The organism is Mycobacterium sp. NGS11 (assembly GCF_059813315.1).
This window is the reverse complement of the sequence record NZ_JCALEJ010000001.1, coordinates 336,643-449,028: the sequence shown is the minus strand read 5'-3', so window position 1 is coordinate 449,028 and position 112,386 is coordinate 336,643. Positions and strand designations below refer to the sequence as shown.

At 68.2% G+C, this 112,386-nt stretch carries 106 protein-coding genes, 2 tRNA genes and 3 pseudogenes (2 of these 111 cut by a window edge); 29 read left to right on the top strand and 82 right to left on the bottom strand.

Annotation, left to right across the window (positions count from 1 at the left end):
- The 3 genes from AC5Y4T_RS02270 to AC5Y4T_RS02260 form a co-directional block, all read right to left on the bottom strand.
- Positions 1–1,378: the 5' portion of an Hsp70 family protein gene (locus AC5Y4T_RS02270; RefSeq protein ID WP_499951815.1), read on the bottom strand. Its footprint begins 461 nt before the window's first position; 1,378 of the gene's 1,839 nt are visible here — the first part of the coding sequence; its start codon is at positions 1,376–1,378; the stop codon falls past the left edge of the window.
- Positions 1,379–1,708: 330 nt separating this feature from the next.
- A complete protein-coding gene (locus AC5Y4T_RS02265) occupies positions 1,709–2,881 on the bottom strand; it encodes a phosphatidylserine decarboxylase (RefSeq protein ID WP_499951810.1) in 1,173 nt (390 codons plus the stop codon).
- Positions 2,882–2,971: 90 nt separating this feature from the next.
- Positions 2,972–3,385: a ChaB family protein gene (locus AC5Y4T_RS02260; protein ID WP_499951806.1), complete on the bottom strand. Its 414-nt coding sequence runs from the start codon at positions 3,383–3,385 to the stop codon at positions 2,972–2,974.
- Positions 3,386–3,508: 123 nt separating this feature from the next.
- Here AC5Y4T_RS02260 and AC5Y4T_RS02255 point away from each other — a divergent pair, with 123 nt between their 5' ends.
- The gene (locus AC5Y4T_RS02255; protein WP_499919139.1) at positions 3,509–3,928 is read left to right on the top strand and encodes a MarR family winged helix-turn-helix transcriptional regulator; all 420 of its coding nucleotides are present in this window, start codon (positions 3,509–3,511) and stop codon (positions 3,926–3,928) included.
- Between the two features lie 14 nt (positions 3,929–3,942).
- On the opposite strand, the gene AC5Y4T_RS02250 is transcribed toward AC5Y4T_RS02255, so the two are convergent.
- The 3 genes from AC5Y4T_RS02250 to rpsB form a co-directional block, all read right to left on the bottom strand.
- Positions 3,943–5,346, bottom strand: coding sequence for an amidase (locus tag AC5Y4T_RS02250; RefSeq protein WP_499951801.1), 1,404 nt, complete (start codon positions 5,344–5,346; stop codon positions 3,943–3,945).
- Positions 5,347–5,421: 75 nt separating this feature from the next.
- Complete coding sequence (gene tsf / locus AC5Y4T_RS02245; RefSeq protein ID WP_499951798.1) at positions 5,422–6,237, bottom strand: translation elongation factor Ts; 816 nt, start codon at positions 6,235–6,237, stop codon at positions 5,422–5,424.
- Position 6,238: 1 nt separating this feature from the next.
- Positions 6,239–7,075, bottom strand: coding sequence for a 30S ribosomal protein S2 (rpsB, locus tag AC5Y4T_RS02240; RefSeq protein WP_499919129.1), 837 nt, complete (start codon positions 7,073–7,075; stop codon positions 6,239–6,241).
- Between the two features lie 291 nt (positions 7,076–7,366).
- Here rpsB and AC5Y4T_RS02235 point away from each other — a divergent pair.
- Positions 7,367–7,852 (top strand): annotated as a pseudogene (locus tag AC5Y4T_RS02235) (M23 family metallopeptidase); the annotation flags it as partial.
- A 12-nt stretch (positions 7,853–7,864) separates the two neighbouring features.
- Here AC5Y4T_RS02235 and AC5Y4T_RS02230 read toward each other — a convergent pair.
- The 7 genes from AC5Y4T_RS02230 to AC5Y4T_RS02200 all read right to left on the bottom strand — a co-directional run bounded on the left by AC5Y4T_RS02230 (position 7,865) and on the right by AC5Y4T_RS02200 (position 15,058).
- A complete protein-coding gene (locus tag AC5Y4T_RS02230; RefSeq protein ID WP_499951794.1) occupies positions 7,865–8,761 on the bottom strand; it encodes a tyrosine recombinase XerC in 897 nt (298 codons plus the stop codon).
- A gap of 32 nt (positions 8,762–8,793) precedes the next feature.
- A complete protein-coding gene (locus AC5Y4T_RS02225; RefSeq protein WP_499951791.1) occupies positions 8,794–9,954 on the bottom strand; it encodes an alpha-hydroxy-acid oxidizing protein in 1,161 nt (386 codons plus the stop codon).
- A gap of 24 nt (positions 9,955–9,978) precedes the next feature.
- Positions 9,979–10,836, bottom strand: a complete 858-nt coding sequence (locus AC5Y4T_RS02220) for a siderophore-interacting protein (protein ID WP_499919121.1) — start codon at positions 10,834–10,836, stop codon at positions 9,979–9,981.
- Between the two features lie 34 nt (positions 10,837–10,870).
- Positions 10,871–12,049 carry a DNA-processing protein DprA gene (dprA, locus tag AC5Y4T_RS02215; RefSeq protein ID WP_499951788.1) on the bottom strand — a complete coding sequence of 393 codons (1,179 nt, stop codon included), beginning with the start codon at positions 12,047–12,049 and terminating at the stop codon, positions 10,871–10,873.
- Complete coding sequence (locus AC5Y4T_RS02210; RefSeq protein ID WP_499951785.1) at positions 12,046–13,557, bottom strand: YifB family Mg chelatase-like AAA ATPase; 1,512 nt, start codon at positions 13,555–13,557, stop codon at positions 12,046–12,048. Before AC5Y4T_RS02210 ends, dprA begins: the two co-directional genes overlap by 4 nt.
- A complete protein-coding gene (locus tag AC5Y4T_RS02205; protein ID WP_499951782.1) occupies positions 13,557–13,934 on the bottom strand; it encodes a YraN family protein in 378 nt (125 codons plus the stop codon). Before AC5Y4T_RS02205 ends, AC5Y4T_RS02210 begins: the two co-directional genes overlap by 1 nt.
- Positions 13,935–14,077: 143 nt before the next feature.
- Positions 14,078–15,058, bottom strand: a complete 981-nt coding sequence (locus AC5Y4T_RS02200; RefSeq protein ID WP_499951778.1) for an NAD-dependent epimerase/dehydratase family protein — start codon at positions 15,056–15,058, stop codon at positions 14,078–14,080.
- Between the two features lie 260 nt (positions 15,059–15,318).
- On the opposite strand from AC5Y4T_RS02200, the gene AC5Y4T_RS02195 reads away from it, so the two are divergent.
- Entirely contained in the window at positions 15,319–16,089 is a 771-nt protein-coding gene (locus tag AC5Y4T_RS02195) for a GAF and ANTAR domain-containing protein (protein WP_499919104.1), read from the top strand.
- 7 nt (positions 16,090–16,096) lie between these two features.
- Here AC5Y4T_RS02195 and AC5Y4T_RS02190 read toward each other — a convergent pair whose 3' ends face one another.
- The 4 genes and pseudogenes from AC5Y4T_RS02190 to rplS all read right to left on the bottom strand — a co-directional run bounded on the left by AC5Y4T_RS02190 (position 16,097) and on the right by rplS (position 18,558).
- Positions 16,097–16,402 carry a DUF2469 domain-containing protein gene (locus tag AC5Y4T_RS02190; RefSeq protein ID WP_003875077.1) on the bottom strand — a complete coding sequence of 102 codons (306 nt, stop codon included), beginning with the start codon at positions 16,400–16,402 and terminating at the stop codon, positions 16,097–16,099.
- Between the two features lie 4 nt (positions 16,403–16,406).
- Positions 16,407–17,214, bottom strand: a pseudogene (locus AC5Y4T_RS02185) (ribonuclease HII).
- 2 nt (positions 17,215–17,216) lie between these two features.
- Complete coding sequence (lepB, locus tag AC5Y4T_RS02180) at positions 17,217–18,122, bottom strand: signal peptidase I (RefSeq protein ID WP_499919101.1); 906 nt, start codon at positions 18,120–18,122, stop codon at positions 17,217–17,219.
- A 94-nt stretch (positions 18,123–18,216) separates the two neighbouring features.
- On the bottom strand, positions 18,217–18,558 hold the full coding sequence (gene rplS / locus AC5Y4T_RS02175) for a 50S ribosomal protein L19 (RefSeq protein WP_067130769.1): 342 nt from the start codon (positions 18,556–18,558) through the stop codon (positions 18,217–18,219).
- A gap of 332 nt (positions 18,559–18,890) precedes the next feature.
- On the opposite strand from rplS, the gene AC5Y4T_RS02170 reads away from it, so the two are divergent.
- Positions 18,891–19,868, top strand: coding sequence for a serine hydrolase (locus AC5Y4T_RS02170; RefSeq protein ID WP_499919098.1), 978 nt, complete (start codon positions 18,891–18,893; stop codon positions 19,866–19,868).
- On the opposite strand, the gene trmD is transcribed toward AC5Y4T_RS02170, so the two are convergent.
- The 5 genes from trmD to AC5Y4T_RS02145 form a co-directional block, all read right to left on the bottom strand.
- Positions 19,865–20,587, bottom strand: coding sequence for a tRNA (guanosine(37)-N1)-methyltransferase TrmD (gene trmD / locus AC5Y4T_RS02165; protein ID WP_499919096.1), 723 nt, complete (start codon positions 20,585–20,587; stop codon positions 19,865–19,867). The genes AC5Y4T_RS02170 and trmD overlap by 4 nt on opposite strands.
- Before the next feature lie 13 nt (positions 20,588–20,600).
- Positions 20,601–21,137 carry a ribosome maturation factor RimM gene (rimM, locus tag AC5Y4T_RS02160; RefSeq protein WP_499919092.1) on the bottom strand — a complete coding sequence of 179 codons (537 nt, stop codon included), beginning with the start codon at positions 21,135–21,137 and terminating at the stop codon, positions 20,601–20,603.
- Between the two features lie 24 nt (positions 21,138–21,161).
- Positions 21,162–21,404 carry an RNA-binding protein gene (locus AC5Y4T_RS02155; RefSeq protein ID WP_003878715.1) on the bottom strand — a complete coding sequence of 81 codons (243 nt, stop codon included), beginning with the start codon at positions 21,402–21,404 and terminating at the stop codon, positions 21,162–21,164.
- Between the two features lie 8 nt (positions 21,405–21,412).
- Entirely contained in the window at positions 21,413–21,937 is a 525-nt protein-coding gene (gene rpsP, locus AC5Y4T_RS02150; protein WP_499919089.1) for a 30S ribosomal protein S16, read from the bottom strand.
- Positions 21,938–22,195: 258 nt separating this feature from the next.
- Entirely contained in the window at positions 22,196–22,615 is a 420-nt protein-coding gene (locus tag AC5Y4T_RS02145) for a nuclear transport factor 2 family protein (protein WP_499951774.1), read from the bottom strand.
- Positions 22,616–22,673: 58 nt separating this feature from the next.
- Between AC5Y4T_RS02145 and AC5Y4T_RS02140 the strand changes: the two genes are divergently transcribed.
- Entirely contained in the window at positions 22,674–23,564 is an 891-nt protein-coding gene (locus AC5Y4T_RS02140; RefSeq protein WP_499951771.1) for a D-alanyl-D-alanine carboxypeptidase family protein, read from the top strand.
- Between the two features lie 7 nt (positions 23,565–23,571).
- On the opposite strand, the gene AC5Y4T_RS02135 is transcribed toward AC5Y4T_RS02140, so the two are convergent.
- The 4 genes from AC5Y4T_RS02135 to ffh all read right to left on the bottom strand — a co-directional run bounded on the left by AC5Y4T_RS02135 (position 23,572) and on the right by ffh (position 28,814).
- The gene (locus tag AC5Y4T_RS02135) at positions 23,572–24,174 is read right to left on the bottom strand and encodes a TetR/AcrR family transcriptional regulator (RefSeq protein ID WP_499951768.1); all 603 of its coding nucleotides are present in this window, start codon (positions 24,172–24,174) and stop codon (positions 23,572–23,574) included.
- Position 24,175: 1 nt separating this feature from the next.
- Positions 24,176–25,984 (bottom strand): N-acyl-D-amino-acid deacylase family protein, encoded by a 1,809-nt coding sequence (locus tag AC5Y4T_RS02130; RefSeq protein ID WP_499951767.1) that lies wholly within the window; start codon positions 25,982–25,984, stop codon positions 24,176–24,178.
- Between the two features lie 175 nt (positions 25,985–26,159).
- The gene (locus AC5Y4T_RS02125; RefSeq protein ID WP_499952001.1) at positions 26,160–27,236 is read right to left on the bottom strand and encodes a metal-dependent hydrolase family protein; all 1,077 of its coding nucleotides are present in this window, start codon (positions 27,234–27,236) and stop codon (positions 26,160–26,162) included.
- Positions 27,237–27,248: 12 nt separating this feature from the next.
- Positions 27,249–28,814 carry a signal recognition particle protein gene (gene ffh, locus AC5Y4T_RS02120; protein ID WP_499951766.1) on the bottom strand — a complete coding sequence of 522 codons (1,566 nt, stop codon included), beginning with the start codon at positions 28,812–28,814 and terminating at the stop codon, positions 27,249–27,251.
- A 130-nt stretch (positions 28,815–28,944) separates the two neighbouring features.
- Between ffh and AC5Y4T_RS02115 the strand changes: the two genes are divergently transcribed.
- On the top strand, positions 28,945–29,739 hold the full coding sequence (locus AC5Y4T_RS02115) for an alpha/beta hydrolase (protein WP_499951762.1): 795 nt from the start codon (positions 28,945–28,947) through the stop codon (positions 29,737–29,739).
- Positions 29,740–29,846: 107 nt separating this feature from the next.
- Positions 29,847–31,583 carry a DEAD/DEAH box helicase gene (locus tag AC5Y4T_RS02110; RefSeq protein WP_499952000.1) on the top strand — a complete coding sequence of 579 codons (1,737 nt, stop codon included), beginning with the start codon at positions 29,847–29,849 and terminating at the stop codon, positions 31,581–31,583.
- 46 nt (positions 31,584–31,629) lie between these two features.
- On the opposite strand, the gene AC5Y4T_RS02105 is transcribed toward AC5Y4T_RS02110, so the two are convergent.
- From AC5Y4T_RS02105 to AC5Y4T_RS02075, 7 genes are all read right to left on the bottom strand, one after another.
- Positions 31,630–34,116 (bottom strand): [protein-PII] uridylyltransferase, encoded by a 2,487-nt coding sequence (locus AC5Y4T_RS02105; RefSeq protein ID WP_499951761.1) that lies wholly within the window; start codon positions 34,114–34,116, stop codon positions 31,630–31,632.
- A gap of 45 nt (positions 34,117–34,161) precedes the next feature.
- Complete coding sequence (gene glnB / locus AC5Y4T_RS02100; protein ID WP_144956377.1) at positions 34,162–34,500, bottom strand: nitrogen regulatory protein P-II; 339 nt, start codon at positions 34,498–34,500, stop codon at positions 34,162–34,164.
- Positions 34,497–35,885 (bottom strand): ammonium transporter, encoded by a 1,389-nt coding sequence (locus AC5Y4T_RS02095; RefSeq protein WP_499919808.1) that lies wholly within the window; start codon positions 35,883–35,885, stop codon positions 34,497–34,499. The genes glnB and AC5Y4T_RS02095 overlap by 4 nt, the downstream gene beginning before the upstream one ends.
- A 191-nt stretch (positions 35,886–36,076) precedes the next feature.
- Positions 36,077–37,417: a signal recognition particle-docking protein FtsY gene (gene ftsY / locus AC5Y4T_RS02090; RefSeq protein WP_499948352.1), complete on the bottom strand. Its 1,341-nt coding sequence runs from the start codon at positions 37,415–37,417 to the stop codon at positions 36,077–36,079.
- Positions 37,418–37,462: 45 nt separating this feature from the next.
- Complete coding sequence (gene smc, locus AC5Y4T_RS02085; RefSeq protein ID WP_499951759.1) at positions 37,463–41,059, bottom strand: chromosome segregation protein SMC; 3,597 nt, start codon at positions 41,057–41,059, stop codon at positions 37,463–37,465.
- A gap of 213 nt (positions 41,060–41,272) precedes the next feature.
- A complete protein-coding gene (locus AC5Y4T_RS02080) occupies positions 41,273–41,566 on the bottom strand; it encodes an acylphosphatase (RefSeq protein ID WP_499920193.1) in 294 nt (97 codons plus the stop codon).
- Positions 41,553–41,966, bottom strand: a complete 414-nt coding sequence (locus AC5Y4T_RS02075; RefSeq protein ID WP_499951757.1) for an OsmC family protein — start codon at positions 41,964–41,966, stop codon at positions 41,553–41,555. Before AC5Y4T_RS02075 ends, AC5Y4T_RS02080 begins: the two co-directional genes overlap by 14 nt.
- 52 nt (positions 41,967–42,018) lie before the next feature.
- On the opposite strand from AC5Y4T_RS02075, the gene AC5Y4T_RS02070 reads away from it, so the two are divergent.
- Positions 42,019–42,795, top strand: a complete 777-nt coding sequence (locus AC5Y4T_RS02070; RefSeq protein WP_499951756.1) for a PIG-L family deacetylase — start codon at positions 42,019–42,021, stop codon at positions 42,793–42,795.
- Positions 42,796–42,816: 21 nt separating this feature from the next.
- Here the strand turns inward: AC5Y4T_RS02070 and mutM are convergent, their stop codons facing one another.
- The 4 genes from mutM to sepIVA all read right to left on the bottom strand — a co-directional run bounded on the left by mutM (position 42,817) and on the right by sepIVA (position 45,819).
- Positions 42,817–43,686, bottom strand: coding sequence for a DNA-formamidopyrimidine glycosylase (gene mutM, locus AC5Y4T_RS02065; protein ID WP_499951754.1), 870 nt, complete (start codon positions 43,684–43,686; stop codon positions 42,817–42,819).
- Positions 43,687–43,701: 15 nt separating this feature from the next.
- A complete protein-coding gene (gene rnc / locus AC5Y4T_RS02060; protein ID WP_499920189.1) occupies positions 43,702–44,415 on the bottom strand; it encodes a ribonuclease III in 714 nt (237 codons plus the stop codon).
- On the bottom strand, positions 44,412–45,011 hold the full coding sequence (locus tag AC5Y4T_RS02055) for a YceD family protein (RefSeq protein ID WP_499920188.1): 600 nt from the start codon (positions 45,009–45,011) through the stop codon (positions 44,412–44,414). Before AC5Y4T_RS02055 ends, rnc begins: the two co-directional genes overlap by 4 nt.
- A 70-nt stretch (positions 45,012–45,081) precedes the next feature.
- Positions 45,082–45,819: a cell division protein SepIVA gene (sepIVA, locus tag AC5Y4T_RS02050; protein ID WP_499948796.1), complete on the bottom strand. Its 738-nt coding sequence runs from the start codon at positions 45,817–45,819 to the stop codon at positions 45,082–45,084.
- Positions 45,820–46,058: 239 nt separating this feature from the next.
- On the opposite strand from sepIVA, the gene AC5Y4T_RS02045 reads away from it, so the two are divergent.
- Entirely contained in the window at positions 46,059–47,267 is a 1,209-nt protein-coding gene (locus AC5Y4T_RS02045; RefSeq protein WP_499951753.1) for a permease, read from the top strand.
- Between the two features lie 26 nt (positions 47,268–47,293).
- Here AC5Y4T_RS02045 and coaD read toward each other — a convergent pair whose 3' ends face one another.
- The 5 genes from coaD to AC5Y4T_RS02020 form a co-directional block, all read right to left on the bottom strand.
- Entirely contained in the window at positions 47,294–47,776 is a 483-nt protein-coding gene (gene coaD, locus AC5Y4T_RS02040; protein WP_067347941.1) for a pantetheine-phosphate adenylyltransferase, read from the bottom strand.
- A gap of 177 nt (positions 47,777–47,953) precedes the next feature.
- The gene (rsmD, locus tag AC5Y4T_RS02035; protein ID WP_499951752.1) at positions 47,954–48,508 is read right to left on the bottom strand and encodes a 16S rRNA (guanine(966)-N(2))-methyltransferase RsmD; all 555 of its coding nucleotides are present in this window, start codon (positions 48,506–48,508) and stop codon (positions 47,954–47,956) included.
- A 10-nt stretch (positions 48,509–48,518) separates the two neighbouring features.
- Positions 48,519–49,163 (bottom strand): vitamin K epoxide reductase family protein, encoded by a 645-nt coding sequence (locus AC5Y4T_RS02030; RefSeq protein ID WP_499951751.1) that lies wholly within the window; start codon positions 49,161–49,163, stop codon positions 48,519–48,521.
- On the bottom strand, positions 49,160–49,927 hold the full coding sequence (locus AC5Y4T_RS02025) for a DsbA family protein (RefSeq protein ID WP_499951750.1): 768 nt from the start codon (positions 49,925–49,927) through the stop codon (positions 49,160–49,162). The genes AC5Y4T_RS02030 and AC5Y4T_RS02025 overlap by 4 nt, the downstream gene beginning before the upstream one ends.
- A gap of 101 nt (positions 49,928–50,028) precedes the next feature.
- Positions 50,029–51,147 (bottom strand): alpha/beta hydrolase, encoded by a 1,119-nt coding sequence (locus AC5Y4T_RS02020; protein WP_499948365.1) that lies wholly within the window; start codon positions 51,145–51,147, stop codon positions 50,029–50,031.
- Positions 51,148–51,557: 410 nt separating this feature from the next.
- Between AC5Y4T_RS02020 and AC5Y4T_RS02015 the strand changes: the two genes are divergently transcribed.
- Positions 51,558–52,403 (top strand): aldo/keto reductase, encoded by an 846-nt coding sequence (locus AC5Y4T_RS02015; protein WP_499920239.1) that lies wholly within the window; start codon positions 51,558–51,560, stop codon positions 52,401–52,403.
- A 7-nt stretch (positions 52,404–52,410) separates the two neighbouring features.
- On the opposite strand, the gene AC5Y4T_RS02010 is transcribed toward AC5Y4T_RS02015, so the two are convergent.
- Complete coding sequence (locus AC5Y4T_RS02010; protein ID WP_499951748.1) at positions 52,411–52,974, bottom strand: nuclear transport factor 2 family protein; 564 nt, start codon at positions 52,972–52,974, stop codon at positions 52,411–52,413.
- A gap of 116 nt (positions 52,975–53,090) precedes the next feature.
- On the opposite strand from AC5Y4T_RS02010, the gene AC5Y4T_RS02005 reads away from it, so the two are divergent.
- Positions 53,091–53,741, top strand: coding sequence for a TetR/AcrR family transcriptional regulator (locus AC5Y4T_RS02005; protein ID WP_499951999.1), 651 nt, complete (start codon positions 53,091–53,093; stop codon positions 53,739–53,741).
- An 80-nt stretch (positions 53,742–53,821) separates the two neighbouring features.
- Here the strand turns inward: AC5Y4T_RS02005 and AC5Y4T_RS02000 are convergent, their stop codons facing one another.
- The 5 genes from AC5Y4T_RS02000 to AC5Y4T_RS01980 form a co-directional block, all read right to left on the bottom strand.
- Positions 53,822–54,685, bottom strand: coding sequence for an SDR family NAD(P)-dependent oxidoreductase (locus tag AC5Y4T_RS02000; protein WP_499951745.1), 864 nt, complete (start codon positions 54,683–54,685; stop codon positions 53,822–53,824).
- 40 nt (positions 54,686–54,725) lie between these two features.
- A complete protein-coding gene (locus tag AC5Y4T_RS01995) occupies positions 54,726–56,084 on the bottom strand; it encodes a cytochrome P450 (protein WP_499951743.1) in 1,359 nt (452 codons plus the stop codon).
- Position 56,085: 1 nt separating this feature from the next.
- A complete protein-coding gene (locus AC5Y4T_RS01990; RefSeq protein WP_499951741.1) occupies positions 56,086–56,328 on the bottom strand; it encodes a ferredoxin in 243 nt (80 codons plus the stop codon).
- A 48-nt stretch (positions 56,329–56,376) separates the two neighbouring features.
- The gene (locus AC5Y4T_RS01985; protein ID WP_499951740.1) at positions 56,377–57,120 is read right to left on the bottom strand and encodes an SDR family NAD(P)-dependent oxidoreductase; all 744 of its coding nucleotides are present in this window, start codon (positions 57,118–57,120) and stop codon (positions 56,377–56,379) included.
- A gap of 108 nt (positions 57,121–57,228) precedes the next feature.
- Complete coding sequence (locus AC5Y4T_RS01980; protein WP_499951739.1) at positions 57,229–57,999, bottom strand: SDR family NAD(P)-dependent oxidoreductase; 771 nt, start codon at positions 57,997–57,999, stop codon at positions 57,229–57,231.
- A 175-nt stretch (positions 58,000–58,174) separates the two neighbouring features.
- On the opposite strand from AC5Y4T_RS01980, the gene AC5Y4T_RS01975 reads away from it, so the two are divergent.
- Positions 58,175–59,362 carry a cytochrome P450 gene (locus AC5Y4T_RS01975; protein ID WP_499951738.1) on the top strand — a complete coding sequence of 396 codons (1,188 nt, stop codon included), beginning with the start codon at positions 58,175–58,177 and terminating at the stop codon, positions 59,360–59,362.
- A 61-nt stretch (positions 59,363–59,423) separates the two neighbouring features.
- Here the strand turns inward: AC5Y4T_RS01975 and AC5Y4T_RS01970 are convergent, their stop codons facing one another.
- The 3 genes from AC5Y4T_RS01970 to AC5Y4T_RS01960 are packed head-to-tail and all read right to left on the bottom strand — an operon-like array spanning position 59,424 to position 64,059.
- Positions 59,424–60,137, bottom strand: a complete 714-nt coding sequence (locus AC5Y4T_RS01970) for an HNH endonuclease family protein (protein ID WP_499951737.1) — start codon at positions 60,135–60,137, stop codon at positions 59,424–59,426.
- Positions 60,134–62,353, bottom strand: coding sequence for an ATP-dependent DNA helicase RecG (gene recG / locus AC5Y4T_RS01965; RefSeq protein ID WP_499951736.1), 2,220 nt, complete (start codon positions 62,351–62,353; stop codon positions 60,134–60,136). Before recG ends, AC5Y4T_RS01970 begins: the two co-directional genes overlap by 4 nt.
- A 2-nt stretch (positions 62,354–62,355) precedes the next feature.
- Entirely contained in the window at positions 62,356–64,059 is a 1,704-nt protein-coding gene (locus AC5Y4T_RS01960; protein WP_499920238.1) for a DAK2 domain-containing protein, read from the bottom strand.
- A gap of 250 nt (positions 64,060–64,309) precedes the next feature.
- Between AC5Y4T_RS01960 and rpmB the strand changes: the two genes are divergently transcribed.
- Complete coding sequence (rpmB, locus tag AC5Y4T_RS01955; RefSeq protein WP_046185726.1) at positions 64,310–64,504, top strand: 50S ribosomal protein L28; 195 nt, start codon at positions 64,310–64,312, stop codon at positions 64,502–64,504.
- Between the two features lie 12 nt (positions 64,505–64,516).
- On the opposite strand, the gene AC5Y4T_RS01950 is transcribed toward rpmB, so the two are convergent.
- Together AC5Y4T_RS01950 and AC5Y4T_RS01945 are read right to left on the bottom strand one after the other, a co-directional pair.
- Entirely contained in the window at positions 64,517–65,338 is an 822-nt protein-coding gene (locus AC5Y4T_RS01950) for a mycofactocin-coupled SDR family oxidoreductase (RefSeq protein WP_499951735.1), read from the bottom strand.
- A gap of 2 nt (positions 65,339–65,340) precedes the next feature.
- Complete coding sequence (locus AC5Y4T_RS01945) at positions 65,341–66,231, bottom strand: SDR family NAD(P)-dependent oxidoreductase (protein ID WP_499951734.1); 891 nt, start codon at positions 66,229–66,231, stop codon at positions 65,341–65,343.
- Positions 66,232–66,326: 95 nt separating this feature from the next.
- On the opposite strand from AC5Y4T_RS01945, the gene AC5Y4T_RS01940 reads away from it, so the two are divergent.
- Genes AC5Y4T_RS01940 through AC5Y4T_RS01925 form a run of 4 tightly spaced genes read left to right on the top strand, consistent with a single transcriptional unit; the run spans position 66,327 to position 70,046 of the window.
- Positions 66,327–66,770, top strand: coding sequence for a nuclear transport factor 2 family protein (locus AC5Y4T_RS01940; protein WP_499951733.1), 444 nt, complete (start codon positions 66,327–66,329; stop codon positions 66,768–66,770).
- Between the two features lie 3 nt (positions 66,771–66,773).
- Positions 66,774–67,979, top strand: a complete 1,206-nt coding sequence (locus tag AC5Y4T_RS01935) for a sulfotransferase family protein (protein WP_499951732.1) — start codon at positions 66,774–66,776, stop codon at positions 67,977–67,979.
- Positions 67,972–69,216, top strand: a complete 1,245-nt coding sequence (locus tag AC5Y4T_RS01930) for a hypothetical protein (protein ID WP_499951730.1) — start codon at positions 67,972–67,974, stop codon at positions 69,214–69,216. The genes AC5Y4T_RS01935 and AC5Y4T_RS01930 overlap by 8 nt, the downstream gene beginning before the upstream one ends.
- Positions 69,217–69,218: 2 nt before the next feature.
- Positions 69,219–70,046 (top strand): oxidoreductase, encoded by an 828-nt coding sequence (locus AC5Y4T_RS01925; protein ID WP_499951727.1) that lies wholly within the window; start codon positions 69,219–69,221, stop codon positions 70,044–70,046.
- Positions 70,047–70,052: 6 nt separating this feature from the next.
- On the opposite strand, the gene AC5Y4T_RS01920 is transcribed toward AC5Y4T_RS01925, so the two are convergent.
- Genes AC5Y4T_RS01920 through AC5Y4T_RS01910 form a run of 3 tightly spaced genes read right to left on the bottom strand, consistent with a single transcriptional unit; the run spans position 70,053 to position 72,681 of the window.
- Positions 70,053–70,982, bottom strand: coding sequence for an NADP-dependent oxidoreductase (locus AC5Y4T_RS01920; RefSeq protein WP_499951998.1), 930 nt, complete (start codon positions 70,980–70,982; stop codon positions 70,053–70,055).
- Between the two features lie 5 nt (positions 70,983–70,987).
- Entirely contained in the window at positions 70,988–71,671 is a 684-nt protein-coding gene (locus AC5Y4T_RS01915; protein WP_499951725.1) for a uracil-DNA glycosylase, read from the bottom strand.
- Between the two features lie 41 nt (positions 71,672–71,712).
- A complete protein-coding gene (locus AC5Y4T_RS01910; RefSeq protein ID WP_499951723.1) occupies positions 71,713–72,681 on the bottom strand; it encodes a thiamine-phosphate kinase in 969 nt (322 codons plus the stop codon).
- A 128-nt stretch (positions 72,682–72,809) separates the two neighbouring features.
- Between AC5Y4T_RS01910 and AC5Y4T_RS01905 the strand changes: the two genes are divergently transcribed.
- Positions 72,810–73,370: a DUF3515 domain-containing protein gene (locus AC5Y4T_RS01905; RefSeq protein ID WP_499951722.1), complete on the top strand. Its 561-nt coding sequence runs from the start codon at positions 72,810–72,812 to the stop codon at positions 73,368–73,370.
- Between the two features lie 4 nt (positions 73,371–73,374).
- Here the strand turns inward: AC5Y4T_RS01905 and AC5Y4T_RS01900 are convergent, their stop codons facing one another.
- Positions 73,375–74,511 (bottom strand): D-alanine--D-alanine ligase family protein, encoded by a 1,137-nt coding sequence (locus AC5Y4T_RS01900; RefSeq protein ID WP_499951720.1) that lies wholly within the window; start codon positions 74,509–74,511, stop codon positions 73,375–73,377.
- Positions 74,512–74,600: 89 nt separating this feature from the next.
- On the bottom strand, positions 74,601–75,635 hold the full coding sequence (locus tag AC5Y4T_RS01895) for an NAD(P)H-dependent glycerol-3-phosphate dehydrogenase (RefSeq protein WP_499920170.1): 1,035 nt from the start codon (positions 75,633–75,635) through the stop codon (positions 74,601–74,603).
- 159 nt (positions 75,636–75,794) lie between these two features.
- On the opposite strand from AC5Y4T_RS01895, the gene cofC reads away from it, so the two are divergent.
- The 3 genes from cofC to mutT1 all read left to right on the top strand — a co-directional run bounded on the left by cofC (position 75,795) and on the right by mutT1 (position 79,876).
- Positions 75,795–76,457, top strand: coding sequence for a 2-phospho-L-lactate guanylyltransferase (cofC, locus tag AC5Y4T_RS01890; protein ID WP_499948377.1), 663 nt, complete (start codon positions 75,795–75,797; stop codon positions 76,455–76,457).
- A gap of 193 nt (positions 76,458–76,650) precedes the next feature.
- Positions 76,651–78,840 (top strand): RNA degradosome polyphosphate kinase, encoded by a 2,190-nt coding sequence (locus AC5Y4T_RS01885; RefSeq protein ID WP_499920236.1) that lies wholly within the window; start codon positions 76,651–76,653, stop codon positions 78,838–78,840.
- A gap of 88 nt (positions 78,841–78,928) precedes the next feature.
- Positions 78,929–79,876, top strand: coding sequence for an 8-oxo-(d)GTP phosphatase MutT1 (mutT1, locus tag AC5Y4T_RS01880; protein ID WP_499920168.1), 948 nt, complete (start codon positions 78,929–78,931; stop codon positions 79,874–79,876).
- Between the two features lie 88 nt (positions 79,877–79,964).
- Here the strand turns inward: mutT1 and AC5Y4T_RS01875 are convergent, their stop codons facing one another.
- The 3 genes from AC5Y4T_RS01875 to leuC all read right to left on the bottom strand — a co-directional run bounded on the left by AC5Y4T_RS01875 (position 79,965) and on the right by leuC (position 82,883).
- Positions 79,965–80,609, bottom strand: coding sequence for an HU family DNA-binding protein (locus AC5Y4T_RS01875; RefSeq protein WP_499920167.1), 645 nt, complete (start codon positions 80,607–80,609; stop codon positions 79,965–79,967).
- Positions 80,610–80,808: 199 nt separating this feature from the next.
- Positions 80,809–81,417: a 3-isopropylmalate dehydratase small subunit gene (gene leuD, locus AC5Y4T_RS01870; RefSeq protein ID WP_499951997.1), complete on the bottom strand. Its 609-nt coding sequence runs from the start codon at positions 81,415–81,417 to the stop codon at positions 80,809–80,811.
- Between the two features lie 26 nt (positions 81,418–81,443).
- A complete protein-coding gene (leuC, locus tag AC5Y4T_RS01865) occupies positions 81,444–82,883 on the bottom strand; it encodes a 3-isopropylmalate dehydratase large subunit (RefSeq protein ID WP_499920166.1) in 1,440 nt (479 codons plus the stop codon).
- Positions 82,884–82,968: 85 nt separating this feature from the next.
- Here leuC and AC5Y4T_RS01860 point away from each other — a divergent pair, with 85 nt between their 5' ends.
- Positions 82,969–83,670, top strand: a complete 702-nt coding sequence (locus AC5Y4T_RS01860) for an IclR family transcriptional regulator (protein ID WP_499951719.1) — start codon at positions 82,969–82,971, stop codon at positions 83,668–83,670.
- Positions 83,671–83,782: 112 nt separating this feature from the next.
- Positions 83,783–84,295, top strand: a complete 513-nt coding sequence (locus AC5Y4T_RS01855; RefSeq protein WP_499920164.1) for a pyridoxamine 5'-phosphate oxidase family protein — start codon at positions 83,783–83,785, stop codon at positions 84,293–84,295.
- A 12-nt stretch (positions 84,296–84,307) separates the two neighbouring features.
- Here AC5Y4T_RS01855 and AC5Y4T_RS01850 read toward each other — a convergent pair.
- The 4 genes from AC5Y4T_RS01850 to AC5Y4T_RS01835 all read right to left on the bottom strand — a co-directional run bounded on the left by AC5Y4T_RS01850 (position 84,308) and on the right by AC5Y4T_RS01835 (position 86,956).
- Positions 84,308–84,380, bottom strand: a tRNA-Glu gene (locus AC5Y4T_RS01850).
- A 73-nt stretch (positions 84,381–84,453) separates the two neighbouring features.
- Positions 84,454–84,525: transfer RNA gene (locus AC5Y4T_RS01845), tRNA-Gln, on the bottom strand.
- Between the two features lie 146 nt (positions 84,526–84,671).
- Positions 84,672–86,153 carry a glutamate--tRNA ligase gene (gltX, locus tag AC5Y4T_RS01840; RefSeq protein WP_499951717.1) on the bottom strand — a complete coding sequence of 494 codons (1,482 nt, stop codon included), beginning with the start codon at positions 86,151–86,153 and terminating at the stop codon, positions 84,672–84,674.
- Complete coding sequence (locus AC5Y4T_RS01835) at positions 86,150–86,956, bottom strand: fumarylacetoacetate hydrolase family protein (protein ID WP_499951716.1); 807 nt, start codon at positions 86,954–86,956, stop codon at positions 86,150–86,152. The genes gltX and AC5Y4T_RS01835 overlap by 4 nt, the downstream gene beginning before the upstream one ends.
- Before the next feature lie 232 nt (positions 86,957–87,188).
- Here AC5Y4T_RS01835 and AC5Y4T_RS01830 point away from each other — a divergent pair, with 232 nt between their 5' ends.
- Positions 87,189–88,493, top strand: coding sequence for an MFS transporter (locus AC5Y4T_RS01830; RefSeq protein WP_499951715.1), 1,305 nt, complete (start codon positions 87,189–87,191; stop codon positions 88,491–88,493).
- Here AC5Y4T_RS01830 and AC5Y4T_RS01825 read toward each other — a convergent pair.
- Positions 88,393–89,403 carry a 3-isopropylmalate dehydrogenase gene (locus tag AC5Y4T_RS01825; RefSeq protein WP_499951713.1) on the bottom strand — a complete coding sequence of 337 codons (1,011 nt, stop codon included), beginning with the start codon at positions 89,401–89,403 and terminating at the stop codon, positions 88,393–88,395. The two genes, AC5Y4T_RS01830 and AC5Y4T_RS01825, sit on opposite strands and share 101 nt — an antisense overlap.
- Positions 89,404–89,440: 37 nt before the next feature.
- Positions 89,441–91,027, bottom strand: a complete 1,587-nt coding sequence (gene serA / locus AC5Y4T_RS01820; protein WP_499920159.1) for a phosphoglycerate dehydrogenase — start codon at positions 91,025–91,027, stop codon at positions 89,441–89,443.
- An 11-nt stretch (positions 91,028–91,038) separates the two neighbouring features.
- Between serA and AC5Y4T_RS01815 the strand changes: the two are divergent.
- A pseudogene (locus AC5Y4T_RS01815) lies at positions 91,039–91,149 on the top strand (hypothetical protein); the annotation flags it as partial.
- Positions 91,150–91,168: 19 nt separating this feature from the next.
- Positions 91,169–91,768 (top strand): NAD(P)H:quinone oxidoreductase, encoded by a 600-nt coding sequence (wrbA, locus tag AC5Y4T_RS01810; RefSeq protein WP_499920158.1) that lies wholly within the window; start codon positions 91,169–91,171, stop codon positions 91,766–91,768.
- A 64-nt stretch (positions 91,769–91,832) separates the two neighbouring features.
- On the opposite strand, the gene ilvC is transcribed toward wrbA, so the two are convergent.
- From ilvC to AC5Y4T_RS01795, 3 genes are read right to left on the bottom strand one after another with little or no spacing between them, the layout of a single operon-like run.
- Positions 91,833–92,834, bottom strand: coding sequence for a ketol-acid reductoisomerase (gene ilvC, locus AC5Y4T_RS01805; protein WP_499920234.1), 1,002 nt, complete (start codon positions 92,832–92,834; stop codon positions 91,833–91,835).
- Between the two features lie 33 nt (positions 92,835–92,867).
- The gene (ilvN, locus tag AC5Y4T_RS01800) at positions 92,868–93,368 is read right to left on the bottom strand and encodes an acetolactate synthase small subunit (RefSeq protein ID WP_499920157.1); all 501 of its coding nucleotides are present in this window, start codon (positions 93,366–93,368) and stop codon (positions 92,868–92,870) included.
- Positions 93,368–95,236 (bottom strand): acetolactate synthase large subunit, encoded by a 1,869-nt coding sequence (locus AC5Y4T_RS01795; RefSeq protein WP_499948392.1) that lies wholly within the window; start codon positions 95,234–95,236, stop codon positions 93,368–93,370. The genes ilvN and AC5Y4T_RS01795 overlap by 1 nt, the downstream gene beginning before the upstream one ends.
- A 356-nt stretch (positions 95,237–95,592) precedes the next feature.
- Between AC5Y4T_RS01795 and AC5Y4T_RS01790 the strand changes: the two genes are divergently transcribed.
- The gene (locus AC5Y4T_RS01790; RefSeq protein WP_499920233.1) at positions 95,593–95,949 is read left to right on the top strand and encodes a PH domain-containing protein; all 357 of its coding nucleotides are present in this window, start codon (positions 95,593–95,595) and stop codon (positions 95,947–95,949) included.
- Here AC5Y4T_RS01790 and AC5Y4T_RS01785 read toward each other — a convergent pair whose 3' ends face one another.
- Positions 95,950–96,807, bottom strand: coding sequence for a DoxX family protein (locus AC5Y4T_RS01785; RefSeq protein WP_499920155.1), 858 nt, complete (start codon positions 96,805–96,807; stop codon positions 95,950–95,952).
- Positions 96,808–97,068: 261 nt separating this feature from the next.
- Between AC5Y4T_RS01785 and AC5Y4T_RS01780 the strand changes: the two genes are divergently transcribed.
- The gene (locus AC5Y4T_RS01780; protein ID WP_499951712.1) at positions 97,069–98,199 is read left to right on the top strand and encodes a PQQ-dependent sugar dehydrogenase; all 1,131 of its coding nucleotides are present in this window, start codon (positions 97,069–97,071) and stop codon (positions 98,197–98,199) included.
- 35 nt (positions 98,200–98,234) lie between these two features.
- On the opposite strand, the gene gatB is transcribed toward AC5Y4T_RS01780, so the two are convergent.
- The 5 genes from gatB to gatC all read right to left on the bottom strand — a co-directional run bounded on the left by gatB (position 98,235) and on the right by gatC (position 104,003).
- Positions 98,235–99,749: an Asp-tRNA(Asn)/Glu-tRNA(Gln) amidotransferase subunit GatB gene (gene gatB / locus AC5Y4T_RS01775; protein ID WP_499951710.1), complete on the bottom strand. Its 1,515-nt coding sequence runs from the start codon at positions 99,747–99,749 to the stop codon at positions 98,235–98,237.
- Between the two features lie 146 nt (positions 99,750–99,895).
- Positions 99,896–100,816, bottom strand: coding sequence for a MinD/ParA family ATP-binding protein (locus tag AC5Y4T_RS01770; protein ID WP_499951709.1), 921 nt, complete (start codon positions 100,814–100,816; stop codon positions 99,896–99,898).
- A 318-nt stretch (positions 100,817–101,134) separates the two neighbouring features.
- Complete coding sequence (locus AC5Y4T_RS01765; protein ID WP_067355742.1) at positions 101,135–102,166, bottom strand: ATP-dependent 6-phosphofructokinase; 1,032 nt, start codon at positions 102,164–102,166, stop codon at positions 101,135–101,137.
- 38 nt (positions 102,167–102,204) lie between these two features.
- Positions 102,205–103,707 (bottom strand): Asp-tRNA(Asn)/Glu-tRNA(Gln) amidotransferase subunit GatA, encoded by a 1,503-nt coding sequence (gatA, locus tag AC5Y4T_RS01760; protein ID WP_499948400.1) that lies wholly within the window; start codon positions 103,705–103,707, stop codon positions 102,205–102,207.
- Positions 103,704–104,003, bottom strand: a complete 300-nt coding sequence (gene gatC, locus AC5Y4T_RS01755; protein WP_499920150.1) for an Asp-tRNA(Asn)/Glu-tRNA(Gln) amidotransferase subunit GatC — start codon at positions 104,001–104,003, stop codon at positions 103,704–103,706. The genes gatA and gatC overlap by 4 nt, the downstream gene beginning before the upstream one ends.
- Positions 104,004–104,119: 116 nt before the next feature.
- Between gatC and AC5Y4T_RS01750 the strand changes: the two genes are divergently transcribed.
- Positions 104,120–104,776, top strand: a complete 657-nt coding sequence (locus tag AC5Y4T_RS01750) for an ACT domain-containing protein (protein WP_499920149.1) — start codon at positions 104,120–104,122, stop codon at positions 104,774–104,776.
- Here AC5Y4T_RS01750 and AC5Y4T_RS01745 read toward each other — a convergent pair.
- From AC5Y4T_RS01745 to AC5Y4T_RS01720, 6 genes are all read right to left on the bottom strand, one after another.
- The gene (locus AC5Y4T_RS01745) at positions 104,773–107,682 is read right to left on the bottom strand and encodes an MMPL/RND family transporter (protein WP_499951708.1); all 2,910 of its coding nucleotides are present in this window, start codon (positions 107,680–107,682) and stop codon (positions 104,773–104,775) included. The two genes, AC5Y4T_RS01750 and AC5Y4T_RS01745, sit on opposite strands and share 4 nt — an antisense overlap.
- The gene (locus tag AC5Y4T_RS01740) at positions 107,679–108,125 is read right to left on the bottom strand and encodes an MmpS family transport accessory protein (RefSeq protein WP_499920147.1); all 447 of its coding nucleotides are present in this window, start codon (positions 108,123–108,125) and stop codon (positions 107,679–107,681) included. Before AC5Y4T_RS01740 ends, AC5Y4T_RS01745 begins: the two co-directional genes overlap by 4 nt.
- 151 nt (positions 108,126–108,276) lie before the next feature.
- Positions 108,277–108,885 (bottom strand): TetR/AcrR family transcriptional regulator, encoded by a 609-nt coding sequence (locus AC5Y4T_RS01735; protein ID WP_499951996.1) that lies wholly within the window; start codon positions 108,883–108,885, stop codon positions 108,277–108,279.
- 61 nt (positions 108,886–108,946) lie between these two features.
- Positions 108,947–110,059 (bottom strand): cystathionine gamma-lyase, encoded by a 1,113-nt coding sequence (locus AC5Y4T_RS01730; RefSeq protein WP_499951707.1) that lies wholly within the window; start codon positions 110,057–110,059, stop codon positions 108,947–108,949.
- A 4-nt stretch (positions 110,060–110,063) separates the two neighbouring features.
- A complete protein-coding gene (gene ligA / locus AC5Y4T_RS01725) occupies positions 110,064–112,145 on the bottom strand; it encodes an NAD-dependent DNA ligase LigA (protein ID WP_499951706.1) in 2,082 nt (693 codons plus the stop codon).
- A 138-nt stretch (positions 112,146–112,283) separates the two neighbouring features.
- Positions 112,284–112,386, bottom strand: the 3' end of a protein-coding gene (locus tag AC5Y4T_RS01720; RefSeq protein WP_499951705.1) for a uroporphyrinogen decarboxylase/cobalamine-independent methonine synthase family protein. Its footprint extends 923 nt past the window's final position; the window shows 103 of its 1,026 coding nt (coding positions 924–1,026); its start codon lies off the right edge, out of view; its stop codon occupies positions 112,284–112,286.

The following is a 112,386-nucleotide window of genomic DNA, read 5'->3' as shown; positions in this document are numbered from 1 at the left end:
CCAGCACTGCCGAGCGTCGTAGCCACGGCCGTCGCCGCGGCCTGGCTGCGACCTGTGGAGCACCGCGGGAGACCTCAGCGCTCGGCGGGATCGCGCCGGCCTCCTCATGGTCTACAAGCTCGTCCTCGCGGGCAGGTATGGGCACCTCGCCGGAAGAGGCATCCTGAGACCACGCCAGCGCGCGGTACGTCGCCGACTGGTCGCCGTCGGCGGCCGCTTGCCCCGCGGCGCTGTGGGCAGTCCCGGCCGCCCAGGCAGTCGGGCCCACTTCGGTGGCTGCGACGCCTTCCGTCAGGGCGGCTGGCGCCTGGCCTGCGACAGTTGCCGGGGCGCCGACGGCACGAGATGGGCCCGGCGCACCGGCCGGAGAACGCAGCTGGGCCAGGACCGCTGCGCCGATAGCCGCACTCAACAGGGGTTGCGATGTCGTGACAACCGGCGCCTGCAAACGCTCCGACAATTGGTTGGTGATCAGCGGGATACAGGCACCACCACCGACCGTGGCGACCGCGGCGAGTCGCTGCGCCGGAATCTGATTGCGTTGCAACACATTCACGACGCAGTCGATGAAACGTTGCAGGGGTTCTTCGATGAGTTCCTCGAACTCGCCGCGGGTCAACCGGACGTCGGATCCGACACCGGGAAGATCAGCCGGGATGACGGCGACCGTCGCCGATGACAGCTGTTCCTTTGCGTTCCGGCATTGTTCGAGGCGACGACCCAGCGGAGCCAGCGGCGCGGTGTTGGCGGCGTCGGCACCCATGTTCGATGCGACGTGTCGCATGATTGCCTGGTCGAGCTGATTGCCGGAGAAGCCGGTGTAGCGCAACGTCGGAGCGATCTGACGGAAGTTGGCGGCGGCATCGGTGAGCGTGATGCTGCTGCCGCTCGCGCCGAAGTCGCACAGCACCACGCCACCGTCGCTGGGAAATCCGGGTTGGGCGTACAGCGCGGCCAACGCGGCCGTGCCGTCGCAAATGAAAGCCGGTAACGCCTCGGGCGCGAGGGCGGGGTACTCGCGCAGCGCCGCCCGCAGTGCGGCGACCTGACGCTCGTGCCAATGCCCGGGCACCGCGATGGCGACCGGGGCCCCACCGACGCTGCGCGCCATCCCGTCGAGCGCGGCGGCGGTGAGCGCCGCGGCGGCGTGACGCGTTCCGTCGGCGGCGACTAACGGTTGGTCGTCTCCGACCCGCTCGACGAATCCGCCGAGAAGCAGGCCGGATTCGTCCAGGCGAGGATTCTCCCTCGGCGTGCCCACCTCCGGGGGCCGGTGGCCGTACATCGTCAAGACCGACGCACGGGTCACCGGGGCGCTGCCGGTGCGCGCGGCCACCAGGTTGGCCGTGCCGATCGACAAGCCAAGCGGGCCGCTCACGTCTCCCCCGATCCTCTCCCGTCGGAATCCGTCGACAAACACCGCCACAACGGTGCAATGAACGACGCTGCGCGCGTCGAGTGATGGCAGTGCGGCCTGCGAGCCGGCGGATACACGGATTCCGAGTCATCGCGTTACGGCGCAGCCATCCCCCGACTCGGCGCTGCTCGTTTAACGCGATAGCCGCCTTCTTCCGGTGCGAACTCGCAGCGGCCAAAGGCACGGCGGATTAACCCTGCCGCAGACTTCCCGATGCGAAAGCACTTTAAACGCGCCGCGAGCAAGACGGCCGTCGGTAGCGAAAACGAACCTGCTGTGTGCGCTACCGCGTCAGGTGGCTGGACGGCGGCAGCGCGCCACGGGCGAGCCGACGAGCCGAAATTCCTCGTTCTTGTCGAGTTGAGGATCGACGCCTTCCTGCAAGAGGATGATGATGTCCGAGCCGCCGAACTGGAAGTATCCGAACTCTTCTCCCTTGGCCATGTGGCGGCCGGGCACGGCGGTGAGCACCACCGACGACACGTGGGCCATGCCCACCGGAATGACCGCCACGATGCCGATATCGCCGCAATCCGATTGCGACGTATCGATGGTGACCACCCCGCGGGTCTGCGAGAACTCGTATCCGCTGCTGGCGCTGTCGCTGGCGGCGAACTCGTGTTCTTTTAGGCCCACCCGCATAAAGACTTTGCCCTCGATCCGGAAGGATTCTTTGACCATTCCGGCGACCGGCAGGTGGTAGCGGTGGTAGGCGTGCACCGGCAGCATGTAGTGGACGAAGGTGCCGCCCGCAAAGCTTTCGCTGTACTGGCTACCTTCGATGAGTTGCTTGATGTTGCCGTACTTTTCGTTCTTGACGGTGGTGGCCGGGATGCTCGAGTCGGCATCGATGTCGTAGGCGTGCTGGTATTTGCAGTCGGCCGGTGAGGTGACCACCAGATTGGTGCTCGGTTCGGCGATCGGGCGCAGCCCGCCGTTGACTTCCCGCGCGATGAACTGGTTGGCGGTCAGCCATCCGCTGGGCGCATTCGGCACCCCATCGATCAATGACTCATGGATGCGGTACTCGGGCGCATTGTCGATGAACGACTGCAGGACTTCCGGGCTGAACGATTGCGGTGAGTCCAGGAAATTACCCCACTGGCGGGCGAACTCGGTCATCCATTCCCGAAAGACACCGGAGCCCTGCGGCGACTCGTCCCCCTGGTCGACCAGGAAGTAGAAGTGCGCCATGCGATCACTGACCTCTTGCGCCTGCCGCTTTTCGTTCTTCCAGGCATCGGCATCCGACTCGTGTGGCACCCATCGGATGAAGCGGTTCAGATAGGCCTCGTACTCGCCGATGTCGCGCGGCCACTCGAGCGCGGTGTACAGGTCCTGGTTCAGCTCGGCTTCGGCCCGTTGGCGGGCCTCCTGCAGAGACCGCTCAAGCCGATCGGCCAAACCCTGCTCTTTGTCCAAGACGCCGCGAAGTTCTTGGACGACGGGTTCCGGCTCGCTCATATCAGCACTCCTCGGTGTCAGTTGTGCGCGACCGCGCGCCAAAGTGCGTACCCGCGCTTTTCAACGGCAAACGGGCTCGCGGCACCGCGATCAGCGGCCACGAACCCTGCGGTTGTACTTCATGATCGCGTCGACCAATTGCGACTTGTTCATCGTGGACCGGCCGGCGATATCGAGACGGCGGGCCAGCTCGAGCAGGTGCTTTTTGCTGGCGTTGGCATCGACGCCCTCGGCGGACTTACCCGTTGGCCGCAGGCCACCGCTCTCGGCCCGCTCGTCGGACGGGCCTTTCTCGTCCTTGGGTTCCCAGTGATCGCCGACCTTTTCGAAACTGTGCTTGACAGCGGCGTACGCCACCCGATGGGCGCGTTCCTCGCTGCCGTACTGTTCGGCCGCCGCGTCATGGGATTTCGCGAATGTGCGTTGGGCCTTGGCGCTGGAACGTTGCAGCGTGCTGGGCAATTCGCTCTTTTTGGCCGAGCCGCCCTTCGTCGTCTTCGGCATCGGACCTCCTCGGGTGCCGCAAGCGCTGCGGGTAACCGGTCGGTTACCCCGGCCGGCGCGCCGACAATCATGGTCTGCACAATGTGCGCATCGGGCAGCTCGAAATATGTCAATATCGTTGACATGATTCAGGCCGACGATGCTCCGCTGGGTTATCTCCTCTACCGGGTCGGGGCGGCCCTGCGACCCGAGGTCGCCACCGCGTTGGGTCCGCTGGGCCTGACCCTTCCCGAATTCGTTTGCCTGCGCATACTTTCGATGTTTCCGGGAATGTCGAGCGCCGAGTTGTCCCGCCACACCAACGTGACCCCGCAGGCGATGAACACCGTGCTGCGCAAGCTGGAAGAGGTCGGCGCCGTGGCGCGGCCGTCGTCGGTGTCCTCGGGACGCGCGCTGCCGGCGAACTTGACCGGCCAGGGCCGCGCCCTGCTCAAGCGCGCCGAAGGAGCTGTCCGCGGCGCCGACGCACGAATCTTGGCCAGGCTCACCGAGACTCAGCAGCGTGAGTTCAAAAAGATGCTCGAAAAGCTCGGATCCGACTAGCGCGATCGCGCGCCTCAGCTGGCGTCAATGCGCGCCCACGGCCGCGCCTCTTCAAGCTCGTAGGCCAATTCGAGCAGCAAAGATTCCTGCCCGATATCGGCCGACAACATCATGCCCACCGGCATCCCGTCGGCGGATTGCGCCAGCGGCAGCGAGATCGCGGGCTCGCCGGTGACGTTGTGCAGCGGGGTGAACGAAACCCAGTTGATCAGCCGGCTGATGACCTGCTGATAATCGGTGGGCGCCAGGAATCCGATGCGAGGCGTCTCGTCGGCGAGGGCGGGGGTGAGCACCGCGTCGTAGGTGCGGAAGAACTGAGCGGTGCGTCTGCGCGCCCGGCGCAGCCGCACGATCGCCATCGGAAGGCGGTGCATGTTGCGGCTGGTGTGTCGAAGCAGACCCAGCGTCAGGCTGTCCAGCTTGCTGCGATCGAACGTCTCGCCGAACAGGTGCCGCCCGCCGCTGACCTGGGCCAGCGACAAAAATCCCCAGTACATGACGAAGTCGTCGGCGAAACTGGGCGCCACCGGGGGCTCGTCGACGTGTTCGACACGGTGGCCCAGCTCCTCGAGCAGACCGGCGGACTTCAACGTCAGCTCCCGCACCTGAGGACTGCATTCGCGCTGTACCGATCGGGTCAGCACCGCGATCCGCAGCCGCTGCCGGCCGGGCCCGGTGACGTCCCCGACCGGTGCCAGCTTCGGGTTGCGCCAGATCCGCTCCGCCTCGCGGTAGAACGCCGCGGTGTCCCGCACCGAACGGGTCACGACGCCGTTGACGACGACGCCGACCGGCATCCGGCGCAGGGTCGCGTCCAGGGGCAGCCGTCCACGCGAGGGTTTGAGTCCGACCAATCCGTTGCAGGCGGCCGGAATCCGGATCGAACCGCCGCCGTCGTTGGCGTGCGCGATGGGCACGACACCGGCGGCGACGAACGCACCCGAACCCGACGACGAGGCGCCGGCGGTGTATTCGGTGTCCCACGGATTGCGCACCGGGCCCAGCCGCGGGTGCTCCGCCGAGGCGCTGAAGCCGAATTCGGACAGCTGCGTCTTGCCCACCGAGGTCAAGCCGGTGGCCAGGAACAGCTGGGTGAAGACGCTGTCCGCGACGGCATTCCAGCTCGTCCACGCGTCGGTGCCGTGCATGCTGGGCTGTCCGGCGACGTCCACGTTGTCCTTGATGAACGTCGGCACGCCGCCGAAGTAACCGTCGGCGGGATCCGCCGCGGCCGCCCGCGCTTGCTCAAAAGCCGCGTACGCCAACCCGTTTAGCAGCGGGTCGACGGCCTCGGTGCGGGCGATCGCGGCCTCGACCACCTCGGCCCTGCCGACCCGGCCGGATTTCAGGGCGTCGGCCAGGCCGACCGCGTCCAGATCGCCAAGGGCATCGTCGCCGAACGCGTGCACGTGTCTCATGACACTGACGCTAGCCCGCGCGCCCGTCCCCCCGGGAGCTTTCCGGCTTGCGCCGGGGCGGATCGTGGTCAGGCCTTAAGCCTGACCCACCTCGAAGCGGACGAACCGCGTCACCGTGACGCCGGCGTCGTCGAGCAGCGCCTTGACGGTCTTCTTGCTGTCGGACACCGACGGCTGCTCGAGCAGCACGGCGTCCTTGAAGAAGCCGTTCAGCCGGCCCTCGACGATCTTGGGCAGGGCCTGCTCCGGCTTGCCCTCCGCCTTGGCGGTTTCCTCGGCGATGCGGCGCTCGATGGCCACCACGTCCTCCGGCACGTCGTCGCGCGACAGGTAGCGGGCCTTGAGCGCCGCGATCTGCAGCGCGACCGCGTGGGCGGCGTCGGTGTCCGAGCCCTGATATTCGACCAGCACACCGACCGCGGGCGGCAAGTCGGCCGCCCGTCGGTGCAGGTAGGTTTCGACGGTGCCGTCGAAGTTCGCGACGCGGCGCAACTCCAGCTTCTCACCGATCTTGGCCGACAGCTCCGCGATCGCCTGCTCGACGGTCTTGTCACCGACGGTGGCGGCCTTGAGCTCGTCGACGTCCGTGGCCTTCGACGACACGGCCGCGGCGACGATCTGGTCGGCCAGCGCCTGGAACTCCGCGTTCTTGGCGACGAAGTCGGTCTCGCTGTTCAGCTCGATCAGCGCGCCGCCCTGGGCCGCGACCAGGCCCTCGGCCGTCGCACGCTCGGCGCGCTTGCCGACATCTTTGGCGCCCTTGATGCGGAGCGCCTCGACGGCCTTGTCGAAGTCGCCATCGTTGTCGGCCAGCGCGTTCTTGCAGTCGAGCATGCCGGCGCCGGTGAGTTCCCGGAGCCGCTTGACGTCGGCGGCGGTGAAGTTCGCCATTTCAGCCTTCCGTGGGTGGTGTTGGTTCGGGGGCGCCCGCAGCGGCGTCGGTGGGGGCGGTGGCGGTGGCGGAGGCCAGCAGCTCCTGCTCCCATTCGGCGAGCGGCTCGGCGGCCTCGGCTTCGGGCTTGCCGTCGCCGCGGCCGACGCCGGCGCGGGCCTGCAGCCCCTCGGCGACCGCGGAGGCGATCACCTTGGTCAGCAACGCGGCCGACCGGATCGCGTCGTCGTTGCCCGGAATCGGGTAGTCGACCTCGTCGGGGTCGCAGTTGGTGTCCAGGATCGCGATGATCGGGATGTTCAGCTTGCGGGCCTCCGCAACCGCGAGGTGCTCCTTGTTGGTGTCGACGACCCAGATGGCCGACGGCACCTTGGCCATGTCGCGGATACCGCCGAGGCTGCGCTCGAGCTTGTTCTTCTCGCGCGTCAGCATCAAGATTTCCTTCTTGGTGCGGCCCTCGAAGCCACCGGTCTGCTCCATCGCCTCGAGCTCCTTGAGGCGCTGCAGCCGCTTGTGCACGGTGGAGAAGTTGGTCAGCATTCCACCCAGCCAGCGCTGGTTCACGTACGGCATGCCGACGCGGGTCGCCTCGGCGGCGACGGATTCCTGCGCCTGCTTCTTGGTGCCGACGAACAGGATGCTGCCGCCATGGGCGACGGTCTCTTTGACGAACTCGTATGCCTGGTCGATGAAGGTCAGCGTCTGCTGCAGGTCGATGATGTAGATGCCGTTGCGGTCGGTGAAGATGAACCGCTTCATTTTGGGATTCCACCGGCGGGTCTGGTGCCCGAAGTGGGTGCCGCTGTCGAGCAGCTGCTTCATGGTTACGACGGCCATGGTCATGCCTTACTTGTGTCGGTTGTCGCCTGGCATCGGGTGAGGCCGGGCCCTGGCGGCTGCTGCGATGCCGGACCCTGTTAAGGGACCGCCCGGCATGCGATTGCGTTCTCCTCGTAAAACCGGAGACGCGATGCAGACGCGCGAAGTCAGCCCGCGAACGAGCTGCGAGGAAGCAGTTTACACGGATTCAGCAGGTGGTTTTGCCACGCTTCCCCAACCGGGGCCGCTCATCCACAACAGCGGCGCGGCCGGGTAGCCATGCCGGCGCTGGCGCGCTGAACTGCCGGGATGCGGTGGAGGGTGCTGCTGCTCTGTGCGGGCCTGGTCAGCGCGGTGCCGGCGGTGGCCGCCGAGGATCGCCTGGACTGGCCGCTGCGCCCGCCGCCGGCCGTCACCCGTTCGTTCGACGCCCCTGTGCAGGATTGGCATCCCGGCCACCGGGGTGTCGACCTGGCCGGTGTTGCCGGTCAGCCGGTGTACGCCGCGGGCGCCGCGACGGTGGTGTTCGCCGGGGTGCTGGCCGGGCGGCCGGTGGTGTCGCTGGCCCACCCCGGCGGGTTGCGCACCAGCTACGAGCCGGTCCGGGCGGCCGTGCGGGTCGGCCAGCCGGTGACGGCGGCGACCGTGATCGGCGAGCTGATGGCCGGACACGCCGGGTGCCCGGTCGCGGCGTGTTTGCACTGGGGCGCGATGTGGGGCCCGGCCTCGGGTGCGGACTACGTGGATCCGCTGGGCCTGCTGAAGTCCACGCCGGTCCGGCTCAAACCGCTGAACCGCTGAATCGGCTCACGCGCGAGGGTGGGCCTGATCGTGCACCGCGCGCAGCCGCGACACCGCGACGTGGGTGTACAGCTGGGTGGTCGCCAGGCTGGAATGGCCGAGCAACTCCTGGACGACGCGCAGGTCAGCGCCGCCTTCGAGCAGATGGGTGGCCGCGCTGTGCCGCAGGCCGTGCGGCCCCATGTCCGGCGCGCCGTCCACCGCGGCGACGGTCTGATGCACGACCGTTCGCGCCTGGCGAACGTCGAGCCGGCGACCCCGCGCGCCCAGCAGCAGCGCCGGGCCCGACTCCGCGGTCGCCAGCGCCGGGCGGCCGTCGGCCAACCACGAGTCGAGCGCCTCGCCGGCCGGCCCCCCGAACGGCACGCTGCGCTGCTTGTTGCCCTTGCCGAGCACTTTGACGAGCCGGTGATGCGTGTCGACGTCGTCGATGTCCAGGCCGCACAGCTCGCTGACGCGGATCCCGGTGGCATACAACATCTCCACGATCAGCCGGTCCCGCAGCGCCATCGGATCACCTTGCTGCGCACCGGATTTGGCGGCGGCCATGGCGTCTGCGGCCTGGTCCTGGCGCAGCACCGAGGGCAGCGTGCGGTGCGCTTTGGGGACCTGAAGCCGGGCCGCCGGATCGGCGGTCAGCAGGCCGCGCCGCACGGCCCACGCGGTGAAGGCCTTGACCGCCGAGGTGCGACGGGCCAGCGTCGTGCGGGCGACACCGCCCGCCGCCGCGGCCGACAGCCACGAGCGCAGCAGGGGCAGGCTCAACCCGTCCAGACCGGCGCCACGGTCCTCGACGAAGGCGAGCAGCGAGCGCAGGTCGCCGAGGTAGGCGCGGCGGGTGTGCGCCGATCGATTGCACTGCAGATGCAGGTACTCGTCGAACTCGTCGAGGATCGCCTGCACTCCCCCACGGTCGCAGGGCGGAGTTTGGCGCTCTAGTCGACGCGCCGAAGCGTGTCCGGGGTGAGATCTTTGAGCGTGGGGTAGCCGTCGACGGCCATGATGAGGTCCGCTTCGGCCAGGATCGAGCGCAGCACGTGCACGATGCCGTCGACGCCCCCGAGCGCCAGGCCGTACGCATATGGCCGGCCGATGCCCACGGCCGTGGCCCCCAGCGCGAGCGCCTTCACGACGTCGGCGCCGCTGCGGATCCCCGAATCGAACAGGACCGGCAGCCCGTCGGCCGCCTCGACGACGCCGGGCAGGCACGCGAGGGCGGGCAGGCCGCCGTTGGCCTGGCGGCCGCCGTGGGTGGAGCAGTAGATGCCGTCCACGCCGCCGTCCTTGGCGCGCCGCGCGTCATCGGGGTGACAGATGCCCTTGATGATCAGTGGCAGGTTGGTGAGTGACCGCAGCCAGCCGAGGTCGTCCCAAGTCAGCGGGTTTCCGAAGGTCGTTACCCACTGCAGCACGGTGCCTTGCGGGTCCTCTTCCGGCGGGCGTTGCAGGCTCGCGCGGAAGACTGGGTCGCTCGTGTAGTTGCTCAGGCAGAGACCCCGCAGCTGCGGGAAGTTGGCGGTGGTGAGGTCGCGCGGGCGCCACCCGGGAATCCAGGTGTCGAGGGTGACGATGATGCCCTGGTAGCCGGCGGCCTCTGCCCGCTGGACGAGGCTGGCGGCCAGGTCACGATCCTTGGGTGTGTACAGCTGGAAGAAGCCCGGGGTGTCGCCGAACTGCGTGGCGACGTCTTCCATCGGGTCGGCGGTCAGGGTGGAGACGACCATCGGGACGCCCGTGGTCGCCGCCGCGCGTGCGGTGGCCAGGTCGCCGTGGCCGTCTTGGGCGCAGATGCCGATGACCCCGATCGGCGCCATGAACACCGGCGACGGCAAGGTCAGGCCGAACAGCTCCACCGACAGGTCGCGAGCCGCGGCACCGACGAACATGCGCGGTATCAGGCCCCAGTGATCGAACGCCTCCCGGTTGGCCCGCTGCGTGCGCTCGTCACCCGCGCCGCCGGTGACGTACGACCAGACCGACGGCGGCATGGCCCGTTCGGCCCGGGCCTCCAGCTCCGCGAACGCCATCGGCAGCGCGGGCGCCACCCCGCCCAGGCCTTTGAAGTAGATCTCGTTCTGGTAGTCGCCGAATGCCATGGGAAAGACAATGCCAGGCGGGGGTCAGGCTGACGAGTTCGCCGACTCTGCCTGCGCCAGTTCCTTCTTCCATTGCCGGAAGGTCTCTTCGGTGCGGCCGCGGCGCCAATACCCCGAGATGGACGACGCCCACTTGGCGTCCACACCGCGCTCCTTGCGGATGTAGGGGCGCAGATTGTGCATGACGGCCTGGGCCTCGCCGTGGATGAAGACATGCACCTGCCCGGGCAGCCAGGGGGCGCTCGTCACGGCCTCGATCAGCGGCGCGTGGTCGCCGGCGCGGTCCTCGGGAACCAGGTCGGCGCGCCCGCCGCGGTAAACCCAGTGCACCTCGACGCCTTCGGGTGCGGTCAGCGGTATCTCGTCCTCTTGGCCCGCGACCTCGATGAACGCCTTACCGACCGCGCTGGGCGGCAAGGCTTCCAGCGCCGCGGCGATGGCCGGCAGCGCCGATTCGTCGCCGGCCAGCAGGTGCCAGTCGGCGGCCGGGTCCGGTGTGTACGCCCCGCCGGGTCCCATCAGGTAGATCGGCTGACCAGGCCGGGCGGTGGACGCCCACTGACCCGCGATGCCGTGCTCTCCGTGCACGACGACGTCGAGTGTGATGCGGCGCTTCTCGATGTCGACGTGGCGCACGGTCAGCGTCCGCACCGAAGGCTTTTTCTCCGGCGGCAGGTCGGCGAAGCTGTCGAGGGTCAGCGGCCCGGGCAAGCCGGCCACGTCGACGTCGTCGGCGACGAACACCAGCTTGACGTAGGAGTCGGTGAACTTGCTCGGCACGAATGCGTCAAAGTCGTTGCTCCCGAGCACTATCCGCACCATGTGCCGTGTGAGTTGTTCGGTACCGACAACTTCGAAGCGTTGCAGTGGTCGACCCGCCACGTGTCCTCCTGTCCAAACCCCAACCCCCGGTCGACTATACGAGTCGCGTCGTTGATGCGCCCTGACCTGCGGTGACCCGTACTATTCGCCACCGCCCGTCCTGGCGCTGCACCAGGCCGGCCAGCTCGAGCATCGCCAGCGGCCCCAGCGCCAGCTCGGGCATCATGCCCGACGCGACGGCAATCTCGTCGACCGTGGCCGCGCCGCGGCCCGGCAACGCCTCATAAACGCGGCGCTCGGCGTCGCTGAGGCCGTCGAGCGGCGTCGTCGGATGCGGCTCGTCGCAGGCCAGTTCGCCGATGTGACCGACAAGCTCGACGACATGCTCGGCGCGGGTGACCAGCTCGGCGCCGTTGCGCAGCAGGGCATGGCAACCCGCGGACGCCGACGACGTGACCGGCCCCGGCACCGCCGCGACCACCCGCCCCAACGCCCGCGCCCACGCCGCGGTATTGGCAGCGCCGCTGCGCAGCCCGGCTTCCACCACCACGGCGGCCCCCACCACGGCGGCGACCAGGCGATTGCGGGTCAGGAACCGGTGGCGGGCCGGGCGGATGCCTGGCGCGTATTCGGTGAACACCAGCCCCTGCTGGCCGATCCGGTGCAGCAGGGCGGTGTGACCGCTCGGGTAGGGAACGTCGAGCCCGCCGGCCAGGACGGCCACGGTGACGCCGTCGCAGTCCAGCACGGCGCGGTGCGCCGCGCCGTCGATGCCGTAGGCGCCGCCCGAGACCACCGCGACGTCGCGCCGCGCCAACCCGCCCGCCAGTTCACCGGCGACGTGCTCGCCGTACGTGGTCGAAGCGCGCGTCCCGACCACGGCCGCGGCCCGCTGGGCGGCCTCGTCGAGCCGCACGGGGCCCAGCGCCCACAACACCATCGGCGAAAGCATCGGCGCACCTCCGCCGGATCGCGGTGCGGCACCGTGGAATGCCGCGAACGCCAGCAACGGCCATTCGTCGTCGTCCGGGGTGATCAACCGTCCGCCACGCCGTGCAAGCATCTCGAGATCGGCTGCGCTGCAGTCGATCTCGCGCCTAGCCTCGGTACGCCGGGCCAGGCCGTCGTCGACCAGCCCGCGCCGGATCCGCTCGGCGGCCTCCACCGGGCCGACGCGCTGCACCAGAGCCGCAAGTTCGGCGCAGGGCGGCTCGGCCACCCGGGACAGGTAGGCCCACGCGCGCAGCGCGGTTTCGTCGTGCGCCGTCGTCATCGTCGCGCCCCCGGTTGGCGGAAGCTCAGTGCGGCGGCGACTTCATCGGTCCCGGGAGACGTGCGGCCGGCCAGATCCGCCAGGCTCCACGCGACCCGCAACGTCCGGTCGAGGCCTCGGATGCTGAGCAATCCGCGATCCAGCGCCCTTTGCAGCGGCTCCATCGCCGCGTTGCCGAGGCGGAATCTCCGGCGGAGCAGCGCCCCACTGACTTCCGCGTTGGTGCGAAATCCGTGGGGCAGCCAGCGCTGGGCGGCGGCCGCGCGGGCCCGCGCCACCCGGTGGCGGACCTGCGCCGTCGATTCAGCGTCCCCGCCCGCGAACGCCCCCGCCTTCACCTGATGCATTTCCACGCGGAGGTCCACCCGGTCCAGCAACGGCCCCGACAGCTTGCCCAGGTAGCGGCGTTTGGCCGCCGCCGCGCAGATGCAATCCTGCGGGTCAGCAGGGGCGCACGGGCACAGGTTGGCGGCCAGCACCAGCTGGAATCGCGCGGGATAACACGCCACCCCGTCGCGGCGGGCGAGGCGGATCTCGCCGTCTTCCAACGGTGTTCGTAGGGCTTCCAGCGCGCTGAGCCGGATCTCGGCGCACTCGTCGAGAAAGAGCACTCCGCGATGCGCGCGGCTGACGGCGCCCGGTCGGGCCATCCCGGACCCGCCGCCAACGAGCGCGGCGACGCTGGAACTGTGATGTGGCGCCACAAAAGGCGGTCTGGTGATCAACGGCGTGTCGCCCGACAGCAGACCGGCGACCGAGTGGATCGCCGTGACTTCCAGGGACTCGGCCTCGGTCAGCGGCGGCAGCAACCCCGGAAGGCGTTGGGCGAGCATGGTTTTGCCTACTCCCGGCGGCCCGGTGAGCATCAGGTGGTGCGCTCCCGCGGCGGCCACCTCCACCGCGAACCGCGCCTGCGTCTGCCCGACCACGTCGACCAGATCCGCCTCGGGCTCGTCGCCCGTGGGCTGCGCGTCGATCCTGCCGCCCAGGGCGCCGCCGCCGCTGAGCCACTTCTGCAGCTGCCCCAGGGTGCGGACGCCCCACACGTCGATGCCGTCGACCAGGCTGGCCTCGGCGAGGTTGTCCGCCGGAACCACCACGTCCGGCCAGCCGTCGCGCTTGGCGGCCAGCACGGCGGGCAGCACCCCGCGCACCGGCCGAACCCGCCCGTCCAGGGACAGCTCTCCGAGCAGCACCGTTTTCTCCAGCCGGTCCCAGGGTTTCTTGCGCTGCGCGGACAACACCGCGGCGGCCAAGGCGATGTCGTACACCGACCCCATCTTGGGCAGCGTCGCCGGCGACAGCGCAAGGGTGAGCCGCGCCTGGGGCCACTCGTTGCCGCAGTTGGTGACGGCCGCCCGGACGCGGTCGCGCGACTCCTGCAGGGCCGCATCGGGTAGGCCCACCAGGTGCACGCCCGGCAGCCCGGAGGTGATATCGGCTTCGATCTCCACGATCTGTCCGTCCACGCCGCGCACCGCGACGGAGAACGCGCGTCCCAGCGCCATCAGCCGATCCCCTGCAGATGGGTGATCTCGGGGGTGCGGCGACGCCCGACCCGTACCCCGATCACGTCGATGCGGAGCGCCGCGCAGCGCTGGTCCTGGCCGGCCAGCCATAGGCCCGCCAGCCTCCGCAGCCGCAGCACCTTGCGCGGGGTGACGGCGTGGGCCAGGCCCCCGTATCCGTCCCCGGTGCGGGTCTTCACCTCGACGAACACCACCGTCGACGTTGCGTCGTCGCGGGCGATGATGTCGAGTTCGCCGTAGCGGCAGCGCCAGTTGCGCGCCACGATCCGCAATCCCATCCGCATCAGGTGATCCGCGGCCAGCGCCTCGCCCATCGCACCCAGCTGGATCCGGGTCATCGTCGTTTCGGTCGTCATGGGGGCCAAGGTGCCCCGCACCCCCGACGCGACGGGCCATCATCGCGACCCGCGGCCGCGCGCACCGGCCGGTTATCCCCAGTCCGTCGCCCATCCACAGCCGGGCGGTGACATGCGGGTCCGGCCCGCCGACAATTGCGTTCTCACGCCCCCGCGGCCAGCGCTTCCAACGTCTCGGCCGAGGAGTGCAGCGGACGCCAGCCCAGTTGGGTCTTGGCCTTGGTGGTGTCCATTACCATCGAGGTCCGCGCAGTGTGCAGCCATTCCAGCATGGACGGCACCCGCGGCACCCGCGAGATCGCCGCCGAGGCCGCCGTCGCGGCGACCGCGGGGACCCGCACGGGGCGCCCGCCCAGCGCCCTGGCCACGTCGGCCACGGTGACCACGCCGTCGCCGGCGAGGTTGTACACGCCCGGCGGCGCCGGCGCGGTGGCGGCCAGGGCGATCGCCGTAGCCACGTCGTCGTGGTGGACCAGTTGCAGCGGGTAACCCGGATCGGGCACCACGGGCTTGAGGACCGGGACGGCTTTGACCACCGCACGCACCGGACCGGGCAATTGATTCCACGGCATGGCGTCCGCCAGGGCGGTGGCGTTGGGCCCGGCCACCACGCAGGGACGCAGAACATAGACCTCGAGGGACGAATCCTTGGTGATGTCGGCAAGCAGCGCCTCGCAAGCCGCCTTCTGCTCGGAGTAGTAGTGCTCCGGGGACCCCCGGGCGGGCACGTCCTCGGTCAGCGGGACGGGATTGTCGGAGTGGTAGCCGTATGCCGCCACCGACGAGGTGTACACCAGGCGCCGGGGCCGGTCGGCCGCCACCGTCGCCTCGAACACGTTGCGGGTACCTTCGAGATTCACTCGCGCGCTCTCGTCGCGCGAACCCATGATGATGAAGGCCAGGTGGATCACCACATCGGCCTGCGCCACCAGCGCATCGACGGCCGCGCGGTCCAGGATGTCGCCCTGCTGGTAGCTGGTCTTCAGCCAGCCCCGCGACGACGGGTCAAACGGCCGGCGAGCCATTCCGATGATCGCGTCGACGGAGGGTTCGCGCTCCAGCGCCGTCACCGCGGAGATACCGATCTCCCCGGTCGGCCCGGTCACCGCGACGGTCACTCCCATCAGAAAATCCTTCCCTCCCTTGGCCACCTGAAACTCCGCGGGCGTGATAGAACCATCTTTTCAACCTCTCGCGATCCGTGAGCGGTTGGACGTGCGGGCACTCCGCATCCGCAGCGAGGGCTTGGCGGTCGCCGGTGACCGGCCAAGATGCCGAGATCGGCCGCAACCGCACCGACCAGCGTGTAAGGCTGGTGGCGGCGACCGGTAATTTACGGCGATCGGAAGCGGACACACCGCCGACACCGAAGCGAGGAAGCAGCATGGCGGACGAATTGAAAACCGGCGCGGACGCATCCGTGAACGGCGGGGAGAAGGCCGACCCCGCGACGGTTTTCGCCGCCCTCGCCGAGATCATCTACCAGGGCTCGGACGTCAACCAGATGTACGCGGCCATCTGCGTGGCCGCCACCCTGACCGTGCGGGGCTGTGATCACGCCAGCCTGTTGGTGCGCGAGAACGACAAATACATCACCGTCGGTGCCAGTGACCGGCTGGCCCAAGCCATCGACGACCTCGAACGGCGGGCGGGTGACGGCCCGTGCATCGACGCCATCGAGGAGGAGACGCCGCAGATCGACCCGGACCTGACCACGCCGTCGATGTGGCCCAAGCTGGCCAAGGTACTGGTCGCAGAGACTCCGGTGCGCGGCGCGATGGGATTTCGGCTTCTGGTCGACAAGCGCAAAGGGGCCGCGCTCAACTTGTTCAGCGACACCCCGAACATGTTCGACGCCGAGTCCGCCGGCCGGGCCGCGGTGCTGGCCGCGTTCGCCAGCGTCGCCATCAACGCGGTCGCCAAGGGCGAGGACGCGACGAGCCTGCGGCGCGGACTGCTCAGCAACCGCGAGATCGGCAAGGCCGTCGGCATGCTGATGTTGCTGCACGACATGAGCGAGGACGAGGCGTTCGACCTGCTGAGGCGCCACTCCCAGGCGCTGAACATCAAGCTGGCCGATGTCGCGCGGGAGGTCATCGAGCAGCGCGGCCGGCTGCCCAGCCCCGGCGACGACCAGAATCCGGCGGATAGCTAGCGCCGGGCTACTCGGGAAGCCGCAGCTCCGGCTTTTCGACCTCTTCGATGTTGACGTCCTTGAAGGTGACCACCCGCACCTGTTTGACGAACCGCGCCGGCCGGTACATGTCCCACACCCATGCGTCGGACAGTCGCAGCTCGAAGTAGACCTCACCGTCGGCGTTGCGCGGTGTCATCTCCACGCTGTTGGCCAGGTAGAACCGCCGTTCGGTCTCCACGACGTAGCTGAACTGGCCGACGATGTCCTTGTATTCGCGGTACAGCGAGAGCTCCATCTCGGTTTCATACTTTTCGAGATCTTCTGCACTCATTCGCTCAGACGTCCTTCTCCCGGACAGCTCTCCGCGGGAATCCCGGCGCTAGCTGCCGTTCGCCGGGGCGGCAATCCTGATCCCATCTTTCCTCACCGATATCCGTCGCGCTGCAGCGGTGGGTCCGGTTGACAGTCGGCCACCACCCGCTCGCCCGACCCGTTGGCCACGCGCCGCACGTTGATGAACGAATAACGATGCTCGGCGCATGGGCCCAGCCGGGCCAGCGCCGTGCTGTGCGCCGGCGTGCTGTACCCCTTGTGCAGGGCGAAGCCGTAGCCGGGATGGTCGGCTTCCATCGCGACCATCAACCGGTCCCGGCTGACCTTGGCCAGCACGCTGGCCGCCGCGATACACGCCGCGACCGCATCGCCGCCGATTACGGGCAGCGACGGGACGGCCAGCCCGGGCACCCGGAACCCGTCGCTCAGGACGTAGCCGGGCCGGACGGACAGCCCGGCGACGGCGCGGCGCATTCCTTCGATGTTGGCGACGTGCACGCCGCGCCGGTCCACCTCGGCGGGCGGGATGAACACCACGTGATAGGCCAGCGCATACCGGCGAATCAGCGGGAACAGCTTTTCCCGGGCGGCCTCGGTCAGCTTCTTGGAATCATCAAGCGCGGCAAGGCTTTCCATTCGCCCCGGTCCGAGCACACAGGCCGCCACCACCAGAGGCCCGGCACAGGCGCCGCGGCCGACCTCGTCGACGCCGGCCACCGGCCCCAAACCGCTGCGGTACAGCGCGGATTCCAGGGTGCGCAACCCCGACGATTTACGGATCACCGTCCGCGGCGGCCACGTCGTGGCCACGGCTACCGATTCTGTTGCGGGTTCACCGATCCCACGCCGCCCCACCGGGACGGCGGCCACACGATGAACCTTGCTTTCCCGATCACGTTGGACACCGGCACGGTTCCCGACGTCGGGTCGCCGGTGCACAGCACGCCCTTGAGGGCTTCGGCCGGCACGCTGGTGCAGTGCGCCCGCGAATCCGCCGAATGCGTGCGGTTGTCGCCCATCACCCACAGCCGCCCGGCCGGGACGGCGACGGGCCCGAACTCGCTGCCGAGGCAGGGGTACACCGACGGGTCGGCGGCCATGGTGGTGCGGTCGAGGTACGGCTCCTTCAGCGGCTTGCCGTCGACCGTCAACCCGGTGTCGGCCCGGCACTGCACCGTCTGCCCGCCGACCGCGATGACCCGCTTGACCAGATCGTTCTCGTCGGGCGGCACGAACCCGATGAAGGACAGCGCGTTCTGCACGAAGCGCAGCACGGTGTTGTTGGACCGGATCGACTTGTAGCCGAGGTTCCACGGCGGCGGGCCCTTGAAGACGATGACGTCACCGGGCCGCGGAGCGCTGAAACGGTAGGTGACCTTGTCGACCATGATCCGGTCACCGACGCAGCCCGTGCATCCGTGCAGCGTGGGCTCCATGGACTCCGACGGGATCAGGTAGGGCCGCGCCACGAAGGTCAACATGACGTAGTAGAGGACGACGGCGATCACCGCGAGGATCGCGAACTCGCGCAACGTCGAACGCGTGGAGTCCACCGGTTCGCCCTCGTCGGGCCTATCCGCCACCCGCTCCGGTTCGGGGACCTCGCCGGGGGTGGGGTCGGCCTCGCCTTCGCGCGTCTCCGGGTTGCGGGTAGAGACCTTCGGATCTGACTCGCCGGCGTGGGGCTCGGGCTTCGATGAATCCGCGGTATCGGTCACGAGATCAGCGTAGCCAGCGCGCGTCGTGGCCCGATCAACCGGCGCACCGGAGAAACGATGGGACGAATCAGTAGCGCCGCCAAGGCGTCCCGGCTCAGCGCTTCTCCTTGATCTTGGCCTTCTTGCCGCGCAGCTCACGCAGGTAGTACAGCTTCGCGCGGCGGACGTCACCGCGGGTCACCACCTGGATGTGGTCGATGTTGGGCGAGTGCACCGGGAAGGTCCGCTCGACGCCGACGCCATAGCTTTCCTTGCGCACGGTGAAGGTCTCGCGGATGCCGCCGCCCTGGCGACGGATCACCACGCCCTTGAACACCTGGATACGCTCCTTGGCGCCCTCGATGACCTTGACGTGCACGTTGACGGTGTCACCCGGGCCGAACACCGGGATATCGTCGCGCAGCGACGCCTGATCGACGAAGTCCAGCCGGTTCATGCGAGACACTTCCTTGAGGTCGCGGCCGACGGCAGCTACCCACACTCAGGTGTGAGGCGGTCGCCAAGCCGATGGTTTCGGGCTTTCTGGCGTATCTCGCAGCAGGCGGGAAACGGCTCAACCGGCCTGCAACCGCTGGAGACAACTGGTCAATTGTGCCAGATGGGGCGCATACCGCGGAAATCACAGCGAGTCGGCGGTTCACAGCGCGCCAAACGCGCTGGTAAATGGTAAATATGACTGGGGTCCCGCACGGGAGCGTGATGCCCGGTGCCGGTAGCGCGAGGGGCCCCGCTGCTGCACTGTGCCGATGTCACGCCGGAGGAGAGGAAATGCGGGTACATCCGCTGACGCTGATCACCGCCACCGCGGCGGTGACGTTGGTGGTTGCCGCCGGTTCCGAGGCGCTGGTCCAGGCGAAGGTGTACAGCTTGCCGGTTACCGCGCCCGTCCGGGTCGTCTCCGCGCCACCCACCTCGGCTCCCCCGCAGTCGGCCACGCTGATGGTCGAGGCGGCCGCTCCCCCGCAGCCGGCCCAGGCGCTACCGAGCCCGGGATTCGGCCAGCTGCAGGCCCGCGTCCAGCGCGCCGCCGACGAGGCCGCCGGCAGCGGCGCCGCCCTGTCGGTGGCCATCCTCGATCGGTCCACCCATCAGCTGGTCGCAAATGGAAACAGCCAGGTCATCGGCACCGCCTCGGTGGCCAAGTTGTTCATAGCCGACGATATGCTGCTGCACGAAAGCGAGGGCAAAGCGCCGCTGAGCGCCGATGACCGCCAAGCCCTGGACATCATGCTGGAGTCATCCGACGACGGCGCGGCCGAGCGGTTCTGGGGTCAAGGGGGCGGAGCCGCCATCATCACCGAGGTGGCCGCCCGCTACGGCCTGTCCTCCACCACCCCGCCCAGCGATGGGCGGTGGTGGAACACCATGAGCTCGGTGACCGACCTGATTCGCTACTACGAGATGCTGCTGGACGGATCGGGTGGCCTGCCGGCCGATGAGGCCAAGATCATCGTCAACGACCTGGCGCAGTCCACCCCCAACGGGCTCGACGGCTATCCACAGCGATTCGGCATCCCGGACGGCCTGTACGCCGAGCCGGTCGCGGTCAAGCAGGGCTGGATGTGCTGCATCGGCAGCGACTGGATGCATCTGTCGACCGGGGTGATCGGGGCTGACCGCCGCTACATCATGGTGGTCCAGTCCCTGCAGACCGCCGATGACGCCACCGCCCGCGACACCATCACCCGCGCGGTCAAGACGATCTTCCCCGAGGGCCGCATCGACGCGCCCCGGCATGGGCTCTAGCGGCCCGAATCGCCTTCGTGCTCAGAGCCTTCGGGCTCGAGTAGTTCGGGCCGGCGCTCCCGGGTGCGCTGCAGCGAGATTTCCCGGCGCCACGCCGCGATCCGCGCGTGGTCACCCGACAGCAGCACCTCGGGCACGTTGAGCCCGCGCCAGCTGGGCGGCCGGGTGTAGCTGGGACCCTCAAGTCGCCGGCCCAACGCCGGCGAGTGCGAATCCTCTTGGTGTGACGCGGGATTGCCGAGGACGCCGTCGAGCAGGCGCAGCACGGCCTCGATCATCACCACGGCCGCCGACTCCCCGCCGGGCAGCACGTAGTCGCCGATCGAAACCTCCTCGACCCGCATCCGCCGGGCGGCATCGTCGATGACCCGCTGGTCGATCCCCTCGTAGCGGCCGCACGCGAACACCAGGTGGGCCTCGGCGCTCCAGCGCGCGGCCGTCGCCTGCGTGAACAATCGGCCTGCCGGGGTGGGAACAATCAACAGCGTTTCCGCAGAGGCGATTTCGTCGAGCGCCTCGCCCCATACCGGCGCCTTCATCACCATCCCGGGTCCGCCGCCGTAGGGCGAATCGTCGACCGAGCGATGCACGTCATACGTCCAACGCCGCAGGTCGTGCACTCGCAGATCGACGACGCCGGACTGGATCGCCTTGCCGGGCAACGATTGCCGCAGCGGATCCAGATAGGCCGGAAAGATCGTGACGACGTCGATTCTCATATCGAAGATCCCGTTACAGGTCCAGCAGGCCTTCGGGCGGGTCGATCTCGACGGTTCCGTCCTCCAGCGACACCGCTGTGACGATCGCGGTCACGAACGGCACCAGCACTTCCCGATTCCCATCGCCGGACTCGCCCGCTTCGCGCCGCACCGCCAGCAGTTCACCCGCCGCGGTGTGCAACACCTCGGCCACGACGCCGACCTGCTGGCCCGCGATGGTGCGCACGCGCAGGCCTTCGAGCTGATGGTCGTAGTAGGTGTCCGCCTCGTCGATGTCGGGCAAGTCCTCGGAATCGACGACGAACAGGGTGCCGCGCAGCGCGTCGGCGGCGTCGCGGTCCGCGACGCCGGCCAGGCGGACCAGCAGCCGACCGCCGTGCTCGCGCACGCTTTCGACGACACAGCTGCGTTCAGCACCGCCGCGAGAAGCCTTGGCGCGCAACGTGTTGCCCGGCGCGAACCGGGCGTCGGGGTCGTCGGTGCGGATTTCCACCACCAGCTCGCCGCTGATGCCGTGGGCTTTCACCACGCGCCCGACGGTCAACTCCAAGGGAGTTCCATGCGCAGCACCGGCCTACTGGTCGGTGTCCACCACGTCGACGCGGATGCCGCGACCGCCGATCCCAGCGACCAGCGTGCGCAGTGCGGTTGCGGTGCGGCCTCCGCGGCCGATCACCTTGCCCAAGTCGTCGGGGTGGACGTGGACCTCGACGGTCCGCCCCCGGCGGCTGGTCACCATGTCCACCCGCACGTCGTCGGGGTTGTCGACAATCCCGCGAACCAGGTGCTCCACAGCGTCAACGACAACCGTACTCATCGCCGCGGTCAGCTTTCGGTGGTGGGCTCGGCCTGCTCGCCGCCCTCGGCGGGAACCTCGGCCTCAGGGGCGGCGGCCTCCGCGGGGGCCTCGGCCGCGACCTCGGCCTCGGCGGACCCCTCCGCGGCCTTCGCGGCCTTCTTGGCCGGGGCCTTCTTCTTCGGCTTCGCGGCCTCCGTGCTCGGTCCGCCGTCGGCCTCGGCCAGCGCGGCGTTGAACAGCTCCAGCTTGCTGGGCTTGGCCGGGGCGACCTTCAGGCGGCCCTCGGCGCCCGGCAGGCCCTTGAACTTCTGCCAGTCGCCGGTGATCTGCAGCAGTTTGCGGACCGGCTCGGTGGGCTGGGCCCCCACGGACAACCAGTACTGGGCGCGCTCGGAGTCGATCTCGATGAGGCTCGGCTCTTCCTTCGGGTGGTAGCGGCCGATGACCTCGATGGAGCGGCCGTCGCGGCGGGTGCGCGCGTCGGCGACCGAGATGCGGTACTGGGGATTGCGGATCTTGCCAAGCCGGGTGAGCTTGATCTTCACAGCCATGGTTAAGCGCTCCTGTATGTGTCACGCTGCAATTCAGCGATCGGGGCCCGATGCCCGGATCCGGTTTTGCCTCGCGTGTATGACCGGTCGGCGATGCGTAATCGCTCGGCGGACAGCCGCCCATTGTGCCAGACCAGGGGCGGCGATCAGAAATCGCGCGCGCTCAGGGACCACATCACCGCGCCCAGATTGCCGTCATGGTCGTGATCTGGTCGCGAGGCACAGCCCTGACGGCAATCTCGGCGTCGCAACCCGCGCTCACATCACTTTCTGGAAGACCTTGGTCTCCGCCCGCCTGGTCATGCGCCAGCCCTCGGGGGTGCGCACGAACTCGTCGTCGTACCAGAGTCCGCAGAACAGCACCTGGTCCTTGTCGCCGCCCAGCACCATGGGGTTGAAGCAGATCACCCGTGAGGCGGCCGTGTCCCCGTCGATCCGGACCGAGAAGTTGCCCAGCATGTGCGCGTACACCGGGAAGTTGGGCAGCACCTCGGCCAGCCACTTCTTCACCTCGGGGTAGTGGCCCTCGATGCCGCCCAGCGCCGTGTAGTCGATGTAGGCGTCGGGCGTGAACACCTTGTCCAGGTCGTCGAATCGGCGAGTGTCGATGGCGGTGGAGTAATCCACCAGAAGCTGCTGTATTTCGAGGCGGTCGGAGATTTCGGCCAGGCTCAACATGCAACGGACAGTACTGAAGATCTGTCGAGACCAGGGATGGAAGTTAGACTTTGCGGCCATGCGGAAGCTCACGGCCCTGGGATTCAGGATGGGGGCCACCCTGCTCGTCCTCGGTACCTGCACCGCCGTCACCATGTCGACCGCTTGGGGCGACAGCACGCAGCCGGTCGGCTCGATTCCCATTCCCGACGGCCCCGCGCAGACGTGGATCATCGCCGACCTCGACAGCGGTCAGGTGCTCGCCGGTCGCGACCAGAACGTGGCGCACCCGCCGGCGAGCACCATCAAGACGCTGTTGGCGCAGGTGGTCCTGGACTCGGTGAGCCTGGACTCGACCGTCGTCGCCGACGTCGCCGACACCCAGGTGGAGTGCAACTGCGTCGGCATCAAACCGGGCCGCACCTACACCGCCCGCCAACTCCTCGACGGCCTGCTGCTGGTCTCGGGTAACGACGCCGCCAACACCCTGGCGCACATGCTGGGCGGGCCGGACGTCACCGTCGCCAAGATGAACGCCAAGGCGGCCTCGTTGGGTGCCACCAACACGCACGCGGCGACGCCGTCCGGCCTGGACGGCCCCGGGGGTTCGGGCGCGTCGACGGCGCACGACCTGGCGGTCATCTTCCGCGCGGCGATGGCCAATCCGGTGTTCGCGCAGATCACCGCCGAGCCGTCGGCGATGTTCCCCGGCGACAACGGCGATCACCCGATCACCAATCAGGACGAACTGCTGCAGCGCTATCCCGGCGCGATCGGCGGCAAGACCGGCTTCACCAACGCCGCCCGCAAGACCTTCGTCGGGGCCGCCGCACGCGGTGGCCGCCGGCTGGTGATCGCCATGATGTACGGGCTGATCAAAGAGGGCGGGCCGACGTACTGGGATCAGGCGGCGACGTTGTTCGACTGGGGATTCGCGCAGAGCCCGCAGGCCGGCATCGGCTCGCTGTAGCTTTTCATCAGGAGTCGGCACCCGGCAGTGCCGCGGCCAGCAGCGCCATCAGCACCGGAATGCGTTGCGCCGCAATGTCGGGCTGCGGCAACACCCCCTCGATCACGGCGGCCCCGTCGAACACGTTGCGCATCAGCGCCGCCAGGACCGGGACGGTGTCCCGGGGGAATGCGTCGACGCCGGGCAGCGCGCGCGCGGCCTCGTCGATCTTCGCGGCGTACTGCGCGAGCTCGTGTTGCAAAGTGTCCCTGAGCTTTTCGTCGGTACGCGCCGCGACCGTGAGCTCGTAGATCACGGCGTTGACCGGGCGGCTGGTGATGTCTCGCAGGATCTCGAGCACCGCTTGCAGCGCCGGGCGGTCGGCCGGTATCTCGGCGACTCCCTTGGTGAACGACTCCAGCTGACGGCGCAACACCTCCGAGGCGGTCGCGGCCATGAAGTCGCCCATGGTGTCGAAGTGCCGGAACAGCGCACCGACTGAGACCCCGGCCCGCTTGGCAATGACCGCCGCCGACGCCTTGGCATAACCGACCTCGATGATGGTGGCGACGCAGGCGTCGATGAGCCGCCCGACGGTCTCCTCGCGGCGCTGCTGCTGAGTTCTGGCCATGTCAGGCGGTGACTTTCGGCGCGTCACGCTCGCGGCGGGCGCTCCGTCCCGCGCGCAAATACCGGCCCGACCGCACGGATTGCCCGTAGCCGTCCCGGAATTCGCCTTTGGAGTGGCTTCCGCCGTAGACGACCACACCGCCCACACCGGTGGCGACGACGGCGTCGTCGTTGCGGTTGACCATGCGCCGCAGGCCGCCGTAGAACGGCACCGCTTCTTCGTAATAGCCGTCGACGGATTCGTTGAGTCCGGCCGGGTCGATCACCACGAAATCCGCACGGTCGCCCTGCCGCAGCGTGCCCGCGTCGACGCCGAACCATTCCCCGAGTTCACCGGTGAGCCGATGCACCGCGCGCTCGATCGACATGAAGGGAGCGCCGGCGCGATAGGCGTCCCGGGCGCGCTTGAGCATCCGCAATCCAAAGTTGTAGAACGCCATGTTGCGCAAATGCGCTCCGGCATCCGAGAAGCCCATGTGCACGCTGCCTTCGTTGGCGAGCGCGTCCAGCAGCTTAGGGCGATGATTGGCGACGACCGTCGTCCACCGGACGTTGCGTTCACCGTTTTCGACGAGCACGTCCAGGAATGCGTCGAGCGGGTGCAGCTTGCGCTCGTCGGCGATCACGCCAAAGCTCTTGCCGATCAACGACTTATCCGGGCATTCGACGATGACCGCGTCATGGAAGTCGCGGTGCCACAGCGACGGTCCGAGCTTGACGCGGTCGAACTCGCGACGGAACCTGCGGCGGTAATCCTTGTCAGCCAGCAACGCGTTGCGCTCCAACTGGTCTCGCAGGTGCAAGGCGGCCGTTCCGGCGCCGAACTCCTCGAAGACGGGCAGGTCGATTCCGTCGGAGTACAACTCGAACGGCACCGGCAGGTGCTGGAATCGCACATCAGAGCCCAGCAGCTTGTTCAGCAGGCGAGTCCCCGGACCGAACACGTACACCGACAGCGGCATCGACTTGGCGTCGGCGGACACGAGCATGCTCATCCGAACGCCTTTGCCCCAGTTGAGTAATCGGCTGCTGGCCAAAAAGAAGAGCATTCCGGTCGACGGCTTCGCCACGTTGGGGGCGCTTTGCAGGATTCGGCCGCGCTTGCGCAGGACCTTGATCAGTCTGCGCCGTTCTTGCCAAGTCGCGAAGGTGGACGGCAGGGCGCGGGAGCGGAACCGTTCGCCGTCGAGCTTGTCGATGGGCGCGTCCATCCCGGACATGCCGAGCACTCCGGCGTCGAGGGCCTCGTCCAGCAGTTGGGCCATCTTCTCCAGCTCGCCCTGGGTGGGACGCACCGTGGAGTCGGTGGCCCGATCCAGTCCCAGCACCGCGGTCCGCAGGTCCGAATGACCAAGCAGTGAACCGATATTGGGGCCCAGCGGCAGCGCGTCGATCGCCTCGATGTACTCCGCGGCCGTCGACCAGGTCCGGCGGGAATCCAACGCGCCGAAGACGTATTCGCGCGGCACCGCCTCCACCCGGCTGAACAGGTCGGCGGCGTCCTGGGAATCGGCGTAGACCGTCGACAACGAGCAGTTGCCCAATAGCACCGTGGTGACGCCGTGGCGCACCGACTCACGCAGCCCGGGATCCAGCAACACCTCGGCGTCGTAGTGGGTGTGCACGTCGAGGAAGCCGGGAACGACCCACCTGCCGGCCGCGTCGATCACCTCGGGGCAGCCGGTCTCATCCAGCGGCTCCGCGCAGACCGTCGCCAAGATGCCGTCGCGGATGCCGAGCGTGCGCGTCAGGGGCGCGCTGCCCGTGCCGTCGAACCACAATCCGTCGCGGATGATGACGTCGTAGGCCATGGTTCCCCTCTCGTTGCTGCCGGAACGCTAACATAGATAGCAAGCACTCGCAATCTTTTCCGGCAGGCCTCCCGAGTTTCCGCGATGGTAAGTGTGCGACATCCAGGGGCGCCGGCGTCGCAATCCCGGTCGTCCCGGCGCGGCGGGCCGAATGTGCGATGACCCCGTGGTGCGGCTAGGCGGGTGACCGGAAGATGTTGCCGCGCAGCATGATCAGGTCGGGAGTGTTCAGCACGGCGGCGCTCGAGCGCGGGTCGCTCGAGTAGCACAGCAAGTCCGCGGAGGCCCCGTGATCGAGGGCGGGCCGGCCGAGCCAGCGGCGCGCGTCCCAGCACGCCGCGCCCAGCGCCTCGGTGGGGCTCATGCCGATGCTCTTGAGCGCTTCGACCTCGTCGGCGATGCGCCCGGGGGCGACCATGGTGCCGGCGTCGCTGCCGGCGTAGATCGGCACGCCCGCCTCCCGGGCCGCCGCGATCCGGGACAGCCCGCGCGCATGCAGGTCACGCATGTGCGCCGCGTAGGCCGGATACTTCGAGGCGGCCTCGGCGATCCCGGGGAAGTTTTCGATGATGTTGACCAGCGTCGGGACCAGCACGGTGCCGTGCTCGACCATCAGCTCGATCGTGTCGTCGTCCAGGCCGGTGCCGTGCTCGATGCAGTCGATGCCGGCGCTGATCAGCCCGGGCAGCGCGTCTTCACTGAAGACGTGCGCGGTGACCCGGGCGCCGTGGGCGTGCGCGGTCTCGATGGCGGCCTTGAGCACGTCGTCGGACCACAGCGGGGCCAGATCGCCGACGCTGCGGTCGATCCAGTCGCCGACCAGCTTGATCCAGCCGTCGCCGCGCCTGGCCTCCTCGGCCACCGCCTGCGGCAGTTGCCATTCGTCTTCCAGCTCGCGCGAGAAACCCGCCGCATAGCGCTTGGGTCTGGCCAAATGCTTTCCGGCACGGATGATTCGGGGCAGATCGTCGCGGTCGTCGAGGCTGCGGGTGTCGGTGGGCGACCCGCAGTCCCGCAACAGCAACGCGCCGACATCGCGTTCGATCTCGGCCTGGGCGATCGCGTCGTCCAGCGGGATCTCGCCATGCTCGCCGAGGCCGACGTGGCAGTGGGCGTCGACCAGCCCGGGCAGAATCCAGCCGCCGTCGAAGACGGTGTCGGCGCCCGCGACCGGTTCGGCACTGATCCGGCCGTCGACGATCCACAGTTCGATCTCGGTCTCGTCGGGCAGCCCCACGCCCCGCACGTGCATGCGCACCGGCGGCTAATTTCTTCCGGGGTTGCCCGGGAACTTCAGCTTGGACAGATCGAAGTCGGCCAGACCGGGCGGCAGCTCGTTGAGGCCTTCGGGCATCTGGGACAGGTCGGGGAATCCGGCCGGCATGCCCTGCATCAGGGGGTTCCGCGCCTTCGGCGGCGTCGGGCCGCGTCCGCCCTTCTTGCCCTTCTTGCCCGCCTTGCCCTTGGCCCCCTTGGACTTTCGCGTCGCCGACTTGCGGCCCAGACCGGGGATGCCCATGCCGCCGAGCATCGACGACATCATCTTGCGGGCCTCGAAGAAGCGGTCCACCAGCTGGTTGACCTCGGACACGGTGACGCCCGAGCCGTTGGCGATGCGCAGCCGCCGCGACGCGTTGATGATCTTCGGGTCGGCGCGCTCGGCGGGGGTCATGCCGCGGATGATGGCCTGCAGGCGGTCGAGCTGGCGGTCGTCGACCTGGGCTAGCGCGTCCTTCATCTGCCCCGCGCCCGGCAGCATGCCCAGCAGGTTGCCGATCGGGCCCATCTTGCGGATGGCCAGCATCTGCTCCAGGAAATCCTCGAGCGTCAGCTCGCCGGTGCCGATCTTGACCGCCGCGGCCTCGGCCTGTTCGGCGTCGAAAACCTGCTCGGCCTGCTCGATCAGGCTCAGCACGTCGCCCATGCCCAGGATGCGGCTGGACATCCGGTCGGGGTGGAAGACGTCGAAGTCCTCCTGCTTCTCGCCGGTGGAGGCGAAAAGGATTGGGACGCCGGTCACCTCGCGCACCGAGAGCGCCGCGCCGCCGCGGGCGTCGCCGTCGAGCTTGGTCAGCACCACACCGGTGAAGCCGACGCCCTCGCGGAACGCCTCGGCGGTGGTGACGGCGTCCTGACCGATCATCGCGTCCAGCACGAACAGCACTTCGTCGGGATTGATCGCGTCGCGGATGGCCGCGGCCTGGGCCATCAGCTCGTCATCGATACCGAGGCGGCCGGCGGTGTCGACGATGACGACGTCGAAGTGCTTGGCCTGCGCCTCGGCGAGTCCGGCCGCCGCGACGGCGACCGGGTCGCCGGGACCGGATTCGGGGGACGCGCCGGGATGCGGCGCGAAGACCTGTACCCCGGCGCGCTCACCGACCACTTGCAGCTGGTTCACCGCGGCCGGACGCTGCAGGTCGCACGCCACCAGCAGCGGGGTGTGCCCCTGTCCGCGCAGCCAGGCAGCCAGCTTGCCGGCCAGCGACGTCTTACCGGAACCCTGCAGGCCGGCGAGCATCACCACGGTCGGCGGGGTCTTGGCGAACGCCAACTGGCGGGTCTGTCCGCCCAGGATGCCGATGAGTTCTTCGTTGACGATCTTGACGACCTGCTGCGCCGGATTGAGGGCGCCGGAGACCTCGGCGCCCTGGGCGCGGTCCTTGATCCGGGTGACGAAGGCGCGCACCACGGGCAGCGACACGTCGGCTTCCAGCAGCGCCAGCCGGATTTCGCGAGTGGTGGCCTCGATATCAGCGTCGGTCAATCGACCCTTGCCGCGTAGCCCTGCCAGGGCACCGGTCAATCGGTCGGACAGCGATTCAAACACCCCGCCAGCCTAGTGGCAGTGCAATCTGGCGCGAGCGTCACGCTGGCGTGGCCCACGGCGTCGGGCGCCACGCTGGCGTGACGCTCGGCGGGAGGTTGACGGCCGGTCCGCCGCCAGCAAAGGTCAGCTCATGCTCGAGGTGATCGGCAAGGGCTCGTGCACCGAAGCGCATCCGGTGCCGCTGCTCTTCGTGCACGGCGGCTGGCATGGCGCGTGGTGCTGGGAACACTTCTTGGACTTCTTCGCCGAGGCCGGCTACCGCGCGGTCGCGATGAGCCTGCGCGGACACGGCGCCAGCCCCACGGCCAAGCCGCTGCCGAAGGTGTCGATCCGCGACTACATCGATGACGTCCGCACGGTGGCCGACGACCTGGGCGGCGCGCCGGTCCTGGTGGGCCATTCCCTGGGCGGTTTCGTGATCCAGCGCTACCTCGAAGATCGCAGCGCGCCGGCCGCGGTGCTGGTGGGCTCGGTGCCGCCGCAGGGCGTGCTCACCCTGGCGTTGCGGGTGTGGCGACGGCGGCCGTCGATGACGATGGAATCGTGGAGCGATCCCACGCTGCTGAAGTTCCTCGCCACCCCGGCGCTGGCCCGTGAGTACCTGTTCTGCGCCGACACGCCCGAGGCCGTCGTCGAATCGTGCCGGCAACGCGCGGGGGCCGAGAGCGTTCGCGCGGCCATGACCGACCCGATCGTCCGTCGCGTCAGAACCAAGCGGGTGACCACGCCGATCTTGGTGCTGGGCGCCTTGCACGACGGCTTCGTCAGCGTCCGCGAGGTGCGCAACACGGCGCGCGCCTACCGCACCGAGCCGGAATTCTTCTCCATGGGCCACAACATGATGCTCGAACCGGGCTGGGCCGACGTTGCCGGACGCATCCACGAATGGCTGCAGACCCGCGAAACGGTGAGCCCGACACAGTAGCCGGTCGAGTCGTTACTGCGCCGAAAAGCGTTGGCGTGCTAGATTTCACAGCCGCGACTCAATCGAGTCAGCCGCGTCGGCGAGCAATGAACGGGGGGCCTGTGTCGATGCCGCTCGGCGACATCCAGGCGCGGGCCGACGACGCCGGCGTGCTGCGCGGCTGGCAGCGCAGGGCGCTGGTCAAGTACCTCGCCGGCCGGCCGCGCGATTTCCTGGCGGTGGCCACCCCGGGCGCGGGGAAAACGACGTTCGCCCTACGGGTGGCGGCCGAACTGCTCGGCCAACGCGCCGTGGAGCACGTCACCGTCGTGGTGCCCACCGAGCACCTGAAGGTGCAGTGGGCGCAGGCCGCGCAGCGCTACGGCCTGGCCCTGGACCCGAGGTTTACCAACAGCAACCCGCGGATCGCGCCGGAGTATCACGGCGTGATGGTCACCTACGCGCAGGTCGCCGCGCATCCGACGTTGCACCGGGTGCGCACCGAGCAGCGCAGGACCCTGGTCATCTTCGACGAGATACACCACGGCGGTGACGCCAAGACGTGGGGCGACGCCATCCGCGAAGCCTTCGGCGACGCCACCCGCCGGCTCGCGCTGACGGGCACGCCCTTTCGCAGCGACGACAGCCCCATCCCGTTCGTGACCTATGAGGCGGGCCCCGACGGGATACGGCGTTCGCGGGCCGACCACGCCTACGGCTACACCGATGCGCTTGCCGACGGCGTGGTCCGGCCGGTGGTCTTCCTGGCCTACTCCGGGGAGGCGCGGTGGCGCGACAGCGCCGGCGAGGAGCACGCGGCCCGCCTCGGCGAGCCCCTGTCGGCCGAGCAGACCGCGCGCGCGTGGCGCACGGCGCTGGACCCCGCCGGCGAATGGATGCCCGCGGTGATCACCGCCGCGGATCTGCGGCTGCGCCAATTGCGTACGCACATACCGGATGCCGGTGGAATGATCATCGCCTCCGATCAGACCGCCGCGCGCGCCTACGCCGCCCTGCTGACGAAGCTGACCGGCGAGGCGCCGACGCTGGTGCTCTCCGACGATCCCGGATCGTCGGCGCGCATCAGCGAATTCGCCGCGAGCACCAGCCGCTGGCTGGTCGCGGTGCGGATGGTCTCCGAGGGCGTCGACGTGCCGCGGCTGTCGGTCGGGATCTACGCCACCAGCGCCTCGACGCCGCTGTTCTTCGCCCAGGCCGTCGGCCGGTTCGTGCGGTCGCGCCGCCCGGGGGAAATCGCGAGCATCTTCGTGCCGTCGGTGCCGAACCTGCTCCAGCTGGCCAGCGAGCTCGAGGCTCAGCGCAACCACGTGCTCGGCGAGCCGCACCGCATCTCCGAGGGCGACCCGCTCGAGGGCGATCCGGCCACCAAGACGCAGGACGAGAAGGGTGACCTCGACAAGGGGTTCACCTCATTGGGTGCCGACGCGGAACTCGATCAGCTCATCTTCGACGGATCGTCGTTCGGCACCGCCGCTCCCGCCGGCAGCGAGGAGGAGGCGGACTACCTCGGCATCCCGGGGCTGCTCGATGCCGAGCAGATGCGCACGCTGCTGCACCAGCGTCAGGACGAACAGCTGCAGAGGCGGGCCCAAATGCAAAAGGAGGCCGGATCGCGGGCGGGCGTACAGGCCCCGTCCGCCACCGTGCACGGCCAGCTTCGGGAGCTGCGCCGCGAGCTGAACACCCTCGTTTCGATCGCCCACCACCGGACGGGCAAGCCGCACGGGTGGATTCACAACGAGCTGCGTCGCCGCTGCGGTGGCCCGCCGATCGCCGCAGCGAGCCGCGAACAGCTGCGCGCTCGCATCGACGCGGTGCGCCAGCTCAACGCCGAACATTCGTGAGCAAGCGCGGCGAGCCGCTTGCGGGGGACGGGTCGCCCCATCAGGCTCAGTCGCCGACGGGTTCCTCGAGCACCTCGACCGCCGGGCCGCCCAAGACGGCCAGCAGGCTCTGCTCGACCCCGTCGCGCGCGCCGTGCTCGGCGCCGGCGGCCGCATCGGCCACTTCGGCAGGCACCGTCACACAGAAGACGTCCGCCGCGGTCGACCCGAAGGTGTTGACCTTCGCCCAGACGATGTCGGTGCCCGCCACCTCCAGCGCGCGGGTCAGCAGAGCGAGCAATCCGAGTCGGTCCATGGCGCGCACCTCGACGATCAACTGGCCGGGTGAGGCCGAGTCGACCCACAGGATGCGGGGCGGCGCGCTCGACCGCGTGACGGGCACCCCGACCTGGACCTCACCCGCCCGGCCGGTGGCCGCGCTGACGGCGTCGCTGTCGCGCTTTTCCAGCGCACCCAACACGTCGACGTCGCCGGCCAGCGCGCCGCTGAACTGCTGGCGCAGCAGGCCCGCTTCCGGCGGTGAGCCGAACAACGGCGACACCACGAATTCGACGATCGCGAATCCCTCGTGGGTGCTGGCCGAGGCCGAATGGATGCGCAGCGAGTTCAGCGCCAGCACCGCGGCGGCCTTCGACACCAGTCCCCGCTGATCCGGCGCGGCCATCACCACATCCAGACGCTCGCCGCCGCTGGGCTTGATGTCCACGTGGACGCCGCGATCGGCAGCCAGCGAAAGATATTGTGGTGCAGCGGGTTTCGCCTCGGGGAGCGGCTCCCCCGCCATCACCAGCCGGCAGCGCCGGACCAGGTCCTCGATCAGCGACGCCTTCCACTCGCTCCACACCCCGGGGCCGGTGGCCCTCGAATCCGCCTCGGTCAGGGCGTGCAGGACTTCGAGCAGCAGCGCGTCCCCGCTCAGCGCTTTCACCACGCGCTCAATGGTGTTGGGGTCGTTGAGGTCACTGCGGGTGGCCACCATCGGCAGCAGCAGGTGGTGGCGGACCAGCTGCGCGAGCAGCTCGGTCTCGGCCGACGAGATGCCCAGCCTGGGCCCGATCTCGAGCGCCAGGCCCGCGCCCAGCACGCTGTGGTCGACGCCGCGGCCCTTGCCGATGTCGTGCAGCAGCGCGCCCAACGCGAGCAGGTCGGGCCGCGCCACCCGGGTCGACAGCGGTGCGGCATTGACGGCCGTCTCGATGACGTGGCGGTCCACCGTCCACTTGTGCGCGACGTCGCGGGGCGGCAGGTCGCGGATGGCGTCCCATTCCGGCAGCAGCCGGCCCCACAGCCCGGTGCGGTCGAGCGCTTCGATGGTCGCCACGGTGGTCGGCCCGGCGGACAGCACAACCAGTAAGTCGTCCAACGACTCTCGCGGCCATGGCACCGGCATCTCCGGCGCGCCGGCGGCCAGCCGGCTCAGCGTGGCGGCGCCGATCGGCAACCCCGTGTCGGCCGAGGCGGCAGCCACCCGCAACACCAAACCGACGTCGGTGTCGGGGCGCGCGTCGCGGGCAAGGACGATCTCTCCGGCATATTCGACGACACCCTCGTCCAGCGGACGCCGCTTGGGCCGGCGCACCAGGGCCGTCACCCCGCGCCGCGGCAGGGCGTTCTCGGCGGTCCGGATGCCGGTCTCGGCATGGTAGGCGATGGTGCGCCCGGCGTCGGATAGCTTGCGCGCCAAGTCAAATCGGTCCCCGATGTGCAGGGCGGCGCTGATCTCGTCGGCGTATTGGGCCTGCAGCTGATCGCGTCCGCGGCCCGACACCCGGTGCAGCTCGGTGCGCACGTCGAGCAGCGTCAGGTGGGCGTCGTCGAGCGAACCCCCGGGAGATTCCGGACGCGCCATGCCGTGGCGGTCGATCAGCTGGGCGACACCCAGCGCGTCGAGCAGTTGCACATCGCGCAGGCCGCCGCGACCCGACTTCAGGTCCGGCTCGGCCCGCTGCGCTATCCGTCCGCAGCGGTCCCAACGCGTCTGCGTCATTTCGACGAGCTCGTTCATGCGGGAGCGAATCGCGCTGCGCCACTGTCGTCGAGCGCCGGCGATCAATTCGTCGGACAGCCGGGCGTCGCCGGCGATGTGGCGGGCGTCCAGCATGCCCAGCGCCGCGATCATGTCGGCGTTGGCGACACCGAGGGCCCCGGAAACGGTCCGCACGCTGTGGTCGAGCCGAACGTTGGCGTCCCACAACGGATACCACAACTTGTCGGCTACCGTGCCCAGCACGTCGTCGGACTTGTTGTCGTGCAACAACATCAGGTCCAGGTCGGAATGCGGCAACAACTCGTGGCGGCCCAGTCCACCGATGCCGACGATGGCAAAGCCGCTGTCGTCGGTGATCCCGATCTCGTCCGCCTTGGCCATCAACCAGGATTCGTGCAGGTCCAGCCAGGCGTGCCGCAGTTCGGCGGCGTGCAGCTTGCTGCCCTCGGACAGTAGTTGGCGCCGCGAAGCGGCCAAATCGACTGCCCCGCAGGCGCTTTCCGTCCCAGCCAGCTGCCCGGACGGATCGGGGTCGTTCGGGGTCATGCCCTCCCGGCCCGCCCGGGTCGAATCAGCAATTGACAGCGGATGTCATAGCGCATCGGTTCCGCGCTCGCCGGTGCGCACCCGCACAATGGTTTCCACGGGGCTCACCCACACCTTGCCGTCGCCGATCTTGCCGGTGCGCGCGGCCCGGACGATGCTGTCCACGACCTTGTCGACGATGGAGTCGTCGACGACGACCTCGATGCGCACCTTGGGCACGAAGTCGACCGAATACTCGGCGCCCCGGTAGACCTCGGTGTGACCCTTCTGCCGTCCGTAGCCCTGGATTTCGCTGACCGTCATCCCCAGGACGCCCGCGTCCTCCAGAGCGGTCTTCACGTCATCGAGCGTGAACGGCTTTACGATCGCGGTGATCAGCTTCATGACTGCTCTGCCTCCACTTTGTCGCCCACTCGCTCCTCCTCCAGGCCATTGCGGGTATCCGCCACAGCGACCCGGGGCGGCAGAACCGAACCGGTAGCCACGGCGAAATCGTAACCACTCTCGGCATGCTCGGCCTCGTCGATGCCCGAGGCTTCCGCCTCCGGGTTGAGACGAAGCCCGATGGTGTACTTCAGGATCAACGCCAGGATCAGCGTAACCACCCCAGAGTAGATGAGGACGCTGAACGCGCCGACTGCCTGCCGCTCGAGCTGGGCCCAGCCGCCCCCGTAGAACAGGCCCTTGGACACCCCGGTGACGCCGTTGATGGCCGGGCTCTCCGGCGCGGCGAGCAGCCCCACCAACAGGGTGCCGGCCAAGCCGCCGACCAGATGCACCCCGACCACGTCGAGGGAGTCGTCAAAGCCCAGCTTGAATTTCAGGCCGACCGCCAGCGCGCACACGACGCCGGCCACCAGGCCCACCACCAACGCGCCCAGCACGTTGACCGACGAGCACGACGGCGTGATGGCCACCAGCCCGGCGACGATGCCGGACGCCGCGCCCAGCGTCGTCGCCTTGCCGTCGCGGATCCGCTCGGTGAGCATCCAGCCCAGCATCGCGGTCGCCGTCGCGACCGTGGTTGTCATGAAGGTCGACCCGGCGACACCGTTGGAGCTGGTGGCCGATCCGGCGTTGAACCCGTACCAGCCGAACCACAGCAATCCGGCGCCGAGCATCACGAACGGCAGGTTGTGCGGCCGGAACAACGTCGTGGGCCAACCGCGCCGCTTGCCCAGCACGATCGCCAGCATCAGGCCCGCCACACCGGAATTGATGTGGACCGCGGTCCCGCCCGCGAAGTCGATCGCGTGCAGCTTGTTGGCGATCCAGCCGCCCTTCTCGGAGGCGAAGCCGTCGAACGCGAAAACCCAGTGGGCGACCGGGAAATAGACGAACGTCGCCCATAGGCCGGCGAACACCAGCCAGGCGCCGAACTTCAGCCGGTCGGACACCGCGCCCGAGATCAGGGCGACGGTGATGATCGCGAACATCAGCTGGAACGCCACGAACACCGTGGCGGGCAAGGTACCCGCCAGCGGAATGTCCGTTGCCGCAACGCCTTTGCTTGGATCGGCGGCCGTAGCGTTGACGCCGATGAGGCCCTTCAGGCCCCAGAACGACGTCGGCTTCCCTACGACACCGGCCCCGGCGTCGTCGCCGAAGGCGAGCGAATAGCCGTAAAGCACCCAGAGCACGGTGACCACGCCCATCGCGCTGATGCTCATCATGAGCATGTTCAGCACGCTTCGGGCGCGCACCATGCCGCCGTAGAAGAACGCCAGACCCGGCGTCATCAACAGCACCAGCGCGGAACTGGCCAGCATCCAGGCGGTATCGCCGGTATTGGGCTGGCCCAGTATCGGGTATGTCACTCGCAATCTCCTCCGCTCGGCCCACAACTGGCCGCCAGAAACACGTCTGATGGCCTGTCCCAGAACATTGCGAGATTGTTGTTTCGGCGATGGTGCCGCCATGTTTCGGCGGGATTAACGTCCCGCTCGCCGCGTAAGGGGTGTCAGCCCAGTAGCGCGTCGACGAAAGCGGCCGGTTCGAACGGCGCGAGATCGTCGGGGCCTTCCCCGAGCCCCACCAGTTTGACCGGCACGCCGAGTTCCTGTTGAACCCGAAAGACGATGCCCCCCTTGGCCGTTCCGTCCAGCTTGGTCAACACCGCGCCGGTGATCTCGACGACCTCGGCGAACACCCGGGCCTGGGCCAGCCCGTTCTGCCCGATGGTGGCGTCAAGGACCAGCAGCACCTCGTCGACCGCGGCGCGCCGTGTTACGACCCGCTTAACTTTGTCGAGCTCGTCCATCAGCCCGACCTTGGTGTGCAGCCGGCCCGCGGTGTCGATGAGCACCACGTCGGCGCCCGCGGCGATGCCCTTGTCGACCGAGTCGTACGCCACCGAGGCCGGGTCGGCGCCCTCGGCGCCGCGCACCACCTCCGCGCCCACCCGCGACGCCCAGGTCTGCAGCTGATCGGCCGCCGCGGCGCGGAACGTGTCGGCGGCGCCCAAGACGACGCGCCGCCCGTCGGCGACCAGGACCCGGGCCAGCTTGCCGACGGTGGTGGTTTTTCCGGTGCCGTTGACCCCGACGATCAGCAGCACCGAGGGGTGGTCGGCGTGCGGCAGCGCCCGGATCGACCGGTCCATGCCAGGCTGCAACTCCTTGATCAGCACGTCGCGCAGCACGGCCTTGGCGTCGGCCTCGGTGCGCACGTCGCTGCCGGCCAGCCGGGTGCGCAGCTGCGCGATCACCGATTCGGTGACCACCGGCCCCAGGTCGGCGATCAGCAGTGTGTCCTCGACGTCCTGCCAGGCGTCCTCGTCCAGGTCGCCGCCGCCGATCAAGCCCAGCATGCTGCGACCGAGCGCGTTCTGCGATCTGGCCAGCCTGCCGCGCAGCCGTTCCAGTCGGCCCTCGGTGGGCGCGATCTCCTCGATCTCGGGGGCGGCCGGGGGCACCTCGGGGGCCGCCGGAACCTCCGGTGCCGGGGCCTCGGGCGCGGGGGCCTGCGGCGCCGGCGCCGGGGCCGGCGCGGCGGGGGCCTCGGGCACCGGTTCGGGAAGCTCGACCTCGGAAATGGTGCGCCGCGGCGCGTCGCGTGGGATGGCGGCGTCGTCACCTACCCCGGGCAGCCCGGTGGTGTCGAGCCGATCGGCGGTCGTGGTCTGGCTGAAGGTGATGCCCGAGGACGCGGTGTAGCCGCCGGAACGGTCGATGGCCCCGGGTTCGGGCCGGGTCGAGAAGCTGATGCGCCGCCGCCGATACCGCAGCAGGCCCAGGACCAGCGCGGTGATGACGACCAGGGCAGCGACGACCGCGATGGCGATCCAAAGACCTTGGGACACGCTGACATTGTTTCAAGCGGTCGGGTGCGGGGTGGTCACCGGGCCTTACTCGACGGCGCCGACCAGCTGCTCCACCTGCTGGCCCCGCATCCGCTGCGAGATCACCGCGGTGATGCCGTCGCCCTGCATGGTCACGCCGTAGAGCGCGTCCGCGACCTCCATCGTCGGCTTCTGGTGGGTGATGATGATGAGCTGGGAGCGCGCCCGCAGCAGCTCGAACAGCGAGATCAGCCGTCGCAGGTTGGTGTCGTCGAGGGCGGCCTCCACCTCGTCCATGATGTAAAACGGCGACGGGCGGGCCCGGAAGATCGCCACCAGCATCGCCACCGCCGTCAGCGCCTTTTCACCGCCGGATAGCAGCGACAGGCGGGTGATCTTCTTGCCCGGCGGGCGGGCCTCGACCTCGATGCCGGTGGTGAGCATGTCGTCGGGATTGGTCAGCCGCAGCCGGCCCTCACCGCCGGGGAACAGCACGGTGAAGACCTCGGTGAACTCGCGTTCGACATCGGCATACGCCTCGCTGAACACCTGCAGGATGCGGGCGTCGACCTCGTCGACCACCCCGAGCAGGTCCTTGCGCGCGGCCTTGACGTCCTCGAGCTGGGTGGACAGGAAGTTGTAACGCTCTTCGAGCGCGGCGAACTCCTCCAGCGCCAACGGGTTGACCCTGCCCAGTTCGGCCAGCTCGCGCTCGGCCCGTTTGGCGCGGCGCTCCTGGGTGGGCCGGTCGTAGGGAATCGGCGCGGGCGCGAAAACCTGTTCGCCGCGCTCCTTGGCCTGCTCGTATTCGGCCATCTCCAATTCGGAGGGCGGCAGTTGATTCTCCGGGCCGTACTCGGCGATCAGGTCGGCCGGCGCCATGCCGAACTGCTCGAGCACCATCTGCTCGAGCTGCTCGATGCGCATCGCCGCCTGGGCGTTGGCCACCTCGTCGCGGTGCAGCGAGTCGGTCAGGGCGGCCACCCGCGCGCTCAACGCGTTCACCTCGGCGCGCACCGCCGCCATCGCGGTCGCACGCTCCTGGCGTTCGGCGGCCAGCGCGTCGCGGATTTTGGACGCGGCGTCGACGACGCTGGTCAATCGCTGCGCCAGCAGGCGCCCGGCGTCGGCCACCGCCGCCGCCACCGTGGCGGCGCGCAGCCGCGCCTCCCGCGCCTGCTGGGCCCGCAGCCGGGCCTCGCGTTCGGCCGCGGCCGCGCGGCGCAACGAATCCGCCCGTCCGCGAACCGCATTCGCGCGCTCCTCGGCGGTCCGCACCGCCAGCCGGGCCTCGACTTCGACGCTGCGAGCGGCCTCGGTGGCCGCGGCGATTTGCTGACGGTTCACCGGATCTTCCGTCGGCGCGTGCTGGGTCTCCTGGGCGTTGCGCAGCCGGGTTTCCAGTTCGGTGACTTCGGCGACGGTCTGGGTCCGGCCCGCCTCGAGCTCCTCGCGCTGCCGCAGCAGCCTGCTCCACTCGTCCTCGGACGTCCGGGCCTCCTGACCGAGCCGTCCCAGCTGCTCGTACATCCCCGAGATCTCGCTGTCGGACTCGTTGAGCGCGGCCAGCGCCTGCTCGGCCGAGTCCTGACGGGCGGCCTGCTCGGTCAGCGCGCCCGACAGCGCCGCGCTCAGCTGGGCCACCCGCGCTTCCGCGGCGGTGAGCTCGTCGCCGGCCTTGTCGATCTCCGAGGTCACCTCGAGCGTCGAGGGCTTGCGGTCCGACCCGCCGCTCACCCGGCCGGCGCCCACCAGGTCACCGTCGAGCGTGACCGCACGCAGGTGAGGGTGCGCCGCCACCAGCGCCAGGGCCTGGTCCAAATCGTCGACCACCGCGACACCGGAGAGCATGGCCGTGATCGCGCCGCCCAGCCGGGCCGGCGCGTCGATCAGGTCGAGCGCCCACAGCGCGCCCGCCGGGGCGGCCTGCGGCGCAGGCTGATCGGCGGGCCAGTCTCCCAACACCAGCGCGGCGCGGCCCCCGTCGGCCGCCTTGAGCGCGGCGACGGCCGAACGCGCCGCGCCGAAGCTCTCGGCCGCCAGCGCGTCGGCCGCCGATCCCAGCACCGCGGCCAGCGCCGCCTCGTAGCCGGGGCGAACCTTGACCAGTTTGGCCATCGGCCCCAAAAGGCCTGTTCCGCCGTGGTTTTGAATGAGCCAGGCCGCGCCGTCCTTGCGCTCCAGCCCGATCGCGAGCGCGTCGATGCGGGCCCGCAGCGAGGCCACCTGGCGTTCGGCGTCTCGCTCGGCGGACTGCAGCTCGGCCACCCGCTCATCGGCGAGCCGCAACGCCGCGACCGTGCGCTCGTGGTGTTCGTCCAGGCCGACCTCGCCCTGATCGAGTTCACCGACGCGGCCCTGGACGGTCTCGAATTCCACCTTGGCCTGCTGCGCGCGGGCGGCGGCCTGCTCGATGCGCTCGGACAGGCGCGACACGCTGTCGTCGATCGACTCGACCCGCGCCCGCATCGTCTCCACCTGACCGGCCAAGCGCGCCAAGCCTTCTCGCCGATCCGCCTCCGCGCGCACCGCCGCCATGTGTGCCCGATCGGCCTCGGCGGCCTCGCGCTCCCGCTCGGCCAATTCGGCGCGGGCGCCATCCAGCCGGGTGCGCGCGCCGGCCAGATCGGCGAGCAGCTGGCGCTCGGCGACCGCGACCCGCTCGGCCTCGGCTTCCAGCGCGTCGGGGTCGGTGTCGCCGGTGGCAAGCGGCTCCACATCCAGGTGCTGCGCCCGCTCGCTGGCGATGCGCACGGTCGCGGCGACCCGTTCGGCCAGCGCGGACAGCGCGAACCAGGTCTGCTGAACCGACTCGGCCCGGCTCGAGAGTTCGCCGACCGCCGTTTCGTGCGTGGTCAGCTCGGCGGACGCCTCCGCCAGCCGCGCGGAGGCCTGGTCGTGTTCGCGGCGCATGGCGGCCTCGGCCTCGAAGATGGCCTCGCGCTCGCCCTGCCGGTTGACCAGGTCGTCGGCGGCCAGCCGCAGCCGGGCGTCGCGCAGGTCGGCCTGGATCGTCTGGGCTCGGCGGGCCACCTCGGCCTGGCGGCCCAGCGGTTTGAGCTGGCGGCGCAGCTCGGTGGTCAGATCGGTCAGCCGGGCCAGGTTCGCCGACATCGCGTCGAGTTTGCGGAGGGCTTTCTCCTTACGCTTGCGGTGCTTGAGCACCCCGGCCGCTTCTTCGATGAACGCGCGACGGTCCTCGGGCCGCGATTGCAGGATCTCGTCGAGCTTGCCCTGCCCGACGATGACGTGCATCTCCCGGCCGATCCCGGAGTCGCTCAGCAGTTCTTGAACATCCATCAAACGGCAACTGCTGCCGTTGATTTCGTATTCGCTGGCGCCGTCGCGGAACATCCGCCGGGTGATGGACACCTCGGAGTACTCGATGGGCAGCGCGTTGTCGGAGTTGTCGATGGTGACGGTGACCTCGGCGCGGCCCAGCGGGGCCCGCGACGAGGTCCCGGCGAAGATGACGTCTTCCATCTTGCCGCCGCGCAGCGTCTTGGCCCCCTGCTCCCCCATGACCCAGGCCAGCGCGTCGACCACATTGGACTTGCCGGACCCGTTGGGCCCCACGACGGCGGTGATGCCCGGTTCGAAGCGCAGAGTCGTCGGCGAGGCGAAGGACTTGAAGCCCTTCAGCGTCAGACTCTTGAGGTACACGGCGAGCCAGACTACCGCTCGAATCGCCCCCGGCGGCTGCACCGAGGGGTGTCGGCTCGCCCGAAAAAGGACCGCGGTTTGCCTGGTCGACGCACTGGTCACAGTGGTCACATGAGCCACGGGTCGATGGCGATTACGGGTTGTTAAGCCGACCCGTCGAACCCTGCGCCGGCGCTGGCGTGACTGATATGACGCGGCGGGCCGCGGCGCGCCTCAACGCTCGACGAAGCCCTCGAACCGCTCCTGCGGCTGCGACCAGTCGGCCACCACCTTGTCGACGTGCCCGGGCCGCGACGGCCACGCCGTGCCACCTTCCAGCAGGTGCAGTAGCTTCTCCCCGGCCGCCCGCGGCCCCTGAGCGACCACCAGGACGCGGCCGTCGTCCTGGTTGGCCGCGTAACCGGTGAGGCCCAGCTCCAGCGCCCGGCAACGCGTCCACCACCGGAAACCCACGCCTTGGACCCGGCCGTGCACCCAGGCGGTGAGCCGGGTGTCAGGCTCCGGCATCGCTGACCTCGAAGTTGACGGTGGCACCGGACTTGAGTGTGCGCCCGACGGTGCAGACCTGGTCGATGGCCCGGTTGACCACGACCAGCAGGCGCTCCCTCTCATCGTCGGCCAGGCCCGACAGGTCCAGCTCCAGGGTCTCCTCGAGCAGCGGATAGCGCTCCTGCTCGCGGTCGGCGGCGCCGGAGACCCTGATGACCGCCTTGTAGTCGTCGCCCAGCCGGCGGGCCAGCGGCAGGTCGCTGGACATCCCGCTGCACGCCGCGAGCGCGATCTTGAGCAGCTCACCGGGGGTGAACACGCCGTCGACGTCCTCGGAGCCGACCAGCACCTGGGCACCACGTGAGCTGTACCCGGTGTAGCGACGAGTTCCGGTGCGTTCCACCCACAGTTCGGCCATGGCTCATTTCTACCGGGCGCCGCGACTTTGGCGCACGGGCATACTGCATTGCATGGCCACCCTGGTCGCATTCCACGCCCACCCCGACGACGAGGTCGTGCTCACCGGCGGCACGCTGGCGCGGGCGGCCGCCGCGGGGCACCGGGTGGTCGTGGTCACGGCGACCGACGGGCGCGTCCACAACGACGACGAAAGCCATCGCATCGACGAATTGCGTTCGAGCGCAAGGGTTCTCGGGGCACAGCGGGTGGAGTGCCTCGGGTATGCCGACAGCGGCTACGGTCCGCTGTTCTACCCAGATCCGCCCGGGCGCGTCCGGTTCGGGCGTGCGGATGTCGACGAGGCGGCCGGACGGCTGGCCGGCATCCTGCACGACGAACGTGCCGACCTGCTGATCAGCTACCAGCCGAACGGCGGCTACGGCCACCGCGACCATGTTCAGGTCCACAACGTCGGCAAGCGTGCCGCCGAACTCGCCGCCACCCCGCGGGTGCTCGAGGTGACCATGCCGCGCGAAATGCTGGTCCGCGTCAGCGATATCGCGCACCTGTTGCGGCTTCCCGGTCCGTACGCGCGGGACGTCGTCCGCGGCGCATACGCTCCGCGCGCGACGATCACCCATCGAGTCAACGTCTTTCGCTTCGCGCGCCAGAAGCGAGATGCGCTGGCGGCCCACCGCTCTCAGATCGGCGATTCCGGCCTTTCCGCGCGGGCGTTCGGGTTACTGCTCCGGTTGCCGCCCCAGGTGTTCGGTGCGCTGTTTCGCCACGAGTGGTTCGTGGACCCGACCTTGCCCGCCGGCACGCTGCGCCGCGACATCTTCGAGTGAGTCGCCGCGCCGGAAAATCGCTCAACCACGCGGTCGCGGTTGGCATTTGGGACAGTAGAACGAGGAACGGTTCATGAACTTCTCGCGGCGCATCACCGCGCCGCAGCGGCGGCAGGCTTCACCGTCCCTGCCGTAGGCGTCCAGCGACCGGTCGAAGTATCCCGATTCGCCGTTGACGTTGACGTAGAGCGAATCAAACGACGTCCCGCCCTTGGCCAGCGCATCGCGCATCACGTCGGCGGCCGCGTCCAGCACGGCGGTCAACTGCTTGCGGCTCAGCGTGTCGGCGATCCGCGCGCCGTTGAGTTTGGCCCGCCACAGCGCCTCGTCGGCGTAGATGTTGCCGATGCCAGATATCACCTGCTGGTCAAGAAGCTGGCGCTTGATCTCGGAATGCTTGCGCCGCAACACTTTTACCACCGCGTCCGCGTCGAATCGGGGGTCCAGGGGGTCACGCGCCAGATGCGCGACCGGCTCCGGCACCACGCTGCCGTCCACCTCGACCAGATCGGCGAGCATCCACCCACCGAAGGTGCGCTGGTCGGCGAAACTCAGCACGGTCCCGTCGTCGAGCAGCGCGGAGATCCGGACGTGCTCGGCGCGCGGGACCTCACCCAGCAGCATCTGCCCGCTCATGCCGAGGTGGACCACCAACGCCGTATCCGATTGCTGCCCAGCGGGTTCCGTGTCGAGCAGCAGCCACAGGTACTTGCCGCGGCGATCGGTGCCGGTGATCCGCGCGTTCAGCAACCGGGCGGTGAGGTCCGCGGGCCCCGCTTCGTGCCGGCGCACCGCGCGCGGATGATGCACCCGCACTGCGGTGATCGTCTTGCCGACGACGTGGGCGTGCAAGCCGCGGCGCACCACCTCGACTTCGGGCAGTTCGGGCATCTAGACGGGCGCCATCTAGTTGGACGTCGTCCCCGCGGGGTCCAGCACGTCGAGCGTCTTCCAGGTGGCGGCCGCGGCCTTCTGCTCGGCCTCCTTCTTGGAGCGGCCGACACCCGTGCCGTATTCGGTTTCCGCCACCACAACCACCGCGGTGAATTCCTTGTCGTGGTCGGGCCCGGTGGAGGTGACGAGGTAGGACGGCGCGCCCATGCCGCGCGCCGCGGTCAGTTCCTGCAGGCTGGTCTTCCAGTCCAGCCCCGCCCCGAGGGTCGGAGCCGCATCCAGTAGCGGGCCGAACAACCGCAGAATCACGTCGCGCGCAACGTCGATGCCGTGATCGAGGTAAATCGCGCCCAGCAGCGATTCCATGCCGTCGGCCAGAATGCTCGACTTGTCGGCACCGCCGGTGTTGGCTTCCCCACGCCCCAGCAGCAGATGGACGCCGAGCCCCCCGTCGCACAGCTTGCGCGCGACGTCGGCCAGCGCCTGGGTGTTGACCACGCTGGCGCGCAGCTTGGCCAGGTCACCCTCGGTGCGGTCGGGATGGCGGTGATACAGCTCGTCGGTGATGGTCAGGCCCAGCACGGCGTCGCCCAGGAATTCCAGGCGTTCGTTGGTCGGCAGGCCCCCGTGTTCGTACGCATAGCTGCGATGCGTCAGCGCCAGGGACAGCAGTTCCTCCGACAGCTCAACCCCGAGGGCGTCGAGCAGCGCGTGCCGTGAACTCACCGCTTACCCCGCGGCTCGTCCGACTCGGCGCTGAACATCCCCGCCAACTTGGCCCACCGTGGATCGATGCGATCGTGCTGGTGGGCCGGCTCGGCGGCCAGCGAAACACCGCATTCGGGGCACAGCCCCGGGCAGCCCGGCGTGCACACGGGCGAGAACGGAAGCTCGAGTCCCACGGCGTCGACGATGGACTGCTCGAGGTCGATGACGTTGTCGACGATGTGGCCCACCTCGTCTTCCTCGGTGGTCGCCTCGGTGGTGCTGTCTGGGTAGGCGAACAGCTCCGTGAGCTGCACTTGCACGTGACCGTCGAGCTTGGTCAGGCAACGCGAGCATTCGCCGACCGTGGGCGCGCTGACCGTCCCGGTCACCAAAACGCCCTCAGACACCGATTGAATCTGCAAGTCCAGCTCGAGGGGGGCGTCCGCCTCGATCGCGATCATGTCCAGCCCGATGCGCGACGGGCTGGGCACGGTTTTCTGCCACGTCACCATCGCCCCGGGGCGGCGCCCGAGCCGGGTGATGTCGAACGCCATCGGCGCGGCCAGCCGTGACGTCGCGCCGCGGGCCGATGGTGTGCTGTGCTGCCGCGTCATAGTAGGAAATCCTACGGCGCCGACCGCATAATTCCAGGGCGCGCCCGCCCCACGAGCGGCCGCGAGACGGCTAGCGCACGGCGTAGTCGTGGGTTCCGGCCGCCGTCCGCAGTTGGTGACGACCGCGGCCCACCGACCGCAGGGTGCCGTTGAGGAACTCCTCGAACTCGGCGAGCTTGTTGTCGACGTAGATGTCGCACTCGCCGCGCAACCGGTCGGCCTCGGCGTGCGCCGAGTCGATCAGCCGGGTGGCCTCCGCGTTGGCCGCCTCCACCACGCTGTTCTGCGAGACCAGGCGCTGCTGCTCCTTGATGCCCTCTTGCACGGCCTTCTCGTAGGAGATGTTGCCGTTTTCCAGCAGGCGGTCGGCCTCGGCCTGGGCGCGGCTGACGCTGGCCTCGTACTCTCGCTTGGCCGCCGTGGCGATGCGCATCGCCTCTTCGCGGGCCTCGCCGACCATCCGCTCGCTGTGCTGCCGCGCCTCGCTCACCATGCGGTCGGCCTGCGATTTCGCGTCCGAGAGCAGCCGGTCCGCCTCCGAGCGGGCGTGGTTGAGCATCGACTCCGACTCGGTGGTCGCCGAGGACACCATCGACTCGGAATGCGCCTTGGCGTCCTGCAGCATCGAGTCGCGCGCATCCAGGACGTCCTGGGCGTCGTCCAGTTCGCCCGGGATCGCGTCCTTGATGTCGTCGATCAGTTCCAGCACGTCGCCGCGAGGCACCACGCAGCCTGCCGTCATCGGAACGCCACGGGCTTCTTCCACGATGGCGCTGAGTTCGTCCAGCGCCTCAAAGACTCGATACACGGCCATACCCTCCTGGCGTCTGCAAAGCTCTTGTTGTTACCAGTGTGCCTGGTGTTGTCCCTGTGACAGCGGTGGCAAGCCCGGTGTGTCGGGTATTCGCCCGTGCGGGCCATTTGCCAGCGATTCTAGGTCGCGGACGCCCCACGGCACTATCCGCGCCGTCAATTAGTGCCGGCAATGGCCGGGCGCCGTCGCCGCGAGGCGCACCGCTTTCGCCCGCTCCTATACCCCTATGGGGTATGCTGCACGGTGCAGCGGCCCTCGAAGCTTCCCGCAGGAGGAACCACGTGACGGTGCTATCAGCGGTCGGGCACGCTTTGGCGCTCGCGGGGTCGATGACGTGGGAAATCCTGTGGGCGCTCATCCTCGGCTTCGCCCTCTCGGCGGTGGTGCAGGCCGTCGTGCGGCGCTCGACGATCGTGGCGCTGATGGGTGACGACCGGCCGCGCACGCTGGCGGTCGCGGCGGGGCTGGGCGCGGCTTCGTCGTCGTGCTCGTATGCCGCGGTGGCGCTGGCCCGATCGCTGTTCCGCAAGGGCGCCGACTTCACGGCCGCGATGGCGTTCGAAATCGGCTCCACCAATTTGGTGGTGGAGCTCGGCATCATTTTGGCCCTGCTGATGGGCTGGCAATTCACCGCGGCCGAATTCCTCGGCGGCCCACTGATGATCGTGGCGCTGGCCGTTCTGTTCCGCCTGTTCGTGCGATCGCGGCTCATCGACGCGGCCCGCGAGCAGGCCGAAAGGGGAATCGCCGGCTCGATGGAAGGCCACGCCGCCATGGACATGTCCATCCAGGGGAGCGGCTCGTTCTGGCGACGGCTGTTCTCGACGGCGGGCCTCACTTCGGTTTCGCACGTATTCGTGATGGAGTGGCTCGCCATCCTGCGCGACCTCGTCCTGGGCTTGCTGATCGCGGGTGCCATCGCGGCCTGGGTACCCGAAAAACTCTGGCAGAACTTCTTTTTGGCCGATCACCCGACCCTCGCGGCGATCTGGGGTCCGATCGTCGGGCCCGTCGTGGCGATCGTGTCCTTCGTCTGCTCGATCGGCAATGTCCCGCTGGCCGCGGTGTTGTGGAACGGGGGCATCAGCTTCGGCGGCGTCATCGCGTTCATCTACGCCGACCTGTTGATCCTTCCGATCCTCAACATCTACCGCAAGTACTACGGCACCCGGATGATGCTGACACTGCTGGGTACCTTCTACACCGCGATGGTCGCCGCCGGGTACCTGGTCGAATTGATCTTCGGCACAGCGCATCTCATTCCCGCGCAGCGCAATGCCATGGTGTTGGAAGCGTCGATCTCATGGAACTACACGACCTGGCTCAACATCGGGTTCCTGGTGCTCGCGGTCGTCCTGGTCGCCCGGTTTGTCACGTCCGGCGGTCTGCCGATGGTGCGCATGATGGGCGGCTCCCCCGATGCTTCCGAGCATCAACACTGACCGCCTAGGACCTCGCGGGCCCCGGATCAGGACCGTTCCGAAAGCCGTTCCCGCAGGCGACGATTGACCGGTTCGGGCAGCAGCTCCGACACGTCACCACCGAGCATCGCGACCTCTTTGGCCAGCGACGACGACACGAACGAATAGCGCGGGGCGGTCGCGACGAAAAAGGTGTCCACGCCCGCGACGTGTTTGTTCATCTGCGCCATCTGCAGCTCGTATTCGAAGTCGGTGCCGGTGCGCAGCCCCTTCACGATGGCCGTCATGCCGCGCGACCGCACGAAATCGACGACCAGCCCCTGCCCGGCTTCCGCCCGGAGGTTGGGCAGGTGCGTCGTCGACTCGTTGATCATCGCGATCCGCTCGTCCAGGTCGAACATGCCCTTCTTGGCGGGGTTGGTCAGGATCGCCACCACCACCTCGTCGAACTGAGCCGACGCGCGCTCGAAAACGTCGATGTGGCCCAACGTCACCGGGTCAAACGAGCCCGGGCATACCGCGCCGCTCATGACGCGCGCCGACGACGATGCAGAGCGAAGCGATGCGGTGGGGGCACCTCCCGCTTGCGGGGGAGAGCGGCGCTCATGACGCGCGCCGACGACGATGCAGAGCAAAGCGATGCGGTGGGGGCACCTCCCGCTTGCGGGGGAGAGCGGCGCTCATGACGAATGACGGTACACGCCACCTCAATGACGCTCGGCCAGCTCCAGACGGGTGTCGCCGTAAACCCGTTGCGGCCACACCGACCAGCCGGCCGGCCACTTCAGCGGCGCACCACCGGCCGCCCGCTCCACTACGGCAACGCTGCCCCCGTGCACCCAGCCGTGCGCGGCCAGCGCGGCCAGCACGGCTTCGATCTCGGCGGCGTCGACGTCGTAGGGCGGGTCAGCCAGCACCAGATCGAACGCGGCCGCGGTCCCGGCCGCCAGCACGGTCGCCACCGCTGCCCGGCGCAGCGTCGCGCCGCGCAGACCCAGGGTTTCGATGTTGCGCGCGATCACCGATCCCGCGCGCGGGTCCGACTCCACGAACAGTGCGGCGGCTGCGCCGCGCGACAACGCTTCCAATCCCAGTGCGCCCGAACCGGCATAGAGGTCCAGCACCGTGAGGCCGGTCAGCTCGAGGCGGGCGGCCAGGATGTTGAAGAGCGACTCGCGGACGCGGTCGGTGGTGGGCCTGGTGCCGCGCGGCGGGACCGCGATGCGCCGGCCCCCGGCCGCGCCGCCAATGATCCGGGTCACCTGCTGATACCTACAACAGCGTCGACCAGTAGTCCCAGAACCGCGCCATGATCAGTAGGAACACCGCGGTGAACCAGAGGGCGGCGACCGACCAGCGCCATTGGAAAAGCAGCCAGCCGAAACCGGCCTGCCGGCCCTGCGCGACCGGGCGATAGGCGATTGATGCGGCCACCACCAGTAGCGACATGGTGACCGCCCACACCACTATGCAGTACGGGCACAGCGCGTTGATCCGATACAGGCTCTGGAAGATCAGCCAGTGCACGAACACCGCGCCAACCGCCACGCCGATCGTCAGCCCCACCCAATACCATTGCGGCAACGCCACTTTCGTCAACGCCAGCAGCCCCGTGACCACCACCACGGTGAAGGCCACCAGCCCCAGCAGCGGGTTGGGGAAGCCCAGCAGCGACGCCTGGGGGGTGCTCATCACCGAGCCGCAGGACAGGATCGGGTTGATGTTGCAGGACGGCGTGTACGACGGGTCGAGCAGGATGTCGATCTTCTCGACCGTCAGCGTCATCGACGCGGCCAGGCCGATCAGACCGGAGATCAGCACCCACCAGGCGCTGGGCGCCGGCACCCGCGGCGCTGAGGACCGATCCGGTGTCAGGTCGGTGGGATCGGCGGTTTCAGTCGACACCGCACCGGTCACGTGGCGGCCGGGGCGACCGCGCCGTCGATGCCCGGAATGTTGCCCACGATTTCTTTGACCTTGTTGACCAGCGCGTCCGGCGTCGAGGGGTCGTAGTCGTCGCCGTTGATCTTGATGGTCGGCGTGGCGTTGATGTGCGCGTTCGCCGCTTCGCCGGTGACCTTGGACAGGTACTTGCCGCTGTTGATGCAGTCTGGCACCTTGCCCGCCGCTCCCGCCTCGCGGGCGAGCTCGATCAGCCTCGCGTTGTCCGGGAAGGTCTTGCCGGTTTCGCTCGGCTGGATGTCGGTGCTGAACAGCGCGGAGTGGAACCGGCGGAACGCGTCGTGGTTCTCGTCGGCGACGCACAGCGCCGCGGCGCCCGCGCGTGACGAATAGTTCTGGTTCCGGGCGCTGTCGAGGATCGACACCATGTTGTAGTCGGCGGCGATGGCGCCGATGTCGATGAGCCTGGAGACCGTCGGGCCGAAGGTGCGCTCGAAGTTGCCGCAGGCCGGGCACAGGAAGTCTTCGTAGAACGTCACCACGGCCTTGGGGTTGCTGCTGCCGGGCTGGGTGACCAGCTTGCTCGACGTCACCCGCACGGTATCGCCGGCGCCGGTGGGTCCGGCCTTCTTGTGATGCGACGTGACGATGTAGAAGACGAGGGCGACCGCGAAGATGATCACGAATGCGGTGCCGCCGATTTGGACGAGCCGGCTCGACTTACCGCCAGAGGCCGACTTCATGTCGAATCGTGGGGGACGTTTGGGTTTGTCGGCCACAGGTTCCCTGATCTTTCGCTACGAGTTGTCGCTTCGCCCGTGTGCGGACAAAGCGATCGGACAAAGCGCCTCTAGGTTACCGGCGCCGACGGTTCAACGAATCAAACCCGGCTCAGGTGCGCGCGCAGGGCCGAAATCAGCTCGCTGGTGGCCACCATGCTGTCGCCGCCCAGCGGGAACAGGTTGACGAAGCCGTGCGTCAGCGAACCCAGGTACCGCAGGTCCACCGCGATCCCGGCGGCCCGCAGCGCCTCGGCGTAGCTCTCGCCTTCGTCGCGCAGCGGATCGAAGCCGGCGACCGCGATCAGCGCGGGCGCCAGTCCGGTCAGCGATTCGGCCAGCGCCGGCGACACTCGCGGATCGGTCCGGTCCAGACCCGAACGCCGCAAGTACTGGGATTCAAACCAGTCGATGTCCCGCTTGGTGAGCACGAACCCCCGCGAGAACAGGGTCAGCGACCGGTTCTTCGCGGTGAAGTCGGTCCGCGGATAGATCAGCCATTGCAACGCCGGCGCCGGCCCATTCTCGTCGCGCGCTATCTGGCTGACGACGGCGGCGAGGTTTCCGCCGGCGCTGTCCCCGCCTACCGCGATCCGTCCCGGAATCGCGCCGAGCTCCTCCGCGTGCTCATATGCCCAAATGAACGCCGCGTAGGCGTCCTCGATCGCGGCCGGGGCCGGATGTTCGGGGGCTAGCCGGTAGTCGATCGACAACACGTGAATGCCGGCATCACGACAGATCAGCCGGCACAGCGCGTCATAGGTGTCCAGGTCACCGATCGACCAACCGCCACCGTGGTAGAAGACCAGCAGAGGCGCCGCCGCGCCAGCGGCCGGACGGTAGTGGCGCGCCCCGATCCCGCCGGCCGGTCCGGGCAGCGAGAGATCGTCGACGTCGACGTGGATCTGCGGACCAGGCAATCCCACGATCCGCTCGCGCAGCTGGGTGCGCGACGCCTGGGGGTCGTCGTCGACGACCAGCCCGTCGATGCCGACGGCGCGCAGGCCCGACAACATCAGCTGCAGGGTCGGGTCCAGCGTGTTGCCGTCGATGATGACCGAACGGCTGCGGACCAGCCCCCGGCGCAGCGCGGTCGGGATCCAGGGCAGGACCTTGGTCCCGACGCCAGTGAGCGCGCCCTGGATGCGACTGGCCAGCGGCACCGATGCGTGCTCGGCCCCGGACTGAACCGTCGGCGCGCCTGACAGAGGCCTGGTCATGAACAACCCCCTTACAACCAACACGTGCTAACGCTCGACGACGAACGGTTATCGCTCCCCGCCACCCATCGCCTCTCAAGGCTTGCCGGCCCCGGCGGCCACCAAACGGGCGGTCAACGGTGCCGTCGGTCAGGGGCCTATCGGCGACTAACTGTACGGGGTGGCCCGCCCGCCACCGACGGCGCGCATGGACACCCGTCCAGGTGTTGATTAGGTTGCCTTTACAGATCGGTAATATCGTGATCCCCAAGTCGGTGAGCTTTCATCGGATTGCGAGCAACTTCGACGTGTTCGATATCGAACCGAGCGCCTCGAACTCGGCGCCGAACGGCGTCGACCTGGTCGCTCGATGACGGAACCCGGCTGGGCGCACAGTCTCGAACCTTCAATTTCACAGGCAGGTGAATGAATTGGCCGGCGAGTCGGGCTCCGCCTTACCCTCAATTGCTCTCAACGACGAAAACACGATCCCGGCCCTAGGCCTGGGTGTCGCGGAGTTGTCGGACGACGAGACCGAACGCGCGGTATCGGCTGCGCTGGAGGTCGGCTGCCGGCTGATCGACACCGCCGCGGTCTACGGGAATGAAGCCGCCGTCGGGCGCGCGATCGCCGCCTCCGGGATCCCCCGCGCCGAGCTGTTCGTCACCACCAAGCTGGCCACCCCCGACCAGGGTTTCAAGGGGGCGATGGACGCATGCAACGCCAGCCTGGAGCGCCTCGGCCTGGACTACGTCGACCTTTATTTGATCCACTGGCCCGCCCCCGCCCTGGGCAACTACGTGAACTCGTTCGGCGGCATGATCCAGTCCCGTGCGGAGGGTCAGGCCCGCTCGATCGGCGTCTCCAACTTCACCGAGGAGTTCCTGACGACGGTCATCGACCTGACCTTCGTCACCCCGGCGGTCAACCAGATCGAGCTGCACCCGCTGCTCAACCAGGAAGCGCTGCGCAAGACCAACGCCGAGCACAACGTGCTCACGCAGTCCTACACGCCGTTGGCGCTGGGCAAGCTGAGCGACAATCCGACGGTGAATTCGGTCGCGAGCGAATACGGCAAGACCGCCTCGCAGGTGCTGCTGCGGTGGAACCTGCAGCTGGGCAACGCCGTCGTCTTCCGGTCCGCCAATGCCGAGCACATCGGGTCGAACTTGGATGTGTTCGACTTCGAGCTGGCCGACGAGCACATGGACGTGATCAACGGGCTCAACGACGGCACCCGGCTGCGCCCGGACCCGGAGACCTACGAAGGCTCCTAAGGCGCCGCTACCACCGCGCCGGGGCCGGCGCGTCGATGGTCAAGGGACGCTGATACGACAGGTCGGTGCGGTCGCGTGTGCCGACGAGGTAACCCTTTTCGGTGAAGAACGACGACTGCAACACCCGGGCGTCCGCAAGGAACATGCCTTCGACCGTCGAGCGGCGGACCGCGATGCGCCACCGCCCATTGCGCCGCTCCAGCCGGTCGATGTAACGCCCGGTGATGAACTGGGCGCTCTTGGCGTCCGGCCCGATTAGGACAACGATCACGTAACTTTCGGCGTGCGCGCCATCACCATCGACTTCGCACGTGTGCGTGGTGATGTTGTGGGTGTGAACCCGCGACATCTCGGCATGGGTCTTATTGGCCCAATCCCCGTACTCCGGACCGGAATTGACGGCGTGGCCGTGCTCGTCGACACCATCGGCGTGATACGCGGACGCGATCAGGTCGGCGTCGTGGCGGTCACAACCTCGGGCGTGGCGCGCAATGCAGTCGAGGATCTCGGTGCGATCCATCAGATAGCGAACGTTCTTCTCAAGCGCGTCCAAGCCCATGTCCACGGCCATGCTGTCCCTATTCGTTGCATCGGTCGGCATCGACGCTTACGACGCCCGGTGCCACTATACACTCGTACAGCACGGACCAGGTGTCACAATACGAGTACTCAATAGATCGGATGGCCATGGCGACGTCGTCGCGGCGCGTGGGCGCCGAAACGTCCAAGACGCGGGACGTGCTGCTGGACTGCGTCGAAAAGCTGATGCTCGAACAGGGATACGCGAGCGTCACTTACCGGGCGCTGGCGACCAAGGCCGGCGTGACACCGAGCCTGGTGCAGTACTACTTCCCCACTCTCGATGAGATTTTCGTCGCCGCGATTCGGCGCTACTCCGAGCGCAATCTCGCATACCTGACCGAAACGCTCGCACGCCGCAGCGAGGATCCCCTGCGGGCCGTGTGGGAGTACTCGTGGGAAGAGGCGACCGGCGCACTGATGACGGAGTTCATGGCGCTGGGCAACCACCGCAAGTCCATTCGAAATGAAATCGCCGCCGTGACCGAGAGCGTACGGAAGGTCCAATTGGACGCGCTCGTCGCCAAGTTCGGCAGAAACGCTCGTCCGGTCGGCGATCTCTCGCTGCCGGCGCTGCAGTTGCTGATGTCGGGCATGCCGAAATTCCTGAATCTCGAGGAGGGCATCGGCGTCAAGTCGGCCCACGCGGAGGTCACCAAAGCATTTGAGCGCTACATAGATTCAGTGGAACCGCGGCGGCCCAATCCACCTAAGCGCAAGGCGGCTCCGCGTCGACGTGCGACAGCGCGTCGTACGTAGCGTGCAGCTATTCGACTGATCACCTGTGACCGGTGGGTGGAGCATAAGCATGCGAACGCGCGTCGTGATCGCTTTGACGATCAACGCATCACGTGCGCGCACTGCTGGTGGGGGTGAACGTCGAACAAATCACGGTAGGACGGTGGTTGGCGTCCGCCTTCGTCACGGATGCCGTATTTCGCCGCCAGCTCCGCGCCGATCAGCGTCTGCCCGCTCAAACTCATCAACTCCGGGTCCTGATACAGCGCCCAGATGACGTGGCCGGTCAATTCGGGCGTCTCGGCACTATCGAGGATGTGGCCGAACTTCTCGGAATTGCTGGCGATGATCTTTCGGACGCGGTCGGTCAGCAGCGAGCCCATCCAGATCGAGACGGCGGCGATGCCGAACTCACGAAAGTCGAACGCCATGTCGGCGGCCATCTTGTCGGTGGCCGCCTTCGGCACCCCATAGGCGGGACCGAAGGCGTAGTGCACTGACCCCGAGGACGACGAAAACGCAACCAGCCCTTTGCGTTGCGGAAGCATCAGGGGTGCGGCATGGACGGTGGCGACGTAGCTGCTCCGCAGCCCGACATCGAGGGTGTCGAGCACGTTGAGGGGTTCCTCCCAGAACTTGGTCCGGCCCATCATCTCGTCGCGGATGATCGCGGCGTTGTTGACCAGGATGTCGAGCCGGCCCTGCTCGTCGCGGATTTGGGCGAACAGCGCCTCGACCTGCTCGTCGTCGGCGTGGTCGACACCGACGGCGATCCCCTTCCCGCCGGCGGCGCTCACCTGTGCGGCCGTCTCGTCGATGGTGCCCGGCAGGGCCGAGTGCGCGCCGCTGCGGGTGCGGCCGGTGACGTACACCGTGCAGCCGTGGCTGCCCAGGGCGCGGGCGATCCCCGCGCCCGCGCCGCGGCTGGCTCCCGTGACCAGGACCACCGGGGTGTTGTCGGGCATCGCTGTGCTCCTTCGCGTAAGCGGCCGGCCCGCCATCCCGTCAGTGCGGGATCTTGGCCGACTCTTTGCGTTCCGTGATCGGACGTGCCAGGCCTTGGTCATCGCAGAGCTGCTGCAGCCGTTGAACCGTCTCCTCGACACCCGGCCCCGACCTCGGCCGCGGGGTGAACGTCGCCGGCAAATGACGCATCCCTTGAATGACTCCGATGGTGTCGTAGTGCACGGTCCCCTCAGCAATGCACACGTAGTCCGGCATCCGGTCAAGCACGGCGGTCAGCATCGATTTGAATACCGTGCGCGCCACGTTGGATCCGATGCATCGGTGTATGCCGAGACCGAAGCTGAAGTGCCGGTTGCCCTTTCGATCGAATATCACGGTGTCGGGGTCGCTGAAAAGGGCCGGATCCCGGTTGGCCATTGCCCACGACAACCACAGTCGCTCGCCCTCCTTGAGGTGGACGCCCGAGATGTCGATGTCCTCGGCGATGGTCCGGCCGTCTCCGGGCGCGGGGGTGAAATACCGCAGGAATTCTTCGGTGGCGGAATCCAGCAGAGTGACGCGATTTTGGCTCAGCCGCGTGCGCTCGTCGGGATGCTGGGACAACCACTCCAGCGCGTGCGCGGTCAGCGCCGTGGTGGTGTCGAAGCCACCGCCGATCAGCAGGTTCAGCATCCCGATGAGTTCGATGTCGGGCGGCGCCTCGCCGTCGATCCGCAATGTCACCAGGGCATCGATGATCCCGGGGCGCGGCTGCGCGCGGATCTCCACGAGGTTGGCGAACAGATCCATGCCCATCGCCAGGTATTGTTCGCGAACGCGCGGGGCCTCGGGGGAATCGGGCGGGGTGTAGACCGACGCGTGTGCCGGCTCGTTGTAGAGCATCCATTTGTCCAAGCGGACTCCGAGCATCGCGAGTGTGAGCACCGCCGGCACTACGTTGGCCAAGTCGTCGACGAAGTCGATTCGTCCCGTCTCGATGTGATCGTCGATGCAGGCCCGCACGATCTCGTCGACAAATGGCTCCCACCGTTTGACCGCGGCCGGTGACAGGTATGGGTTAAGGGCAGTCCGATAGTGGCGGTGCTCGGGGTCGTCCATCTCGAGCATGCCGCCGCGGAAGTTCTCGGCTTCGACCATCAACGGGATGGAAATGCCCTGGTAGCCCCGGCGTTCGTTGCGGACGTCGTGGTCATTGGAGACATGCGGACAGCGGGCAAGCTCGAAAACTTCATAGCTGCCCGCGGCCACCCAATGCCCGGCATAGGTATCGGTCCGCGCGATCGGACACCGCTGGTGCATGTCGTGAGTGATGTCGAGGAACATCTCGCGGTACTCGGCGGCGTGGCGGTCGAAGTGATAGCGCGGAATCGCCGCCGAGTCGCCTGCAGGTGCGCTCATGTCATCGTCCACGCCGGCGGCCATGGGCTGCCCGGGCCGCAACGATGTGATCGACCATCACCGAGATGGCCTGCTCGGGACATGAGCCGGCCGCCTCGAGCACACCGTCGCGGTGCGCGTCGGTGACTTCCTCGACCACGGCATGAGCATGGCCATCGACGTCGTCCAATTCGAACGACTCCGGTGCGATCATTGCGCACAGGGTGTGGCCCTGACAGCGGGCCGGATCGACCTTGACGCGCACCCTACCTCCTGAAATACGTTGTGCTGCTTGTGTTGTCGCCTAGCGCCATCAGAGGACCGCGCCGCCGTTCACGCCGATCACCTGGCCGTTGACGTATCCGGCGCCCTCCGAGCACAGAAAGGAGCACACCGCCGCCACATCGTCGGCCTCCCCCAACCGCCCGGCCGGAATGGCTTGCGTCAAATGCTCGGTGGGTGGCAGCTTTCCGTCGCGCTGTTGCTGGCGCAGCATCGGCGAATCGATGACGAACGGCGGCACGGTGTTGGCCGTGATGCCCTTGCGGGCGTAGTCCAGCGCGACCGTCTTGGTCATGGCAATCACGCCGCCCTTGGTGGCCGAATAGTGCCCCTGTGCGGGAGCGCCCTGTTGACCGGCGGCAGATGAGATGGTGACGATACGACCCCATTTCGCGACCACCATGTCCGACAGCGCCGCTCGCACGCAAAGGAAAGTCCCGGTCAAATTCACCGCCAGATACCGGTTCCACTCGTCGAGGGTGATCTTGTCGAACCGCGTGAATCCGGCGATGGCGGCGCTGGTCACCAAAATCTCCGTCGGCCCGAACTCGCCTCGTACGGTGGCGAATGCCGATTCAACCGCCGCCTCGTCGGAGACGTCGACTCCAATGGCAAGCGCGGTGCCGCCAGCGGCTTCGATCTCAACGGCGACGGTGTTGGCATTGGCCAGATGCACGTCCATGATCGCGACGCGATGGCGGTCGGCTGCCAGTTTGACGGCGATGGCCCGTCCCAAACCGGAACCCGCGCCGGTCACGACGGCCGTTCGGGTCATCAGGCAGCTCCTCGATTCCGGGCCCTATCAGCAATGTGCTGTACGAATGTATAGCGGAACTGGGAGTGGCACAAGCAGCATTCGCTCGCGTCGTCCTCAGCCGTCGCCTTACACCCCGGCGCCACCGGGTGCTCCGTGCATGTACAGCGTTTGCCCCGAACAGAAACTCGATGCGTCCGACGCGAAGAACAAGACGCCGTAGCCGATTTCGTCGGGCTCACCGAGGCGGCCCAGGCCGTTGGTGAGCGCGATGGCCTCGGGATCCAATCCGTACCGCGCGGCGTCGTCGGTCAGGGTTGCGGCGCGCACCGCACCGACGGCGATCGCGTTGACTCGAATGCCCTTCTTGGCCCACGCGGCCGCCATCGACCCGCTCAGATTGTTCACGGCCGCCTTCGCGGCGCCATACGGTGTCGCCTGCGGCATGGCCAGCAGGCTGGCGCCCGACGAGATGTTGACGATGGCCCCCTTGCCCTGTGCCATCATCGGCTTGGTTGCGGCCTTGGACAGGTGCCAGACGGCTTTGAAGTTCAGGGCGAGCACGTTCTCGAAGTCGTCGTCGGGCCACTTGAGAATCGACTTCGTCTCCGCTCCCCCAGCACAATTGACCAGGATGTCCAGCCGCCCGAATTCTTGAACAGCTCTGTCGATGAGCGCGCGGCACTCGTCCGCGGACGTGACATCGGTGGATACGGTCACGGCACGGCGGCCCAGCGCCGTGACTTCCTTGGCCGTCGATTCGAGCGGGTCGGCCCGCCGGCCCGCCAACACGACGTCGGCGCCATGCTGGGCCAGCACGAGCGCCGTGCCACGCCCGATTCCCGTGCCGCCGCCGGTGATTACGGCGATGCGGCCGCCAAGGTCAAACCGACTCTCCATACCGTTTCCTTTTGTTCGTCGTGCCGGTGCGCGAGCGCCGCCCATCGTTTGTACGATCGTATAGCACCGTAGCGTCCGCCAGCCAACCGGTTCGTTGCCCAACGGACGGTTCATGCTGTACGTTCGTATAGCACCCCGACAGGCGTGCGGAGGAATCGCTGACGAGGAGCCCACGTTGAGAGATTTGTATTACGACCCGTGGGACGTCGACATCGACCTGGACCCCTATCCGGTCTACCGGCGCCTGCGCGACGAGTGCCCGGTCTACCACAACGAACAACACAACTTCTGGGGCGTAAGCCGTTACGCGGATGTCGATGCGGCGCTTAAAGACACGGCCCGGCTCAGCTCGGCCAAGGGCGACATCCTCGAAGTCGTCATGACTGACCCGGTTATGCCGCCAGGAATTTTCATCAACGAGGATCCGCCCTTGCACACCATTCATCGTGCGATCGTGGCCAGGGCATTCACACCGAAGAAAATGCGGGCGATCGAGGACAAGATCCGTGCCTTCTGCGTCGCTTGCCTTGACCCACTCGTCGGCGGGGAACGGTTCGATTTCGTGGAAGATCTAGGCGCCGAGCTGCCCATGCGCACGATCGGAATGCTTGCCGGCATTCCCGACGCGGAACAGCCCGCGGTACGTGAACACGCGAACCAGGTGCTTCGCAACGAACCCGGAAAACCGATGTCAATCAAGAAGGATCGCTACTTCACCGGTGAGATGTTCGGCGAATACGTCGAATGGCGCGAGAAGAACCCATCGGACGACCTGATCACCGAGCTGCTCAATGTCGAGTTCGAGGACGAGACTGAGACCACGCGAAAATTGACCAAGCAGGAACTGATCGTGTTCTTGGCGGTCGTCGCCGGCGCGGGCGTCGAAACGACCGGTCGCCTGTTCGGCTGGATGGGCAAGGTGCTGGCAGAGCACCCCGATCAACGCAAAGAACTCGCCGAAAACCATGCGCTGATTCCGACAGCAATCGAGGAGCTGCTGCGCTATGAACCACCGGGCCCGCATGTGGCGCGCTACGTCGCCACCGACGATGTGACTTTCCAGGGGCAGGTCATCCCGGAAGGTAGTGCCCTGCTGCTGATGCTGGCTTCGGCCAACCGCGACGAGCGTCATTTCGAGGACCCCGACAAGTTCGACGTTCACCGAAAACCCGGTGCCCACCTCACCTTCGGCCGGGGACCGCACTTCTGCGTCGGATCTCCGTTGGCCCGCTTGGAAGGCCGCGTGGCGCTGGAAGAGGTGCTCAAACGATGGCCCGAGTGGGACATCGACATGTCCGCAGCACGACGTTCGCGCACCTCCACCGTGCGCGGGTGGGACAGCATGCCTGCGGTCATCACCTGAGATGCCGCCGGACAACTCAAGTCGCGATCATCACCGGCGCCGCTCTCTTGAGGCGCCCGCGTTATCCCGTCGGGCAGGTCGTCGCGGCCTGACGCAGCACGCCGGTCGACGCCAAATCCACCGGCAACGCGTAACCGCGCAGCACCGCGATGAACTGCATGGCGTACTGACACGCGAACGCCCCGTTCGGCGGCATCCACTGCGCCGGCGCCGAATCGCCCTTGTCCTGATTGGCCTGCCCGTCGACGGCCAGCAGGTTGGCGGGGTCGTTGGCGAAGCGCAGCCGCTCGGTGGCGGGCCAGCCGTAGGCGCCCATGTCCCAGGCGTAGGCGAGCGGGACGATGTGGTCGATCTGCACGGATTCGCCGACCTTGGGGCCGCGCTGGAACGCGATGGTCTTGTTGGTATACGGGTCGTGCAGCGTGCCGGTGGCCACGGCGTCCGGACACCGCTTGGTAGACACATAGGTCTTGTCGACGAGATCGCGGTTGAGGATGTCGTCGCGGGTGTCGCATCCGTTGTGGCCCATCGGGGCGTCGTTGTCGTCGTCCCAGGCGTCGCCGAATGCCAAGCGCAGGTAGTCGTAGCGGTGCTGGCGCAGGGGCACCACGGCGATGCCCCCGAGCACATCGGTGCCCGGCGCGACCGTCGGAACGTCGGCGCGCGCGGCGTATTCGGCGGAATGTCGTGCGGTCGAGGATCCCACCGTCTGGTAGGCCACCAGCAACGCGAGCGCCGCCGCCGCGGCCAGCCACAGCAGCACCTTGCGGTTCACGACTTGTCCAGGTATTCGATGCGGTCGGTGTCGGTGAATCGCGCGGCCAGCACGGCCAAGCCGGAATTCGCACGGTCGTCGGCGTAGGCCTGCACGCAGAAATCCCGGGCCGCCTCGATGAACTCCTGGTGGTCGGCCAGGGACAGCAGCCGCAACGTGATCGCCTTACCGGACTGGTTGCGGCCCAACACATCTCCCTCGCGGCGTTCCTTGAGGTCGAGGTCGGCCAGGGCGAACCCGTCCAGTGTCTCGGCCACCGCGCGCAGCCGCCGGCCGGCCGGCGAATTCGGCGCGGACCAGCTCGCGAACAGGCACAGACTGGGATGCTGGCCCCGACCGATCCGGCCGCGCAGCTGATGCAACTGACTGATCCCGAACCGGTCGGCGTCCATCACCACCATGACGGTGGCGTTGGGGACGTCGACGCCCACCTCGATGACGGTGGTGCACACCAGCACGTCGATCTCTCCGGCCCGGAAGGCCGTCATCGCGGCGTCCTTCTCCTCGGCCGACAGCCGCCCGTGCATCAGTCCCAGGCGCACATTCGCCAGCTCGCCCGAGCGCAGCCGGGCGTACAGGCCCTCGGCGGTCTCCGGCGCCTTGGCGTTCGGCTCCTGGTCTCCCGGGTCGTCGCTCTCGTCGATGCGCGGCGCCACCACATAGGCTTGGCGGCCGGCGGCCACCTCCTCGGTGATGCGCTGCCAGGCCCTGCTCAGCCATGCGGGCTTGTCCTTGACGAAGATGACGTTGCTGGTGATCGGCTGGCGGCCGCGCGGAAGTTCACGCAGCGTCGAGGTTTCCAGGTCCCCGTAGACGGTCAGCGCGACGGTGCGCGGGATAGGCGTCGCCGTCATCACCAGCAGGTGGGGTGTCACCCCGGGACGGGCCTTGGCCCGCAACTGATCTCGCTGCTCGACGCCGAAGCGGTGCTGTTCGTCGACCACCACCATGCCCAGGTTGTCGAACTCCACCGCGTCCTGCAGCAGCGCGTGGGTGCCGATGACGACGCCGACCTCGCCGCCGGCGATCTCGGCGCGGATCTGTTTCTTCTGGGCCGCGGTCATCGAGCCGGTCAGCAGCGCCAGCCGGGTGCCGTTGTCGGCGCCGCCCAGCTGGCCCGCCATCGCCAACGGACCGAGCACGTCGCGGATCGACCGGAGATGTTGGGCCGCAAGCACTTCCGTTGGCGCCAGCAGCGCGCACTGATATCCGGCGTCGACCATCTGCAGCATCGCCAGCACCGAGACGATCGTCTTGCCGGAGCCGACCTCGCCCTGCAGCAGACGATTCAGCGGGCGGCTCGCCGCGAGCCCGTCGGTCAGCACCCCGAGCACCTCGCGCTGCCCCAAGGTCAGCTCAAAAGGCAAGCGGCTCAACAGTTCTGCGGCCAATCCGTCCGGACGCGGCGGCGCCGGCGGCCCCGACTCCGACAGCTCGCCGTGACGGCGGGCCACCAGCGCCCACTGCAGGCCGACGGCTTCGTCGAAGGTCAGGCGCTCGCGGGCCCGTCGGCGCCGTGGCTCGCTCTCGGCCAGATGGATGTCGCGCAACGCCTCGTCCTCGGAGACCAGGCCGAATTTTGCGCGCAAGCCTTCGGGCAGCGGATCGGGAACCGGGTCGAGCACGTCGAGCACCTGGCGCACGGAACCGAAGATGGTCCAGCTCTGCAGCTTCGCGCTGGCGGGATAGATCGGGAAGAAGTGGCGCTCGTAGGCGTCGGCGATACCCTCACCCGTGGTGGCGCCCGACGCGTTGGCGATGCTCTTGAGCGAGGCGGTGCCGCGATTCTTCCCATCCTGGCGGTCGAGCAAAAGGAACGCCGGGTGTGTCAGCTGCATGACGTTGTTGAAGAATCCGACCTCTCCGGAAAGCATCACCTTGGCGCCCGTGGTCAGGTCCTTTTTCAGGTAATTCGCGTTGAAGAACGTCGCGGTCACCTTGTTGCGCCCGGAGCCGAGGGTGATGCGGTGGCACAGTTTCTTCGGGGTCTTCTTCATCGGGAACGTCTTGGTTTCGGCGATCGTGTCGATGATGGTGACGTGTTCGCCGGCGGGCGGGCGTTCGTCGTCGGAGTTCCAACGGCTCGCGCCCTCGGTGTAGCTGCGCGGATAGTGGCGCAACAGGTCGTCGACGGTGCGGATCGCGAACACCTCGTCGAGGAGCTCCGCGACCTTGCCCCCCACGACGAAATCCAGCCGGTCGCTCAGCGACACCATCGCTACTCGACCCCGATCAGCAGCGCGTCGCCGTGGTGGCCGGTGCGGTAGGTGACCAGTTCGGTCCCGGGGTGGTGGTCGTGCATGTGCTCTTCCAGGATGTCGGTGACCGCGCCCGCGTCGCCGTCGGAGTCGACGGCGGCGCCGAGCAGCACCGTCACCAGGTCGCCGCCGGAGGCCAGCAGGAGATCGAGCAGACCGATCGCGGCCCCGACCGCATCGTCGGCCACGATCAGCACCTCGTCGCCCGCGATGCCCAGGCCGTCCCCCGGACGGCAGCGACCCGCCCAGGTCAACGCGCTCTCGGTGGCGATGCGCACCGAGCCGTGGCGCGCCGCGCCGGCGGCGCGGGCCATCGTGTAGCCGTCGTCGACCGCCTGCCGGTCGGTTTCGTGCACGGCCAGCGCGGCCAGCCCCTGCACCATCGACCCGGTCGGGATCGGCACCACATCAATCCCCCAGCCGATGGCCGCGGTGCAGCCGGCCACCAGTTCCTCGGCCGGCACGTAGCCGTTGGGCAGCACCATCACCTGGGCGGCGCCGGTGTCGACGACGGCCCGCATCAGCTGGTGCGCGCTGATGTTGGTGACGGGATCGTGCGCGGCCGGTTCGCGCTGCAGCACGCAGGCGCCCTCGCCGGCGAACAGGTCAGCGGCGCCGTCGCCGTCGACCACCGCCAGCACCGCGCGCTCCCGCGTCCATCCGCCTGCGGGCAGCCCGGGGGTTCCGGAGCTCAGCGCGGAGATGACGATGCGGCTGAGCCGTCCGGCCGCCAGGCCGGCTTCCACGGCGGCGCCGGCGTCGTCGGTGTGCACGTGGACCGAGTACGTGCGCTGCGCCGACGACGGCGCCGACGCGATGCCGACCGAATCACCCAGCTCCCCCAGCCGGTCGCGCAGCGCGTCCGCCGCCGCGGGCTCGCAGCCGTCCAGCCGATACATGACCTCGAACTGGGGCGCCGGGCGCTGCGCGGGCGCCTCCGGCGGCTGCGCTCGCGGCGACAGCTCGTACACCGCGCGGGCCGGCGCCTGGCCGGTGATCGTGGACCGCAACGCGTCCAGCAGGACCAGCAAACCCCGGCCGCCCGCGTCCACGGCACCGGCGTCGGCCAGCACGTCGAGTTGTTCGGGGGTCTTTTCCAGCGCGACCACCGCCGCGTCGCCGGCCGCGACGACCGCCGCCACGAGCCCCTCCCCGGCCCCGGCGCACTGGGCGACGGCGTTCGCGGCCGCCCGCAGCACCGAGACGATGGTCCCGGGAACCTCGTCGCCACCCATCGAGCTGATCACCAGCTCCACGCCGCGCTGCAGCGCGGCACCCAGGACGACGGCGTCGATGTGAGGCAGCTCACCGCCGGCCTCGGCCGCCGCGGTAGCGGTGACGTCGGCGACGCCGCGCAGGATCTGCGACAGGATGACCCCGGAATTGCCGCGGGCGCCGTTCAGGGCGCCGGCGGACAGCGCCGCGGCGGCCCGCGCGGCGCAGGTCGAGCCGGCCTCCGCGCCGGCGCCCACCTTCGCCTCGGCCAGCGCCGAACGCATGGTGAACAGCATGTTGGCGCCGGTGTCGGAGTCGGCGACTGGGAAGACGTTGAGCCGGTTGATCTCGTCGATGTGCGTGATCAGGTCGCTGACGGCGGTGTGCGCCCAGTCGCGCAGCGTGATCGCGTCCAGGACACGAGCCTGCGATGTCTCAGCAGTGCCCAGGGTTACCCACCTCCTCCGCACCTCGACGCCCAGCACCCGATGGGCGCCAGCGTAGCCCGGCGACACCCGCGACGGCTGCCGGTGACCACCCGGGCCGATTCAGCGCATCGAGCCTAGCCAGAGGGGGCGACAGCGGCGGCGACCGTTTTGGTGCTTGCCACCACAGTCGGTATCCTCAGGTACGCGCCCGGGTGAACCTGGGCTGTCCCGGCCGGATTGCCGGACCCCCGAGATTTGAGGAGCTTGAACAATGGCCGCTGTGTGCGACATCTGCGGGAAAGGCCCCGGCTTCGGTAAGTCGGTGTCGCACTCCCACCGCCGCACCAGCCGCCGGTGGGACCCGAACGTTCAGACCGTGCACGTCGTCACCCGTCCGGGCGGCAACAAGCAGCGTTTGAACGTCTGCACGTCCTGCATCAAGGCCGGTAAGGTCGTCCGGGGCTGACAGCGGCCGTCGTCACATGACGACGTGCCCGGCGTCCACGGGTATCGCGGCGCCGGTGATGTAGCGCGAGCGCGGTCCGGCAAGCCAGAGCACCGCTTCGGTGACGTCTTGCGCCTCGACCAACGGCACGTCGGGCAGCAGCGTCTGCGACAGCGCCGGGTTGGGGTTCTCCAGCATCCGGCTCACCACGAAATCGTTCAGGATCATCGGCGTCGCGACCCCGCTCGGATGGATCGAATTGACCCGAATCTTGTGTGGCGCATAGGCATTCGCCGCTGAGCGCATCAGCCCCACCACCCCGTGTTTGGACGCGGCGTAGGCGAACATCGCCGCGCTGCCGTCGCCGCCGCGGCCGGTGAGGCCCTGCGATGAGCTGACCAGCACCACCGAGCCGCCCCGTCCCTTGCGCACGATCGAGGGAACCGTCGCCAGCAGCGTGTGCCACACACCTTTGAGATTGGTGTCGACGATCGTGTTGAACACCGGTTCGGACTCGGGGTCGGTGACCCCGATGGCCACCACCCCGGCGTTGGCGACGACGACGTCGATGTCGCCGAGCTCGTCGACGCCGGCCTGCACTCCGGCCTGCAGCGCCTTGAGGTCGCGGACGTCCGCGGCGACGGGCACCGCTTTGCGGCCGGCCGCCTGGACCAGCCGCACGGTTTCGGCGAGCTCGGATTCGGTCCCCAGGGCGTAGGGGATCGCCTCGAGATCGGCGCAGATGTCGACGGCGATGACGTCGGCGCCCTGTTCGGCGAGCGCAACGGCGTGGCTGCGGCCCTGCCCGCGCGCGGCGCCGGTGATGACGGCGACCGTGTTGTCGAATTCACCCATGCCTACACCTCCAGGGTTGTGCCGGTCTCGCGTTCGGCGAAGGCCACCAGCCGCGCGGCGGTGTCGTAATCGCAGGCCAGCGGCGTGCGGCCGATCAGCACCGGGCCGCCGCGCAGCCCGAACCTGCCGGTGACCCCGACGTAGCTCCCCGGCGGAATCGGCTCGCTGATGCAGTACAGCGTGGGCGCGGCGCCCTCGTCGATGTCGTTGGCCAACCGGTCGGCCACCAGTTTGACCCCCTTGTGGGCCAGCGACATCAGCGCCGAGTCGCCGAGGTTCGACAGGTTCGAGGCCACCCAGCCCGGGTGGGTGAGCTGCGTGACGATCGGCGATCCGGCCTCGCGCAGCCTGCGGTCCAGCTCCAGGCCCCACAGCATGACCGCGAGCTTCGACTGCGCGTACGCGCCCAGCCTCGTCCACTTGTGCCGGCGCGAGTGCAGGTCGTCGAGCCGCAGCGTCGCCGAGCGGTGCGCGTCGGATCCGACGTTGATGATCTGCGAACGCACCCTGGGTAGGAGCAGATTGGTCAGCGCGAACGGCCCGAGCAGGTTGGTGCCCAGTGTCATCTCGAAGCCGTCGACCGTCTCGGTGCGCCGGTCGGTCAACGCGCCGGCGTTGTTGATCAGGATGTCCACCGGCTCGTCGATCAGGTTCGCGAAGGCGCGCACCGACGACAGGTCGGCCAGGTCGAGCTTGACCACGGCGGTCGAACCACCCATTTCAGTCGCGCGTTGCTCGCCGAGTTCGGTGTTGCGCACCGCCAGGATCACGTGCGCGCCGGCCCTGGCGAGCGCGCGCGCCGTGCCGAGCCCGACGCCGTTGGTCGCTCCGGTCACTATCACGCGTTTGCCGCGCAGGTTGCCGAGCCTGTTCGGGGTCCACGGTATGGTCACGGCGATCAAGAATAGTGGTCGGTTCTATGTAAATTGGACCGGTTCTGCCAACATTGTTCGCGGAACAGTGCGGCAGACTCCCGAGGCGGTTCGACATGACTGGCAGCGCCACCGAGATCAGCAACCTCATCTACACCTATGCGCAGCTGCTCGACGACGGCGACCTGGACGGGGTGGCCCGACTGTTCGAGTACGGCCGGATCTGCGGCGTCCAGGACGGGCCGCCGGAGACGGTGTTCGCCGGCTCGGCCCGGGTGCGGGAGATGTACGAGATGGCCACGCGGATTTATGACGACGGCACCCCGAAGACCAAACACAACACGACCAACGTGCAGCTCTACATCGACGAGGCGGCCGGGACCGCGCACAGCACCTCCTACTACTGCGTCACGCAGGCCACCGATGACCTGCCGCTGCAGGTGATCGTGACCGGGCACTACAAGGACACGTTTCACCGGGTGGACGGGACCTGGCGCTTCGACAGCCGCACCATGTTCGTCGACCAGGTCGGCGACGTCAGCCAGCATCTGAAGTTCTGACCCGTGGCATCCGCCAGCGCGTCCGACGGCCCGTTCGACACGGCCGCCGTCCTGGCCGACGCGCAACGCAAGGAAGAGCTGACGGATTGGGGCCCGGGCGAATTCGAGGACCCGCTGCGGGTGTTGCTCGACGATTACGCGCACGCCGACCTGAACAACATCGGCGTGCACATCCTGCGCTCGGGAATCGTGCACAGCCTGCGGATGCGGCTGCGCGCGCAGGAGTGGATCCGCCGCCACCCGGAGATCCTCGACGAGGCGGTGGCCGCGCCGATCGTCGTCGTCGGGATGATGCGCAGCGGCACCACGCTGCTGCAGCGGCTGTTGGCCGCCGACCCGCGCTTCGTCTGCGCGTACGGCTGGGAGGTCGTCGAGGTCGCGCCGCGGCTGAACTATCGGTTCACCGACGCCCCCGATCCGCGCATCGCGATCAGCCAAGCGCGCGAAGCGAAGTCGCGCGACCTGGCGCCCGAATTGTTTTCGATCCACCCGATGTACGCGCGCGAGGCCGAGGAGGAGATCGTCTTTCTGGCCGACGCGTTCCTGTCGCACGTGCCCGAGTCCGGCGCGCACCTGCCGCGGTACCGAACCTGGCTCGACACCCAGGACTTCTCCCCCGCCTACGGCTACCTGCACCGCATGCTGCAGTTCCTCCAGTGGCAGAAGCGCCGGTGCGGCGTGCGGGGCCGGCGCTGGGTGCTCAAATCGCCTGCGCACCTTGGCTATTTGAATCTCTTGCGCGCGCAGTTTCCCGGCCTGCACATCGTGCACATGCATCGTGACCCACGCACCACGATCGCGTCGGGCGCCAGCCTGAACGCGACCCTGCACGCGATGCACGCCGACACCGTCGACGTGCACCGGGTCGGTGCGCAGTGGCTAAAACGGATGGGCTGGACGAACGATCGGGCGATGGCGGTCCGCGACGGATGGGCCGACGAGGGCGCCGTGGTCACCGACGTCGGGTTCGACGACGCGGTGGCCGATCCGATCGGCCAGGTGGCCCGCGTCTACGACGCCATCGGCCTGCCGCTCACCGCGCAGGCCGAGGAGGCGATGCGGCGCTGGCTGGCCCGCCGCCCCCGGGAGGCACCCCGGCCGCCCTACGGGCTGGAGAACTACGGCCTGCGCCCCGAGCAGGTCGACGAGCGATTCACGTTGTACAACAAGCGTTTCGGACAGCACATCGGAGGGACAACACATGCCTGATCATCCGGTCGCGACGGCTTCCCAGCACGAACAGGAGCTGGCGGCCCTCGCCCTGATCGAGCACCCGACCGTCAAGGCCGCCTACCGCACGGTCGCCGAGACCTGGCTCGGTCGCGCCAAGGCGTCTGACGCGATGCGCGAACGGTTCGACGACGCGTTCGCCGAGGTGATGTTCTCGGCGGCGGTGTGGTCATCGAATCAGGACAAGCTGCGGCCGAAGGTCAGCTGCATCACCCGGCTCGCACACCCGGTGGACGGCCGAAGCGTTCCCGGATCGCGCTGGGGCATCGACAATCCCGACAGCGTGTACCGGGTGATCCCGATCTCCGGGGACCAACGCTACGAGATTCACGGCCGGGTCGGCGAGCACCGCATGACCGAGAACTACTTCACGCTGTGGGATGCGCGCATGGGCACCGTCGCCGTGCTCAACGGCCGCACCATGCACGTCGAGCCCGACGGCTGCTACACCATCACCGTCGACGCCGAACCCGCGAACGGCCGGGTGAACCATGTGCAAACCTCGCCGGAGGCCCACGAGTTCTACATTCGCGACGTGCTGCTGGACTGGGACCGCGACGACCCCAATCACATTGAGGTGCAACGGCTTGGCGGCCCGCCGGCAACCCCGGCGCGCACGCTCGACGAGCAGGCCGAGGCCACGGCGGCGATGATGGATTATTTCGCCGACTTCACCGGCAAGCTCAGCCACGGGGTCTACAAGATGCCGGCCAACCACTTCAACCTGGCCTGGTCGGCCGACAAGATCGGCGCGATGCGCAACCAGGTGTACGTGATGGGCCGGTTCGACCTCGCCCCCGACGAGGCGTTCGTCGTCGACCTGAATGACGGTGGCGCCGAGTACTTCACCGTGCCGCTGAGCAACATCTGGGGCACCACTTTGGATCTCGTCGACCGCACCGGCAGCCTCAACAAAGCACAGTCGGTCGCCAACGAGGACGGCTCGTACACCTACGTGATCTCGCCCGTCGACCCCGGCGTGGCCAACTGGATCGACTCCGACGGCTTGCGAGAAGCCATTTTGACTTTGCGCATGGCGGAGTTCGGCGAGGGCGGTCCGGCCGAAGACCTCGGCGCGCGCGGGCGGGTGGTCAAGCTGGACCGGCTCGACGCCGAGGTGCCGCACCTGCCGAGGGTGAGCAGGGAACAGCGGAAAACAGAGCTGGCGCAGCGCCGCAAGGCCTACCTGCGGCGCCTGCCGGAAGGGACGATCTGACGATGTCGCGCTGGCTGATCACGGGGTGCTCCACCGGCTTCGGTCGCGAAATCGCGCGCGCCGCGCTGCAAGCGGGCCACAGCGTGGCGGTGACCGCACGGCGGCCCGAGGCGGTGGCCGATATCGCCGACGAATTCGGCGACCGGGCCCTGCCCCTCGCGCTCGACGTGACCGACGCCGGCCAGATCGCGGCGGCGGTGTCGGCGGCCGACGCGGCGTTCGGTGGTATCGACGTCCTGGTCAACAACGCCGGTCACGGCTATCTGTCCTCGGTGGAAGAGGGCGAGGACGCCGAGGTGCGAAAGCTGTTCGACGTGAACTACTTCGGGGCGGTCGACATGATCAAGGCGGTCCTGCCGGCCATGCGCGCCCGCGGGTCGGGACACATCATCAACATCTCCTCGATGACGGGCCTGGTGGCCAACCCGCCCAACGCCTATTACTCGTCGACCAAGTTCGCGCTGGAGGCGGTGACCGAGGCGCTGGCCGCCGAGGTGCGCCCGCTGGGCATCAAGGTGACCGCCATCGAGCCGGGCGCGTTCCGCACCGACTGGGCGACGCGGTCGATGAAGGAGTCGGGCAGCCCGATCTCCGACTACGCCGACGTGGCCGCGCGCAAGGACCTGATCAAGCAGTTCGCCGATCATCTACCCGGTGATCCGAAAAAGGTGGCCGACGCGGTGCTGATGGTGACCACACTCGACGAGCCGCCACTGCGACTGCTGCTGGGCCGTGACGTGCTGAAGGCCATGCGGGACAAGATCACCGCGATGTGGGCGTCGATCGAGGAGTGGAAGGCCGTCACGAAAGACGTCAATTTCGCGGATTGACGGCGCTCAGTCCCGCACGACGAGGACCGTCTTGCCGGCGTGCCTGTCGGTGCCGCGACTCTCATACGCCTCGCGGCCCTCGTCGAGGCCGAACGTCTGGGCGATCGCGACGTGCAACCGGTCGCCGTCCACCAGCGCGGCCAGCTCGTCGAGCTGATCTCGATTCGGCGTGACGATGAAAAAGGTTGCGGTGACGCCGAACTCGTCGGCCCGGCCGTCCGGAGGCGGTGCGGGCAGGGTGACCAGCCGGCCCCCGCGGCGCAGCACGCCGAACGACCGCTCCAACATCTGGCCGCCGACCGTGTCGATGACGACGTCGTAGCGGGCATCGGTCTCGTCGAATGCCTCGGCGCGCACGTCGATCACCCGGTGCGCGCCGCAGCCCCGCAGAAGATTGGCGGCGCCGCTGCGCACCGTCGCGGTCACCCGGGCGCCCCGCAGCGCGGCCAGCTGAACCGTCAGCAGCCCCACTCCCCCGGCGCCCCCGTGCACCAGCACGGTCTCGCCCGGTTGCACGGCGGCGTGGTCGACCAGAGCCTGCAGGGCGGTCAGGCCGGCCAGCGGCAGCGCGGCGGCGACGACGTGCGACACCGTCGACGGCTTGCTGGCCAGGTCGGCCGCCGGTACGGCGACGAATTCGGCCGCCGCACCGTCGCGGTCGAACGCGATCAACCCGTACACCTCGTCGCCGGGCGCGAAATCCGTGACGTCGGCGGCGACCGCTTTGACGACGCCCGACACCTCGTGGGACGGGATCACCGGCAGGCGGCTGGCCCCGTCGCGGGTCCAGGTCTCCTCCCACGTCAGCTCGTCGAAGGTGATTCCCGCCGCGTGCACGGCGATCAAGGCTTCGCCCGCGGCCGGCACCGGGACCGGGGCACGTTCGAGCACCAGCTCCTCCGGGCCGCCCCGGCGGTGCGCCCGCAGCGCGGACATCTCGGTCATGGCAGGCGCCAATCGATCGCGTCGGCGCCCATCTCGGCCAGCAGTTCGTTGGCGCGGCTGAACGGGCGCGAACCGAAGAACCCGCGCGAGGCCGACAGCGGGGACGGATGCGGCGATTCGATGGCGACGCAATTCCCTTGAGCGAGAATCGGTTTGAGCGTCGAAGCGTCGCGGCCCCACAGGATGGCCACCAGGGGCCGCGATCGCTGCGTCAGCGCCCGAATAGCGCACTCGGTCACCGCCTCCCAGCCCTTGCCACGATGCGAAGCGGGATTGCTGGGGCGCACGGTGAGCACCCTGTTCAGCAGCAGCACGCCGCGCTGCGCCCAGGCCGTCAGGTCACCGCACGAGGGTTGCGGATGGCCCAGGTCCGCGCCGTACTCCTGAAAGATGTTGGCCAGACTGCGCGGCAACGGCCGCACCTCGGGGGCCACCGAAAAGCTCAGGCCCACAGCGTGTCCGGGCGTCGGGTACGGGTCTTGCCCGACAATCAGCACCCGGACGTCGTCAAAGGGATAGGTGAAGGCGCGCAACACATTCGGTCCGGCGGGCAAATACCTGCGCCCGGCAGCGATCTCGGCGCGCAGGAATTTTCCCATCTCGGCCACCTGGTCGGACACCGGCTGCAGCGCGCTCGCCCAACCGGGCTCCACCAGTTCACTCAGCGGACGCGCGGTCATCATCGGCTCTTCGCGATCGCGTAAACGGTCACCGCGTCACCCTAATACGATTGCCAGCCGGCGTAGCCGATCCACTCCTGATCGTCGACGAGCACCCGGGCCGGCCCGTCGAGAACCCGCCCGATGACGCGCCATCCGGCCGGCGCGGGGCCGGCGAAACACGCCGCCAGGGCGTGGTCCTCGCCACCGCCCAGCACCCAGTGCCAGGGATCGGCGCCCACCGCGACCGCGGCGGCCCCAAGCGCATCGCGGTCCGCGGCCAGCGCCGCCGTGGACAGATCCATGCCGACCCCCGACGCCTCTGCGACATGACGCAGGTCGGCGACCAGGCCGTCGGAGATGTCGATCATCGCCTGCGCGCCCCCGGCCGCGGCCACCGCGCCCTGTCCGTAGGGGGGCTGCGGCACCAGATGCCGGCGCCGCAGCTCATCGAAGCCATCAATATCGTTGCGCCACAGGTCAAATCCCGCCGCCGACCGGCCCAGGTCACCGGCGACGGCGATCAGCGCACCGGGCTTCGCGCCCGACCGAAGCACCGGTGCGCGCCCGTCGGAGTCGCCCAGCACCGTCACCGAGATGACCCACTGCGGGCAGTGGACCAGGTCACCGCCGGCGATGCCGGCACCGATCCGTTGCGCCTCGTCCCACATTCCGTCGACCAGCGCGTCCACCTCCGCCGCCGGTGTATCACCGGGTGCGCCGAAGGCGACCACGAACGCCGTCGGCCGCCCACCCATCGCCTCGATGTCCGCGGCGTTCTGGGCAATGGCCTTGCGGCCGATGTCGTGCGGCGTCGACCAGTCCAGCCGGAAGTGCCGATCCTGCACGAGCATGTCGGTCGACACCAGCGCGCGGCCATCACCCGATGACACCAGCGCCGCGTCGTCACCCGGTCCGAGCACGACCGCTGCGGGCTGCTCGCGCCCCCGCACCAGGCGATCGATCACGGCGAACTCGCCGAGTTGCCGCAGCGACGGCGACTCGCCCGCTTCGTCTTGCACGCCACCCACGATAGGGCTCGTGCCGTTGCTCAGACCGCGGCGGACGGGGCTACGCGGCCCTTATTCGCCCCGAGAATAAATTGGCACGTAAGTAAATGCGGGCGATAGTGGTTAGCAGAAAAGGAGGTGCGCGGGCGGTGGCAACCGAATCGGACGCCGATGCCGGGCCGCCGCGCGCGCTGATCATCGTCGCGATCGCGCTGGCCGTCGCGACCATCGGCGTGATCCTGGCCATCGCGGCGACCCGGGAGGCGCCCCCGCGTTCGGTCGCGGTTCCCGCGGCCCCCGCGCCGCAGTCCGACGCGCCGGCATGCCGGGCATTGATGGGGGCGCTGCCGCAGCGGCTCGGGGATTACCAGCACGCGCCGCTCGAGCAGCCGGCCCCGCACGGCGTCGCCGCCTGGCGAAGCGGGCCGGACGGTGACCCGGTGGTGCTGCGTTGCGGCGTCGATCGCCCCGCCGAGTTCGTGCTGGGATCTCCGATCCAGGTCGTCGATCGGGTGCAGTGGTTCCAGGTGCGTTCCGAACAGCAATCCGCCGGCGATGCGGGCCGATCCACCTGGTACACGGTGGATCGCGGAGTCTATGTGGCGCTCACTCTGCCGGCCGGATCGGGACCGACGCCGATCCAGCGGCTCTCCGAGGCGATCGACCGCAGCATCCCGGCGGCGCCCATCGACCCCGGCCAGCCCCGCTAGGTGGTCAGCGCAGGCCTACTCCGCGGGCCAGCGCGGTCTGGACCATCGTCGCCAGCAACGTCGCGTAGTCCACGCCGCTGGCCGCCCACATCCTCGGGTACATCGAGATCGTGGTGAATCCCGGCATCGTGTTGATCTCGTTGAGCACCGGCCCGTCTTCGGTGAGGAAGAAGTCCACCCGGGCCAGCCCTTGGCAGTCGATCGCCTTGAACGCCCGGACCGCCAATTGGCGCACGCTGTCGGCGATTTCGTCGTCCACCTTGGCGGGCACGTCCAATTCGGCCGCGTCGTCGAGGTATTTGGTCGAGAAGTCGTAGAACGAATCCTCGCGCCCGCGCACGCCGGCCACCCGTATCTCACCCAGCGTGCTGGCTTCCACTGTGCCATCGGGCATTTCGAGCACACCGCATTCCAGCTCACGACCGACGACGGCGGCCTCGACGATGACTTTCGGGTCATGCCGCCGGGCCATCGCGATGGCGCCGTCCAGCTGATCCCAGCTCGACACCCGGCTCACGCCGATCGAGGAACCGCCCCGGGCGGGTTTGACGAACACCGGCAGGCCCAACCGCTCGCACTCGTCGGGGCGCAGCCCGGAGTGCGACGGGCGCAGCACCGCGTAATCGCCGATCGGCAAGCCTTCGGCGGCGAACAGCTTTTTGGTGAACTCTTTGTCCATGCCCGCCGCGCTGGCGAGCACGCCGGCGCCCACGTAGGGCACACCGGCGAGTTCCAGCAGACCCTGAATGGTGCCGTCCTCGCCGTAGGGGCCGTGCAGCACCGGAAACACCACGTCGACCGACGCCAACACCTCACTGGCGCCGGGGGCGAGGGACACCAGTTGACCGCTGCGCACGGGATCGGCGGGCAGCGCCAATTCCGTTCCCGATGCGGCGGTCACCTCGGGCAGCTGCCGGTCGGTGATCGCCAGCGCGGCGGGGTCGCCGTCGGTGAGCACCCAGGAGCCCTCGGGAGTGATGCCGATCGCGAGCACCTCGAACCGCTCCGGGTCCAGGTTGCGCAGAATGCTGCCCGCCGAGACGCACGAGATGGCGTGCTCGTTGCTGCGCCCGCCGAAGACGACGGCGACGCGTACCCGCTGGCCTGAGCCGGGGTGCGGCGAGCGCTGGCTGGCATTCACAATCTCAAGAGGCTACCGGGTGGCGCCGGGCCCGGCCGGGTGGCGGGCCTTGCATGGCCTTCTCGTATGTCCTCATACGTCCGCGCGGTCTATTCGGGCTTGGTCCTGCGGCCCAGGAGCAGGGCCATCGCCTCGTCCACCGACAACCCCTTGTGGCACACGCGGTGCACGGCGTCGGTGAGGGGCATTTCGACGTCGTAACTGGCGGCCAGCGCCAGCACCGACTCGCAGGACGTCACACCCTCGACGACGTGCCCGTCGCCGCCGTCGGGCGTGCCGGCCAGCACCGACGAGATGGTCGCCCCCCGGCCGAGCCGTTCGCCCAGCGAACGGTTGCGCGATCGCGGTGAGCTGCAGGTCGCCACCAGGTCGCCCACTCCGGCCAGCCCCGCCAGGGTCGCGCCCTTGGCGCCCAGCGCAATCCCCAGCCGCATGATCTCGGCCAGGCCGCGGGTGATGATCGCCGCCGCGGTGTTCTCGCCGAGTCCGACACCGACGGCCATCCCGCACGCCAGGGCGATGACGTTCTTGCAGGCCCCGCCGATCTCCGTGCCGACCACGTCGCTATTGGTGTACGGGCGGAAGTAGCCGCTGTTCAGCATGCGCTGCAGGGCCACGGCCCGCCCCGAGTCGCTGCACGCGATGACGGTGGCGGCGGGCTGGGATGCGGCGATCTCGCTGGCCAGGTTGGGTCCCGAGATCACCGCGACCTGAGACGGGTCGACGCCGACGACGGAGACGATGACCTGGCTCATCCGCATCAACGTGCCGAGCTCGATGCCCTTTGCCAGGCTGGCCAGGGTGGCGCCCTCCCGGATCAGCGGCGCCCAGCGCTCGAGGTTGCCGCGCATCGTCTGCGCGGGCACGCCCAGCAGTACGGTCGACGCGTCGCGCAGAGCTTCGGCGGCGTCGGCGGTGGCCCGGATGCCCGGCGGCAGCAACGTGCCGGGCAGGTAGTCGGCGTTGTATCGGGTGGAATTGATCTGCTCGGCGAGCTCGGGCCTGCGGGCCCACAGCGTGACCGACGTGTCCGGCCCCCCGGCGTCGAGCAGCACTTTGGCCAGCGCCGTGCCCCACGCCCCGGCACCCATGACCGCGACGGCGCCCGATGATGCGCTGGTCATGTATGACCCCCTGTCCGTGGTCGGTGTCGCTCACGCGGCACGTGCAGCCGCTACACCCTAGATCACGGGCGTCACGCGAGCCAGCGCGTCCGGCGCACCGGTCGGCATCACGCCCCGTGACGGGCGATCCGCAGAGCGTCGCTGGCAGGATGACTTCTCATGAGCGGCATACGAGCCGACGGTGCGGCCCACGACGGCGGCGATGTGGCGCTGATCATCGCCGTCAAGCGGTTGGCCGCGGCCAAGACCAGGCTGGCCCCGGTGTTTTCGGCGCGCACGCGGGAAAGCGTCGTGCTCGCCATGCTGACGGACACCCTGACCGCCGCCGGACGGGTCAGGTCGCTGGGTTCGATCACCGTGATCACGCCCGATGACGCCGCGGCCGCGGCGGCCATCGATCTGGGAGCCGACGTGCTGGCCGACCCGACACCCGAGGGTCATCCCGATCCACTGAACAACGCCATCGCAAGCGCGGAACACGCGGTGGGCAGTGCTTTCACCAATATCGTTGTGCTGCAAGGGGATCTACCCGCACTGCAGACCCAGGAGCTGAACGAGGCGATCGCCGCCGCACGCCAGCACCGGCGTAGCTTCGTCGCCGACCGGCTGGCCACCGGCACCGCGGCGCTGTTCGCGTTCGGCAGCCCGCTCAACCCGCAGTTCGGCTCCGATTCCTCGGCGCGGCACCGCAGTTCGGGTGCGATCGAGCTCACCGGCGCCTGGCCCGGCCTGCGGTGTGACGTCGACACCCCCAACGATCTCGCCGCCGCCCGTCGCCTCGGGGTGGGGCCGGCCACCGCACGCGCGATCGCGGCGCACTGAATCGGTCGGCAAATCTGTCAGGTGAGTAAACGTCATCCAAACGGCGAATGGATGTCCCTCGAGCGCCGGCCGCGGTGGTGGTGACCCGCTTCGCCCGGCTACGCCGCGCTCGCGATCACCACTGGCTCCGATGGTGGTGACCCGCTTCGCCCGGCTACGCCGCGCTCGCGATCACCACTGGCAGCACCCGCGCATGATGAGCAATGATCGCAGGGTGACTGAAATCGAAGCTGAGGCGCGACCCGACGAGAATTTGTGGCATTCGGGCGACTCGGCCGTGGCGGCACCACCGGCTGCGACCCAGGCCGCGCTGACCGATCTCCCGGACGATCGTTACCTCAACCGCGAACTGAGCTGGCTCGACTTCAACGCCCGCGTGCTCGCGCTGGCCGACGACAACTCGCTGCCGCTGCTGGAACGTGCCAAGTTCCTGGCGATCTTCGCCTCCAACCTCGACGAGTTCTACATGGTGCGCGTCGCCGGCCTCAAGCGCCGTGACGAGATGGGATTGTCGGTCCGCTCCGCCGACGGGCTGACGCCGCGAAAGCAACTCGCCCTCATCGGCGAACACACGCAGCGGATCGCGACCCGGCACGCGCGGGTGTTCCTCGATTCGGTGCGGCCCGCGCTCGCCGAGGAAGGCATTCACATCGTCACGTGGGCCGACCTCGATCAGCGCGAGCGCGACGAATTGTCCGCCTATTTCACCGAACAGGTCTTCCCTGTGTTGACGCCACTGGCCGTCGATCCCGCGCACCCGTTCCCGTTCGTCAGCGGGCTGAGCCTGAACCTGGCGGTCATGGTGCGTCAGCCCGAGGACGGCGGTCAGCACTTCGCGCGAGTCAAGGTGCCCAACAACGTCGATCGCTTCGTCGAGCTCGCGGCTATCGGCAGCGCCGACGACGGCGGGCGGACGATCGTCCGCTACCTGCCGATGGAGGAGCTGATCGCGGCGTTCCTTCCTCTTCTCTTCCCGGGCATGGAAATCGTGGAGCATCACGCGTTTCGCATCACCCGCAACGCCGATATGGAAGTCGAAGAAGACCGCGATGAGGATCTGCTGCAGGCGCTGGAGCGGGAATTGGCGCGCCGGCGGTTCGGTCCGCCGGTGCGACTCGAAATCGCCGACGACATGACCGAGGGCATGCTGGAACTGCTGCTGCGCGAACTCGATGTGCATCCCGGTGACGTCATCGAAGTCCCCGGCCTGCTCGACCTTTCGTCGCTGTGGCAGATCTACGGCCTGGACCGGCCGGCACTCAAGGACCCGGCGTTCGTCCCTGACACCCACCCCGCGTTCGCGGATCGCGAATCTCCCAAGAGCATTTTCGCGACGCTGCGCGAGGGCGACGTCCTGGTGCACCACCCGTACGACTCTTTCTCCACCAGCGTCCAGCGCTTCATCCAGCAGGCCGCCGCGGACCCGAATGTGCTGGCGATCAAACAAACGCTGTACCGCACCTCCGGTGATTCGCCGATCGTGCGGGCGCTGATCGAAGCGGCCGAGGCCGGAAAGCAGGCCGTCGCACTCGTCGAGATCAAGGCGCGTTTCGACGAACAGGCCAACATCCGCTGGGCGCGCGCACTCGAGCAGGCGGGCGTGCATGTGGTCTACGGGCTGGTCGGCCTCAAGACGCACTGCAAGACTTGCCTGGTGGTGCGTCGCGAAGGTTCGGCCATCCGGCGGTACTGCCACATCGGAACCGGCAACTACAACAGCAAAACCGCCCGCCTGTACGAGGATGTCGGCCTGCTGACGGCGAACCCCGATATCGGCGCGGACCTCACCGATTTGTTCAATTCGCTTACCGGCTATTCGCGTAAGGTCTCCTATCGCAATCTGCTGGTGGCACCGCATGGAATTCGGGCCGGCATCATCGAACGTGTCGAACGCGAGATCGAAGCGCACCGCGAGCGCGGAAACGGACGCATTCGCCTGAAGATGAACGCGCTCGTCGACGAGCAGGTGATCGATGCGCTCTACCGCGCCTCGCAGGCCGGGGTGCGGGTCGAGGTCGTGGTGCGCGGCATCTGCGCGCTGCGCCCCGGCGCCGAAGGGTATTCCGAAAACGTCTTCGTCCGCTCGATTCTCGGTCGTTTCCTGGAGCACTCGCGGATCATCCATTTCCGCAACATCAACGAGTTCTGGATCGGCAGCGCCGACATGATGCACCGCAACCTCGATCGGCGCGTGGAGGTACTGGCTCAGGTCAAGGACCCCAAGCTCACCGCGCAGCTTGACGAATTGTTCGAATCCGCACTGGATCCGTCGACCCGGTGCTGGGAATTGGGGCCCGACGGGCAATGGACCCCGTCGCCACAAGAAGGCGAGAGCGTGCGCGACCACCAAGTATCGTTGATGGAGCGCCATCGCAGCCCCTAGCTCTGTGCGGTTGATTTCCGGTCGTTTCTCCCGGCCGCATCCTGACCATGTGTGCGGCTCTGAAGTGAATTGATCTGCAGGAGTTGAGGTGCCGACCCAGAATTCCTCCGCCGCACGGCGCTCTGGAAGCCGAGTCGTCTACGCCGCCGGTGCGGTGCTGTGGCGGCCGGGCGATGGTGATGCGGGCGACCGCGACATCGAAATCGCCGTCATTCACCGTCCCCGGTATGACGACTGGTCACTGCCCAAGGGCAAGGTTGACCCCGGCGAGACGGCGCCGGTGACGGCGGTGCGCGAGGTGCACGAGGAGACGGGTCAGCACGCCGTCCTCGGCAGGCGGCTCGACTTGGTGAGTTACCCGATCGACCAGGGCGTCAAAAAGGTCTGCTACTGGGCGGCGCGCTCCACCGGCGGGGACTTCGCTCCCGGCAACGAGGTGGACGGATTGCTGTGGCTGCCGATCGCCGAGGCGATGCAGAAGCTGGATTACGCGCAAGACCGAAAAGTGCTGCGCCACTTCAACAAGAAGCCCGCCGACACGCATACCCTGTTGGTGGTCCGGCACGGCACGGCCGGCCGCAAATCGCGTTTCTCCGGCGACGACGCCAAGCGGCCGCTGGACAAGCGTGGACGAGCGCAGGCCGAGGCGCTGGTGCCGCAGCTGCTCGCCTTCGGCGCGTCGCAGGTGCATGCGGCCGACCGCGTTCGCTGCCACCAGACCGTGGAACCGCTTGCCGAGGATCTGGACGTACCCGTGCACAACGAGCCCACCCTTACCGAAGAGGCCTATGCCAAGAACGCGAAGCGCGGACGCCACCGGATGCTGGATATCGCCGAGCAGCAAGGCACCCGCGTTGTCTGCACTCAGGGCAAGGTGATTCCGGACTTGATCGAGTGGTGGTGTCAGCGCGATGGCGTGCGGCCCGACAAATCGCGCAACCACAAGGGCAGCACCTGGGTGCTGTCGCTGTCAGACGGACGGTTGGTGGCTGCCGACCACATCGGCGGCGCGCTGGCGGCCGACGTTCGGGCCTGACGCGATGGCGGCAACCCGCTAACGCACGAATACCCTTCGGGGGCTTCAATGCCGCCCGAAGGGTACTCGTGTCTAGAACTTGACTCCGCTACTTGCGACCGCGACGGGCGGTCGTCTTCTTTGCGGCCGCCTTGCGGGCGGGAGCCTTGCTCGCAGCCTTGCGGGCCGGAGCCTTGGTCGCGGCCTTCTTGGCCGGGGCCTTCTTGGCGGCGGTCTTCTTGGCCGGAGCCTTGGTCGCCGCCTTACGAACTGGAGCCTTCTTGGCCGCAGTCTTCTTGGCGGGAGCCTTGGTCGCGGCCTTGCGGGCCGGAGCCTTCTTGGCCGCAGTCTTCTTGGCTGCGGTCTTCTTGGCCGCGGTCTTCTTGGCGGGCGCCTTCTTCGCGGCGGTCTTCTTGGCCGCGCCGCTACCCCCTACGACACCGCGTTTGACGGCGGGGCCGTCCGACGGGAGGCGCTGTGCGCCAGACACAACCGCTTTGAACTGTGCACCGGGGCGGAACGCCGGGACGGACGTCGGCTTCACCTTCACCGTCTCACCGGTCCGCGGGTTGCGGGCCACCCGTGCTGCGCGGCGGCGCTGCTCGAACACACCGAACCCGGTGATGGTGACGCTGTCGCCCTTGTGTACCGCACGCACAATGGTGTCGACAACGTTCTCGACCGCTGCGGTCGCCTGTCGACGGTCCGTGTTCAATTTAGTTGTGAGCACATCAATGAGCTCTGCCTTGTTCATCAATCCCTCCGACGCTAGTGGTCCTCGATTTGAACCGACTAGTGGACACGGTAAACCCTCACCCAGCAAATTTCCAAGAGCCACGCGCAATTTCAAGGCAAAGCGTGCGACGTTTTCGCAATCCGGTTGCCGCCCTTGACCGGTGGAGGGTGCTGAAAATCGGCTCGGTTTAGTTAGCCGATCAAGCAGAAAAGCGGCTTCACCCGGCCGTTGACGAGGTGGGCAGAGTGCGCGGTTTCCAGTCCGGATATGCCGCCTCGAAAGCTTGTATCTCATCGAGTTTCCGCAGCGTAAGGGCTATATCGTCAAGGCCCTCGAGCAGTCGCCATGCGGTATGGTCGTCAATCTTGAACGGCAGCACCGTCGTTCCCGCGGTGATATTTCGATCTTGAAGATTGACAGTGATTTCCAGTCCCGGGCTTTCCTCGATGAGCTTCCAGAGCAGTTCCACGCCGTCCTGAGAAACTTCGGCCGCCAGCAGCCCCGCCTTGCCGGCGTTGCCCCGGAAGATGTCACCGAATCGAGGCGAGATGACCACCCGGAACCCGTAGTCCATCAGCGCCCACACCGCGTGCTCGCGCGACGATCCCGTCCCGAAATCGGGTCCCGCCACTAGCACCGAGCCGCGGTCAAAGGGGCTGAGATTTAGCACGAATGACGGATCCGACCGCCAGCTGGCGAACAGTCCGTCCTCGAAACCGGTTCGGGTGACACGCTTCAAATACACCGCCGGAATGATCTGATCGGTGTCGACATTGGAGCGCCGTAGCGGCACACCGATACCGGTGTGGGTGCGAAATGCTTCCATGCTCATCCCTTCAGAGTTCGAATTCGTCAGCTCAAATCGGCTGGAGCGGACAATCTGCCGCGTACCGCCGTCGCTGCCGCTACCGCCGGAGACACCAGATGCGTGCGACCGCCTTTACCCTGCCGCCCTTCGAAGTTGCGGTTGGATGTCGCGGCGCAGCGCTCCCCCGGCGCAAGCTGGTCGGGATTCATCCCCAGGCACATCGAGCAGCCCGCTTGGCGCCATTCGGCGCCCGCGGCGGTGAAAACCTCACCCAGCCCTTCGGCTTCGGCCTGCGCACGCACGCGCATCGAGCCCGGCACGACGAGCATCCGCACCCCCGACGCGATCTTGCGGCCGCGCAGCACGTCGGCGACGACCCGCAGATCCTCGATACGACCGTTGGTACAAGAGCCCACGAACACCGTGTCAACGGCGACGTCACGCATCGGCGTGCCTGGTCGAAGGTCCATATATGCCAACGCTTTCTCAGCCGCCTGACGCTGCGCGTCGTCGGTCATCAGCTCGGGGTCCGGCACGGCGCCGGCCAACGGCACACCCTGGCCGGGGTTGGTGCCCCACGTCACGAACGGGCTCAGCGACGCGGCGTCGAGATAGACCTCGGTGTCGAATTCGGCGCCGGGGTCGGTGTGCAGCTGCCGCCAATAGCTCATCGCCGCATCCCATTGCGCCCCCTGCGGGGCGTGCGGGCGGTCACGCAGGAATTCGAACGTGGTTTCGTCCGGAGCCACCATTCCCGCCCGAGCACCCGCTTCGATGCTCATATTGCAGACGGTCATCCGTCCTTCCATCGACAGCGATTCGATGGCGCTGCCTCGATATTCGATGACGTGCCCCTGCCCACCGCCGGTACCGATCTTGGCGATCAGGGCGAGGATGATGTCCTTGGCCGTCACACCGGCGGGCAGCTGCCCGTCGACATTGACCGCCATCGTCTTGAACGGCCGCAGCGGCAGCGTCTGGGTGGCCAGCACGTGCTCGACCTCCGAAGTGCCAATTCCCATGGCCAGCGCGCCGAATGCGCCGTGCGTCGAGGTGTGGCTATCGCCACACACGACCGTCATTCCGGGCTGCGTGAGACCCAGCTGCGGCCCGACCACATGCACGATCCCCTGCTCGACGTTGCCCATGGGATATAGCCGCACACCGAATTCGGCACAATTTCGGCGCAATGTCTCGACCTGGGTCCGCGACACCGGGTCGGCGATCGGCTTGTCGATATCGGTGGTCGGAACGTTGTGATCCTCGGTGGCCAGCGTCAAGTCGGGGCGGCGCACCGGCCGGCCGGCCAGGCGCAGGCCGTCGAAAGCCTGCGGGCTGGTGACCTCGTGCACCAGATGCAGATCGATGTAGATCAAGTCCGGCTCGCTGGCACCACCGGATACCACAACGTGGTCGTCCCATACTTTTTCGGCCAGAGTGCGCGGTTTGGTGGCGACCCCGGCCGCCCCTTGGTCGATTCCCATATCGAACTCGCCTCAATTCGCCTCGGTAGCGGCTCGCCGATCATTCGGGCTGTGATCTCAGAATGCGAGACGCTAGTATCTCCTTGTGAGACAGCATAGCGGTATCGGCGTCCTGGACAAAGCCGTGGGAATTCTGCACACGATCTCTCAATCGCCCTGTGGGTTGGCCGAACTGTGTGAGCGGACCTCGCTACCGCGCGCCACCGCGTATCGGCTGGCCGCCGCCCTCGAAGTCCATCGCCTGCTGGCACGCGACGACGAGGGACGCTGGCTGCTCGGTCCGGCCGTCACCGAACTGGCGGCCCACGTCAACGATCCCCTGCTGACGGCCAGCGCCGCGGTGCTCCCGATGTTGCGCGAAACGACCGGGGAGAGCGTGCAGCTGTACCGTCGCGAGGGCACCGACCGCGTCTGCGTGGCCGCACTGGAACCCGCTGCGGGCCTTCGCGATACGGTTCCCATCGGGGCGCGATTGCCGATGACGGCCGGGTCGGGCGCCAAAGTGCTACTGGCCCATAGCGACGTGGCCACCCAGAAGGCGGTGCTCGCGAGGGCGAAATTCACCGAACGAACGCTGGCCGAGGTGCGGCGGCGGGGCTGGGCTCAAAGCGTGGCCGAGCGCGAGCCGGGCGTGGCGAGTGTGTCGGCGCCGGTGCGCGATAGCCGCGGCGCCGTCGTCGCGGCCATCTCGGTCTCGGGCCCCATCGACCGGATCGGCCGGCGCCCCGGGGCACGCTGGGCCGCTGATCTGCTCTCTGCCGCCGAAGCTCTCACCCGCCGCCTCTGAGCCACCGGCGGGCGTGCGTCCAGGGCGGCGTAATCGGGAATTCGTCGCCCTCGGCGCACGCTCAACGCCACCAATGCACAGTCACCGCAACCCGCCTGACAGACTGGCCGGCATGGGAACCAATCAGCGCGCGAGCATCGTCATGTCCGAAGACGAGATCGCCGACTTCGTCGTGAAAAGCCGCACCGGCACGCTGGCCACCGTCGGCGCCGACGGCCAGCCCCATCTGACCGCCATGTGGTACGCCGTCGTCGACGGCGAGATCTGGCTGGAGACCAAGGCCAAGTCGCAGAAGGCGATCAACCTCAAGCGCGATCCGCGCGTGAGCTTTCTGATCGAGGACGGCCACACCTACGACACGCTGCGCGGGGTGTCCTTCGAGGGCGTCGCCGAGATCGTCGACGATCCCGACGTCTCACATCGCGTGGGAGTCAGCGTCTGGGAGCGCTACACCGGCCCCTACAGCGACGACATGAAACCGTTTGTCGAGCAGATGATGAACAAGCGGGTGTGCGTTCGCATTGTGGCCCGCCGGGCTCGTTCGTGGGATCACCGCAAACTCGGCTTGCCGGCCATGCCGGTCGGCGGATCGACCGCACCGGCAGTCCTGGGGACCGACCAGTAGCTGCGATGTTTGTAGCCCCGATGGGATTCGAACCCACGCTACCGCCGTGAGAGGGCGGCGTCCTAGGCCGCTAGACGACGGGGCCAGAAACGATCCGAGCAGTCAGCATAGCTCACCCCGCTAAGCCCACCTAATCGCTTGAGGCGGAGAAAATTTTGCTGGGGTACCAGGACTCGAACCTAGAATGGCTGAACCAGAATCAGCTGTGTTGCCAATTACACCATACCCCATTGGCTGCCTAAAACCGCTGGTCAGCGTCGATTGCGGGCTTTCATAAGCTCTTTGGAGTCCGCCGCCGCCAGCCGTCATCGGCCTTTCATAAACCGCAGTGCAGACTACCAAAGTCTCGACGGGCACTCCGCACGCGCGGTCTCGGTCACTCGAGCGGGGTCTGCCCGGCCGTCTCACGCGCCGCCCGCAGTCGCCGCATGCTACGGCCGCGGCCCAGCAGCTCCAGCGACTCGAACAACGGCGGGCTGATGGTCGTTCCGGTCGCACCCACCCTGATCGGACCGAACGCCTTGCGCGGCTTGAGGCCGAGGTCGTCGATGAGCGCGGCCTTCAGCGCGGCTTCGATCTGCGGCGCCGTCCAGTCGGCCACCGCCTCCAGCGCGGGCAGCGCCGCGTCCAGCACCGCGGCGCCGTCGGCTCCCAGCTCTTTGGCGGCGGCCTTGGGGTCGAGCGCGTACTCGTCGTCGTTGAGGAACTTCAGCAGTTCCCACGCGTCACCGAGCACCACGATCCGGGTCTGCACCAGCTCCGCGGCGGTGGCGAAGCTGGCGTCGTCCAGCTCGAGGCGATGACCGTGCGCACTGAGATAGTCGCGCAGCCTGACGGCGAAGTCGTCGACCGCCAGCATCCGGATGTGCTCGGCGTTGAGCGCGTCGGCCTTCTTCTGGTCGAAGCGGGCGGGATTGGAGTTGACGTTGACCACATCGAACGCGGCCACCATCTCGTCGAGACTGAACACGTCGTGGTCGTCGGCGATGGCCCAGCCGAGCAACGCGACATAGTTGAGCAGCCCTTCCGGGATGAAGCCCCGGTCGCGGTGAGCGAACAGGTTCGACTGCGGGTCGCGCTTGGAGAGTTTTTTGGTTCCCTCGCCCAATACCGTTGGGAGGTGCGCGAACTGCGGAGTGCGCTCGGCCACGCCGATCCGGATCAGCGCCCGGTACAGCGCCAGCTGCCGCGGCGTCGACGGCAGCAGGTCCTCGCCGCGCAGGACATGGGTGATCTTCATCAGCGCGTCATCGCACGGGTTGACCAAGGTGTACAACGGATCTCCGTTGGCGCGGGTCAACGCGAAATCGGGCACGGACCCGGCGGCGAAGCTGGTGGCACCGCGAACCAGGTCGTCCCACGCGAGGTCTTCGTCGGGCATCCGCAGCCGCACCACCGGTTTGCGGCCCTCGGCCAGGAATGCGGCGCGCTGGGAATCGGTCAGCTGCCGATCGAAATTGTCGTAGCCCAGCTTGGGATTACGGCCGGCGGCGACGTGGCGCGCCTCGACCTCCTCCGGCGTCGAGAAGGCGTAGTAAGCCTCCCCCGCTTCGAGCAGCTTGGCCACGACATCGTGATAGATCTCACTGCGCAGTGACTGGCGGTAGGGGCCATAGGGTCCGCCGACCTCTGGTCCCTCGTCCCAATCCAGGCCCAGCCAGCGCAGCGCGTCCAGCAGCGCCAGATAGCTTTCCTCGCTGTCGCGCTGCGCATCGGTGTCCTCGATGCGAAAGACGAAGGTGCCCCCGGTATGTCGGGCGTAGGCCCAATTGAACAGCGCGGTGCGGACCATTCCGACGTGCGGCGTGCCGGTTGGCGAGGGACAGAATCGAACGCGGACGTGGGCTGGGGCAGTCACGATTTTCCTTTGCGGACCACGGGATTGGTGAGGGTGCCGATGCCCTCGATGGTGATGGAGACGCTGTCGCCGTCCTCGATGGGACCGACACCCGCGGGTGTCCCGGTGAGGATGATGTCACCCGGCAGCAAGGTCATCACGGCCGAGATCCACTCCACGATCGACCCGATGTCGTGAATCAGCAGTGAGGTGCGGCTGCGCTGCTTGACGTCGCCGTTGACCTCGGTGCGCAATTCGAGATCGCCCGGGTCCAGCGGTTTGAGGTCGGTGACGATCCACGGCCCCACCGGGCAGAAGGTGTCATGCCCTTTGGCCCTGGTCCACTGGTCATCGGATTTTTGTTGATCGCGCGCCGACACGTCGTTGCCGATGGTGTAGCCGAGGATGTTCTCCGCCGCCTGCGCGGCCGAGACGTCCTTGCAGGGCCGGCCGATGACCACCGCCAGCTCGCCCTCGAAGTGCACCGGTGATGCGTTGGCGGGCAAGCGAATAGGCACGTTCGGCCCGATGATCGCGGTGTTGGGTTTGAGGAAGATCACCGGATCCACCGGGGCCGGCCCGGTCATGTCCTTCATTTCGGCGATGTGATCGGCGTAGTTCTTCCCCACGCACACCACCTTGCTGGCCAGTATCGGGGCGAGCAGCCGGACGTCGGCCAGCGGCCATGATCGGCCGGTGAAGTTCGGCGTGCCGAATGGATGCTCGGCGATCTCGCGCGCGATCATCTCGGCGGGGTCGTCGAGTTCGCCTTCGATACTCACGAAGGCGACACCGTCCGGGCTGGCGATTCGACCAAGGCGCATTCGGTTGAGCCTAGTGACGGTCGCGAGCGCGGCGTAGCCGGGCGTGGCGGGCCGTCACCATTCGAGCCAGTGACGGTCGCGAGCGCGGCGTAGCCGGGCGTGGCGGGCCGTCACCGTTCGAGCCAGTGACGGTCGCGAGCGCGGCGTAGCCGGGCGTGGCGGGGGGCACCGCGGCGGGGGCACCGCCACAAGGCCTACCCCTAAAATTCGCGTTGGTATGCAAGCATGGGGAATGCAGACCGAACCGGCCGCGACGCCCGAAATAGGCGCCGGCGCGCGCTGGTCGATCATGATCGCTTCGCTGCTGGCAACGGCGAGTTCGTTCCTCTTCATCAACGGCGTAGCGTTCCTCATCCCGTCGCTGCAGGCCGCGCGCGGAATCCGGCTCGACGAGGCGGGCCTGCTGGCCTCGATGCCCAGCTGGGGCATGGTGGTCACGCTGGTGCTCTGGGGATACGTGCTGGACCGGGTCGGCGAGCGGGTAGTGATGGCCACCGGCTCGGCGCTGACCGCGGTAGCGGCCTACGCCGCGGCCTCGGCGCATTCGATGGTGATGATCGCCGTGTACCTGTTTCTCGGCGGCATGGCCGCCGCCAGCTGCAACACGGCCGGCGGGCGGTTGGTGTCCGCCTGGTTTCCGCCACACCAGCGCGGGCTGGCGATGGGCATCCGCCAAACCGCGCAACCCCTGGGAATCGCGTTGGGCGCCATGATAATTCCCGAGCTTGCCGAACACGGTCCGCGCGCCGGCCTTCGGTTCACCGCACTGGCGTGCACGCTCGGGGCGATCGTAAGCATCATCGGCATCGTCGACCCGCCGCGCAAGCCCCGCGCCAGCGCCAGCGTTCAGGAACTCGCCAGCCCGTACCGAGGGTCGTTGACACTGTGGCGAATTCACGCGGTGGCGGGTCTGCTGATGATGCCGCAAACGGTGACCGTGACGTTCATGCTGGTATGGCTGATCAGGAACCTGCACTGGTCGGTCGCGGCCGCCGGCGGGTTGGTCACTCTCTCGCAGCTGCTCGGCGCGGTCGGCCGCGTGGCCGTGGGCCGCTGGTCCGATCGGCTCGGCTCACGCATGCGACCCGTGCGCTACATCGCGACCGCCGCCGTGCTCGCTCTTCTGTTGCTGGCTTGGGCCGATTACGTGAACACCCGGTGGCAGGTGGCGCTGATGGTCGCCATCGCGGTGATCGCGGTTCTCGACAACGGGCTGGAAGCCACCGCCATAACCGAATTCGCCGGCCCGTACTGGAGCGGCCGTGCCCTGGGCATCCAGAACACCACCCAGCGAATGATGGCGGCCGCGGGGCCTCCGCTCTTCGGCGCCTTGATCTCGGCCGCGAAATACCCACCGGCATGGCTGTTGTGCGCGTTGTTCCCCTTGGCGGCCGTGCCGCTGGTACCGACGCGGTTGGTGCCGCCCGGCCTGGAGATCAAAGCCCGGCAGCAATCCGTTCGCCGACTTCGGTGGTGGCGCGCCGTTCGTTCCCTCGCGTTGCCAGATACTGCTCGACGGCCCGGTCCACCCGCATAGCGGCGTCGTCTTCGCCGAGATGGGCGAGCAGGAGCGCCACCGACATGATGGCGGCGGTCGGATCGGCGATGCCCTGTCCGGCGATGTCCGGAGCGCTGCCGTGGACCGGCTCGAACATGGAGGGATTCGCCCGCGTGCCGTCGATATTTCCACTGGCCGCCAAGCCAATTCCCCCGCATACCGCCGCCGACAGGTCGGTGATGATGTCGCCGAACAGGTTGTCGGTGACGATCACGTCGAAGCGACCGGGGTCGGTGACCATGAAGATGGTCGCGGCGTCGATGTGTTGGTACGCCACCTCGACGTCGGGGTAGTCGCGGCCGACCTCGGCGACGATGCGCGACCACAGCTTGCCGGCGAAGGTGAGCACGTTCGTTTTGTGCACCAGTGTCAAGTGCTTTCGGCGTCGCTGCGCCCGCTCGAACGCGTCGGCCACCACGCGGCGCACACCGAAGGCCGTGTTCTGGCTTACCTCGGTCGCCACTTCGTTGGGCGTTCCGACGCGGATCGCGCCGCCGGTGCCGGTGTAGGGACCTTCCGTTCCCTCGCGCACCACCACGAAGTCGATCTCGGGGTTACCGGCCAGCGGGCTGTTCACCCCCGGGTACAGCCGGCCCGGCCGCAAGTTGATGTGGTGGTCCAGCTCGAAACGCAGGCGCAGCAACAACCCTCGCTCCAGCACGCCGCTGGGCACCGACGGGTCGCCGATGGCACCGAGCAGGATGGCGTCATGCGCGCGCAGCTCGTCGACGACCGAGTCCGGCAGCAGCTCACCGGTGGCGTGATACCGCCGCGCCCCGAGGTCGTAGCTGGTCTTGTCCACCCCGGGCAGCACCGTGTCCAGGACTTTGATGGCCTCGGAAATGACTTCGGGCCCGATACCGTCGCCCTCGATCACCGCCAGCTTCATCGGCGCCCCATCTCATCGCGTCGGTGCGCGTCAGCCGTCACGAGAGATCAACCACCTCAAGCTTGTTGGCGCCGACGGCCGCGCCGATTTCCGCCCGGACATCGCCCGGCACGTCTTGGTCCAGCCGCAGCAGGATCGTCGCGCTCGGGCCCTCGGCGTCCTCGGAAAGCTGCGCCGCTTCGATGTTCACCCCGGCCGACCCCAGCAAGGTGCCGATCTTGCCCAGCGCGCCGGGTTGGTCGACGTAGTTGATCACCAGGTTGATGCCCTGGGCGCGCAGATCGAAGTTGCGGCCGTTGATCTGGACGATCTTCTCGACCAGCTGCGGCCCGGACAGGGTGCCCGCGACGTTGACGGCGGTGCCGTCGGGCGCGACTGCGCGCACGTCGACCACGCTGCGGTGGTTCGGGCTTTCCGAGGCGGTGCCGATTTCGGCGATGATGCCGCGTTCTTCGGCCAGCGCCGGAGCGTTGACGAACGTCACCGGTCCCTCGACGACGGCCGAGAACAACCCCCGCAACGCCGAAAGCTTAAGCACCTCAACGTCTTCGGAGGCCAGCTCGCCGCGCACCTGTACCGACAGCGACACCGGCGGGCCGTCGGACAGGGTGGCGGCCAGCACCCCGAGCTTGCGCACCAGGTCCAGCCAGGGCGCGACCTCCTCGTTGACCACCCCACCGCCGACGTTGACCGCGTCGGGAACGAATTCGCCGGCCAGGGCGAGCTTGACGCTCGCGGCGACGTCGGTGCCGGCCCGGTCCTGAGCCTCTTCGGTCGACGCGCCCAGATGCGGCGTGACCACCACTTGCGGCAGCTCGAACAGCGGGCTGTCGGTGCACGGCTCTTTGGCGAAGACGTCCAGGCCGGCCGCGCGCACGTGGCCGCTGCGCACCGCGTCGGCCAGCGCGGCCTCGTCGACCAGACCACCGCGGGCGGCGTTGACGATGATGACGCCCGGCTTGGTCTTCGCCAGCGCGTCCTTGTCGATCAGACCCGCGGTCTCGGGTGTCTTCGGCAGGTGCACCGAGATGAAGTCGGCGCGGGTCAGCAGTTCGTCCAGCGTCAGCAGCTCGATGCCCAACTGTGCCGCGCGGGCCGGCGACACGTAGGGGTCGTAAGCGATCAGGTGGGTGCCGAAGGCGCTGAGCCGCTGGGCGACCAACTGCCCGATCCTCCCCAGGCCCACAACGCCGACCGTCTTGCCGAAGATCTCGGTGCCCGAGAAGGACGACCGCTTCCAGGCGTGTTCGCGCAACGAGGCATCGGCGGCCGGCACCTGCCGGGCAGCGGACAGTAACAACGCCAGCGCGTGCTCGGCGGCGCTGTGGATGTTCGACGTCGGCGCGTTGACCACCAGCACACCGCGCTCGGTGGCGGCGTCGACGTCGACGTTGTCCAGGCCTACCCCGGCGCGGGCGACGATCTTCAGCTTGGGCGCCGCCGCCAGCACCTCGGCGTCGACCGTGGTGGCCGAACGCACCAGCAGGGCGTCGGCCTCCGGCACGGCCGCCAGCAGCTTCTCGCGATCGGGGCCGTCTACCCAGCGCACCTCGACCTGGTCGCCCAGGGCTGCGACGGTTGATTCGGCAAGCTTGTCGGCAATGAGTACAACAGGCAGATTCACCCGGCCAGCCTATCGGCTGTAATCGACGCGCCGACGTCACCGTCGGCGGCAGCCGACCCGACGGGCCGACCGCCGCCGTAATCTGCGCCCGGGCCGGCCTGAACGTGCAGGTCGTCGAAGCTCACGGCCTACGATGACGCCGTGACGAAACTTGCGATCATCTACTACTCAGCCACCGGCCATGGCACCACGATGGCGCAGCGCGTTGCCGCCGCGGCCGAATCGGCGGGGGCCGAAGTCCGCCTGCGGCACGTCGCCGAAACCCAGGACCCCGAATCGTTCGCCCACAACCCGGCCTGGACGGCGAATTATGAGGCCACCAAGGACCTTCCGTCGGCCACCGGCGACGACATCGTCTGGGCCGACGCGGTGATCTTCGGTTCACCGACCCGGTTCGGGTCCCCGGCAGCGCAATTACGCACATTCCTCGACTCGCTGGGCGGGCTGTGGGCGCAGGGCAAGCTGGCGGACAAGGTGTATGCGGGCTTCACGTCGTCCAACACCATTCACGGTGGTCAGGAAACCACCCTGCTCTCGCTGTACATCACGCTGATGCATTTCGGCGGCATCATCGTACCGCCGGGATACACCGACCCGTGCAAGTTCGTCGATGGCAATCCGTACGGGGCGAGCCTGGTTACCACCCACGACAACATCAACGAGTTCGACGAGCCCACCGGCGCCGCGCTCGAACATCTGGCCCGCCGGGTGGTGGCCGTCGCCGACCGGCTGGGTTCCTAACCGCCGAGCGTCACGCCAGCGTGACACCGGTGCTCGAGCGTCACGCCAGCGTGACACCAAGAAGCTAGGCGGTTTCGGTGATCGGCCGGTCGACCCAGCTCATCAGGTCGCGCAGCTTCTTGCCGGTGACCTCGATGGGGTGCTCGGCGTTTTCCTTGCGCAGCTGCTCGAGTTGCTTGTTGCCGCCTTCGACATTGGCAACCAGCTTCTTGGTGAAGTCGCCGCTTTGGATGTCGCGCAAGATCTCTCGCATCCGCTCCTTGGTGCCGGCGTCGATCACGCGCGGACCGGACAGGTAGCCGCCGAATTCCGCGGTGTCGGACACCGAGTAGTTCATCCGGGCGATGCCGCCCTCGTACATCAGGTCGACGATCAGCTTCAGCTCGTGCAACACCTCGAAGTAGGCCATTTCCGGCGGGTAGCCCGCCTCGACCATCACGTCGAAACCGGTTTTCACCAATTCCTCTGTGCCACCGCACAACACGGCCTGCTCACCGAACAGGTCGGTCTCGGTCTCGTCCTTGAAGGTGGTCTTGATGACGCCGGCGCGGGTGCCGCCGATGGCCTTGGCGTAGGACAGGGCAAGCGCCTCGCCGTCGCCGGTGGGGTCCTGGTCGACGGCGATCAGGGCGGGCACACCCTTGCCGTCGACGAACTGACGACGCACCAGGTGGCCGGGACCCTTGGGGGCGACCATCGCGACGGTGACGTTGGCCGGCGGCTTGATCAGGTCGAAGTGGATGTTGAGCCCGTGACCGAAGAACAACGCGTCGCCGTCCTTCAGGTTGGGCTCGATGTCGTTTTTGAAGATGTCCGCCTGAGCGGTGTCGGGCGCCAGCAGCATGATCACGTCCGCCCACTTGGCGACCTCGGCCGGGGTGTCGACGTCCAGGCCCTGTTCGGCGACCTTGGCCCGCGACTTCGAGCCCTCCTTGAGACCCACCTTCACCTGCACCCCGGAATCACGCAGGCTCAGCGAGTGCGCGTGCCCTTGGCTGCCGTATCCGATGACACCGACCTTGCGGCCCTGGATGATGGTCAGGTCGGCATCGTCGTCGTAGAACATTTCTAGTGCCACTGTTGAATATCTCCTCGTGTGTTACTTGGCCGTGGCGATGCCGCGCGGACCGCGGGACAACGACACCACTCCCGATTGGACTATCTCGCGAATCCCGAAGGGTTCCAGGATCCGCAGCAGCGCCTCGATCTTGCCGCGGTCACCCGTCGCCTCGATCGTCAGCGCTTCGGTGGAAACGTCAATCACCTTGGCGCGGAACAGGTTCACCGCTTCGATCACCTGACTGCGGGTACCGGCGTCGGCGCGCACCTTGATCATCGCCAATTCCCGCGACACCGAGTTGTCGTCGTCCAGTTCGACAATCTTGATGACGTTGATCAGCTTGTTGAGCTGCTTGGTGATCTGTTCGAGCGGGGTCTCCTCGGCGGAGACCACGATCGTCATCCGCGACATGTCCTTCTGCTCGGTGGCACCGACGGCCAGCGATTCAATGTTGAACCCGCGCCGCGAGAACAGCGCCGCCACCCGGGCGAGCACGCCGGGCGTGTCCTCGACCAGCACCGACAGGGTATGGGTGTTCATCAGGCGTGGCCTTCGCTCTCGTCGTCGAACAGCGGGCGGATTCCGCGCGCCGCCTGGATCTCGTCATTGCTGGTGCCGGCGGCCACCATCGGCCACACCTGCGCGTCGGCGCCGACGATGAAGTCGATCACCACCGGGCGATCGTTGATCGCGCGCGCCGCATTGATCACGTCTTCGACGTCTTCCGCACGCTCGCAACGCATTCCGACGCAGCCGAGCGCCTCCGCGAGCTTCACGAAATCGGGGATGCGATGCGAGTGCGTGGCCAGGTCGGTCTGCGAGTAACGCTCGTCGTAGAACAGGGTCTGCCACTGGCGCACCATGCCCAAGTTGCCGTTATTGATCAGCGCCACCTTGATCGGGATGCCCTCGACCGCGCAGGTGGCCAGCTCCTGGTTGGTCATCTGGAAGCAGCCGTCGCCGTCGATCGCCCACACCTCGGCGTCCGGGCGGGCCATCTTGGCGCCCATGGCCGCCGGAATCGCAAACCCCATCGTGCCAAGCCCGCCGGAGTTGAGCCAGGTGCGCGGCTTCTCGTACGAAATGAATTGGGCCGCCCACATCTGGTGCTGGCCGACGCCCGCGACGTACAGGGCGTCTGGACCGGCCAACTGACCGAGCTTTTCGATGACGTACTCCGGGCCCAGGCTGCCGTCGCTCTGCGGGTCGTAGCTCAGCGGATAGGTGGACTGAACTTCGTTCAGGTAGGCCCACCACTCGGTCATGTCGAGCTTGCCGGGAATCCCGTCCTGGCGCAGCAACTCGAGCAGCTCGGCGATGACGGCCTTGACGTCGCCGACGATCGGGACGTCGGCGTGGCGGTTCTTACCGATCTCGGCCGGGTCGATGTCGGCGTGAATGACCTTGGCTTCGGGGGCGAATGTGTCCAGCTTGCCGGTCACCCGGTCATCGAAGCGGGTTCCCAGCGCGATCAGCAGGTCGCTGCGCTGCAGCGCCGCCACCGCGGCGACGGTGCCGTGCATGCCGGGCATGCCCATGTGCTGCGGGTGGCTGTCCGGGAACGCCCCGCGCGCCATCAGCGTGGTCACCACGGGGATGCCGGTCAGCTCGGCCAGTTCGTAGAGTTGCTCGGTCGCCTCACCGCGGATGACACCGCCGCCCACGTAGAGCACCGGCTTGCGGGCGGCCGCGATCAGCTTGGCGGCCTCACGGATCTGCCGGCTGTGCGGTTTGGTGGTCGGCTTGTATCCGGGCAGGTTGACCCGCGGCGGCCAGCTGAACGTGCACTGGCCCTGCAGAACGTCTTTGGGGATGTCGACGAGCACCGCGCCGGGTCGGCCCGAGGAGGCGATGTGAAACGCCTCCGCGAGCACCTGCGGGATCTCGTTGCCCGAGCGGACCAGGAAGTTGTGCTTGGTGATCGGCATCGTGATGCCCGAGATGTCGGCTTCCTGGAAGGCGTCGGTGCCGATGAGCGAGCGTCCGACCTGGCCGGTGACGGCCACGACGGGAATCGAATCCATCTGGGCGTCGGCCAGCGGGGTCACCAGGTTGGTGGCCCCGGGTCCCGACGTCGCCATGCAGACGCCGACCTTGCCGGTGGCATGCGCGTAGCCGCTGGCGGCATGTCCGGCGCCCTGCTCGTGCCGGACCAGCACGTGGCGCAACTTCTTCGAGTCGAACAGCGGGTCATACACCGGCAGCACCGCGCCGCCGGGAATGCCGAAGATGACCTCTACGCCGAGTTCCTCCAGCGAGCGGATCACCGATTGTGCGCCGGTGAGTTGCTCGGGCCCGATACGTTTCGGCTTGCCGGCCGCGGACTTCGCGGCGGGCAGGGCCGCGTCCGTGGCGATGTCCGCGGCGTCCGGTGTCGCGGAGGCGTGCTGCCTGATGGGAGCGCTCACTGTCGTTCAGTCCTCATTCATTCCGGAAGTCTCGCTGGGGGCAACAAAAAACCCCCGACAGCTCATCTGCTGCACGAGGGTTGCGCGTTGGTTCTGGATTGCTTCAGATGCTGAAGGTCAAGTCAGGCACCAACGCGCCGACTAATTACTACGAGCATCCCGGGCTTTCCGGAGGTATCCATAGCGTCCGACGGTAGCCTTCGCACAGCTCAGCAGTCAAATCCGTCACCGCCGGCGCCCGGCTTACCAGCTGGGTTGGCGGCGGAGCGCTTCGCGGGATCAATCCCGGTGGCGGATGAAATGATGGTGGGGTGGCCACCGGTTCGTCTCCCCAAACCCCGTCGACAGCGCCCGTCGTGATCAAGGTGTCGCCGATAGCGCACCTGGCCGTCGGATTCTTGACCCTGGGGCTGTTGATTCCGGTGCTGCTGTGGCCGCCGTCGCTTCCGCTGCTGCTCATTCCGGTGCTGCTGTCGGCGTTGATCGTCCGGTTACGCACCGTCGCCGACGACCAGGGCGTGACCGTTCGGACGCTGTTCGGCAGCCAGAAGGTGCGCTGGGACGAAATCGACGGGCTGCGCTTTCACCGCGGTTCATGGGGACGCGCGCGGCTCAAGAGCGGCGCCGAGCTGCGGCTGCCCGCGGTCACGTTCTCCACCCTGCCGGAGCTGACCGAGGCCAGCGCGGGGCGGGTGCCCAACCCCTACCGGTGATCAGCCGATCGGATTCACCCCGTTGAGCGCCACCCACACTCCGACACCCGCCGCGACGCCGGCCAGCAGCGCGACAAAGGACCCGATGAAGGGGCGGTGCGCCCAACCGCGGCGCACGTCCAGGCCGTAGCGGCCGGGACCGCACAGGACGACAGCGGCGGCCATGACGATCAGGGTGATCTGGTATTCGTGGCCCTCGGGCAGGAAGAACGAGAAGGTGCGCGAGTGCGGCCGCGCCGACACGCTGGCCAGTAGGCCGTTGATCAAAAACGCCAGCGCTCCGGCCGCCGCGATGGGGGTGAACAGGCCGAGTATCAGCAGCGCTCCCGCCACGGCCTCCCCGCCGGCGCTCACGTAGGCGAGGATGTCGGCGTGCTGGTAGCCGACATCGGACAGCGAGTTCTTGAACCCCGCGACGCCCGAGCCGCCCCACCAGCCGAACAGCTTCTGCAGTCCGTGGGCGCCGAGCACCACGCCCAGCCCGACACGCAGCAGCAGCAAGCCGAGATGCTGCGTTCCACGCCGGCCGACATCGGGCCACCGGTCGTGGTGTTCATCGTCGTCGACCTCGACGGACCCGGAATCATGCCGGGCCGCCGAATGCGGTTGGACGTAGGGCAAGGGCTCCTGCTGTTCCAGCAGGTGATAGCCCCCCGCGCCGGAGCCGGCGACTGCGGCGGCGCCGCCGTAGGGGATGACGGTGGTGGTCCCGGTCGACGGGTTGAAGTCGCCCGGGTAGCCGACTGGCGTCAGGTCATCTTCGGGATCGACCAGCCGCGCCGAGGCGGGGCGTCCCGGGGTCGGCTCCGGGGATTCGCCGGGCCTTTGCCAATGTGCGTCATTCGCTTGACTGGTCACGGGTGTCAGGGTAAGGGCATTCGGCCCTGAATTGGGGATTTGAGCGGCGCTTTCGCCTGGCAATCGGCGGTTTGCCCGCCAAACCGGTCCTGATGGGCCCCGAATGGGCCCGCAAACCGGTCCCGGCGCCCCCGGCCGATCGCCGGTCCGACCGAAGGCGGCTTCGGGTCGGGGTGGCGACGCGACCGGATCGAGCGTTCGGCATCGGACAAGAGGGACGTGTGTGGCGGCGCCGCTGGCACTGTCCGTAGCCTGACGGTCATGCGACTAGGGCGATCGAGGCGGTCGGTTCGGCGCGGGTTCGCCGCGCTGTGCGCCATCGTGCTGGTGACGAGCGGGTGCGCGCGCTTCAACGACGCCCAGTCGCAACCGTTCACCACCGCCCCCGAGCTCAAGCCGCAGCCCAGCTCGACGCCTCCCCCGCCGCCGCCGCTGCCGCCCACACCGTTCCCCAAGGCCTGTCCCGCCCCCGGTGTGATGCAGGGCTGCCTGGAGAGCACCAGCGGCCTGATCATGGGGCCCGACAGCAAAACCGCGCTCGTCGCCGAGCGCACCACCGGCGCGGTCAAGGAGATTTCCGTCAGCGCCGAGCCGAAGGTGAAGACGGTGATCCCGGTGGACGGCTCCGGCGATGGCGGCTTGATGGACATCGTCATGTCGCCCACCTACAAGCAGGACCGCCTGATGTACGCCTACATCAGCACGCCGAGCGACAACCGGGTCATCCGGGTGGCCGATGGCGACATCCCCAAGGACATTCTGACCGGAATCCCCAAGGGCGCCACCGGAAACACCGGAGCGCTGATCTTCACCAGCCCCACCACGCTGGTCGTGATGACCGGCGACGCGGGCAACCCGGCGCTGGCCGCCGACCCCAAATCGCTGGCGGGCAAGGTGCTGCGAATCGAGCAGCCCACCACCGTGGGCCAGGCGCCACCGACGACGGCGTTGTCCGGGGTGGGCTCCGGCGGCGGCCTGTGCACGGATCCGGTCGACGGCTCGCTGTACGTCGCCGACCGCACCCCGACCGCAGATCGCTTGCAGCGCATCACCAAGACGTCGGACGTCTCCACGGTGTGGACCTGGCCGGACAAGCCGGGCGTGGCCGGCTGCGCGGCGATGGACGGCACCGTGTTGGTCAACTTGATCAACACCAAGCTGACGGTCGCTGTCCGGCTGGCACCGGCCACCGGCGCGGTCACCGGGGAGCCCGACGTGGTCCGAAAGGACACCCACGCCCACGCCTGGGCGCTGCGCATGTCGCCTGATGGAAACGTTTGGGGCGCAACGGTTAACAAGACGGCCGGGGACGCCGAGAAGCTGGACGACGTCGTGTTCCCGCTCTTCCCGCAGGGCGGCGGATTCCCGCGCAACAGCGACGACAAGAGCTGACCGCTCGCGCGTCGTGATGGCGGACGATCAGCCCGCTAGCCCTGGCCGCAGGCGGCCAACACCAGTTCCCGCACCCGCGCCGCGTCGGCCTGGCCGCGGGTGGCCTTCATCACCGCGCCGACGATCGCGCCGGCCGCGGCCACCTTGCCGCCGCGGATCTTCTCTGCCACATCGGGATTGGCGGCCAGCGCCTCGTCCACCGCGGCCTGGGTCACCGAGTCGTCGCGCACCAACGCCAGCCCGCGGGCGGTCATCACCTCTTCGGGCTCGCCCTCCCCGGCCAGGACACCCTCGACCACCTGGCGGGCCAGCTTCGTGGACAGCTTGCCGTCGTCGACCAGCGCCACCACCGCGGCGACCTGGGCGGGCGTGATGGCCAGCTCATCCAGCGCCACGTTGGCCTCGTTGGCCTTCTGCATCAAGAAGTTTCCCCACCAGGCGCGGGCTTGCTCGCTGGACGCGCCGTGCCCAATGGTCGCGGTAACCAACTCGATGGCCCCGGCATTGACCAGGTCGCGCATCACCTCGTCGGAGATGCCCCACTCGTCCTGAATGCGTTTGCGGCTCAACCACGGCAGTTCGGGAATGGTCTGGCGCAGCCGCTCGACCAGTTCCCGGCTGGGCGCGACGGGCTCCAGGTCCGGTTCGGGGAAATACCGGTAGTCCTCGGCGGTCTCCTTGGTGCGGCCGGGGCTGGTGTAGCCCCCGGCCTCGTGAAAGTGCCGTGTTTCCTGGATGATTCGACCACCGGACGCCAGAACCGCGGCCTGGCGTTGCATCTCGTAGCGCACCGCCACCTCAACGCTTTTCAGCGAGTTGACGTTCTTGGTCTCGGTCCGGGTACCGAACTCGGTCGTCCCGATCGGCTTCAAGGACACATTGGCGTCACAACGCATTGAGCCCTGATCCATCCGGACGTCGGATACATCCAAGGCGCGCAGCAGGTCTCGCAACGCCGTCACGTAGGCGCGGGCGATCTGCGGCGCCCGTGCCCCGGCGCCCTCGATGGGCTTGGTGACGATCTCGATCAATGGCACGCCGGCGCGGTTGTAGTCGATCAGCGACGTGGTCGCGCCGTGGATGCGGCCCGTCTCACTGCCGATGTGGGTGAGCTTGCCGGTGTCCTCCTCCATGTGCGCGCGCTCGATCTCGACCCGCCAGGTGGTGCCGTTCTCCAGCGGGGCCTCCAGGTAGCCGTTGATGGCGATGGGCTCGTCGTACTGCGAGATCTGGTAGTTCTTCGGCTGGTCCGGATAGAAGTAGTTCTTCCGGGCGAAGCGACACCACGGCACGATCTCGCAGTTCAGCGCCAACCCGATGCGAATGGCCGACTCGACCGCGTTCTGGTTGAGCACGGGAAGCGAGCCGGGCAGGCCGAGGCACACCGGGCATACCTGGGTGTTGGGTTCGGCGCCGAAAGCGGTGGTGCAGCCGCAGAACATCTTGGTGACGGTGGACAGCTCCACATGCACCTCGAGGCCGAGTACCGGATCGAAACGCGCGATGACGTCGTCGTAGTCCATCAGATCGGCGCTGGCGGCAACACTCATGCGCCCGATCCTAGTGGTGATCGCGAGCGCGGCGGAGCCGGGCGAAGCGGGTCACCGCCGGTCGACACCGTGGTGATCGCGAGCGCGGCGGAGCCGGGCGAAGCGGGTCACCACCCGATCCACACCGTGGTGATCGCGAACCGCCCCTACCGGCCCGGGAACATATCGGCCAGCACCGCCGCCATCTCCAGATAACAGCGACGACTCTCCTTGCTCAACCGGTCCAGCGCAATCTTTCGGCCATCGTGCACGTGCCGATCGAATGGCAGCACTACCGTGACGCCGACGCGGGCGGACAGTCGGTCCAGTTCCGTGACGGCCACACCGTCCACTTTCGCCGGCTCGACGTGATTGATGGCCAGCACGGTCCACTGCATCAAGGATTGATAACCGTTGTGGCACAACCACTCCAGTGTCGCCCGTGTTTTGCGTACCGCATCGATGGCGGGGCTGGTGACCACCACCAAGGCTCGCGATTCAGGTAAGACCGCGTCCATCACAGCGGAATTGAGCGTTTTGACGCAGTCGACCAGCACCAGCGAATACTGGTTGCGCAGCATCGAGAAGGCTCGCAGCATGTCGCGGCGGTCCAGGCGCCAGTCGGTGTCGGGCAGCCCGAGCACTTCCAGCCCAAAGCCGTTCATGTACGTCAGCGCGCGAATGTCCTCGTACTGTGCCGCCGGGCTGCCGTGCAGCAGGTCGGCCAGGCTGTGCGGGTTGCGAAGGCCGTGGCGCTCCGCCAGGTCTCCGGCGTCGATGTCGAGGGCGATCACCCGGTCGTCGCGCACGGCGGCGAACGTCGACCCGAGCGCCTCCACCACCGTCGTTTTGCCGACCCCGCCCTTGAGGTTGAGCACCGCGATGGGAAAGGCACCGCCTACGGTCGCGCGGATACGTTGCCGCAGCTCGTTTTCGTAGGCCGTGTTTTTGCCCGGGCCGAGCTCGATGCCGGTGATGCGCTGAAGCAGCTGTCGCCAGTTGAACCCTTCGGCGTCCGGGTCGCGCATGTCGAAGCGGTCCAGCGCGGTGGCACCCAGCGTCGGTTCGGGACGTGGCGATGACGGCACCCGCCGGGGCGGCGGCTCTGCGGGTGGTCTGTCCCTCTGTTGGTTCGGACCGCGCGACTGCGGCACGGTGGACGCTGCGGGATCGCCCTCGATTTGCCACTTGTGCCCACCCGGCTTGTGGTTCGGCGGGCCCGGTGGCCCCGCCGCTGCCGCGGATTGCCGAACTGATCCGCGAGTCGAACCGCGGTTATTCATACTCCCGGTATAACCCCGAAATAGCAGTCCGGAAACCACCAAACTGCGACAAACGCGAAACGTTCTTCATCGGCGGACAAATTCAACGCACAGTTACACCGTTATTCGCCACGCGCCCAACGGTTAACCGAAGAACGCGGCGGCGTCGTCGTAGCGACTTTCCGGCACCAGCTTGAGCTGACGCACCGCGTCCGCCAAGGCCACCCGGCCGATGTCCTGCCCGCGCAGCGACACCATTTGGCCGTATTCCCCGGCATGCGCGGCGTCGGCCGCGTTCACCCCGAACCGGGTGGCCAGCACCCGGTCGTAGGCCGTCGGGGTGCCTCCCCGCTGGACGTGTCCCAACACGGTCACCCGGACGTCTTTGTTGATCCGCTTTTCCACTTCGGCGCCGAGCTGGGCGGCCACGCCGGTGAACTTTTCGTGACCGAATTCGTCAATTCCGCCTTCCCGCAACGCAATCGATCCGGGAATAGGTTTTGCACCCTCGGCGACCACGCAGATGAAGTGCGAATCTCCGCGCTGGAAGCGCCTTTTGACCAGCCGGCAGACCTCTTCGACATCGAAGGGCTGCTCGGGTATCAACGTCATGTGCGCGCCCGAAGCCAGGCCCGCGTTCAGTGCGATCCAGCCGGCGTGGCGGCCCATCACCTCGACCAGCATCACCCGCTGGTGCGATTCGGCGGTGCTGTGCAGCCGGTCGATGGCGTCGGTGGCGACGGTCAATGCGGTGTCGTGACCGAAAGTCACGTCAGTGCAATCGATGTCGTTGTCGATGGTCTTCGGCACACCGACGACGGGAACGTTCTCCTCCGAAAGCCAGTGCGCGGCCGTCAGCGTGCCTTCCCCTCCGATCGGGATCAGGACGTCGATCCCGTTGTCGTCGAGGGTCTGCTTGACCTGGTTCAGCCCGGCCCGCAGTTTGTCGGGATTCACGCGGGCGGTGCCCAGCATGGTTCCACCCTTGGCCAGCAGGCGGTCGTTGCGGTCGTCGTTCTGCAGCTGGACGCGCCGGTTCTCCAGCAGCCCGCGCCAGCCGTCCTGAAACCCGACCACCGACGAGCCGTATCGGGAGTCGCACGTTCGCACCACTGCCCGGATGACCGCGTTGAGCCCGGGGCAGTCGCCGCCCCCGGTGAGCACTCCGATCCGCATCCCCTCATCTTGCCTGGGGTGGCGGCGTAATGGCGCGATTAGCCGCCGACAGTCCCCACGGTGGGCGCCGAAGGCAGCGGTCCGCGGGCCGCCTCGTAGGCGGCGCCGACCCGGTAGAGCCGGTCGTCGGCCAGCGCGGGCGCCATGATCTGCAGGCCGACCGGCAGGCCGTCGTCCGGCGACAGACCGGCCGGCACCGACATGCCGCAATGCCCCGCCAGATTGAGCGGCAGGGTGCACAGGTCGAACAGGTACATCGCCAGCGGATCGTCGACCTTCTCACCCAGCCGGAACGCCGTCGTCGGGGTCGCGGGCGACACCACAACGTCCACCGCGCGGTAGGCCTCGTCGAGATCGCGGGCGATCAGGGTGCGCACCTTTTGCGCCTGGTTGTAATAGGCGTCGTAGTAACCGGCCGACAGCGCGTAGGTGCCGATCATGATGCGCCGCTTGACCTCCGGCCCGAAGCCGGCCGCCCGCGTCATCGCCATCACTTCCTCGGCGCTGTGGCTGCCGTCGTCGCCGACCCGCAGCCCGTAGCGCATCGCGTCGAAGCGGGCCAGGTTGCTCGACACCTCCGACGGCAGGATCAGGTAGTAGGCGGCCAGTGCGTACTCGAAGTGCGGGCAGTCGACCTCGCTCACTTCGGCGCCCAGGGCGGTCAGCTGCTCGACGGCGGCCTCGAAAGCCCTGAGCACGCCGGGCTGGTAGCCCTCGCCGCGCAGCTGCTTGACCACACCGACCCGCACGCCCTTGAGATCACCGGCCGCGCCGGCCTTCGCGGCGCCGACGACGTCGGGCACCGCAGCGTCGACGGACGTCGAGTCGCGGCTGTCGTGCCCGGCGATCACCTGATGCAACAACGCGGTGTCCAGCACGGTGCGTGCGCACGGACCGCCCTGATCCAGTGACGACGCGCACGCCACCAGGCCGTAGCGCGACACCGTGCCGTAGGTGGGCTTGACTCCGACGGTCGCGGTGAGCGCGGCGGGCTGCCGAATGGAGCCTCCGGTGTCGGATCCGATCGCCAGCGGTGCCTGGAACGCGGCCAGCGCGGCGGCGCTGCCGCCGCCGGAGCCGCCGGGCACCCGATCGACGTCCCAGGGATTGCGGGTCGGGCCGTAGGCGGAGTTCTCGGTCGAGCTGCCCATCGCGAACTCGTCCATGTTGGTCTTGCCGAGGATCGGGATTCCGGCGGCGCGCAACCGCGAGGTGACGGTGGCGTCGTAAGGGGAGCGCCAGCCCTCGAGGATCTTCGATCCGCAGGTGGTGGGCATGTCGGCGGTAGTGAAGACGTCTTTGAGCGCCAGCGGGACCCCGGCCAGCGGCGACGGCAGCCGCTCCCCGGCGGCCACCGCGTTATCGACGACGGCTGCCGCCGCGAGCGCCGCGTCGGCCGCCACGTGCAGGAACGCGTGGTAGCGATCGTCGGTCGCCTGGATTTGGTCCAGGCACGCCTGGGTGACCTCGGCCGACGACACCTCTTTGGCGGCGATCCGGGTGGCCAGCGTGGCGGCGTCGGAGACGATGATCTCGTTCACTCGCTGTCTCCCAGGATCTGCGGGACCGCGAAGCGGCCGTCGACAGCCGCGGGCGCCTCGGCCAGCGCTTCGGCCTGCGTCAGACACGGCGCCGACTCGTCGGGCCGGGTGACGTTGACGTCCTTCAGCGGGTTGTCGGTCGCTTCGACGCCGGTGACATCGACCGCCTGCACCTGGCTGACGTGGGTCAGGATGGCGTCAAGCTGGCCGGCGAAGCTGTCGAGCTCGCTGTCGGTCAGCGCCAGCCGGGACAGCCGGGCCAGGTGCGCTACCTCGTCGCGGGAGATCTGGGACACGACTGCAAAGCCTAGCCCGCCGTGTCCGCCACGCTGGTGTGACATTCGGCGACCACCGTCACGCTGGCGTGACGCTCGGCGGGCAGAAGACACAGGGCTGTGCGACAGTGTTGGCCGTGCCCTCCTATCTGTTGCGCATCGAGCTCGTCGACCGGCCAGGCAGCCTGGGGTCGCTGGCGGTAGCGCTCGGTTCGGTGGGGGCCGACATCTTGTCCCTCGATGTCGTGGACCGCAGCGCGGGCTACGCGACCGACGACCTGGTGATCGAACTGCCGCCGGGGGCGATGCCGGACCGGCTGATCACCGCCGCCGAGTCCCTGTCCGGTGTCCGGGTGGACAGCGTGCGCCCGCACACCGGTCTGCTGGAAGCGCATCGCGAGCTCGAGCTGCTCGACCACGTCGCGGCGGCCAACGGCAACGCAATCCGACTGCAGGTCCTCGCCAACGAGGCGCCCAAGGTGCTGCGCGTCAGTTGGTGCACGGTGTTGCGCAGTTCGGGCGGCGAACTGCAGCGCCTGGCGGGCAGTCCGGGCGCCCCGGAGACCAAGGCAGACTCGGCCCCGTGGCTGCCGCTGGAGCGGGCCGTGACTCTGGACGGCAGCGCCGAGTGGGTGCCGAAGGCGTGGCGCGACATGGACGTGACGATGGTCGCGGCCCCGTTGGGCGACCCGCACACCGCGGTGGTGCTCGGTCGCCCCGGCCCGGAATTCCGGCCCTCGGAGGTCGCCCGGCTGGGCTACCTCGCCGGGATCGTCGCCACCATGCTCCGTTAGCGCGAGGGCGCGTGCGATCCGGACATCGCGACCGGATCGTCGTCGTCCCACAGCAAAAGCTGCCGAACCGCCGGGCGCGGGCCGTAGGGGCGCAGCATGGTGCTGGCCGGGCGAGGCCGCACCCGTTGCGGCCACCAGAACCAGCGCCCGAGAAGCCTTGCGACAGAGGGCGTCATGAACGAGCGCACGATCAGCGTGTCGAACAGCAGGCCGAGGCCGATCGTCGTGCCGATCTGGCCGAGCACCTGAAAACCGCTGAACACGAACGCACACATGGTGACGGCGAAAACGATGCCGGCGGAGGTGACGACGGAACCGGACCCGGCCATCGCCCGGATGATGCCGGTGTTGAGGCCGGCATGGATCTCCTCTTTGAAACGGGAGATCAACAGCAAGTTGTAGTCGGATCCGACCGCCAGCAACAGGATCACCGCCAACGCGAGCACGACCCAGTACAGCTGGACGCCGAAGATGTACTGCCACACCAGAACCGACAGACCGAAGGACGCCCCCAGCGAGAGGGCCACCGTGCCCACGATGACCAGCGCGGCGATCAGGCTGCGCGTGATGATCATCATGATCAGCAGGATGAGGCTCAGCGCGGCGAACGCCACGATCATCAGGTCGTATTTGGCGCCGTCTTGGATGTCCTTGTATGTCGCGGCGGTCCCGCCGAGATAGATTCCCGCACCGGCCATGGGCGTGCCCTTCAACGCCTCATGCGCCGCCTTGGCGATCGGATCGATGTGCGAAATACCCTCGGGCGTCGCGGGATCGCCTTCATGCGTGACGATCATGCGGGCGGCCTTGCCGTCCGGCGAGAGGAACAGTTTCAGGCCGCGTTTGAAGTCGGGGTTGTTGAAGACCTCGGGCGGCAGGTAGAAGGTGTCGTCGTTCTTGGCCGCGTCGAAGGCCCGCCCCAGCGCGGTCGCGTTGTCGATCGCCGCGGCAGTCTGTGCGTAAATGCCGGACAGCGTGGCGTAATTCGCCAGAGTCAAATCACGGTTGGTCTGCTGGCTTTGGATCTGCGGCGGGATGAGCGCCGTCAGTTTCGGCTGCAGTGCGTCGAGCTTGTCGAGGGACGCCGTCAGGTTCTCGAATTTCTCGGTGAGCTGATCGATACCGTCGAGCGCGTCGAACAGGGATCTGAACGCAAAGCAGACGGGGATGTCGTAACAATGCTTCTCCCAATAGAAATAGCTGCGCACCGGCCGGAAGAAGTCGTCGAAATTCGCGATCTTGTCGCGCAGGTCCTGAATGGTGCCCAGCGTGTCGTGAAAGCTTTGCGTCTCGTCGTGGGTGGTGCCCGCGAGCTGCTGCTGTAGCTCGTACTGCTGCTTCAAAATGTTGATGGTCTTGTTCAGTTCGTTGGCCTGCTTGAGGGCGTCGTCGGCCCGATCACGTTGGTAGGTCAGGTTTTGCTGCTGCGCCGCGCTGGAATTGCTGACCACGAAGGCGAGCGAGCTGTGCACGAGCGGGGTGCCCAACGGCCTGGTGATGGTCTGCACCTGCGCGACCCCGGGAACGTGGAACACCGCCTTGGCCACCTTGTCCAGGACGAGCATGCTCTCCGGGTTGCGCATGTCGTGATCGGTTTCGACCATCATCAGCTCGGGCTCCAGCCGCGCCCTGGAGAAATGCTTCTCGGCGGCGGTGTAACCGATGTTGGCCGGCGCGCTGGCCGGCATATAGGGCCGGGTGTCGTAACTCGTCTTGTAGCCGGGCAAGGCGATCAGACCGATCAGGGCCAGCACGCACGCCGCCGCGAGCACGGCGCCGGGCCAGCGGACGATGGCGGTGCCGATCCGCCGCCAGCCACGCGTTCGGATCGTGCGCTTGGGGTCGAAGATGCCCACCATGGCGCCCAAAGTGAGGATCGCCGGACCCAGGGTGAGCGCGGCGAACAGCGCGACGAGAATTCCCAACGCGGCTGGGACGCCGAGACTTTGGAAGTACGGCAATCGGGTGAAGCTCAGGCAGGCTACCGCACCGGCCACGGTGAGCCCGGAACCCAGCACGATGTGCGTCGTGCCGTGATACATGGTGTAGAAGGCCCTTTCGCGATCCTCTCCGGTGCCGCGCGCCTCCTGATAGCGGCCGACGAAGAATATCGCGTAGTCCGTTCCCGCCGCGATCACCAACAGGGTCAGCAGATTCGTGGCATAGGTCGACAGCCCGATCACTCCCGCGTTGCCCAGAAACGCGACAAGGCCTCGGGCCGCGGACATTTCGATGAGCACGGTGGCGAGCACCAGCAGCGTGGTGAGCACCGAGCGGTAGACGAAGAACAACATGAGTGCGATCACCCCGACGGTGATCCCGGTGACCTTCGCGGTGCCCTTGCTGCCGACGTCGAACTGGTCGGAGATCAGCGGCGCCGCGCCGGTCACATAGGTCTTGACACCCGGCGGCGGCTTCATGCGGTCGATGATGTCGCGCAGGGCCCCGACGCCCTCGTTGGCCAACGCCGAGCCTTGGTTGCCTGCAAGGTTCACCTGAACATAGGCGGCCTTGCCGTCGCTGCTCTGCGATCCGGCCGCGGTCAGGGTGTCGCCCCAGTAATCCTGGACATGTTGGACGTGTTTGTGGTCCTGCTCGATTCTGCGGACCATCTCGTCGTAGAAGCGGTGGGCGTCCGCGCCCAGCGGCTTGTCGCCCTCCAGCACGATCATCGCGGAGCTGTCGGTGTCGAACTCGCCGAACTTTTCACCAATGCGCTTGATCGCCTTGAGCGACGGCGCATCTGGCGAGTTGAGCGCCACGTTGTGGGTCTTCCCCACGTCTTCCAGCTGCGGCACGGCGATGTTCGTGATGGCGGCCAGCCCGATCCAGAACAGCAGAATCGGCAGCGCGAGCCGGCGGATGGTGCGCGGCACGAACGGCCGCGACTGGTGATCGTTTGTCATCCAGACTTATCCAGACAGAAGGTGTAGGCGTCGACTTTGTTGACGGTGCGTTGGTCTTTTACTTCACCGTTGACGGTGATGCGGCAGCCCAGGGTGTCGCCGTTGCCCTGCGCGACGACGTTGCCGATCACCGCGGGCTCGGTGCTGGTGATGGTGAACGACCACGGCAAGGGCGCGTCCTTGACTTGCTGCGGCTGGGCGTTGACGTCGAGGTAGTTGATGGTGGCGGTCGCCCCCGGGGCGCCGAACACCTCGAGCACGACGTGTTTGGGGTTGAACGGGACGATCTCGCCTGCCAGGCCGCTGTTGGCCGACGTGTTGTTGTGCGACCCGAAGATTCCGTGCAGCCGATAGATTCCGAATCCCGCGAGCGCGACGACCACCACGGCGACGAGCACCATCCACCCCCGCCTCACCAGGGATGCGATCGAAAAGCCTTTCACCCGTGAGCCTTTCAAAGATCGGGCGAGGAGGATCACAGTCCACCTGCCAACCCGGGATCGTGATCGACAGCTATGACAGTACGGTACGGGACCGTACTCTACAAGAGACGCACGCGTATATTCTCCGGTCCGGGCGGAAAACGTGGCGTGGTTACCCGGCGGACTTGGTCAGGCCGGGAATCAGGAACCCGTCGACGAACGCTTTGACGGTTCCCCGCGTCGGCGGGCGACCGGGAATGATCGACCGGAAGATGAGATATCCGGGCAGTAGGTCCCAGAGTTCGTCGGTGATGACGTCCTCGGTGATCTCGCCACGGTCGACGGCCTGATGCAGCACGTGCTGGATCATGGCTTTGCGCTGATCGAGGAATTGGTGCTGAAGGGCGTCGTTGAGCGCGGGGTGCCGCGACACCTCGACCATCACCGCGCGGATCGTGCCGGCGTGCTGGCCACACTCCTGGCTGATGGTCTCCCCGAGGCTCAGCAGGTCGCCGCGCAGCGTGCCGGTGTTCGGCGGCACGGCCACCTGACGGACACCTTCGATGAAGGCGGCCAGCACCAATTCGGCTTTGGACGGCCAGCGGCGATAAACCGTGGCCTTGCTGGCGCGCGCGGCGTTGGCCACCGCGTCCACCGTCAGCTGGTCATAGCCGTGTTTCTGCAGTAGCGCCAGGGTCACGGCCAATATCTCGGCCTCGCGCGGCGACCACGGCGATGCCTGCTCGCACCGGTCGGCCGTCTGGGTCATAGAGCCCACGATAGAGCCGCTCAGGCGATGCGGACCAATTTCGGCGCAGTCGAACGCGACGAATGTGACTTCGTCAGCGGAGGCCCATCAGCGCGCGTTCGATGTCGGCGAGCAGGTCGTCGGTGTCTTCGATGCCCAGCGAGATGCGCGCGAATCCGTCGGCGACCGGGTCTCCCCAGCGCGCCCGGCGGTCCACCGACGTGTGCAGGCCGCCGAAACTGGTGGACGCGATCAACAGTTCGCTACGGTCCACCAGCGCGTGCACCGCGGCCGCGTCGGCCAATTCGATCGAGACCAGTGACCCGAATCGGCGCATTTGCGCCATCGCTATCGAATGGGCCGGGTCGTCGGGCAATCCGGGGTAGCGCACCGCCCGCACCGCCGGGTGACGGGCCAGCATGGTCGCCAGAGCCCGGGCGTTCTGGCATTGGCGTTCGAAGCGCAATCCGGCAGTTCCCATGCTGCGCAACAGAAGCCATGCCTCGAACCCGCCCACGATCGCACCCGCGAGCAGCCTGTGTCGCTCCACCGCGGCGAGCAGCTCGGGCTCGTTGGTGGCGACGTAGCCGGCCAGCAGGTCACCGTGACCCGACAACGCCTTGGTCGCGCTGGCCACCACCGCGTCGGCACCCAACGACAACGGCTGTTGCCCAAGCGGGGTCGCGGCGGTGTTGTCGACGATCAAGCGCGCGTTGCGGCCCCGGCAGATGGCGGCCAACCGGTGCACATCGATCACGTCCAGCGCCGGGTTGGTGGGCGTTTCGGCCAGCACCACGTCGGCTTCTGCGGCGGCGTCATAGATCTGCGAGCTGGACGCCTCGATGACCGTCACACCCCCGGGCGCCAAGTCTTCGCGGGCGTAGCGGCGCACCTGGTAGTAGCCGTCGGCCGGCACCACCACCGTCGACCCCGGCGTCGCCAGCGCGCGCAAGACGGCGCTGATGGCCGCCATGCCCGAGCCGAACACCCGCGCGCCCGTGGCACCCTCGAGCTCGGCGAGCGCCGACTCCAGTTGCCGCCAGGTCGGATTGGAGCTGCGGCCGTAGCTGTCCAGCGCGCCCGTCTCGTCGTCGGACAGGTGGTAGGTGGCGGCGAGCACCGCCTGCGGCGCTACCGGCTGCCCCGAAACAGCTTGCACATCAACGGCTTTGAGGCTTCGGGTGGAATCGCCGTATCGGCCGCTCATCGCCTCACTCCGCCGGGGTTTCCGACGGGCCTTCGGCCAGCAGCTTCCGGAAGCCGTCCTCGTCCAGGACGGGCACCCCCAGCTCGATCGCCTTGTCGTACTTGGACCCCGGCGAATCGCCGGCCACCACGTAGTCGGTCTTCTTCGACACCGAGCCCGCCGCCTTGCCGCCACGCGTCAGGATCGCCTCCTTGGCGTCGTCGCGGGAGAAGCCGGCGAGCGAACCGGTGACCACCACCGTCAGCCCCTCCAGCGTGCGCCGCACACTGGTGTCGCGTTCGTCGGCCATCCGCACGCCGGCCGCTCGCCACTTGTCGACGATCGCGCAGTGCCAGTCGACGGTGAACCATTCGGTGAGCGCGGCGGCGATCGTCGGGCCGACGCCTTCCACCGCGGCCAGCCGCTCGGTCGACGCCGACATGATCGAGTCCAGATCGCCGAACTCGGTCGCCAGGGCACGCGCGGCCGTCGGCCCGACGTGCCGGATCGACAGCGCCACCAGGACGCGCCACAGCGCCACCTTCTTGGCCTTGTCCAGGTTGTCGAGCAGCCGTCTGCCGTTGGCGGACAAGGCACCTGCCTTCGTCCGGAACAGCTCGGTGCGCAACAGGTCGTCCTCGGTGAGCGTGAAAAGGTCGCCCTCGTCGGCGATCACGCCGGCCTTCAGCAACGCGGTAGCGGCTTCGTAGCCGAGTCCCTCGATGTCGAACGCCCCGCGGCCGGCGACGTGAAACACCCGCTCCCGCAACTGCGCCGGACACGACCGGGCATTGGGGCAGCGGATGTCGGCGTCGCCCTCCTTGGCCGGCGCCAGCGTGGTGCCGCACTCGGGACACGCGGTGGGCATGACGAATTCGCGTTCGGAGCCGTCGCGCAGGTCGACGACGGGGCCGAGCACCTCGGGGATCACGTCGCCGGCCTTGCGGATCATCACCGTGTCGCCGATCAGCACGCCCTTGCGTTTCACCTCGGCGGCGTTGTGCAGGGTGGCCAGCCCCACCGTCGACCCGGCCACCGTCACCGGCGTCATGAACGCGAACGGGGTGACGCGCCCGGTGCGTCCGACGTTGACGCGAATGTCGAGCAGCTTGGTCTGTGCCTCCTGGGGCGGGTACTTGTACGCGACGGCCCAGCGCGGCGCGCGAGAAGTGGTGCCGAGCCGGCGCTGCAGCGCCACGTCGTCGACTTTGACCACCACGCCGTCGATTTCGTGCTCGAGGTCGTAGCGGTGCTCGCCCCAATAGCCGATCCGCTCCTCGATGGCGGCAAGGCCGCGCACCCGCGCGGTCTGTTCGGCCACCGGCAGCCCCCACGCGCTCAGCGCGGTGTAGGCCTCGTGCTGAGTCTTCGGCGCGAACCCCTCGGTGCGGCCGATGCCGTGGCAGATCATCCGCAGCTTGCGCCGGGCGGTGACGGCCGGGTTCTTCTGGCGCAGCGAGCCCGCGGCGCTGTTGCGGGGGTTGGCGAACGGCGGCTTGCCGTCTTCGACCAGGCTGGCGTTGAGCGCCTCGAAATCGGAGAGCCGGAAGAACGCCTCGCCGCGCACCTCGAGCAGGGCGGGAATCGGGAAGTCCTTGCTGGCGGACAGCCGCTCCGGGACGTCGTCGATGGTGCGGGCGTTGAGCGTCACGTCCTCGCCGACCCGGCCGTCGCCCCGGGTCGCGGCGCGTTCCAGCCGGCCGTCTCGGTACACCAGCGCCAGGGCAACCCCGTCGATCTTGAGCTCGCACAGGTAGTACGGCTGCTTGCCGACTTCGTTCTCGACGCGGTTGCTCCAGGCCACCAGCTCGTCGCGATCGAACACATCGTCGAGGCTCAGCATCCGCTCCAGGTGCGCCGCCTCGGCGAACTCGGTGGCGAAACCCGCCCCGCCGACCAGCTGCGTCGGCGAATCGGGCACCCGGAGTTCGGGATGACGCTCCTCCAGCGCGAGAAGCTCGTTGAACATCGCGTCGAAGTCGGCGTCCGAGATGATCGGCGCGTCCTTGATGTAGTAGCGGAACTGGTGTTCACGAACCTCTTCGGCCAGGTCCTGCCACTGCCGGCGAACCTCGGGCGATACCGAATCGGCTTCTGCTGCGCTCACCTTGGCAGGCTATCCGAGGACACCGACGCGAAACCGGGCGCGTGCACTCCCCTTCGTAGGCCCGGCGAGATTGCCGTGGCGGTTGCGCGAGGAGGCCGGGTGACAGCGATCGGGGCAATCTCGGCGCACCGAACGCAATCAGATGGCGTCCGGATCCTCGGCGAACATCTCGGCCGCTGTGCGGGCGAGCTCGATCGCGGTGCGCGCCCACTCGGGCGTCGCGCCGGCCAGACCACACGCG

Excerpts from the sequence above, each read along its gene's own strand:
- dprA (WP_499951788.1), bottom strand. The coding sequence starts at position 12,049 with ATGACGACGGCGCACGACGAAACCGCGCTGCGCGCGTGGGCCTACCTG.
- glnB (WP_144956377.1), bottom strand. The coding sequence starts at position 34,500 with ATGAAGCTGATCACCGCGATCGTAAAGCCGTTCACGCTCGATGACGTG.
- AC5Y4T_RS02045 (WP_499951753.1), top strand. The coding sequence starts at position 46,059 with ATGCTGCACGGTGCAGCGGCCCTCGAAGCTTCCCGCAGGAGGAACCAC.
- AC5Y4T_RS02110 (WP_499952000.1), top strand. The coding sequence starts at position 29,847 with ATGCCGCTCGGCGACATCCAGGCGCGGGCCGACGACGCCGGCGTGCTG.
- AC5Y4T_RS02130 (WP_499951767.1), bottom strand. The coding sequence starts at position 25,984 with ATGGCCTACGACGTCATCATCCGCGACGGATTGTGGTTCGACGGCACG.
- AC5Y4T_RS02170 (WP_499919098.1), top strand. The coding sequence starts at position 18,891 with ATGCGGGTACATCCGCTGACGCTGATCACCGCCACCGCGGCGGTGACG.
- AC5Y4T_RS01985 (WP_499951740.1), bottom strand. The coding sequence starts at position 57,120 with ATGACCCGAACGGCCGTCGTGACCGGCGCGGGTTCCGGTTTGGGACGG.
- AC5Y4T_RS01950 (WP_499951735.1), bottom strand. The coding sequence starts at position 65,338 with ATGGGTGAATTCGACAACACGGTCGCCGTCATCACCGGCGCCGCGCGC.
- coaD (WP_067347941.1), bottom strand. The coding sequence starts at position 47,776 with ATGAGCGGCGCGGTATGCCCGGGCTCGTTTGACCCGGTGACGTTGGGC.
- AC5Y4T_RS01895 (WP_499920170.1), bottom strand. The coding sequence starts at position 75,635 with ATGACCAGCGCATCATCGGGCGCCGTCGCGGTCATGGGTGCCGGGGCG.
- AC5Y4T_RS02195 (WP_499919104.1), top strand. The coding sequence starts at position 15,319 with ATGGCGGACGAATTGAAAACCGGCGCGGACGCATCCGTGAACGGCGGG.
- recG (WP_499951736.1), bottom strand. The coding sequence starts at position 62,353 with ATGGTGTCGCTGAGCGACCGGCTGGATTTCGTCGTGGGGGGCAAGGTC.
- AC5Y4T_RS01765 (WP_067355742.1), bottom strand. The coding sequence starts at position 102,166 with ATGCGGATCGGAGTGCTCACCGGGGGCGGCGACTGCCCCGGGCTCAAC.
- AC5Y4T_RS02250 (WP_499951801.1), bottom strand. The coding sequence starts at position 5,346 with ATGAGACACGTGCACGCGTTCGGCGACGATGCCCTTGGCGATCTGGAC.
- gatB (WP_499951710.1), bottom strand. The coding sequence starts at position 99,749 with ATGAGTGTTGCCGCCAGCGCCGATCTGATGGACTACGACGACGTCATC.
- AC5Y4T_RS01915 (WP_499951725.1), bottom strand. The coding sequence starts at position 71,671 with ATGACCGCGCGTCCGCTGAGTGAACTGGTGGAGCCCGGTTGGGCGAGC.
- AC5Y4T_RS02205 (WP_499951782.1), bottom strand. The coding sequence starts at position 13,934 with ATGACGACCGAAACGACGATGACCCGGATCCAGCTGGGTGCGATGGGC.
- AC5Y4T_RS02225 (WP_499951791.1), bottom strand. The coding sequence starts at position 9,954 with ATGGCATTCGGCGACTACCAGAACGAGATCTACTTCAAAGGCCTGGGC.
- AC5Y4T_RS02020 (WP_499948365.1), bottom strand. The coding sequence starts at position 51,147 with ATGACCAGGCCTCTGTCAGGCGCGCCGACGGTTCAGTCCGGGGCCGAG.
- ilvC (WP_499920234.1), bottom strand. The coding sequence starts at position 92,834 with ATGTTCTACGACGACGATGCCGACCTGACCATCATCCAGGGCCGCAAG.
- AC5Y4T_RS01730 (WP_499951707.1), bottom strand. The coding sequence starts at position 110,059 with ATGAGCGGCCGATACGGCGATTCCACCCGAAGCCTCAAAGCCGTTGAT.
- AC5Y4T_RS01825 (WP_499951713.1), bottom strand. The coding sequence starts at position 89,403 with ATGAAGCTGGCGGTGATCGAGGGCGACGGTATCGGGCCCGAAGTCATT.
- AC5Y4T_RS01745 (WP_499951708.1), bottom strand. The coding sequence starts at position 107,682 with ATGACAAACGATCACCAGTCGCGGCCGTTCGTGCCGCGCACCATCCGC.
- AC5Y4T_RS02210 (WP_499951785.1), bottom strand. The coding sequence starts at position 13,557 with ATGGCGCTGGGACGCGCGTTCTCCGTCGCGGTGCGCGGCGTGGACGGA.
- AC5Y4T_RS01995 (WP_499951743.1), bottom strand. The coding sequence starts at position 56,084 with ATGAGCGCACCTGCAGGCGACTCGGCGGCGATTCCGCGCTATCACTTC.
- ilvN (WP_499920157.1), bottom strand. The coding sequence starts at position 93,368 with ATGAACACCCATACCCTGTCGGTGCTGGTCGAGGACACGCCCGGCGTG.
- AC5Y4T_RS02095 (WP_499919808.1), bottom strand. The coding sequence starts at position 35,885 with ATGCTGGCCAGTTCCGCGCTGGTGCTGTTGATGACGCCGGGTCTGGCG.
- rplS (WP_067130769.1), bottom strand. The coding sequence starts at position 18,558 with ATGAACCGGCTGGACTTCGTCGATCAGGCGTCGCTGCGCGACGATATC.
- AC5Y4T_RS02155 (WP_003878715.1), bottom strand. The coding sequence starts at position 21,404 with ATGAGTACGGTTGTCGTTGACGCTGTGGAGCACCTGGTTCGCGGGATT.
- AC5Y4T_RS01855 (WP_499920164.1), top strand. The coding sequence starts at position 83,783 with ATGGGAACCAATCAGCGCGCGAGCATCGTCATGTCCGAAGACGAGATC.
- AC5Y4T_RS01835 (WP_499951716.1), bottom strand. The coding sequence starts at position 86,956 with ATGCGCCTTGGTCGAATCGCCAGCCCGGACGGTGTCGCCTTCGTGAGT.
- AC5Y4T_RS02140 (WP_499951771.1), top strand. The coding sequence starts at position 22,674 with ATGCGGAAGCTCACGGCCCTGGGATTCAGGATGGGGGCCACCCTGCTC.
- AC5Y4T_RS01830 (WP_499951715.1), top strand. The coding sequence starts at position 87,189 with ATGCAGACCGAACCGGCCGCGACGCCCGAAATAGGCGCCGGCGCGCGC.
- AC5Y4T_RS02000 (WP_499951745.1), bottom strand. The coding sequence starts at position 54,685 with ATGCCCGACAACACCCCGGTGGTCCTGGTCACGGGAGCCAGCCGCGGC.
- AC5Y4T_RS02125 (WP_499952001.1), bottom strand. The coding sequence starts at position 27,236 with ATGCACGTGCGGGGCGTGGGGCTGCCCGACGAGACCGAGATCGAACTG.
- AC5Y4T_RS02010 (WP_499951748.1), bottom strand. The coding sequence starts at position 52,974 with ATGGCCGTGGACATGGGCTTGGACGCGCTTGAGAAGAACGTTCGCTAT.
- AC5Y4T_RS01780 (WP_499951712.1), top strand. The coding sequence starts at position 97,069 with ATGCGACTAGGGCGATCGAGGCGGTCGGTTCGGCGCGGGTTCGCCGCG.
- cofC (WP_499948377.1), top strand. The coding sequence starts at position 75,795 with ATGAGCGGCATACGAGCCGACGGTGCGGCCCACGACGGCGGCGATGTG.
- rpsB (WP_499919129.1), bottom strand. The coding sequence starts at position 7,075 with ATGGCCGTCGTAACCATGAAGCAGCTGCTCGACAGCGGCACCCACTTC.
- AC5Y4T_RS02190 (WP_003875077.1), bottom strand. The coding sequence starts at position 16,402 with ATGAGTGCAGAAGATCTCGAAAAGTATGAAACCGAGATGGAGCTCTCG.
- AC5Y4T_RS02260 (WP_499951806.1), bottom strand. The coding sequence starts at position 3,385 with ATGCCGAAGACGACGAAGGGCGGCTCGGCCAAAAAGAGCGAATTGCCC.
- AC5Y4T_RS02005 (WP_499951999.1), top strand. The coding sequence starts at position 53,091 with ATGGCGACGTCGTCGCGGCGCGTGGGCGCCGAAACGTCCAAGACGCGG.
- AC5Y4T_RS02115 (WP_499951762.1), top strand. The coding sequence starts at position 28,945 with ATGCTCGAGGTGATCGGCAAGGGCTCGTGCACCGAAGCGCATCCGGTG.
- AC5Y4T_RS02105 (WP_499951761.1), bottom strand. The coding sequence starts at position 34,116 with ATGACCCCGAACGACCCCGATCCGTCCGGGCAGCTGGCTGGGACGGAA.
- AC5Y4T_RS01885 (WP_499920236.1), top strand. The coding sequence starts at position 76,651 with ATGATGAGCAATGATCGCAGGGTGACTGAAATCGAAGCTGAGGCGCGA.
- AC5Y4T_RS01875 (WP_499920167.1), bottom strand. The coding sequence starts at position 80,609 with ATGAACAAGGCAGAGCTCATTGATGTGCTCACAACTAAATTGAACACG.
- AC5Y4T_RS02265 (WP_499951810.1), bottom strand. The coding sequence starts at position 2,881 with ATGAGCGAGCCGGAACCCGTCGTCCAAGAACTTCGCGGCGTCTTGGAC.
- AC5Y4T_RS02070 (WP_499951756.1), top strand. The coding sequence starts at position 42,019 with ATGGCCACCCTGGTCGCATTCCACGCCCACCCCGACGACGAGGTCGTG.
- AC5Y4T_RS01930 (WP_499951730.1), top strand. The coding sequence starts at position 67,972 with ATGCCTGATCATCCGGTCGCGACGGCTTCCCAGCACGAACAGGAGCTG.
- rpsP (WP_499919089.1), bottom strand. The coding sequence starts at position 21,937 with ATGGCTGTGAAGATCAAGCTCACCCGGCTTGGCAAGATCCGCAATCCC.
- AC5Y4T_RS02055 (WP_499920188.1), bottom strand. The coding sequence starts at position 45,011 with ATGACGCGGCAGCACAGCACACCATCGGCCCGCGGCGCGACGTCACGG.
- AC5Y4T_RS02145 (WP_499951774.1), bottom strand. The coding sequence starts at position 22,615 with ATGTTGAGCCTGGCCGAAATCTCCGACCGCCTCGAAATACAGCAGCTT.
- AC5Y4T_RS01980 (WP_499951739.1), bottom strand. The coding sequence starts at position 57,999 with ATGGAGAGTCGGTTTGACCTTGGCGGCCGCATCGCCGTAATCACCGGC.
- AC5Y4T_RS02075 (WP_499951757.1), bottom strand. The coding sequence starts at position 41,966 with ATGGCCGAACTGTGGGTGGAACGCACCGGAACTCGTCGCTACACCGGG.
- leuD (WP_499951997.1), bottom strand. The coding sequence starts at position 81,417 with ATGGAAGCATTTCGCACCCACACCGGTATCGGTGTGCCGCTACGGCGC.
- AC5Y4T_RS01925 (WP_499951727.1), top strand. The coding sequence starts at position 69,219 with ATGTCGCGCTGGCTGATCACGGGGTGCTCCACCGGCTTCGGTCGCGAA.
- trmD (WP_499919096.1), bottom strand. The coding sequence starts at position 20,587 with ATGAGAATCGACGTCGTCACGATCTTTCCGGCCTATCTGGATCCGCTG.
- AC5Y4T_RS01940 (WP_499951733.1), top strand. The coding sequence starts at position 66,327 with ATGACTGGCAGCGCCACCGAGATCAGCAACCTCATCTACACCTATGCG.
- AC5Y4T_RS02135 (WP_499951768.1), bottom strand. The coding sequence starts at position 24,174 with ATGGCCAGAACTCAGCAGCAGCGCCGCGAGGAGACCGTCGGGCGGCTC.
- AC5Y4T_RS01920 (WP_499951998.1), bottom strand. The coding sequence starts at position 70,982 with ATGTCCGCGCTGCGGGCGCACCGCCGGGGCGGCCCGGAGGAGCTGGTG.
- tsf (WP_499951798.1), bottom strand. The coding sequence starts at position 6,237 with ATGGCGAACTTCACCGCCGCCGACGTCAAGCGGCTCCGGGAACTCACC.
- AC5Y4T_RS02080 (WP_499920193.1), bottom strand. The coding sequence starts at position 41,566 with ATGCCGGAGCCTGACACCCGGCTCACCGCCTGGGTGCACGGCCGGGTC.
- rpmB (WP_046185726.1), top strand. The coding sequence starts at position 64,310 with ATGGCCGCTGTGTGCGACATCTGCGGGAAAGGCCCCGGCTTCGGTAAG.
- AC5Y4T_RS02255 (WP_499919139.1), top strand. The coding sequence starts at position 3,509 with ATGATTCAGGCCGACGATGCTCCGCTGGGTTATCTCCTCTACCGGGTC.
- mutM (WP_499951754.1), bottom strand. The coding sequence starts at position 43,686 with ATGCCCGAACTGCCCGAAGTCGAGGTGGTGCGCCGCGGCTTGCACGCC.
- leuC (WP_499920166.1), bottom strand. The coding sequence starts at position 82,883 with ATGGGAATCGACCAAGGGGCGGCCGGGGTCGCCACCAAACCGCGCACT.
- AC5Y4T_RS02200 (WP_499951778.1), bottom strand. The coding sequence starts at position 15,058 with ATGGGAGTGACCGTCGCGGTGACCGGGCCGACCGGGGAGATCGGTATC.